Raw genomic sequence first — 115343 nt, forward strand, 5'->3', positions numbered from 1 at the left:
GTCGAACGCGTGCTCACCGATAACGGCGCCTGCTACAAGTCCCGTCTGTGGCGCGACACGCTGGCCGCGGCCGGGATCACGCACAAGCGCACTCGCGCCTACCGGCCCCAGACGAACGGCAAGGTCGAACGTCTCAACCGCACCCTGCTGGAGGAGTGGGCCTACGCCCGGCCTTACCGCTCCGAGACCCAACGACGCGACGCCTTCCCCAACTGGCTGCACACCTACAATCACCACCGCGCACACACCGCGCTCGGCGGCCAACCACCCGCCAGCCGCGTCCCCAACCTCACGAGGCAATACAGCTAGCCCTTGACGGCGGAGCTGGCGACCCCCTGGACGAACCATCGCTGGAAGAACGCGAAGACGAGCAGGACAGGAAGTACCAGCAGCACGCCGAAGGCGAGGATCTGGCCCCAGTCCACGGGCTGCTGGCCCTGGAAGACGCTTATCGCCAGGGGCAGCGGCCGCACCGAGGGGTCGGAGACCATCAGGACCGGCCACAGGAAGGAGCCCCACTGGATGAGGAACGTGAGGATCGCGACCGACGCGAACGCCGGCTTGCTCATGGGGACGATGATCGCGAAGAACGTGCGCCACGGGCCGGCACCGTCGATGCGGGCCGCCTCCTCGATGCTGCGCGGGATGCCGCGGAAGAAGGTGGCGAACTGGTAGACGGAGAAGGCGTAGGCGATGAAGGGGATGGCCTGGATGAAGATAGTGTTGCGCTGCCCGTTGAACATGTAGAACAACGGGACCGCGACCGCTTCGAACGGCACCAGCATCAGCAGCAGGACGAGCGTGAAGACGGTGCCCTGGCCTCGCCAGCGCAGCCGGGTGAGGCCGTAGGCGGCCATGGAGTTGACGATCAGGCCGCCGAGGACCACGACGGTGGCCAGGAGCAGTGAGATGCCCATGAAGCGCCAGAAGTAGCCGGTGGCGTCCGAGTCGAAGTTGTCCAGGACGGCGGCATAGTTGTCGAAGGACAGGTCGGTGGGCAGGAAACCGGACAGGCCGCCCAGCACCTGGTCGGAGGGCTTGAAGCTGCCGAGGATCAGATAGAGGGCGGGCAGGATGAAGATGAAGGCCAGCACGCTCAGGACGGTGTAGTCGAGGAAGCGGCGCAGGGGTGTGCGGGTCATGATCAGTCCTCGTTGCCGGGGCGGACGACGCGGCGCTGGATGAGGGTCAGGGCGACGACGATCAGGAAGAAGACGATGGTGATCGCGGACGCCTGGCCGATGTTGTTCTGGTCGAAGGCCGTGGTGACGGCCTGGTACATCACGGTGCGGGTGGCGTCCTCGTTGAGTCCGCCGCCCTTGACGAGGACGTAGACCTGGTCGAAGACGCGGAAGGCCAGCACCGAGGTGAGCATGGCGACGAAGACGAGGGTGCCGCGGATTCCGGGCAGGGTGACGTGGCGGAACTGCTGCCAGCGGGATGCCCGGTCGAGTTGGGCGGCCTCATAGAGTTCTCCGGGGATCTGCTGGAGGCCGGCGAGCAGGATGACCATCTGGAAGCCGACGCCCTGCCAGATGGACAGCACGATGATCGAGGCCATGGCGGTGGCGGCGTCGCCGAGCCAGTCGAAGGCGCCCCAGTTGCCGAAACTCAACGCGTGCAGCGCGGAGTTGAGCATGCCCTGGTCGCTGCGGGCGAGGATGAGGCGCCAGATGACGGCGACCAGTGCCATGGGGAAGACGACCGGCATGAAGAACAGGGACCTGAAGAGGCCGATGGCCTTGAGCTTGCGGTTCAGCAGGATGGCCAGGCCCAGGGCGAGGGCGGTCTGCAGGGGGACGACGGCCACCGCGAAGGTCAGGTTGTTGAGCAGGGCCCGCAGGAAGGGGCCGGACAGGTCGGGGTCGGTGAAGATCCGCCGGTACTGCTCCAGGCCGAAGAAGCGGGGCGCGAGCGGTGAACCGAGCAGCACGTTGTGGAAGGAGAGGAAGACGGCGTAGACGAACGGCACGCCGACGAAGGCGATCAGTCCGCCGAGTGCGGGGGCGGACATCAGCAGTCCGTGCACCCATTCGCGGTGGCGGCGCCCGGACCGTACGGGCTTGACGGAACTCGGTGGTGGGCTCGGCTCCCGCCCGTCAGGCGCGGCGGGTGCGGGGTTCACGGTGGTCACGGTGGGAGTCCTCTTCCCGGCCGGGAGGGCCGGACACCGTCGGCGTCCGGCCCTCCCGGCCGATGGATGCGGCTACGGCAGCTTGTAACCCTGGTTGTCCGAGAAGTCCTGGTCGATGGCGCGGGCGGCCTTGGCCAGGGCGGTCTTCGGGTCGGCGCCGCCGTAGACGTCGCTCACCGCCTGGCTGAACTTGGCGGTGACCGTGGGGTATCCGCCGGTGACCGGACGGGTCACGGCGACGCAGGACTTGTCGATGTCGCTGTCACCGCAGGGCTTGGCGAGCTGGTCGGCGAAGAGCTGCAACGGGCCGCCCTTCTTGTACAGCTCACTCTTGGCAAGCGCGGACCGGGTGCCGGGAGGAGCACCGTTCGCCTTGGTCATCGCGGCGACGTTGGTGTCGTTCAGGAGGGAGTCGAGGAAGGCGCCCGCGGCCTTGCCGTTCTTGGTGTTGGCACCGATGCCCCAGGCCCAGGAACCCTGGCCGGTCTTGGGGCCGTTGCCGAAGTCGGGCAGCGGCAGCACGACGAGATCCTTGTCGAGGGCCTTGCTGTAGTCGGGGTACATCCAGTGGCCGACCCAGCTCAGCGCCACGCGCTCCTTGGCGAAGGCGTTGCCGCCGGTGTTGGGGTCGACGTAGGTCTTCCAGGAGCGGAAGGTCTCCATTGCCGACACCACGGCCGGTGTGTCCACGGCGCCTTCGGCCTTGCCGTCCTTCAGCAGGGAGCCGCCGGCCGACCAGACGGCCGGGGCGAAGCCGTAGGTGCCCCACTCGGTGGCGAGGCCGCTGTTCTCCTGCAGGTCCAGGCTCTTGCCGTCGGCGTCCTCGGCTGCCAGCTTCTTCACGGCGTCGGTAAACTGATCGGCGGTCCAGGCATCGGACAGACCGGTGGGGTACTTCACTCCGGCCTCGTCCAGCAGTTTCTTGTTGCCGTATATGCCGAGCCCTGAGTCGTACATGCCCAGCCCGTACTGCTTGCCGTCTGCCCGGCCCTGCGCCTTGATGGCGTCCGTGGCGTTGGCCAGGGTCTTGGCGGAGACGTGGTCGTCGATCGGGGCGAGCTTCTGGTTGTAGACGAAGTTCGCCATGGTCGGGCCGTCGAACTCCATCACGTCCGGGAGCTTGGAGGCGTCGGTGGTGGTGATGGTCTTGGTGTAGTCGTTGTCGGGGATCAGCGTCAGCTTGACTTTGATCTTCTTCTGCGAGGAGTTGAAGGTCTTCACCGCGTTCTGGAGGGCGGCGGCCTCGCCGGTCTGACCCTGGTGGGCCCAGACCTTGATGGTGCCCGTGCCGCTGCCCTTCTCGGCGGAGGTGCTGCCTGTGCCGCCGCCTCCGCCACAGGCGGCGAGTGCCGCGAGCGGAAGGGCGAGCGCCAGGGCCGTACAGGCCGTCCGGCGGGATCTTGTACTGCCGACGTTCATGGTGGGTGCCTCCGGTATGTGGTGCGGGTGAGGGTGGATGGTGTGGATGTGCGTTGTGGGGATTCGGGGTCGGCACCGGCCTGACGGCCACGTGTGCGACGGAACGGTCATGTGGGCCGCCCTTGCGGCAGTTCGGTGTCGTCCCCCTGCTCGCGGATCACGAGGGGCAGCAGCTCCCAGGCGTCGACCGCGTAACCGAGGCGCGTGTCAGGCCCGGTGCGGGCCTGCATCCGCCACGGGCCGTCCCCCGTCGGGTAGAAGCGCAGGGTGAGTACCTGGCCGGTGGAGGTCAGGAAGACTTCGGCCATGGAGTGGTCGACGACCAGGCGCAGTTCGACCGGCTGACCGGTCGGGCAGGGCATCACGAACGAGCCACCGCGGGCGCGGGCGTCGAGCGAGGCGTGGTCGCGGTCGACGACCAGTTCACCCGCGGCGGCATCGAGGCGGATGTCGAGGTACTCGGACCCGTCCGCGCCGGTGAGCAGCCGCAGGCCCGCCGTCCCGGTCGTCTCCAGACGGGCCGTCAGGTCGAATGCGCGGCCCGCACTGCCGAGTTCGACCGGCTCAGGGCCGCGGACCGTGCCCTCGGCATGGACGAGGTGCTCGCCGCGCAGGCCGAGCAGTTCGGGAGCGGGCTGCTGTCGCAGCGTGCCGTCGGCGCTGACGGATATCTCCCGGGGAAGGGTCAGCACGCCGGCCCATCCGTCGGCGACCGACCAGGCTTCCTCGCGGGCCTCCCAGGACCAGCCCCACAGCAGCCATCTGCCTCCCCCACTGCCTTCGGCGTGGGAGGGGCCCCCGGGCGCACGCAGCAGCGCGGGTGCGTAACAGTCCGGTCCGTGGTCCACGAGGACCGGCGATCCGGCCGCGAGGACGTTGCCGCGCTCCTCGCCGACCAGGGCAGTGACGCATCGTGCGCCGCCGTGATCGTCCCACGCGCTGAAGATGAGGGCACCGGGCCGTCCCGACTGCGCGGGAAGGTACTGGGGACACTCCCAGCCCTCGCCGGTGTTCAGCCCGGTGCCGCCGACCGGCTCCGGCTCGCGGGCTTCGAAGGGCCCCCGGTATGTCCAGTGCTCCAGGTCGCCAGACTCGTAAAGCAGGGCCGCGCCGCGGCCGTCCCCGAGGGCGGAGCCGACGAGCATCCGCCAGCCGCCGTCTTCCCACCAGACGTACGGGTCCCGGTACATGGTGCAGCCCTCGGGCCATGCGGGGATGACGAGTCCGCCCCGCGGAGTGAACGTCCGGCCGCTGTCGCGGGACGTGGCGGTGGTGACCGGCTGATGCTGGGGCGAGCGGTCCTCGCGGTGCGCGGAGTAGAAAGCGACGAGCCGGTCGCCGTCGGAGACGGCGTTGCCGGAGAAACAGCCGTCGGCGTCCTCGCCGTCCGGGACCGGGGAGAGGGCGATCGGCAGGGGCTCCCAGCTCAGCAGGTCGGAGCTGCGGAAGTGTCCCCAGTGCACGTTCGCGTGGGTCGCGCCGTAGGGGTTGTACTGGTAGCAGACGTGGTAATGGCCGTCATGGAAGACCAGCCCGTTGGGGTCGTTGATCCAGTTCCGGGGCGGACGCAGATGCGCGACGGGCCGGTACCGATCACGGGGTGCAGTGGACACACGTGCCTTTCGGTATGTGCCAGGGGGACGCGGGACGGTCACGGGACGGAGCCCGCCACGATCCCCTCGTGGGCTCGATGAAGGCGGCTTCCACCGGCGCTCGCCGCATGCCCCCGTGGCATGGCGACGGAAGCGGTCTCGGCGGGATGCCGAGGCGAAGTGCGGGAAGCCTGGTGAAGCGCCGACGCCGGTCGGCGAGGAGCGCGGGGCTCAGTGCTCCCGCGCCGGGGAGGCCGCGGCGTCGGGGAAGTGACACGAAGTCACGCGGACCGGCCCGCGCACGTCCACGGGGGTGCCGGACGTCGGCCGGCTGCGCCGGTTCGACGTCTCATGGAAGGTCTCAGCGGCCATTTGTGTACCCTCACAGTTGTTCAAAGTGCTGACAGGGATGACGACCGGTTGCGACGGTCGCCTGTCTTGGTGCGAAAAGCTTCGCCGTCCCGGTGTCAGAGTCGGGGCGGCGGAGCGACCGATGCCCGCGCCACCAGCGGGCAATGCAGCATCTGCTGGGTGTCCGGGCCCGGTGGCCGGCCCGGTGTTCCGGTGAGCGCGAGCAACCGGGCCACGGCCCGTGCCCCCATCTCGTAGTGCGGCAGCTGGACCGTGCTCAGCGCGGGGTGGACGGTCTCGCAGACCAACTCCTGGTTGTCGAACCCGATGACCGACAGATCACCGGGGATGGAGAGTCCCAACTCGGCGGCGGCCCGGTAAGCACCGGCGGCCATCCGGTCGTTGAAGCAGAACAACGCCGTCGGACGCTGCTCCGCCGTCAGCAGACGCCGCGCGGCCCGGTAGCCCGCGCCCACGTCACCGGCGGTCGTCCCGAAGGGCACCGCCGTCTCGGCGGCGACAAGTGAGGGGTCGTGGGACACGCCTACGTCGGCGAGTGCCTTGTGGTAGCCCTCCAAGCGGCCCTGCCGAGCGGGGACGTCGAAGGTCTGCACGATCACGCCGATCCTGCGGTGCCCGTGGTCGGTCAGCTCGCGCACCGCCGTGTACCCGCCCTGGACCTCGTCGGGCACCACGGAGAGGACGGCGGGGTCGTCGGAGCGCGCGTCCAGCAGCACGGTGGGCGTCGGGCCCATGATCTCCGGCACGCGCACGATCCTGTGGTACATCGACGCGTACAGCACGCCGTCCACCTGCCGCTGGAGCAGCATCTCGATGCTCGTGCGCTCCAGTTCGGCATCGCCGCTCGTGTTGACCAGCAGCAGCACCAGGCCCTCGTTCGCGGCGGCCTCCTGGGCGCCGAGGATCATCCGGCCGGCGTGGGGGGTGGTGGCGATCTCGTCGCTGACGAAGCCGATGGTCTGCGACCGCTTCAGCCTGAGCCCCCGGGCGAGGCCGTTCGGCGCGTACCCGAGTTCCTCGGCGACCTTCAGGACGCGCTGCCGGGTCTCGGCGCTGGCCCGCTTGCCCTCGACGCCGTTCAGGATGTGCGACACGGTCGCGGTCGACACACCCGCCGCCGCAGCCACGTCCTTGATCCCGGTCCGGCGTGCCATTACCCCTGCCCAAAGTAGTGGATATCGCAATGGCTAATCGTTTAGCCCAGCGCGTGCACATGAGATTGCCCACGACCGGAGCTCCTGTCAATGACTCGTTTACAACAGCTGGGTTTCGTCCGCTGCTGCCACGGCACCGGGCCCCCGCCCGGCGCGGCGACGACCCCGGCGGCCGGCGCCCTGCCACGGGAGCGTCCATGAGTCGTGAGGCCGTACGCCGTAGGCATCGGGCCGAGCAGTTCGATCAGGGCTCGCAGAGCGGGATGCAGCGGCGGGAGCCAGGGCGGGGTTCATCTCGCAGGCCGACCGGGACGGGGCCTCGACGCACTGACACGGGGCGCAAAAAAGGCCCTGACCCGCGGAAGATCGCTGGTCAGGGCCACCAGAAATGGTGTCCGTGCAATGACGGCCCGGTGGAGCTAAGGAGAATCGAACTCCTGACCTCTTGCATGCCATGCAAGCGCTCTACCAACTGAGCTATAGCCCCGCGCTGTTACGGCCTTCGGCGCCGTGAACGAGAGGATCTTAACCGGCGACCAGGCCGGATGGGAAATCAACCACTCCCCGCCCCGCGCACCCGGCGCAGCGGTCCCTCAGTCGTCGTCGCCCAGCACCGGCTGGGGCAGGGTGCCGGCGTTGTGCTCCAGCAGCCGCCAGCCGCGAGCGCCCTCGCCCAGCACGGACCAGCAGCAGTTGGAGAGTCCGCCGAGCGACTCCCAGGTGCGCGGCTCCAGACCCAGCAACCGTCCGATCGTGGTGCGGATGGTGCCGCCGTGGCTGACGACGACCAGCGTCCCTCCGGGCGGGAGCTTCTCCACGCTGCGTTCCACGACGGGCGCCGCCCGTTCGGCGACCTCGGTCTCCAGTTCGCCGCCGCCGCGCCGTACGGGTTCGCCCCGCTTCCACGCGGCGTACTGCTCGCCGAAGCGTTCGACGATCTCTTCGTGGGTCAGGCCCTGCCACTGTCCCGCGTACGTCTCACGCAGCGCTTCGTCGTGGGTCACGTCGAGACCGGTGATCTCTGCGAGCTCCGCAGCCGTGGCGGCGGTCCGCATCAGGTCGGAGGCGATGATCGCGTCCGGACGGAGCGCCGCCAGCAGCCGTGCCGCGCGGCGTGCCTGTTCGAGGCCCGCCGAGGTCAGCTCGATGTCGGTGGAGCCCTGGAAGCGGCGCTCCAGGTTCCAGGCTGTCTGCCCGTGCCGCCACAGCACGACGCGGCGGTCCCGGCGCGCAGGGGCGGCACCCTGCTGCGTCATCGGATGCCTTCGCTTCCGTCCCGCTCCACCGCGTGCTCGTGCGCGTCGCCGTCCCCTTCGCGCTCGGCGTGCTCACGGCCCTTGCCCCGGGTCGCCTTCGCGTCCTCGGGCAGTTGCAGCTCGGGGCAGTCCTTCCAGAGGCGCTCCAGCGCGTAGAAGACCCGTTCCTCGCTGTGCTGCACGTGCACGACGATGTCCACGTAGTCCAGCAGCACCCATCGCCCGTCGCGCTCGCCCTCGCGGCGCACGGGCTTGGCGCCCAGCTCCTTGAGCAGACGCTCCTCGACCTCGTCGACGATGGCTTTGACCTGCCGGTCGTTGGGCGCGGAGGCCAGCAGGAACGCGTCGGTGATGGCGAGGACGTCGCTCACGTCGTAGGCGACGATGTCGTGCGCGAGCTTGTCGGCGGCGGCCTGGGCGGCGGCGTTGATCAGCTCTGTGGAACGGTCCGTAACGGTCACAGGCGAGGCTCTCGAATCGGAAGCAGCGGTCGGGTGTGCTTTTCAGGAACCAGGATCTCACGCCGGGCCGGAGGTTCTCACCCCGTGTAGTCCTTGCCCAGTACGACGGTCACGTCGGCGTTCGCCGCTTCCTCGCCCTTGCGCACGGCGCTGTCCGGGAGTCCGAGGGTCTTGGCGACCTCCTGGGCCTTGTCGCGCTGCCCGGCGTCGGCGTACGTCACGACGGAGCGCGCCTGCACCCTCTCGCCCGCGCCGCCGCCGACGACGGTGTCGCCGCCGTTGACGATGGCCGCCGACGCAGCGTCGTCGCTGCCGCGGTCTCCGCTCGCGTTGATCACCTTCACCCGCGGCGCCGCGTCCGGGTCGGTGTTCTTGACCGTCCCGCCGAGCACCTGCTTCACCATGCCGTCGCTCACCCGCTCGCTGAGCGTGCCGTTGGCCCGGACCGGCAGCAGCTGGGTCTCGTACGAGCCGCTCCTGGCCTGGCCGGCGAGCTTCGCCAGTGACGCGCCGAGCTCCGGCTCCGGCAGGGAGGGATCGAGGATCTGTCCGAGCGTCTCCACCGTCCGGGTCGCCGCCTTGGCATCGCTGGAGAGCTTCCGCAGGGTCTGCTGCATCACCTCTCCGAAGCGCTGCAGCTGCCGCGTCTGCGGCTCTCCCCGGCCCCTGTGGGTGGCGTACGCGACCGCGGCCCGGCCGTCGAGCGTCTGGGCCCGGCCCCGCTTCACCAGGGGCTCCTCGCCCTTCTTCTCCCCCGGCACGGTGGCGTTCGCGTCGAGCTTGATGCCGCCGACCAGCTCGACGAGGTTCTCCAGGTACGGGGTGTCCAGGCGCCAGCTGCCCTTGATGTCGGCACCGAGGAGGGTGCCGAGCGACTCACGGGTGGGGGCCGCGCCCTCGTCCTCGACCGACTTGCCGAGGGTCGTCGTGCTGCCGTCCTCGGAGGAGACAGCCAGCGAGTTCGGCAGCAGCACGGTGTTGCCCCGCTCGGCGTCGGCGTTGTCCACGAGCAGGGCCGTGGAGCTGCCGCCGCCGTCCAGGGAGCGCAGATGGACGACGATGACGTCGCGCTGCTGGCCGGCCGCCGTGGCCGCGCCGCCGCTCTTCTCCCCGAGACCGGGAAGCTTGCCCGCGTACCAGAGGTAGCCGACGCCGCCCACCGCCACCATCGCGAGGACGACGACGAGGGCGACCACGCGGTTGCGGCCGCGGCGCTTGGCCTCTTCGCGGCGCTCGGTGCGGCTCTCGCTGAACTTCAGCCAGTCGATGACGTCTTCGGAGTCGTCCGTCGGCTCCTCGACAAAGGCGAACTGCTCGGTGCGGTATCCGGGGTCCTCGCCCTGTCCGCTTCCCCCGGCCGGGCTTCCGGCCGGGCTTCCGGCCGCCGGAGCCGGCGGGCCCTCGGGGAACGGCCCGCGCTCGTCGAACTGTCCGGGCCCGCCCTGCCCGTACTGCTCCTGCTGGGGCGTCGCGGCCTGCTGCGGAATCCACTCGCTGTGCTGAGTCTGCTGCTGTACCGGCTGCTCTGCCCGTTGCCGGGCCGGTTGCTGGGCCGGTTGCTGTGACTGCTGCGCGGAGTGCTGTCCGTACGGGTCGTACTGGCTGTGCTGGTCGTACTGGTACCCCTGCTGCTCCTGCTGTCCGGTGTGGTGCGGGGGGTACTGCGCGGAGTGCTGTCCGTACGCCTCCGCCTGCGGCGCGTACGGGCTGTTCTCGTTCTCCGCGTATCCGTAGACCGGTTGTCCGTACTCGTCGTAGCCCAGGAATCGGGGCTGCTCGGACTGCTGCTGGCCGTACGCGTCGTACCCGTGGCGCTCGTTCACGTCTGCGGCTCCTCCTCCCCGTCCTCCCCGTACAGCCCCCGCTTGTTGATGTAGCGCACGACACCGTCGGGCACCAGATACCAGACGGGATCGCCCCTGCCCACTCTTTCGCGGCAGTCCGTCGAGGAGATGGCCAGCGCGGGCACCTCGATCAGCGACACCCCGCCGACCGGCAGTCCCGGGTCTGTCAGAGCGTGTCCCGGCCGGGTGACGCCGATGAAGTGCGCGAGGGCGAAGAGTTCGTCGGCGTCCCGCCAGCCGAGGATCTGGGCGAGCGCGTCCGCGCCGGTGATGAAGAAGAGGTCGGTGTCCGGGTTCGCGGCCCGCAGGTCACGCAGGGTGTCGATGGTGTACGTACGGCCGCCGCGGTCGATGTCGATGCGGCTGACCGAGAACTGCGGATTGGAGGCCGTGGCGATGACCGTCATCAGATAGCGGTCCTCGGCGGGCGAGACCTTCTGGTGGCTCTTCTGCCACGGCTGCCCCGTCGGGACGAAGACGACCTCGTCGAGGTGGAACCGCGTGGCCACCTCGCTCGCGGCAACCAGGTGGCCGTGGTGGATCGGGTCGAAGGTCCCGCCCATCACGCCCAGCCGCCGCTTGCCGGTGCCGGGCACTATGTGCTCTCCCATGCGTGCCGACTCTATCTTGAGAATCCCGTGGATTCCCCGTCCGCCGTACCACCCGCGGCCCGTGGAGAATCCGTGACGGTCAGCGGTCCCGGTTGAACCTGGTCGTGATCCACAGCAGGAGCAGCAGGGCGAGCAGGGCTCCTCCGCCGGTGAGGTAGGGCAGGGCGGCGTTGTGCTCGCCTCCGTGCCCGCCACCCTCGGAGGCCAGGGTGGTGACGGCGTGATGGGCGGTGCTGGAGAGAGTCATCGTCGGCGGGACCTATCCACGTGTGGGCCGGACAGTTCGGTTGCGCAGCCACATCGTAAGCAGGGCCCTCGCCGGGGCTCACGCCGACTCGTCCTTCACGCAACCTTCCCCGGGCCCCGCAACGTCTCCAACACGTCCGGGATTTGCACCGGACGCGTTCGCGCCGGAGCTCTCCGGCCCCGAGCGCCTAGGCTGAAACCCATTCCACCGGCACACGGTGAAGTAGCGACAGGGGAAGTCCGATGAGCGACAGCACAGGTGGCACCGAGCGGCTGCCCAGCCGCGACCGGCGCCGCTTCCCCGGGATCTCCTCCCGGGCCTACGAACATCCCGCCGACCGTTCGGCCCTCGTGGCACTGCGCAAGCTGAGCGGTTTCGACGCGGTCTTCAAGGCACTGAGCGGACTGCTGACCGAGCGCAGCCTTCGCCTGCTCTTCCTCGCCAACTCGGTGCGCGTCAGCGACGAGCAGTTCGCACATCTCAACGCGATGCTGCGGGACGCCTGTTACATACTGGACCTGGAGAAGGTCCCGCCGATGTACGTCAACCAGGACCCGCAGCCGAACGCCATGTGCATCGGACTCGACGAGCCGATCATCGTGGTCACCACGGGTCTCGTCGAACTCCTCGACGAGGAGGAGATGCGGGCCGTCGTCGGCCACGAGGTGGGCCACGCGCTGTCCGGGCACTCCGTCTACCGCACGATCCTGCTGTTCCTGACGAATCTCGCCCTCAAGGTCGCCTGGATCCCGCTCGGCAACGTCGCGATCATGGCCATCGTGACGGCGCTGCGCGAGTGGTTCCGCAAGTCCGAGCTCTCGGCCGACCGTGCGGGGCTGCTCGTGGGGCAGGACCTGCGGGCGTCGATGCGCGGCCTGATGAAGCTGGCGGGCGGCAACCACCTGCACGAGATGAACGTCGACGCCTTCCTCGCCCAGGCCGAGGAGTACGAGGCCGGCGGGGACCTGCGCGACTCCGTGCTCAAGATCATGAACGTGCTGCCGCGCAGCCACCCCTTCACCACGGTGCGCGCCGCCGAGCTGAAGAAGTGGGCCGAGAGCCGCGACTACCAGCGGATCATGGACGGTCACTACGACCGGCGCGAGGACGACAAGGAGACCTCCGTCGCCGACTCCATCCGGGAGTCGGCGAACCACTACTCGGACACCGTCAAGAACAGCAAGGACCCGCTGATGGGTCTGGTCCGCGACATCGCCGGAGGCGCCGGCGACCTGGGCGGCCGGCTGCGCGACACCTTCTCCGGAAGGGCCGGCTCCGGCAGCGGCAGCACGGGCGGAGCGGACACCGCGAACGGCAGCGGGGACGACCGTCGCGGAGGCAGCACAGGCAGCGGCTCCGCCTGACCCGCTGTCCCGTCTGCCGCCCGGCCGTCCGGCCGTCTGCCCGTCTGCCCGGCGGACGTCCGGACGTCCGCCGGGCAGACGGGCAGACGGGCAGACGGGCAGACGGGCAGACGGGCAGAGCCTATCCGGATGAGCCGGGCGGGCTCGGCTGCGCGCCCGCCGAGAGAACTCCGCACGCGGAGGCCGCCGCCCGTCCCCTCGCGTAGGGGTCGGTGCCGGCCGGCCCGTCGTCCTTGGCCTCCTCGCCCGCGAGGAGAGGCGACAGCGCTGCCGACTGGTCGGCGGAACAGGGCACGGGCCCGGTGCGTGTCGAGACCTGGCGCACGCTGAGCTGCTGTCTGCGCAGATCATCACGGTCGATCTGGAAGCGCACCTCGCGCCGCACGGTGAACAGGGACGAGCGCTTCTCGGCCTGTTCCTCCTCCGCGGCGTCGGGGGCGCGCACCGCGTAGACGAACACGTGGTCCGCCACGACCTCCATGGCGTCCGGGCCCGACTCCTGCACGTTCAGTGTGCCGTTCACGCGCACACGGTGGTCGGCCAGCGCGGTCCGCGACGGATCGAAGCGGACCATCCAGCCGGTCGCGGCGTACCGGCCGTCGTTGCGCGGGTTCTTGATGCTCCGGTCGAACTGTCTGTGCTGTGCGGGGTCGAGCATGATCCGTACTGTCCGGTCGGAGTTGCCGCTGAGCACCGCCGGGTCGAGGGAGCTCTCCACGACGTAGTCCTTGGCGGCCGTCAGTGCCGCGAGGACCTGGCTCTCGGAGAAATGCGCGGTGCGGCGCGCGGGCGGCAGCGTCACACCGTCCGCGCCGGTGCGGAACTCGGCCGCCGGACTGTGCTCGTAGAGGTCGGCGGGTGTCGCACCCGGCACCGCGTCCTTGGGTGCCAGAGGCAGCAGCGAGCTGCGCATCGGCTCCACGGGCGGCCCGGCCGGGGTCTGGTACGGGTTGCGGATGCCCATGTAGATCGCGGTGCCGAAGGCGAGGACGATCAGCAGCACCAGCACCATGCCCTGCCGGGACGCGGTGATGGTGCCCCGTTCGTAGACGGGTGCGGTGCCGCTTTCCTCCTCGTCCGTGTCGTGGCCGGCGGCGGAGGGCGTGGGGGCGCGGTCGCGTACGGCGGCGTGCTCCTCGTCCTCCATGCGCTCCTGCGCGGAGAACTCCTGGAGCTGCGCAGCCTTGATGAACGACTCGTCGAAGACGACGGAACGGTAGTCGTCCCGGTGTTCGTCGTCGCCCCCTGAGGCGTCGTCGGGTGTTCCCTCGGGGGGATTGCCTCGCCCGGCCATAGGTACAGGGTAGGGGCGCCCGGCCTCGCACGAACGCCTTGGTGCGCGCGCAACTCGGCGTGCAACTCCTCAGCCGGTGTCGAGGATTGACTCGCCCGCGGGGACGGGCCTCAGGGGCGGCGCGCGGCGGCGGTGAAGAGGCCGTCGGGGTCGTAGCGGACACGGACGCGCTCCAGACGGCGTTCGTGGGAGCCGAAGGCGGCGGGGCGCAGCGCCTCGGACTCCTCGTCCAGTCCGGCGAAGTTGACGTAGGTGCCGCCGTTGGCGAAGGGAAGCATCGCCTCCCAGGCGGAACGCGCCCAGGCGACCGCGCCCTCGTCGAGCGCGGGGTCGTCCCAGGAGGCGTCGATGCTCAGGTTGAACCGGGCGGACCGGTGGGCGTACGCGCTGTCGTCCGTGGGGACGTCCGCGACGGCGCCGCCGAGGGTGCGCAGCACGATCAGGCTCTGCGGGGTCGGCCTCAGGGCGTCCTCGGCGAGCAGGGCCGCGACGGCTTCGTCGCCGAGGTCGTCCATGAAGTGCGACTTCATGTAGTAGCGGCCACCGTCGGGGAACATCTCGTCCTGTGCGCTCTGCACCGCGGTGTAAGGCACCTGTCCGCTCAGGTCCGCCAGCGGCGTGCCCAGCTCTTTCAGAGGCGCCAGTGCGGTTGTCGCCGCGGGGCCGCCGGCCGGTCCGGCGTACACGCCGGCGGCGACGACGACCTTCGAGCCGTGCATCTCCTCGGGGATCGCCGGGTCAGGGGGGACGCTCCACAGGGCGAGTTCGGGCGTGACCGTGCGGGGCATGGCCGCTGCGGCGTCGCGGAAGGCACGCAGCACCGTCTCCGCCTCCTCGTACGGGTAGAGGATCTGCGCCATGGAGACCTCGGGCCCGAGCGGGTGCAGGGCGAAGTCGAGCGAGGTGACGACGCCCATGCCCCGGCCTCCGCCGCGTACCGCCCAGAACAGCTCGGGCTCCTCGTCCCGGCTCGCGTTACGCACGGCGCCGTCGGCGGTGACGATCTCGACCGACCGCAGGTTGTCGCAGCTGAGTCCGTACGCGCGCATCAGCAGTCCGAGGCCGCCGCCGAGGGTGAGACCGGAGATGCCGGTGACCGACACCTCGCCTCCGGGCGTGGCGAGTGCGCAGAGCTGGGTCTCCCGGTCGAGTTCACCCCACACCACACCGGCCTGGGCGCGTGCCGTACGGGCTTCGGGGTCGACGTGGACGCCCTTCATGCGCGACAGGTCGATCACCAGTCCGTCGTCGCAGACAGCGCTGCCCGCGACCTGGTGGCCGCCGCCGCGGATGCTGACGACGGGACGGTACTCGCGGGCGGCGGCGACCGCCTCGGCCACGTCCGCCGTTCCGGCGCACTGGGCGATCACGGCGGGGTGCCGGTCGATGAGCCCGTTCCACACGGTGCGTGCCTCGGCGTAGTCGGGATGCGCGCGGTCGATCACCCTGCCGTGCAGCGTCGAGCGCAGCCGCTCCGCCATCGCACGCTCGGCGGCCACCGCCGAGGCGGCCCTCTGCTCTCTCAGCATGGCGCGTCACCTCTCCCGGGGACCTGCTGGACGCCGTATCCGCCCGTGATGTCAGGCTATGTCCGCTGGAGTGAGCCCACGGATGGGCCTGATGGTCCACACAGCGGGGACGCCCGGTCCGCGGGGCGGCGCCCTGCACGGCCTGCGGCAGCGGCACGACCCGCCGACCCGCCGACCCGCACGGCGAGCCGGGGCACTGTTCGGGTGGTGGCGCACCCTGCGTGGCGTCGCGCGTGCGCGTGCGCCGCCGCTCAGCCCCGCTGCGGCTGCGCGGAGAGACTCGGCGCGCCCGCCTCGGCCGAGGACGCCCCGGACGGTGACGGCGGCGTGCCGCCCCTCGCCCCGTTGCGGTCGCTCGCGGAGGACTCCACGCCCGTCGTCGCGGGTGGAGGGGCGGGGTCCTGCCGCTGCTGGGAGGTGCCGCGGTAGACGGCGCTGAGCGCGAGAGCGACCATGCCGATGCCCATCACCACCGCCAGCACCCAGGCGACCGGCCGCTGCCAGCGGACGTGGCCGCGGTATGTGCGCGCGGCCGCGCTGTGCTTCCCGGACCTGCCGCTCAGGCCGTCCTCGCGGCGGCGGTAGTCGGAGCCGTGCTCCTCGCCCAGTTCGAAGCGGGGGTCGTAGCGGCGGTACATGCCGAACTGGCTGTAGTGCTCGTACTGGTTGTACTGGCGGAACTGGCTCTCGTACTGCCCGCCGTCTCCGTAGGTGCTGTACGGGCCGTAGTGGTTGTAGCCGTATGTGCTGTAGGGACCGTAGGAGTCGTACGAGTCGTAGGGCCCGTACTCGTCACCGTCGGCGAGGTCCACGTACTCCGTGTAGTCGGACCGGTCGAAGCGGCCCTCGTTCTCCGGATCGTCCTCGTCCAGTTCCTCGGCGTCGAGGTCGAACTCGCTCTCGGCGCCCGGCCCGTACCCGTAGCCGTCCTCGAAGCCGCGGGCAGTCTCGCTCTCGGCGTGCGACTGCGCGGCCGCCAATATGCGTTCGACCGCGGTGGGTTCGTGGACCGCGGCTGACCGCACGAAGTCCTCGTCGAAGACCACGGAGGCGAACTCGTCGTCCGCGGCCCCGTGGTGGCGGTACTCGGGCTCCTCGCCGTTCGGGAACGGCTGGCCCCCCACGTCGTCCGGCACGCTGTTCAGCGTAGACCTATGCGGTCAATAAGGGCAGGGAGTAGTCGGATTCCATCAAATCGGCGGACGGGCGTGCGGACGCCGTGCCTCAGCCGCGGATGTGCCCGTCACCCGTGACCACGTACTTCGTCGAGGTCAGCTCCGGCAGGCCCATCGGACCGCGCGCGTGCAGCTTCTGCGTCGAGATGCCGATCTCCGCGCCGAATCCGAACTGGCTGCCGTCCGTGAAACGGGTGGACGCGTTGACCATCACGGCGGTGGAGTCGACCAGAGCCGTGAAACGGCGGGCCGCGGCGGTGTCGCGGGTGACGATCGCCTCGGTGTGGCCGGAGGTCCACTCACGGATGTGCCGTACGGCCGCGTCCAGGGACGGCACGACGGCGGCTGCGATGTCGTACGAGAGGTACTCGGTGCCCCAGTCCTCCCCGGTCGCCGCCACGACGTCCGCGCTCGCCTTCTGCCACGCCTCGTCGCCGTGCACGGTCACCCCGGCCTCCGCCAGCGCCCGCACCGCGCGCGGCAGGAACTCCTCGGCGATCCCGGCGTGCACGAGGACGGTCTCGGCGGCGTTGCAGACGCTGGGACGCTGCGCCTTGGAGTTGACGAGGATGCCGAGGGCCATGTCGATGTCGGCGCTCTCGTCCACGTACACATGGCAGTTGCCGACACCGGTCTCGATGACGGGAACGGCGGACCCCTCGACCACGGACTTGATCAGGGAGGCCCCTCCGCGCGGGATCAGCACATCGACCAGACCGCGGGCCCGCATCAGCTCCCGCACGCTCTCCCTGCTCTCACCCGGCACGAGCTGCACGGCGTCGGCGGGCAGCCCGGCCGACTCGACGGCGTCGCGCAGGACGCCCACGAGGGCGCCGTTGGAGGCGTACGCGGAGGAGGAGCCGCGCAGCAGCACGGCGTTGCCGGACTTCAGGCACAGGGCGGCGGCGTCGACGGTGACGTTGGGGCGTGCCTCGTAGATGATGCCGACGACGCCGAGGGGCACACGGACCTGGCGCAGGTCGAGGCCGCCCGGCAGGGTCGATCCCCGTACGACCTCTCCGACGGGGTCGGGGAGTGCCACCACGTCCCGTACGTCCGAGGCGATGGCTGCGATGCGCTCCGCTGTGAGGGTGAGCCGGTCCACGACCGCCTCCGCGGTGCCGGAGGCGCGCGCCCTGTCGACGTCGACGGCGTTGGCGGCGACGATCTCGTCCGTGCGGGCGGTGAGCGCGTCCGCGATGGCGAGCAGCGCCGCGTCGCGGACGGTGCTGGGCAGCGGAGCCAGTTCGGCCGCGGCCTCCTTGGCACGGTGGGCGGTCTCGATGACGGGCGAGGTCTGCTGTGCGCTGCTCATGCCCCCGAGCTTAGCGACGCCGGCGGTCCCGCTGCCGGGCCGTCCGCACCCGGGCGGGAGGCGGGACGGCCGGTCCCCCCGCAACCGGCCGTCCTGCCTCCCGCCCGGGAAGCTCTCAGCCCCGCACGCACTCCACCTCCAGCACCACGTCCAGGTGGCGGCCGGTCATGCCCGGGGCGGCGGTCACTCCGAACTCCGTACGGTCGACGCGCGTCACGGCGCGTACGGTGAACCCCCTGTCCGAGGCGGCGGCGTGCTCGACGGACAAGGTCACCGGTCTGGTGACGCCGCACACGGTGAGCGTGCCGGTGACCGCCGACTCCCCGACGCGGTCGGCGGCGAAGGTCATGACGGGGTACCGGTCGGCGTCGAGATAGGTCTCCGAGCGCACGACGCCGTCGCGCCGGTGGTTGCCCGTCCCGAAACTCGCCACGTCGATCTCCGCGTGAACACGTGAATCCCCGAGGGGGTCGGCCAGTTCGACCGTCCCCGACCTGATCGCGAAGCTGCCGCGCACCGGCAGCAGTCCGAACACGTGCCGGGTGGTGAAGGTGACGGAAGAAGTGCCGGCGTCGATCTCGTAGCGGCCGGGCCGGAGTTCCGCCCGCACCGTCTCTCGTCGTCTCTGCGCATGTCTCTCCATGCGCTTCAGTACACAGCGGTACGCACGCACAGGAACAGGGCCCGCGGTCTGCTCCGCGGACGACGAAGGTCGCACCGCCGGAAGCGGCGTACGACTTTCGTAGGGTCCTGTCCCTCCGGTCGTTCCTCATCGAACTCCACCCGGGCGAAGCTGACATACCGTGTCCGGCATGACTTACAGACCGTGTCTCCGCAAGCGCCGGCTCGCCGTGGACGTGTCGCTCGCGGTCTTCTTCGTGGCTCTGGACACGGTCACGACGCTGCTGGGTACGTCGTGGTGGCCGGACCGGCCCGGCCCGCTCGCCTGGGCGCTGCTGGGCGCGCAGGCGCTCGCGTGTTCCTCGCTTGTCCTCCGGCGCCGCGCACCTCTGACCGTCGTGGCCGTCCTGGGAGTCTTCACGCTCGCGGTGACCCTGCTCATCTGGCCGCTCGGGGCGCTGAGTCCGGCGAACGGGCACCACGTGTGGGCTCCCTTCTCGACCGCGCTGGCGGCCTACAGTCCGGTCCTGTACCGGCAGGACCGGCGCACGGCCTACATCGCGCTGGCCGCCTTCACCCTCGTCATCGCGCGGCCGTGGGAGCCGTCGGCCACGGTCATCACGATCGGGGTCCTGCGCACCGCCGCCGGACCGCTGCTGGCCCTGTACTTCGACGCCCGCAGGCAGCTCGTCCAGGCGCTGACGGAACGCGCGGAGCGAGCCGAACGGGAGCGCCATCTGCTCGCCGAGCAGGCCCGCGCCGAGGAACGGGCGCGGCTGGCCGCGGAGATGCACGACGTGGTGACGCACAGGGTGAGTCTGATGGCGCTGCAGGCCGGTGCCCTGCGGATGACGGCGGCCGACGAGGTGACCCGGCAGGCCGCCGAGGAGCTGCGTGCGGCGGGCTGCCAGGCGCTGGAGGAACTGCGGGACCTGGTGGGCATCCTGCGCACCGCCCCGGAGGGGGACGAGACGCCGTCGGTGGCGGGATTCGCGGAACTGGTCGCGGAGTCGACGGCGGTGGGGACGCCTGCCGTGCTGGTCGAGGAGGGGGACCGGGCGCTCGCCTCGCCGGTGGTCGGACGCACGGCGTACCGCATCGTCCGGGAGGCCCTGACCAATGTGCGCAAGCACGCGCCCGGCGCGCGGGTGACCGTACGGGCCGAGTACGGGGAGACGCGGGTACGGGTGGCCGTGCGCAACACCCCGCCGCCCGGTGCCACCGGCACGGCGGCCGGTACCGCCGACACCGCTCTGGCGCGTACGGGCTCGGGTCTGGGCCTCGCCCACCTCAGGCAGCGCGTGGAGCTGGTGCGGGGAACGCTGCACTCCGGGAGGACCCCGGAGGGCGGGTTCACCGTCGAGGCCGTGCTGCCGGCGTACGTACCGACCGTGCCGCCCGCACCGACGGCACCCGCCGTGCCGTCCGCCCCCGGAGCGCCGACCGCGCAGCCGACGGAGCCGACCGCGCAGCCGGCGGTGTAGGCGTGGCGCGCACTGTGCGAGTGGTGGTCGTGGACGACGAGCCGATGGTGTGCCGCTTTCTGCGGACGATCCTGGGTTCCGCCGAGGACGTCGAAGTCGTGGACGAGGCGCACGACGGAGCGGCGGGCGTAGAGGCAGTCGTACGGGCCTGCCCCGACGTGGTCCTGATGGACCTGCGCATGCCCGGCATGGACGGTCTCACCGCGATCGAGCGCATCAACAAGTTCGCCGACCCGCCTGCCGTCGTGGTGCTCACGACGTTCGACGGGGACCAGTACGTGCTGCGCGCCCTGCGTGCCGGAGCGTCGGGATTCCTCGTCAAATCGACGCCCCCGGAGGACCTGATCGGGCTCGTGCGGGTGGCCGCGGAAGGTCACACGGTGCTCTCCCCCGCCGCCGCCCGCCGGCTTGTCGCCGCGTCGTCCGACAGCCTCACCTCGCGTGAACGCGCGCGGAAGCTCGTCGGATCGCTCACCGAGCGCGAGGCGGAGGTGCTGGCCTGCCTCGGCGAGGGACTGTCCAACGCACGGATCGCCGCGCGGCTCCACCTCTCGGAGGCCACCATCAAGGGCTACGTGTCACGGCTCCTGGACAAGCTGGGATGCGTGAACCGCACCCAGGCCGGCCTGATCGCCCACGACGCGGGCACGGTGGGCCCGTAGGCCCGCGGGTCCGTACTCCGTCCCTGTGCCGCCCGCGTGCCGTCCGTACGCGGAGACGCACCCGGCCCGCGTGCACGTGCACGGGCCTAGCTAGAAGGGGTGGACGCCGATCGACGCGGCGGAGGGCGGCCCGTAGCCCTCGGCGACGCGCTGCTGGTACGTCCTGCGGCCGACGACCTCCAGGCCGACGATCTCCCACGGCGGCAGCTTGGCCGACACCCGGTGCTCACCCCACAGGCGCAGCGCGACGGCGGCGGCGTCGTGCAGGTCGCGCGCCTCCTCCCAGTAGCGGATCTCCGCGTGATCGTTCGCGTACCGGCTGTTCAGAAGGAAAGGATGGTCGTACGCGAGCTGTTCGAGCGCTCGCCGGACCTCCTTGAGCGGTGCCTCCGCGCCCGCGACGCTCAGGGTGACGTGCCACAGGCGGGAACTCTCGCGCCGGTCCGTCCCGGTCTCGGCATTGGGTTCGGCCCGCTGTGCGGTGTCGACGCTGGCCAGTCGTCTCACGGGCGGCCTCCTCGTCCGGTGGGGTTCTGCTGTTCCGGGACGTCGCTCCCCCACCTCACGACCCCCAGGACAAAGTTGACCAGTCCGGAGCCGACCGCGTGGCCGTTTTCCGGAAGGTGTCCATGGAAAGGCTGGTCTTTTACTCCGCCCGGTGACCGCTCCGGCACGTGTCCCTCGCCGTCTGCACAAACCATTCACGACCCGCCGCGCACCGGCGGTAACACCCGCGGCCGGCCCCGTCGCGGCACGGCACACGGCCCAGCCGCAGCTCAGGCCCCGCGTCATGTTCCGTTCAGGCGCCGGTCAGGCGTCGAGCAGCACCAGGTCGTCCCGGTGGACGATCTCCCGCTCGTACTCCGGTCCCAGCTCCCGGGCGAGGTCCGGCGTCGAGCGTCCCAGCAACTGGGGGATCTCTTTCGCGTCGAAGTTGACGAGTCCGCGTGCCACGGCCACGCCGCGCCCGTCGCGCAGCTCGACCGGATCGCCCGCCGCGAAGTCGCCCTCGACGCGGGCGATACCGGCCGCCAGCAGCGAGGTGCGCCGCTGGACCACCGCCCGTACCGCGCCGTCGTCGAGAGTGAGCGCCCCGCGCGGCGTCGACGCGTGCGCGAGCCACAGCAGACGGCCGGCGGCGCGGCGGCCCGTGCGGTGGAAGTACGTGCCGGTCCCGCGCCCGGCGAGGGCGTCGGCCGCGTGCGAGGCGGAGGTGAGCACCACCGGGACACCGGCGGCGGCTGCGATGCGTGCGGCCTCCACCTTGGTCACCATGCCGCCGGTGCCGACACCCGCCCTGCCGGCGCTGCCGATCTCGACGTCCGCCAGGTCCTGCGGCGAGGCGACCTCCTCGATGCGGGTCGTGCCGGGGGCGCTCGGGTCGCCGTCGTAGAGGCCGTCCACGTCGGAGAGGAGGACCAGCAGGTCGGCCCGTACGAGGTGGGCGACCAGGGCGGCGAGCCGGTCGTTGTCACCGAAACGGATCTCCTCGGTGGCGACGGTGTCGTTCTCGTTGACGACGGGGACGGCGCCCATGGCCAGGAGCTGTTCCAGCGTGCGGTAGGCGTTGCGGTAGTGGGCGCGGCGGCTGGTGTCGTCCGAGGTCAGCAGCACCTGGCCGACGCGGCGCCCGTACCGCGCGAACGAAGCGGTGTAGCGGGCGACGAGCAAGCCCTGCCCGACGCTGGCGGCTGCCTGCTGCCGTGCCAGGTCACGGGGCCGCCGGGGCAGGCCCAGCGGTGCGAGCCCGGCGGCGATGGCGCCGGAGGAGACGAGCACGACCTCCCGCTGGGGGCCTGTCCCGCCGCCCGCAGGCCCGGCGTGCTTGGCCAGTACGTCCACGAGCGCGTCGACCCGGTCGGCGTCCAGGCCGCCGGCAGCCGTGGTGAGGGAGGAGGAGCCGACCTTGACGACGACGCGCCGGGCACCGGCGACATCCTCCCGTGCACCCCTCCGCGCGCTGCTGGCCCCGCCCGCTGCCGTACCGCTCACGTCCCGCCGCCCGCCTGTTCCTTCTTCCGCTTCCTTCACACACGTACGATTCCGTTCATGCCCGTGCGTGTGCGCGTGCGCTGTCGCCTGCGCAATCTACGGCAGGCCGATCCACCCCGCTCATCCGTTCCGGCCAGTGGACGGGTGGGGATAATGACCTTTGTCCTCGTATCACCGCGGGACACTCCGACGCAGATTGTCACCAGCCCCGTGCCCGGCATACGGTCAGTGGTCGTCCTCGGCCGCCACCCCACCGGCCGGTTCACCCTCACCGACCCTCAACCTCCTGCCAGGAGCCCAGCCCGTGCCCTCTGCCGGTCTCTCCCTCCGACGCGCCGTCCAGCTCACGGCGCTGCTCGCGCTGACGGTGTTCTACGCCGCACAGCTCGCGGGTGCGCTGCTCCCGAACGTGCCCGTCTTCATCGTCGCCTCCGTGGCGGGTCTCGTGCTCGACCTGTACCTCACGCACCGGCAGCCCGGTCTGCTGGCGCTGCTCGGCAAGGTCCGCTTCGACGTCACCACGCGCCAGCTTCTCCGCGACATGCTCGTCGTCATCGGCCTGGTGCGCATTCCGGACGTCCCGCCGGACATCGAGCGCCCCCTCACTCTTCTCCTGCTCGCCGCCTACGCCGCGCACTTCCTGTGCCAGGCCGTCGCCCAGCTGGTGCGCCGCAGCCGTACGCTGCCGATCCTCACGCGCAACATCGACGCCTCCAAGCTGCGCCTGACCATCTCGCCGCCCCGTCTCCTCGCCCGGCAGCCCAGCCGCCGTCTGCTGCGTTTCTCCATCCCGGGCACGGTGGGGCTGATGCTGACCGCGGGCCTGTCCGCCGAGATCTGGGGCATCGTGGGCGTGGGTCTGAGTCTGCTGCTGTCGCTGGGCGGCGCCCTCTACCTGGGCACGTGGATGCTGCCGAAGAAGCGGCACGCGAACGAGCAGCAGGCCCTGGCGTGGCTCGACAAGTGGCTGGCGAAGTACAAGCCGACCGTCGGTATGTACTTCTCCGGCGGCACCACCTCGGCCTACCAGGCGAACATGTGGCTCTCGACGCTCGCCGAGCTGGAGGGGCGTCCCGTCATCGTGCTGCGCGAGCGCTTCATGGTGCAGAAGATCGAGGCGACGGACGTGCCGATCGTCTGCATCCCGAAGGTCTCGCACCTGATGCACCTGGAGCACTCGACGCTGAAGGTGATGCTGCACCCGGCGAACTCCGGCAAGACCTCGCAGGTGCTGCGCATCCCCACCGTCAAGCACGCCTTCATCAACCACGGCGAGAGCGACAAGCTCTCCTCCTGCAACCCCTACGCCAAGGCCTACGACGAGGTCTGGGTCGCGGGCCCCGCCGCCCGCGAGCGCTACCAGCTCGCCGACATCGGCGTCGACGACCGCGACGTCGTCGAGGTCGGGCGCCCGCAGCTCTCCCCCATCAAGCCGTACACGGGCGCGCCGCGGGGTGCGTACACGACCGTGCTGTACGCCCCCACCTGGGAGGGCTGGACCAACGACCCGGGCAACACCTCGGTCATCCTGGCCGGCGAGAACATCGTCCGCGCTCTCCTGGACGACCCCGGGGTGCGGCTGCTGTACAAACCGCACCCGATGACCGGCTCCGTCGACCCCCGCGCGGCTCTCGCCGACGCCCGCATCCAGGCGATGATCATCGAGGCCAACTCCCGGCGCAGCGGCGCGCGTCCGGGCCCCGAGGCCGCCGCGGAGCTGGAGCGGCGCACGCGCGAGCTGGACGAGCTGACCACCACCGCCTTCCGCAAGGGCGCGGACGAGGTGGAGAAGATGATGCTCCAGTCCACCCCGGAGAAGGACCGTGCGGCGCGCGTCACGGAGGCCACCGCCGCCTGGGAGGACGCGTTCTGGGAGTCGTTCCCGGAGTGGGAGCACCAGATCGTCACCGGCCCCCGCCCGTCGATCTACAGCTGCTTCAACCAGGCCGACCTCCTCATCTCCGACGTCTCCTCGGTCGTCTCGGACTGGCTCACGAGTGAGAAGCCGTACGCGGTCGCCAACACCAGCGGACTGAGCGAGGAGGAGTTCAGGGCCGGCCTCCCGACCGTACGGGCCGCCGCGGTCCTCTCCCCGGAGGCCGGGGAGATCCCCGCCCTGCTGGAGTCGGTGCGCGATCCGGCCAAGGACACGCTGGCCGGGGCCCGCGCGGAGCTGAAGGTCCACCTGCTCGGTCCGTCCGAGCCGCCGTCGATGACGCGCTTCAACCAGGCCGCTCTCGATCTGTGCAGGGCGACCGAGGAGCGCAACGAGCGCGTCGCACGCCGCACGGAGGAGATCCCGGGCCAGCGTGAGACGGAAGCGCAGGAGACCGCCGAGGAAGCCGACTGGGAGTCGGCGCCGAACGGCAACGCCCTCTCGGACTCGGAGGAGGCCGACCAGGTCACCGCCTGACCCGCGCATCCGGCGCCCCGGCCACGGCCGGTGCGCCGCGCGATACGACCGAAGGTCCCGGGAGGCCCGCCGCCTCCCGGGACCTTCGCCGTGCGGCGGTGTTCCCGCCGGGCGGGGGGTGCCCCGCCCTCCACCCCGCGCCGGCCGGCCGGCGCGGTCGGCGCGGCCTACAGCCAGTCGTGCTCGCGTGCGTACCGTGCCGCTTCGTGCCGGGTCCGGGTCTGGGTCTTCTGCATCGCGTTGGAGAGGTAGTTGCGCACGGTGCCCTCCGCGAGGTGGAGCTGGGTGGCGATGTCCGCGACCGAGTACCCTCCGCCGGTCGCCCGCAGGACGTCGGCCTCCCGTTCGGTGAGGGGGCAGTCGTCGACGAGCGCGAGCGTGGAGACGTCCGGGTCGATCCATCGTTTGCCCTCGTGCAGGGTCTTGATGACCGACGTGATGTGCGCGGGCTCCGCCGACTTGCTGACGAACCCCTGGACCCCGAGTTTCAGGGCTTTGCGGAGTACGCCGGGCCTGGCGTGCCGGGTCAGCATGAGGACCGTCTGGTCCGGCAGCGCACGGCGGATGGCGGAGACGGCGCCGAGTCCGTCCACGCCGGGCATCTCCAGATCGATGACGAGCACGTCGGGCTGGTGCCGCAGCGTGACCTGTACGGCCGTCTCGCCGTCTCCTGCCTCGGCGAGCACGGTGATCCCGCCTTCGAGCGGGAGCAGCGACGCCAGGGCCTTGCGGAGAAGGGCCTCGTCGTCGGCGAGCACCACAGTGGTCATCTGTCGTCCTTCCGCGTTTTCACCGGGCAGCACCGGAACGGGGGTGCGGGAACGCCGCGGCCGTCAGGAACCGTCCGTCCTCCTGCTCCACGGTCAGCTCTCCCCCGTTGCCCGCCACTCGCCGCTCCAGGGTGGAGAGCCCTCCCAGCTCGGGAAGCGGGCCCTCCCTTGCGCCGTCGTTGACGACGGTGATGCCCGACTCCGAGAGGGTGATCCGCACCCGGGTGGCCTGCGCGTGCCGCAGGATGTTGGTCGTCGTCTCCCGGAGGACCTGGCCGAGCAGTTCGTCCGGGTGCGACTCGACCTCGGCCTCACGGTCGACGCTCACCTGGATGCCCGCCGCCTCGAAGAGGTTCTTCGCGTTCTCCAGCTCGGCGGTGAGGTTGAGCCGCCGCTGGGCGTAGGCGAGTTCCTTGGTCCGGTCGATGGTGTCGCCGACGAGGTCGTGCACCTCGCGCAGCTCCTGCTCCACACGTTCGATGTCGCTGTGCACCAGCTTCTGGGCCAGCGCGATCTTCAGCTTCACCACATGGAGCGTATGGCCCTGGATGTCGTGCAGATCGCTGGCGAAACGCACACGCTCCCGGACGACGGCCAGCTCCGCCTCGCGTTCCCGTGACTCCTCCAGTTCCGTGACGACGGCGTAGAACCGCTTGTTGGGGAACATGAGTCCGGTCAGTACGGCGGTGATGCCCGTGGGGATGAGGACGTACTGGATCAGTACGTCGGAGAAGTCCTCGTACGGCAGCAGAAACCTCGTCATGCCCACTGCTGCGACGTAGACGCCCAGCCCGACGGCTGCCACGCCGCGGTGGCGCCTCATCTGGGGGATGGCGTGGGAGCCCACGATGGCGAGACCGAAGTACGCCGCCGAACTGCCGGCGGCAACCAGCACACCGAAGGGCCACACCGCCGCGGTGATGGCCAGGCAGGGGAGCACGACACGGGAGAGGTCACCCGCCGCCCACCGCACGAAGGCCACAAGGGCCGCCGCCACACCCAGACTCAGGACCACGGCCTCCCACCAGGTCCGGGCATCCTTCGCCACCACCAGCACCCCTGCCACGGCGAGCGGCGGGAGCAGCATCACGAGGTTCAGCTTGCGCAGGCGTTCCTTCGCGTCGACGCCCCGGTGAGCCCGGACGTCCGGCCGCGCCCGTGGCAGGACCGGTCTCACCGGTGCGCACCCGGCCTCTGGAACGCCGCGCGGGCCGGGAGGCAGACAGCGGTGCCGGCCGTGCGGAGTATGCGCGAGGGACGGGTTTCCATGTGCGGGGCTCCGGGATCGAAGGCGTGATTCAGCCTCCAGTATTCTTCCGGCCCCCTCCCGCGACCAGTGACACCACGTCATGCCTTCGCCCGGGCGCAGGTCGCAGGGCGCAGGTCGCAGGGCGCCGGGTGGAGGGGGCCGGGTGGAGGGGGCCGGGCACATCACGCGAGGAGGGAGCGCCAGCGGTCGGCCGACTCCATCATGTCCAGGGTGACCCGCTCCAGGAACGTCCCTGCCCTGTTCAGCCGCTGCCCCACGGGGCTGTCGGGCCCGACCGTCCCGGCAGTCTTCGACCAGGACCCCGACGACGGCCGCGTGCTCCTGCTGGACGCCGAGCCCCCCAGCGTCCATCTCGCGGCAGCACAGATGGCCGCCGGGGTCTGCCCCTCCGGGGCGATCACCGACTTCTACACCCCCTCGAAGAGGCAGCCAGGTGACACCCATGTGGAAGCCCCTGCGGCACCGGGGAAGGTGAAGTACCGGTGAAGCACTCCGCTGGACCGCCCCCGCCCGGTCGCCGCCGTCCGAACCTGCGGCACTGGCTGAGGCCCCGGAGTTCGCGGGCGTTCATCCTCGGTATCTGTATGTCCGTCGGTGGGCTCGCCGGCGGTGTGCGCTCCGCGATGGAGGGAGAGGGGACCTGGAAGTCCCTCGGCATTCTCTGCGTGGGGGTTCTCGGAGTGGCGCTCTGCATCTCGTGGATCGTGACGTACTCGCAGGAACACTGAGCTGCGTCAGTGCGGTCCTTGCGAGTTCATGGGCCGGATGACGGGATGTCGATGCCCACCACGCCATTCTTCGCCCAGTCGCAAGGCGGAGGCGGGCCCGCCACCCGCCCCGAAACAGCCGGCCGCGACCCGTGAGCGCGGCATGGGCGCGGCACCAGGGGCTGTCCCTCTGAACTTCGGCCGGTAGCTGAGACCGTCGTGACAGCCATCGACGCGCACGCACATGATGGCCGGATGGCGCGACTTCATGACATCGTCTTCGACTGCGCTCACCCCGCTGCCCTGGCTCGCTTCTGGGCCGCAGCCGTGGAGGGGTACACCGTGGCACCCTACGACGCCGCGGAGCTCGCACGGTTGCGGGCCAAGGGGATCACCAGCGTTGACGACGATCCGACCGTGCTCGTGGAGTCGGCGGACGGAGGGCCCCGTCTGTGGTTCCAACTGGTGCCGGAAGCCAAGATTATGAAGAACCGCGTGCACCTGGATCTGATCGCCGCCGACATGGAGGCAGAGATCCGACGGCTGGCTGATCTTGGTGCAACCGTCCACGCGCGGCACGAGGACAACATCGTCCTGGCCGATCCCGAGAACAACGAGTTCTGCATGTTCCCGGAGGGATGATTGCAGGCGGCAGTGCAGGTGTGATCACGGCAGCGGTGCCGCCCTGCGGTCGGCGATGCCGCGTCGGCCGCCTGCGGCCAGTACGCGCGCGGCCGACGCCCCGCTTCAGTCTGCGCGCCGGCTCGGCCGCGGTACGCCTGCCCTCCTCGGACAGCAACAGATCGGCGTGCTCGCCTCAGACGCGGCGCCAGCGCGCCAGGGCCAAGGAGAACAGGCCGAAGAGAGTGACCCCGACAGCGACGGCAACCAGCAGCCACGGCCCGGCCGGAGTGTCCGCGAAGGAACGCAGCGCGCCGTCCATGCCCTTCGCCTCGTCCGAGTCGGAGGAGAGCGCCGCCTGCACGGCGAAGATGCCCAGGGCGGCCAGGAGCGCTCCACGGCACAGTTCGCCGCCCACTCCCAGCACGTCCACCGCCTTGCGGGCGCGACGCGGTATCGCCGACAGCTTCAGATGATCGTGGTACTTGCGGCGCAGCCCCTGGACCGCGCCCCAGACACCCCAGCCGGCGATGACCAGTCCGCCCAGGCCGACGAGCCACTGCCCCGCCGGTACGGACAGCACGCGGGCGGTGATGTCCTGGGACTTGGCGTCGCTCGAACCGCCGCCCTTCGCACCCACGGCGTAGGAGAGCACCGAGAACGCGAGCACGCTGTACAGCAGGAACCGTCCCGCCGACATCAGCCGCTTGCGCGGCTTGTGCCCACCACGCTCGGACGCCCCGAACAGCGCCTCGGACAGACGCCACAGGGCCAGCCCCGCCAGCCCCAGACCGACAGCCCATATGAGCACCTGCCCGAAGGGCTGCTCCCCCAACTCCCGCAGCGCACCGCTCTGATCGGCCTGCTTGCCGCCGCTTCCCTCACCGAAGGCGATACGCAGGGCGAGCAGGCCGACGAGGATGTAGAGCACCCCCTGCGCGACCATCCCTGCACGCGCGACGAATTCGAGCGTCGAACTGTTCGCTGCCTGACGGGCGTTGCGCCGCCCTCTTCGGGCCACCGTCGGTGCGTTCATGCTGATGCCTCCCCTCGGCCGCGTCCGGTCGCGCGGCCCCGCAGATCAGCGGATGCCCCGGCGGCACAAGGAGAAACGCGGGCTACCGTTCGGCGGCGAGGGAACGTACGAGGCGGGTGAAGGCAGCGGCGGGGAAGGTGAGGCGGGGGCCGTCGGGGTTCTTGGAGTCACGCACGGCGACGGCACCGGCAAGCGTGGCGACCTCGACGCACTCGCCGCCGGAGTTTCCGCTGTAACTCGACTTACGCCACGGTGCGTTGACAAGGCTCGGGCACATGCTGCAGATCCTCCATAACGCGGGCGATCAGTTCCGCCGAGGCATCCAGTGACAGCGCGGCGGCCTGGAGGTGATCGTATCGGAGCGAACCTGCCCTCACAGCTTTCGGATCGAGACTCAGCCGGTTCGACTCATACGTCTCCGAGTAGGTGATGTCCGGTGAATCGGCGAACGCCAGAAGAGTGAAGGAGCCGGTGAGCCCGTAGTGCGCCCCTGCTGCGAAGGGAAGTACCTGAATATTGACGCCGGGATCATCGCGGTAACTCAACAGATGAACCAGTTGAGTTCGCATGTGGCCCTGACCACCGATGGGACGGTGCAGCACGGCCTCATCGAGAACGACCCACATCGATGGCGGGTCCGTGCGCTCCAGGACGCGTTGCCGGGCCATTCGCGCAGCGACTCGTTCCTCAAGCGTTTCCGGCGGCCCCGCCGAACGCAGCACCGCTCGCGCGTACTCCTCGACCTGCAGCAATCCGTGCACGACCTGAGCTTGATAGGTGTGAATCCTGCTCGCCTGGGCCTCCAGTCGCACATACTCGTGAACCCAGGACGGGAGCCCACTCCGCTTGACCAGTTCCCACAACCGCAGCAGTGCCCCGTCGGCGCCGAGCGCGATATCGGCTCGCTCAAGAAACTCAGGCTTGGGAACCCTTCGAGCCGTCTCGAACTGACTGATAAGCGACCCTGTGCAGAAGACGATCCCTCCGAGATCCTCCAACGTCAGGCCGGCAGCCTCCCTCAGTCGTCTCAACTCGGCGCCGAGATAGTGCAGTGGTGAAGCTCCCGGGTCCAGCTCACGGACGTTGGCCATAACGACTCCCTGCCAACCAAGTTGACGCTCGGGGGATTTAACTTCCAGCCATGGCCGAGAGTAGTCAACTCATTACAGCCTTGTCCTGTGAACGTCATCGAAGAATCCACCGAGTTCCCGCCCAGGCGCTACCGTATGGCGCTGATCGTCGGCGATCACTCGCCACGCCACTTGCGCCGCATCGCCCGTGCGTATCTCCGCCTGTGGGCGGTGCCCCACCTGACCGACCATGTCGAACTCGCCCTCACGGAGTTGGTGACGAACGTCCACAGGCATGTACCCGGCCGTTGGTGCACGGTCGCCCTGTCCCGGACAGACGTCGGCGTCCGTGTCGAGGTCCACGACCGCTCCCCCGTCATGCCTGCTCGCCGCACCGCGTCGGAATGGGACGAGTCCGGTCGCGGTCTCGCACTGGTCGCCCAGCTAGCCGAAAAGTGGGATGTCGCACCGGTGGCGGACGGCAAGACGATTTGGTGCGAGTTCAGGGCAGCAATGAACCCCGTCACTCCGACTCTTGCCGACGGCTGGCCTGCTCCCTGAACTCGATGAGGAACTCATGAGACTTGACTGTGTGCGGATGGTCCTTACCGAGGCTGTGCTCACGTCTTTCCGCTACCTCGGCCATCATCCGGACAGCCGCTTCCAGGTCGCCCAACGCGGCTCGAACCTGCGCATGCAGTGACTGGGCTGCGAACGTGACGGGGAAATGCAAGCCGAAACGTTGCTTGTATTCGTCCACGACCGCACAAGCCTCGCCGTCGGCGGCATCCAGACGGCCCAAGACGTACAAGGCGTAAGCCCAATTGAGTCGGACCCCGATGGCTTCATCGTGATCAGCCCCCAACTCCCTGGCGAACTCTTGTGGGAGAGGGATCGCCGCTTCGTCGACCACGGCGGCGAGTTCTGGCACGGGCAAGTACGCGAGGAGGGCGGCTCTGGCACGCAAGGTAAGGGGGTGGCCAGCTCCAAGGACATTGTGCCGCCCGGTCAGGGCACGTCGTAGCAGTTCAAGCCCTTCCCCAGCTCGCCCCGTCTGCTGGAGCGGCAGGTTGAGCCCGTAGTAGCTCTCCAGCGTGTCCGGGTCCTCGTCACCGAACAGCCGCTCGCGGTCCGCCAGGACACGGCGGAGCAGCCGCTCCGACTCCTCGAAGCGGCCGAGCCGGAAGAGCGCCCGTCCCGCCCGCGAGTGGGCGGTCAGTACCAGGCGGTGCTCCGCACCGAGCGTCGGCTCTGCGGCGGTGGCCGACGCGGAGGCCAGCTCCCAGGCCGAGAGGTAGTCGCCGGTGCGGTGCAGCGCGATGGCCAGCCGCACCGCCACGTCGAGGGCGTCGGCGGCGACGGCCGGGGTCGGGGAACGCTCCAGCAGGGCCAGCGCGTGCGGCGTCAGCAGACGGAACAGCAGGTTGTGGGGGCCGCGTTCGGGCACGGCGGGGACTACGGCGTCGAGCAGCCGGCATGCCGTGCCGGTGAGCGTCGCGGCCTGTTCGGGCGGGGTGTTCGACGCCACGCTGGCCAGCAGCACGCCGTGGGTCTGTACGCAGCGCACGCCGGCGTCGACCAGCGCGGTCAGCGATTGGTCCAGCAGACCCCGCAGCGCCGCTTCGGCACGTGCGCGCGGCGGCTCACCGTCCGGTTCGAGGCCGCCGAGGAGCGACACGGGCAGTGGGTCGGCCCCGTAGCAGGCCAGCAGCCGCAGCAGGGAGGTCGACTCCGGCATGCCCTGCGCGGTGAGCGCGTCGAGGGACAACTGCCATGTGCTGCTGATCAGTTGCCGGGAGTCTTCGTGCGGCTGGGCGGCGGCTCCCCGGTCGATCAGCTCGACCTGTCCGGGTCCGTCGAGGTGGTCGCCGTACTTGGTCATCGTCCAGGGCTCGATGACCTGGTGGGAGAGGAAGCCGCCCGCCAGGGTGAGCGCCAGCGGAAGCCGCCCCAGCCGGTCGGCGATCCCCCTGGCTTCTTCGATCGTCCCGGTCTGCGGTGCGAGGTCGCACAGCACCTGTGCGGCTTCGTCGCGCGGCAGTACGCCGATGTGGTGCAGTTCGGCCTGCGGCCACCAGTGGGCGGCGGACTGGCGTGTGGTGACCAGGACGGTTCCCATGGGACTGCCGCGCAGCCAGCCGTCCTGGAGGACGGCGGGGTCGTCGGCGTTGTCGAGGACGAGCAGCCAGGGCTGTCCGGAACGGTCGAGCCGGTCCCACACAAGATCCGCCGCCGCCCGCAGGCCGTTGCGTGCCGCGAGCAGTTCGCCCTCCCCTGCTCCTCTGTCGGCGGCGACGGCGAGCATGCCGCTGCGCAGGGACGCGCGGTCGGAGGCGTTGACCCATAAGCCGATCCGGTGGGCCCGTTCGGTGGCGTGCCGGAAGAGCGCGTGGGCGACGGCGGTCTTGCCGCAGCCGCCCATGCCGTGCAGCACGTACACGCGGTTGCCCGCGTCCTCCTCCAGGGCCGCTCGCAGGCGGTCCATCAGGTCGGTACGGTCGCGGAACGTCCCCGGAGTGCGGCCGCTCGTCGGCTGCCGTACCGACTCGATGCTCGTCCACTCCCCCGGGCCCGCGTCCCCATGGTGGTGGTGCTCGATGATCTGCTGGTCGCCGGATGCCTGGTAGACACGGCCGCGGGTGTCGGCGCGGCCGTCCATGGAGCCGCTCATCGCCGGTCGCCCCGCTCTTCGATCCGCTGGTCGCGCCCGGCCTGGTAGATCCGGGCGTGGCCGGAGGCGGTGGCGTGCTGGGTCACCGCCTGGGCAGCGTCCCGGCCGGGGTCGAGTTCGCCGAGGAGGTGCCGCAGGTCTTCGGCGACGTCGGGCCGGGCGGCCAGGAAGCGCCGCATCCTGCCCTGCCACTCCGACTGGAGTTCCCGCACCGTGTCCTCGTCGCCGCTCTGCTGTGCGGCGAGCAAGTCCTCGCGGGTGGCGTCCAGTTCGGCCTCCACCGCCTCGGCTCTGCCGGGGTTCAGCCGCCGCCAGAGCGAGGCGACCCCCTCCCGGGTGCGCTCCCAGGCGTCCGTGGCCATCAGGGTGACGACGGTCGTTCCGGCGGTAGTTGCCAGTGCGGCGATCTCCGGCTCCACAGCTCTCCCCGAACAAGTGCTCTGCGCACGCCCGACCCGCTCACTCTATGGCATCGCGCAAGGCCATGGCGTGACACGGGGAAATCCCTGACGGGTGGTCAGTGCCACCGTCCCGTGCGGCCCCGCGGCCCCGCGGTCCCTCGACCTCTCGACCTCAGTACGCCCCGTCGCCGAACCTCGCCGCGACGGCCTGCTCCAGCGTGAGGCCGCTCGCGTCCTCGTCCGGTTCCAGGAACGCGTGAATCACAGCGAGCGCGACGGTGCCCATGAGGGAGCGGTGGTTGGCGTGGTCGACGACGCCGGCTGCCGGGTCGCCGATGGCCCGCAGCGTCATCCCGTCGGTGGCCGCCGAGAGCGCGTCGGCCAGGTCGTCGAGGCTCAGCCCCGGTCGCAGCCGCAGCCCGCGCTCACGAAGAACGTCGGCGTACAGCTTCTTCCACGAACCGAGGTAGTCCCTGTACATGGCTGAGATGGCCTGCCGTACCTCCGCGTCGCCCTCGGAGGCGACCATGAGGGCGAGACCGAGCCGGACCGAGGGCATCTCGACGCCGTCGGCGGTGTGCCGGTAGGCCGTCTCGTGCACGGCCCGTACGAAGTCCGGCCCGGACACCAGTTTCTCGGTGTTCGCGGCACGCTGCTCCTGATGGCCAGGACGGTAGTTCTCACGCCACACCGCGAAGTTGATGAGATCGGAGACGAACTCCGACTGCGACTTCCAGCGGTCCCGCATCGCCGAGACCGTGGCCCGGCGGGGGAAAGGATGCGGGTTGTTGGCGACCTCGGCGGTGACGGCGCGCTGCGAGAGGAAGCCGAGGAGGGGACGCCTGCCAGGAGGGCCGGGCGGAGCACCGGGACCGAGGTGCTGTCCCAGCAGCCGCATTCCCGCCGCCAAGTACGCGGCCGTCACCGGGTCGTTCGCGAGCCGGGCGCGGAAGAGGAGCCTGCGCCTGTTGAGGTTGCGCAGCACACGGGAGAGGTCCCGGTCGTAGGGGAAGGGCAGTTCGCGCTTCCCGGACCTGCCTCTCGGGGGCCGCGGCTGGTTCACGTATGCCATGCACGCATACTCCACCGGGCCCGCCGGGGCCGACAGGGGCGCAACTGCGCGGACATCGGGGGGACTTCGCCGCTACCGCGCGGCTGCGCGGCTGCGGACCGGCCCGGCGGCGCGCTACACCGGGGCTCTGCGACCGACCGGCGAAGAGGTGATCGGGGATGCTCACGACGCAGATGGCCACCCATGCGGCATGGCTGCTGGTATCCGTGGCTGCCAGCCGGGCGCTGGTCCGGGTGATCCTCGCGGTGCTCGCCGCACACGCGGCCCGGAAGGCCCTCGGCCCGTCGGACGGGTCGAGGTCGGCGGACCGTCTGCGGGCCCACCGGCTCGCGGTGCTGCGCGCCCTCCTCAACGGCCTGAGAAGGCCCCGGCGTTGACCGACTCCCCAAAGGCCCGGGCTGCGAGGGTGCCCTGTGGTTACGCTGACCGCTCATCATGATCACCACGGCCGGCGACGCGACGTGAGGGGAACGGCACGGATGAGCAGGGAGTACATACTCGACAGCGACAGCGACCTGGGACGCAGCCAACTGGACCACCTGGAGACCCTCCTGGACCGTCACACGACGGGATTTCTGGAGGAGACCGGTGTCGGGCCCGGCATGCGCTGCCTCGACCTGGGCGCAGGCGGCGGCTCCATCACGCGCTGGCTGGCCGAACGGACGGGCCCCGAGGGGAGAGTCGTCAGCGTCGACCTCGACACCGGCCCACTGGCCGCCGCCCGGCCGGGTGTCGAAGTGCTCCGCCACGACCTCAACGACGGGGTGCCGCCGGGCGGCCCGTTCGACGTCATCCACGCCCGCTTACTGCTGATGCACCTCTCACGCCGCGTGGAGATCCTCGACGCCCTCGTCGGCGCGCTCGCACCCGGCGGCTGGCTCGTGGTCGGCGACTTCTGCGGCCCTCCGCAGCGAGTGCTGGCCTCACCCGGCGAGGCCGACACCCGGCTGTTCCACCGCGTACAGGAACTGGCCCACACGATCGTCGGACGCAGCGGTATCTCCTACGACTGGGCACACGAGGCCGGCGGCCGCATGAGCGACGCCGGGCTGGAGAACGTCCACAGCCTCGCGGTCTCCCAGACCACGGCGGGCGGCACCCCCGGCTGCCTGCTCTCCCGCAACTACGTCATGCAGGCCGAACCGCTGCTCCTGGACGGCGGGCTCACCGAGGACGAACTCAGCCGCTACCGCGACCTTCTCCTCGACCCTGAATTCCGCGCCTGGTTCTACGAGTTCGTCTCCACGCGGGGACGGAAGCCCTCCTCCCCCGGTACGCGGTAGGCGCGCACCGGGCCGCTGGGCATCCTCCTCGTACTCCTCGAGAGCCCTCTCGCGCGTGAGCCGTGCCGACGCGGAGTGTGCGCGGTCGTCCGCGGCGAGGGGGATCAGTGCCTTACACAGCGTCCAGCCGCTGCCCCGGGCCCACGCCGCCCGGCCGACGGCGAGTGCCACCGGAACGTCCGGCGGCTCTCGCCGTGGACCACCCCCGGCCGGTGGGAACGGCTGCGCGGGTGCGGCAGGACAGCTCGGCCGCCCTTCTGCCGTGGGCGCCACAGCCACGTCCGTCCCGGCCGGCGCCGTCCGCACCGCGGCAGATCGAGCACGACCAGAGAGAATCAGATACTCTGATTCCATGAGAACGATGACAGCAACCGAGGTCTCGAGGAATTTCGCCTCCGCCCTCGACCGTGCCGAGCACGGGGAGACGATCGTCATCACACGAGGAGGGCGGCGTCTCGCCACGCTTGCACCCGCCACGACCGGGAACGGTGCCGCTCTCAAGAACTTCCTTGCCGCGAACCCTGTCGATGAGAACTTCGCCACCGACGTCGCTTCTGCTCGCGACGCAACAACGGACGAGATGAGTGCGACATGGCCCGACGCCTGATCCTGGACACCGGCGTCCTCATTCGCGCCGAGCGGGACGGCAAGGGACTTTCTCGCCTGCTGACCGACGACGACGACATCACGATCTCGGCGGTAACCCTGGCCGAACTGCAGTTCGGCGTCGAACTCAGCGAGGGCGAACGGCGTATCCGGCGCCAGGAGTTCGTCGACGGCATTCACGCGCTCGTGCCGCTCGAGGACTACACGGCGGACGTCGCCCGGGTGCACGCCCGGCTCCTGGCCCATGTGCGGCGGGAGGGAAAACCACGCGGGGCGCACGACTTGATCATCGCTGCCACCGCAGCCGCCACCGCTCGCACGCTCATCACCACGGACGGTAAAGCGGCCTTCGACGACCTGCCCGGTGTCACCGCCACGGCTGCCGCGCACTGACCCACGGCCGGCTCCAGTCTTCGCCCGCCGACCCCTCACGCCCCGGAGCAGGACAACGGGCAGGCCTGCGGCGTCTCACTCGAAGGGGTCGAAGTCCTCGTACGCGCCGAGCGCTTCGTCCCGCTGCGCCTCGCGGTCCCGGCGCCGCTGCGCGGCGGGGCGCGGGGTCTCCATGCGGTGGTCCTCGCCCCGGCGGCCCAGCATCTCGGCTCCGGTGACCATGGTCGGCTCCCAGTCGAAGACGACCGCGTCGTCCTCCGGGCCGATGGCGACGCCGTCGCCCTCCCGCGCGCCCGCCTTCAGCAGCTGCTCCTCGACACCGAGGCGGCCCAGGCGGTCGGCGAGGTAACCCACGGCCTCGTCGTTGTTGAAGTCGGTCTGGCGCACCCAGCGTTCGGGCTTCTCCCCGCGTACACGGAAGAGGCCGTCGGCCTCCTTGGTGACCGTGAAGCCCACCTCGTCCACGGCCTTGGGGCGGATGACGACGCGGGTCGACTCCGTCTCGGGACGCGCCGCACGCGCCTCGTCGACGATCTTGGCGAGGGCGAAGGAGAGCTCCCGCAGGCCCTTGCGGGAGACGGCGGAGACCTCGAAGACCTCGAACCCCCGGCTCTCCAGGTCGGGACGGATGATGTCGGCGAGGTCCTGGCCGTCGGGGATGTCGACCTTGTTGAGGACGACCATGCGCGGCCGGTCCTCCAGGCCGCCGTACTGCGCCAGTTCCGCCTCGATGATGTCGAGGTCGCTGACGGGGTCACGGTCGGATTCGAGAGTGGCGCAGTCCAGTACGTGCACGAGGACCGAGCAGCGCTCGACGTGCCGCAGGAAGTCCAGCCCCAGTCCCCTGCCCTCGCTCGCTCCGGGGATCAGCCCGGGCACGTCCGCGATGGTGAAGACCGTCGAACCAGCCGTGACGACACCGAGGTTGGGCACGAGAGTGGTGAAGGGATAGTCGGCGATCTTCGGCTTGGCCGCGGAGAGCACCGAGATGAGGGACGACTTGCCCGCCGAGGGGTAACCCACCAGCGCGACGTCGGCGACGGTCTTCAGCTCCAGCACGATGTCACGCACCTCGCCGGGCTCGCCGAGCAGCGCGAACCCGGGGGCCTTGCGCCGCGGGGAAGCGAGCGCGGCGTTGCCGAGACCGCCGCGGCCGGCCTGGGCGGCGACGAACACGGTGCCCTTGCCGACAAGGTCGGCCAGCACCTCACCCCGCCCGTCGAGGACGACCGTGCCGTCCGGCACGGGCAGGACGAGATCATTGCCGTCCGCGCCGGAACGGTGGCCGCCCTCGCCGGGCCTGCCGTTGGTCGCCTTGCGGTGCGGGCTGTGGTGGTAGTCGAGCAGGGTCGTCACGTCCGGGTCGACGACGAGGACGACGTCGCCGCCACGCCCGCCGTTGCCGCCGTCGGGCCCGCCGAGAGGCTTGAACTTCTCCCGGTGCACGGAGGCACAGCCGTGGCCCCCGTTACCCGCGGCGACGTGCAGTTCGACGCGGTCCACGAAGGTGGTCATGTGAAGTGCCTCCTGGGCCCCGGGCGAGCCGGGGAGTGACGATCAGTGCTTGCTGTACTCGGTGCGCCGCCGGCCAGGACGCCCGAGTGCGGGACGACCGGACACCGGACGACCGCGTGCGGGACGACCGCGTGCGGGGACGGCAACGCACCGAGGGCGGACCCGCTGCCGTACGTACGAACGGTGCGTTCGCACGTAAGCGGCGGTCCGCCCTCGATGACGATGCGCGATGCGCTGCCCGGCCCGCCGGTCACCCGGCGGGCAACGCAGGACTTATTCGGCAGCCGGAACGATGTTCACGACGCGGCGCCCACGGCGGGAGCCGAACTGCACCGCACCGGCGTCCAGCGCGAACAGCGTGTCGTCGCCGCCGCGGCCGACGCCCGCGCCCGGGTGGAAGTGGGTGCCGCGCTGGCGGACGAGGATCTCACCGGCGTTGACGAGCTGACCGCCGAAACGCTTCACACCGAGGTACTGCGCGTTGGAGTCGCGGCCGTTCCTGGTGGACGATGCGCCCTTCTTGTGTGCCATTTCTGCTCAGTCCTTACTTCTTGGCCGGGGCGGGGATGTCGGTGATCTTCAGCGCGGTGTGCAGCTGACGGTGACCGATCCGCTTCTTGTAACCGGTCTTGTTCTTGTACTTCTGGATCCGGATCTTGTCGCCCTTGTGGTGGTCCACCACCTCGGCCGCGACCTTGACGCCGTCCAGCACCCACGGGTCACTCGTGACCGTGTCACCGTCCACAACGAGCAAGGTCGAGAGCTCGACGGTGTCGCCGGCCTTGCTCTCGTTGATGCGGTCGACCTCGATGACGTCGCCCACAGCGACCCGCTGCTGACGGCCGCCGGTGCGCACGATTGCGTACACGCGGAACTCTCTCTCGCTCGCTACGAAACCCCCGACGCCAGCCGCCCGGCGCGAACTGAGGACGAGGCGCCCGAAGACGCCGTCACCCGGCTCACGAACTGATCCGAATGGATTGAGCGGCCTCTCCCCGGCAGTGCCACGGGAGGTAGTTGCTCAGGAGTGCGGCGCATCCCGATGACACGCCAGCAGCCAAGATTACGGCGCCGCGCACAGCCTGGTCAAACCGGTGCCGGCGCAGCGGCGGCCCGTCGCGGAAGCAGCGGAGGAGTCCCCGCGCGGGCGGGAACTCCTCCACCTGTGTGCCTCCGGGGCGCGTGGCCCGTCAGTCCTCGCTCGCGGGGGCCGACACCGAGGAGGAGCGTTCGTCCTGCTCCGCCGCGGCTGTCTTCTTCGCCGACGTGGACTTCTTGGCCGTGGCCGCCTTCTTCGCGGTGGCCTTCTTCGCCGCGGTCTTCTTGGCCGCCGGTGACTTCTTCGCCGCCGTCTTCCTCGCACCGGCCTTCTTCGCGGCACCCTTCTCCGCTGCGCCCTCACCCGCGCCGCCCGCTTCGCCGTCGCCGGCGGTGCCGGCCGTGCCGGACGGCGGACCGGCCGGGGCCGAGACGCTGCGGGTGGCCCGGCGGCGGGGACGCGCCGGTGCGGCAGCCTCGGCGGACCCGGACCCGGTTTCGGACCCGGTCCCGGCCTCCGGCTGGGGCTGCGGCTCGGGCTGCGCCCCGGCGGAGCGTTCCGACGCCGGGAGCACGATCGCGCCCGCCTCGTCCGAGACCGGCGGCGACCCGGCCGGAGCCGACGCCTTACGGGCCACGCGCCGCCGCCTGCGTACCGGAGCGGCCTCGGCAGAGGTCTCCGGCACCGCCACCTGCGCCTGCTCGGGTGCCTGCTGCGGTGCCTGCTCCCGGGCCTCCGGTGCGACGACGGTCACTGCGCCCTCGTCGGAGGCGGGCGGGGAGCCGGCCGGAGCCGACGCCTTACGGGCCGCCCGGCGCCGCCCACGCGCCGCCGGGGTCTGAGTGTGCGTCTCGAGATGACCGGCGCCGTTCGTGCCGCCCGCGTCGCTCACATCACCGGTGCCGCCCGCGCCACCAGCTTCGGAGCCGTTCCGCGAGCGGCCTCGGCCGTTTCCCGGGTCGGAGGCCCCCTTCGGGGTGCTCTCGTCCCCGTCACCTGCTGGTGCGGCGGCCTGTTCGCTTCGCCTCGATGTCCTCTTCCGGCCGGAAGAGGACCCCCGGGCGGACTCCCGCTCGGGGGGCTCCACCTCGGCGGCGTCCGGCTCCGCGGACTCCTGTTCCACGGCCGTCTGCGGCGCGCCCTGCGGGGCGCTCGCCCTGCGGCTGCCGCGCCGCCGCGAACGTCCGCCCCGGCCGGACGCGGACGCCTCCACCTCGGCCACGGAACCGTACAGCTCCTCGTCCGGGGAGAACTCCGGCGCCGGCTTGTGCGAACGTGCCGCCGCGTCCTTGTCCTTGGCCTTGTCCTTCGCGCGGTCCTTGTCCCTGTCCCGGTCCTTGTCCCGGTCCTTGTCGGACTCCGCGCCCTTCTGGGCGGCCGCGTTGTCGCGCGAGGACTTCTCACCACCGCCGTCCGCCGGCTCCGACAGAGGGACGGGGTGCGGCTGGGCAGCCTGCTGCGTGCCGCCCTTGCCCTTCTTCCTGCCCTTCTTGCCGCCGTTGCCCGCCGGCTGCTCCATGTGCACCAGCACGCCGCGGCCGTTGCAGTGCACGCACGACTCCGAGAAGGACTCCAGCAGCCCCTGCCCGACCCGCTTGCGCGTCATCTGCACCAGCCCCAGCGACGTCACCTCGGCCACCTGGTGCTTCGTACGGTCGCGCCCCAGGCACTCCAGCAGGCGCCGCAGCACCAGGTCCCGGTTGGACTCCAGCACCATGTCGATGAAGTCGATCACGATGATGCCGCCGAGGTCGCGCAGCCGAAGCTGGCGCACGATCTCCTCGGCCGCCTCCAGGTTGTTCCTGGTGACCGTCTCCTCCAGGTTGCCGCCCTGGCCGGTGAACTTGCCGGTGTTGACGTCGACGACGATCATCGCCTCGGTCCGGTCGATCACCAGCGAACCGCCGCTCGGCAGCCACACCTTGCGGTCCAGCGCCTTCATCAGCTGCTCGTCGATGCGGTACGTCGCGAAGACGTCGACCTCCGAACTCCACTTCTGGAGCCGCTCGGCGAGATCGGGCGCGACGTGCGAGACGTAGCCGTGGATGGTCTCCCACGCCTCGTCACCGCTGACGGTCACCTTGGAGAAGTCCTCGTTGAAGATGTCCCGCACGACGCGCACCGTCATGTCCGGCTCGCCGTACAGCAGCGTCGGGGCACTGCCCTTCTGCGCCTTGCGGCGGATGTCCTCCCACTGCCCCTGCAGCCGCTCCACGTCGCGGCGCAGCTCGTCCTCGCTGGCCCCCTCCGCGGCCGTACGGACGATGACGCCCGCGTCCTCGGGGACGACCTTCTTCAGGATCTGCTTCAGCCGCGACCGCTCGGTGTCGGGCAGCTTGCGGCTGATGCCGGTCATCGACCCCTCGGGGACGTAGACCAGATAGCGGCCGGGCAGCGAGACCTGGCTGGTCAGCCGGGCGCCCTTGTGACCCATCGGGTCCTTGGTGACCTGCACCAGCACCGACTGGCCGGACTTGAGGGCCGTCTCGATGCGGCGGGGGCCGTTGGCCATGCCCAGCGCCTCGAAGTTGACCTCACCCGCGTAGAGGACGGCGTTGCGGCCCTTGCCGATGTCGACGAAGGCGGCCTCCATGGAGGGCAGGACGTTCTGGACCTTGCCCAGGTAGACGTTGCCCACGTACGACGTCGACTGCTCCTTGTTGACGAAGTGCTCGACCAGCACGTCGTCCTCGAGCACGGCGATCTGCGTACGCTCACCGCTCTGCCGGACGACCATCTCCCGCTTGACCGCCTCGCGGCGGGCCAGGAACTCGGACTCCGTGATGATCGGCACCCGGCGGCGGCCCTGCTCACGGCCCTCCCGGCGGCGCTGCTTCTTCGCCTCGAGACGCGTCGATCCCTTGATCGCCTGCACCTCGTCGACGGGCTCGTCCTTCTTGCGGCGCGGCTCACGGATCTTGACGACCGTACGCTCCGGGTCGCCGTCCTCGGCCTCACGGCCACCGGCGCCGTCACCCGCGTCACCACCGCGGCGACGGCGGCGACGACGGCGGCGGGAGCTGCTGGAGGAACCCGAGGAACCGCCGGAACCGTCGCCGTACTCGTCCTCCTCCGACTCTCCGTCGTCCTCCGCCTCCGCCTCTGCCTCCGCGGCCGCGCTCCTGCTCCGCCTGCGGCCCCCGCTCTCGCCGGGTTCGGCGTCGCCGGCGGAGGAACGCGAGCCGTCCTGCCCGTCGCCGCTGCCCTCACCCTCCTGCGAGGCGTCGTCCGAGGACTGCTCGGCGCTCTCACCGCGACGGCGGCGGCGTCCGCCCCGGCGGCGACGGCGCGCGGGGCGCTCGTCCCCGCCGTCCGCGGACTCGGCGGACTCGGCGGACGAGTCGGACTCCTCGTCCTCCTCGCCGGCCTCCTCGGCGTCCGCGTCGGTGCCGGAGGGTTCCGCACGGCGGCGACGGCGGGAACGCGGCGCCTCGGCCTGCGGGGCCTCTTCCTCCTCGTCCAGTTCGTCCAGGTCATCAGGCTGGGCGGCGGCCGCGGCGGCGGCGCTCTGCGCGGTCTGGAACTCGGGTTCGGTGAAGACCGGCGCCTGGAAGACGGCCATCGGCGCGACGCTCTGCTTCCGCGACGCGGGGGCCTGCTCGGCACCGGACCCCTCGTCCGCGCGCTCCTGCGCCGGAGCGGACGCGCTCCCGCCGGGGGCGACCGCAGCGGCAGCCGTGTCGGACTTGCGGGAGGCGCGGCGGCGCGGACGGCCGCGTCCGCTCTCCTCCTCCGCGGTGCCTTCCCCGGCACCGGCGGCCTCGGGAGCCGCCTTCGAGGCGTCCGTGTCCGCCGACGCGCTCGCCTTGCGCGTGGCACGGCGACGCGGGGCGCGCTCAGCCGTGGCCTCCTGTGCGGAGGCCTCTTCGGCGGCGGTACCCGCGGCGTCCGGTGACGCGGACGGGGCGGTCTCTTCAGTGCTCGTGCCCGCTTCCGGCGCGGCCGCCTTGCGCGACGTGCGGCGGCGCGTACGCGCGGGCGCGGCCGGGGCCGCGTCCAGCGCCGCCTCGGCGGAGGACGCCCCGCTGCCGGCGGACTCCCCGCTCGGAGCGGACCCGGATACGGAGGTGCCGGCCGGCGGAGCATCGGTCGCGGGGGTTCCAGCTGCGGGGGTCTCAGTCACCGGGGTCCCAGTCGCTGGGGTCTCAGTCACCCGGGTCGCGGGGGCCTGCGCCGGAGCGGCCTCCGCCGCGGGCGTGGACTCCGGGGCACTCGCCCTCCGCGAGGCGCGGCGGCGCGGACGCGCGGGCGGCTCGGGCTCCGCGACCGCCTCGGACCGGCCGCCGCCGGAAACGGCGGCGGCTCCCGCGTCGCCTCCCGACCCCTGCTCGTCCTGAGCGGAGACGACCTGCTCGGGGGAGACGGCCTGCTCGGCCGCGGCGGCCTCGCTCACACTCGGAGTGCCCGCCGGGGCGCTCGCCCTGCGGGTGGCACGGCGGCGCGGACGTGCGGGGGCTGCCGGGGTACCGGTCGGCACATCCGGCACGGAAGCGCTTGCGTCGGCGCTCCCGGCGCCTGCATCTTCCGTACGCGCGGGCGCCGGGGCGGTCACCTCGGCGGGCTCGGGCGCCGCCACGGGCTCCGGCGGCCCCGCGGGCCTGCTCGCCGCACGGCGGCGGCGCGGCGGAAGAGTGTCGCTGGGTGAGGTGAACCCGGACTCGCGCGGCGGAGCCGCTCCCGTGTCCCCTGCCTCGGGCTGCTGCGCCTCCGGCGGCTGCTGCAACTGCTCCGGCGGCCGCCGATGCTTCTCGGCGTTCTCCGCGGCTGCGCTTTCATTGTTCGGTTCGAGCATGCGGGCGGTTCTCCCGTCACGCTCCCGGGCGCCGCGCCTCATCGTTCCGGTCACGGTCCGCGCTCTGCGCGGTGCCGTGCTCCGGGGCGCGGGCGCCACACGGGAGCTGTTGTCTCACTCGCCGGTTCCGGTCTTTCGTACGGCCCGGCTACGGCGAAAGCCTTCTGGTCGGTGCGCCTGCCTGCACTGACGCGGACCCGGGTGGCTCCCTGGCGCCTGCGTCGGCGGTGGCGCTTTCAACGTGATCCTCCAGGCCCTTGGCCTACGCGCTGCCGCCCGGCGCCGTCGCGACGAGGGGTGCGTCGCGGTCGGGCGCCAACGGGTCGGTCACCGTGCCGGTCTCCTCATCGAGCGGCCCCTGCGCCAGCCTGGTCACCGCTGCCGGGACCGGCGGCGCCAGGTCGGCCGTAGCTCGGAGGCCGGACAGGACGTCGTCGGGTCGCACAGCAGGTGTCAAGTGCCGTACCACCAGGCGCAGTATCGCACAGGGTTCACCCCCGGGACCATCGCCCCCCACGGCGGAGGCCACTTCCACCGAGGTCAGCGATGTGACGGCCGCTCGTGCGTCGAAGGTGCGCAGACCCTTCTTCGTCTGCCGCCCCACCTCGACCGTCTCCTCGGCGAGGAACACCTCGACGGCTCGTCCCGCCTCCTGCGGAGCGACCCCGGTGAGCCGCAACTCCCACTCCGAGGCGTCCAGCCGGTCGGCGAAATCAGGGGTGCGCGCCTCGACCGCGTCGATGATGTCCAGGCCGTCCGGCATGGACTCGTCCAGCCGGGCGCGCAGCTCTTCCGGGTCACGCTCCTCGGTGAGGGCGATCTCCAGATACTCGGCCTCGCTGCCCGTGCCGGTGGGTGCGGCATTCGCGTAGGAGACCTTCGGATGCGGTGTGAAACCGGCGGAGTACGCCATGGGTACTCCCGAACGGCGCAGCGCTCGTTCGAAGGCGCGCTGGAAGTCTCGATGGCTGGTGAACCGGAGGCGGCCGCGCTTGGTGTATCGCAGTCGCACGCGCTGAACGGCGGGTGCGGGCGGCGGGCCTACGGGCTGTCGCTTGCCCAGTGGTTCTCTCCTCGGTGCCTGACGCCGGGCGGCCACGCTCGGGAACCGGCCGCCCTTCGCGTCAACAAACGGATTCGGTGCTGCTCACAAGGTGTCGCTCAAAGGGTGCGGAAGTCCGCATCGTCACGCTTCGGCCCGAATGTGTTCGGACTCGTCGCGCTGTTGTGCGGCGATCCTGCACCCCAGGGTACGCGCTCACTCACGGCGGGCGGCTTGCGCTGCGGTGCGGGCGCCGGTGCCGGCTGCCGCGGTGCGGGCGACTGTGCCGCGGGCTGCCGTGCCGGGGGCTGTCCGCCGAACAGGGCTCGCCGGATCTCCGCGCGGGTCTGCCGCACGGACTCCCCCGCGGCGGCGAAGGCGGCACGCGCGCTGCGCGCGCTTTGCCGCGCGGCCCGCACAGCCGGCCGCCAGATCCCGTCACGCACTCCGCGCCCGAAGGGGCGGGCCAGGTGCTGCCACAGCCACACGGCGGGGTCGGCGACGAGCACGCGCAGCACCGCTTTGAGGAAGCGGAAGACCGCCCGCGAGATGTACCCGGCGACCCGCCACGCGTGCCGCAGCGCGTCCGAGGTCTCCCGTGCGACGAAGGCGATTGCGCGGCCTGCGGGCGTCAGCACCCACCGGTACACCGCAACCGCCGGCACGACGACCGCGTACCGCCACAACCACGCCACACCCGCACCGAACCCACGCGCACACGCCACCACACCACGCCCCAGCGGCGTCAGCACCCACCGGTACACCGCGACCGCCGGCACGACGACGAGGATGCCCGCCAGCCATGCGAGCGCGGTGCCCAGCGCTCTGCCCGGCACGACCAGCAGATGGCGCCCGAGCCACGCCAGGCCGTCCCCGACGCCGCGCAGCACGGCCAGAATCCCGTGCCCCAGCGGCGTCAGCAGCTCTTCCCGGATCCACTTCAGCGGGGTGAGGATCAGCGTGCGTCCCAGCAGGGCCAGCGCTGCGCCGAGCCAGCGGGCTCCGGCGGCGAGAGCCCGTCCCACGGGGGCGAGGAGCCGTTCCCACAGCGCGAGCCACGGCCACACGAGGACCGCGAAGAGCACCGGGGCGAGAACCCTCTCCCACATCCAGGTCATCGCCCGCGTGAAGGGGATCCAGACGGTGCGCTTCAGCAGCCGCCCGCAGACGGTCAGCGCGTCCCAGACCATCCGCACCGGCACGATCAGCAGCAGCGTCACGATCCGCACGGGCATCCGGACGGCGATCACGAGCCAGCCGTCGGGGGCGGCTTCGGCAGCCGCCGCGGATGGCGGCCGGCCGGGCCGCCCCTCCGTGCCGTCCGCAGGGGCGGCCTTGACGAGGGAGACCGCCGGGTCCACGTCTCTGGGAGTGCTCACATCTGCCAGGACGCCCTCACACGCCCTCCGGTTCACGCTCGCGGACGGCAACTGCCCCGTGGGCGGCTCTACTTCACCACCGACAGCGGCAGCAGCTTCTTCCCCGTCGGACCGATCTGGATGTCGAGGTCGAGTTGCGGGCACACACCGCAGTCGAAGCAGGGGTCCCAGCGGCAGTCCTCGACCTCCGTCTCGTCGAGGGCGTCCTGCCAGTCCTCCCAGAGCCAGTCCTTGTCCAGACCGGAGTCGAGGTGGTCCCAGGGCAGGACTTCCTCGTAGGTGCGCTCACGCGTCGTGTACCAGTCGACGTCCACGCCGTACGCGGGAAGGGTGTGCGCGGCGGCGTCCATCCACAGCTGGTAGCTGAAGTACTCACGCCAGCCGTCGAACCGGCCGCCGCGCTCGTACACCTCGCGGATCACCGACCCGACGCGGCGGTCGCCGCGGGAGAGCAGGCCCTCCACGATGCCGGGCTTGCCGTCGTGGTAGCGGAAGCCGATGGAGCGGCCGTACTTCTTGTCGCCGCGGATCTTCTCCCGAAGCTTCGTCAGCCGCGCGTCGGTGTCCTCCGCGGACAGCTGCGGCGCCCACTGGAACGGCGTGTGGGGCTTGGGCACGAAGCCGCCGATGGAGACGGTGCAGCGGATGTCGTTGGACCCGGCGACCTCGCGGCCCTTGGCGATGACGTTGACCGCCATGTCGCCGATCTGCAGCACGTCCTCGTCGGTCTCGGTCGGCAGCCCGCACATGAAGTACAGCTTCACCTGCCGCCAGCCGTTGCCGTAGGCGGTGGCGACGGTGCGGATCAGGTCCTCCTCCGAGACCATCTTGTTGATGACCTTGCGGATACGCTCGCTGCCGCCCTCGGGCGCGAAGGTGAGACCGGAGCGGCGGCCGTTGCGCGTCAGTTCGTTGGCGAGGTCGATGTTGAAGGCGTCGACGCGGGTCGAGGGAAGGGAGAGGCCGATCTTGTCGTCCTCGTAGCGGTCGGCGAGGCCCTTGGCCACGTCGCCGATCTCGCTGTGGTCGGCGGAGGAGAGGGACAGCAGCCCGACCTCCTCGAAGCCGGTGTTCTTCAGCCCCTTCTCGACCATCTCGCCGATTCCGGTGATGGAACGCTCCCGCACCGGCCGGGTGATCATGCCCGCCTGGCAGAAGCGGCAGCCGCGTGTGCAGCCGCGGAAGATCTCCACCGACATGCGCTCGTGCACCGTCTCGGCCAGCGGCACCAGCGGCTGCTTCGGGTACGGCCACTCGTCCAGGTCCGTCACGGTGCGCTTGGAGACGCGCCACGGAACGCCGGTGCGGTTCGGTACGACGCGGGAGATGCGTCCGTCCGGCAGGTACTCCACGTCGTAGAACGCGGGGACGTAGACCTCACCGGTCTTCGCCAGCCGCAGCAGCACCTCGTCCCGGCCGCCCGGACGGCCCTCGCTCTTCCAGGCGCGGATGATCTCGCTGGCCTCCAGCACGGCCTGTTCGCCGTCGCCGACGACCGCGCAGTCGAGGAAGTCGGCGACGGGCTCCGGGTTGAAAGCCGCGTGACCGCCCGCCATGACGATCGGGTGGTCGTCGGTGCGGTCCTTCGCCTCCAGCGGGATGCCCGAAAGATCCAGCGCGGTCAGGAGGTTGGTGTAGCCGAGTTCGGTGGAGAAGGAGACACCGAGCACGTCGAAGGCGCCGACCGGACGGTGCGCGTCGACCGTGAACTGCGGGACACCGCGCTCCCGCATCAGCTCCTCCAGGTCCGGCCAGACGCTGTAGGTGCGCTCGGCCAGTACGCCCTCCCGTTCGTTGAGCACCTCGTAGAGGATCATGACGCCCTGGTTGGGCAGCCCCACCTCGTACGCGTCCGGGTACATCAGCGCCCAGCGGACGTCGCAGGCGTCCCAGTCCTTGACGGTGGAGTTCAGCTCACCGCCGACGTACTGGATCGGCTTCTGGACGTGCGGGAGGAGGGCCTCCAGGCGCGGGAAGACCGACTCGACTGGCATGGGGGTGTCCTCGGATCGGGTGCTCTCTTACGGCGTGTGGCCATTCAGCGTAACGCGGGCGCCGCCAGGGCCCCGACGCCGTGGGGGCCACAGCCGCGGGGCCGCCGCCGTGGGCACCCGGCCGCGCTGCGCGAGACCGGACGGGCAGCGCCCCCGCCCCGTGCTACGCGGAGACGGGACGCTGGACCCTGATGGACTGCAGCAGCCCCACCGCGATCCACACCGCGAACATCGACGTGCCTCCGTAGGAGACGAACGGCAGCGGAAGACCGGCGACGGGCATGATGCCCAGCGTCATGCCGATGTTCTCGAACGACTGGAAGGCGAACCACGCGATCACGCCGGCCGCCACGATGGTGCTGTACAGCTCGGTCGACTCCCGCGCGATGCGGCACGCCCGCCAGATCACCACACCCAGCAGCGCGATGACCAACGCACCGCCCAGGAAGCCCAGTTCCTCACCGGCCACGGTGAAGACGAAGTCGGTCTGCTGCTCGGGGACGAACTGGCCGGTGGTCTGCGAACCCTTGAAGAGTCCCTTGCCGGTCAGACCGCCCGAACCGATCGCGATCCGCGCCTGGTTGGTGTTGTAGCCGACACCGGCCGGGTCCAGCGCGGGGTTGGCGAAGGCGGCGAAGCGGTTGATCTGGTACTGGTCGAGCAGACCGAGCGCCCACACCAGTACGGCCCCGGCGGCGCCGGCGATGCCCAGCCCGACGATCCAGCGGTTGGACGCACCGGAGGCGAGCAGCACGCCCAGCGCGATCACGACCATGACCATCACCGAGCCGAGGTCCGGCATCAGCATGATGATCGCGATGGGCGCCGCCGCCATGCCCAGCGCCTGCAGCACCGTTCTGTGGTCGGGGTGCTCCCTGTCGCCCGCGTCCACCTTGGCGGCCAGCAGCATCGCCATGCCGAGGATCACGGTGATCTTGATGAACTCGGCGGGCTGCAGCGAGAATCCGCCGCCCAGATGCAGCCAGGCGCGCTGTCCGTTGATGGTCGCGCCGAGCGGGGTGAGCACGAGAAGGGCGAGCAGCACCGTGGCGCCGTACAGGAACGGCACGGCGCCGCGCAGCCTGCGGTGGCCGACCCAGACCGTGGCCGCCATCAGCAGCAGCCCCACCACGAGGCTCAGCGCGTGCCGGGTCAGGAAGTAGTGCGGATCGCCCTGGTTGAGGTCGGTGCGGTTGCGGGTGGCCGACCACACCAGGAGCGAGCCGATGACGGACAGGCCCAGCCCGGCCAGCACCATCACCCAGTCCAGCCGCCAGACCGCGGAGTCGTCCGCCGTGAGCCGGCCCCACGCGGAGCGCTTCTGCGGCCCGTAGCCGTCGAGGGAGTAGGTGCGCGTGCTCATCCGGCCGCTCCGGCTGCCGGGTCACCCGCGGAGGCGCGCTCCGCACGCTCCTTGAAGTCGTCGTCGTGCCGGGCCTCGATGTTGCCGTGGCCGTCGACCTCGGGGAGCTCCTTCTCGGGCTCCGGCAGCAGCGCGCTGTCCTTGTCGATGCCGCCCTTGGAGTCGACGCCGTAGATCGCGTTGTAGATGTTGCGTACGGCCGGGCCCGAGGCACCGGAGCCGGTGCCGCCCTGGGAGATGGTCATGACGACCGTGTAGTCCTTGGTGTAGGTCGTGAACCAGGACGTGGTCTGCTTGCCCGCGACCTCGGCCGTACCGGTCTTGGCATGCATCTTGATCTTGTCCTGTGGCCAGCCGGCGTCGCCGAAGCGCCATGCCGCCGTGCCGCGTTCGGCCACTCCGGCCAGCGCCCTGTCCATCTTCTTCAGCGTCTTCTTGTCCACCGGAAGCTTGCCGTGGGCCTCCGGCTCGATCTCCTTTATGGTCTTGCCGTCCGGGCTCATCGTCGCCTTGCCCAGCGTGGGGTCGAACATGGTCCCGCCGTTGGCGATCGCACTGTAGATCACGGCCATCTGGATCGGTGTGACGAGCGTGTCGCCCTGTCCGATGGAGTAGTTGACGCTGTCACCGGCGCGCATCTTCATTCCGGAGACGCAGTTCTCCTTGGCGATCTTTTCGGCGTAGGACTTGGCGTCCTTGCCCTGCTTGCACCAGGCGTCCTTGTTGGCCTCCCAGTAGTCCTTCTTCCACTGGCGGTCCGGGACGCGGCCGGTGACCTCGTTGGGGAGGTCGACGCCGGTCTCCTTGCCGAGCCCGAACTCGTGGGCCGTCCTGTAGAACCAGTCCTTGGCGTTCTTCTTCGGCTTGTTGCCGCCGTCCTTGAGCCACTGCTTGTAGGCGAGGTCGTAGAAGACGGTGTCACAGGAGACCTCCAGCGCACGGCCGAGGTCGATGGTGCCGTGGCTCTCGGACTCGTAGTTCTTGAAGACCTGCCCGCCGACGCTGTACGAGGACGCACAGTCGTAGTTGCCCCCGAACTTGTTGCCCGCCTTCACGGCCGCCGCGGTGGAGATGACCTTGAAGACCGAACCGGGGGCGGACAGGCCCTGGATGGAGCGGTTCAGCAGCGGGTAGTTGGACTTCTTCCCGGTGAGCTTCTGGTACTCCTTGCCGGAGATGCCGCCGATCCACGCGTTGGGGTCGTACTCGGGGTTGGAGGCCATCGCCACCACCCGTCCGGTCTTGTTCTCCATCACGACGGCGGCGCCCGCGTCGGCCTTGTAGTTCCGGCCGGTGTTGTCGTCGAACTCCTTGCGGGCGTTCTTCATCGCCGTGAGCAACTCGCGCTCAGTGACGGCCTGCACGCGGGAGTCGATGCTCGTCACGAGGCTGGAGCCGGGCTTGGCCTTGTCGCTCTTGGCACGGCCCATGACGCGTCCGAGGTTGTCCACCTCGTAGCGGGTCACGCCGGAACTGCCGCGCAGGATGCTGTCGTAGGTGCGCTCCAGGCCGGAGCGGCCGATCTCGTCGGAGGAGAGGAAGGGCGAGTCGGTGTCCTTGGCCTTCTCGATCTCCTCATCGGTGACGGGTGAGAGATACCCCAGCACCTGTGAGGTGTTGGCGCCATACGGGGCGGGGTAGCGGCGCAGGGCCGTGGGCTCGGCGGTGATGCCGGGGAAGTCCTCCGCGCGTTCACGGATCTGCAGCGCCTGCTGGGTGGTGGCCTCGTCGGTGACGGGGATGGGCTGGTAGGGCGAGCCGTTCCAGCAGGGCTGCGGCGTCTCGGCGTCACAGAGCCGGACCCTCTCCCGTACGGTCTTGGGGCTCATGTCCAGGACACCGGCCAGGCGTGTGAGGACGGCCTTGCCCTTGTCGTCCATCTTCATCAGCTCGGTGCGGGAGGCGGAGACCACCAGGCGCGTCTCGTTGTCGGCGATCGGCACGCCCCGCGCGTCGAGGATGGCTCCTCGGGTGGCGGGCTGCACGACCTGCTGCACGTGGTTGCCGGCGGCTTCCTTCTGGTACTCGTCGCCGTTGCGGACCTGGAGATACCACAGGCGCCCGCCCAGGGTCAGCAGCAGCGACATCACCAGGATCTGGATCGCGACGAGCCGGATGTTCACACGGTGGGAACGCCCGGTCTCCGGGAGGTTGCTCACAGCCGCTTGACCCCCTTGATCTTCGTCTTGCCCTTCCGCCCCGACCGCTCCAGCAGGCTGCCCCGCTGGATGCCCATCCGGATCGCTTTCCCGTTGCGTGCGTTGCGTACCGTGCCGCTCTTGCGAGCTCTGCCGAAGAGGCCGCCTCCGCCGCCGCCCACCTGCAGGCCCGTACCCGAAGTGAGCCAGCCGTAGGCGCCTCTGTCCGCGCGGCCCATGCTGCCGACACCGGAGGCGTCCGAGGTGATCGGGGCACGCTCGGTACGGCGCGCCAGCCACATGATCATCGGTACGACGAAGGGCGCCAGCAGCAGGTCGTAGAGGGTGGCCGTCAACAGCAGCGGCAGCAGGGCCACTTGGCCCGCCGCCGTGTCACCCACAAGGGTGCCGACACCCGCGTACAGCAGCGTCGAACTGACGGCCGCACTGGCGACCACCAGCATCGGCACGGTCGCCGAGCGGTGCTGGCCGCTGTCCGGCTTGGTCAGTCCGGCGACGTAGCCGATCAGGCAGAGCACCAGCGCGTAGCGGCCCACGGCGTGTTCGGCGGGGGGTGCCAGGTCGGCGAGGAGTCCACCGGCGAAGCCGGTCAGCGCACCGGTCGTGTGTCCGTAGACCATCGCCAGTCCCAGCACGACCAGCAGCAGCAGGTCCGGCACCGCGCCGGGCAGCTGAAGCCTGGCGAGCACGCTCACCTGCACGATCAGCGCCCCGAAGACAAGGACGGCCGAGAGCAGAATCCGGTTGATGTGCATCGGTCAGCTCCTGGGTTCCGACTCGCCGGGGCTCGGCGTCTTGGTCACGGTCACCGTCGGGGCGGGCTTGGGCTTCGCCGGCTTCTTGGACTTCAGCACGTCGTCACGCGGGTCCTCACGCGGCGGCTGGACGACCACGCCGACGATGTCGAGCTTGCTGAAGCCCACGAAGGGGCGGACGCTCACGCTGCGCGTCAGGTCACCACCGGTCCTGTCGACCTTGGTGACGGTCCCGACGGGCACGCCCGGCACGAAGGGCTTGTCGTCCCGGGAGCCGAAAGTCACTATCCGGTCGCCCTTCTTCACCTCGGCCTTGCCGTTCAGGAGCTGGACGGTCATGGAGTCGCCGCCGCGTCCCGTGGCGAAGCCGAGTTCGCTGCTCTTCTCCATGCGGGTGCCGACGGAGAAGTCCGGGTCGTTGGCGAGGAGCACCGTCGCCGTCGACGCACTGACCGTGGTGACGCGCCCGACGAGGCCGTCGCCGTTGATGACCGTCATGTCGCGGGCGATGCCGTCCTGTCGGCCGGCGTCGAGGGTGACCGTCCAGGAGAAGCCCTGGGCGGCGCCGATCCCGATGACCTGGGCGCCCTTGAGTCCGTAGCCTCCGGCTCCGGCCGTCTTCAGCAGCCTGTCCAGCTCCTGGGAGCGGGCACGGTGACGGTCGTCGGAGCCCAGCTCCCGCTTCAGACGGGCGTTCTCCGCCTCCAGACGGCTTATCCGGTCGTGCCGCACACCGGAGTCGCGGACCGCCGCGATGGAGTTGCCCACGGGGTCGACAGCGGCCGCCACCCCGTTCTCCACCGGGCCGAAGGCGGAGGCGGCGACCCGCCGCGCGCTGTCCATCGGAGACTGCTCGCCCTTCCTGATGTCCACCGTGATCAGTGCGAACGCGATGGCGATCAAGAGGACGAGGAGCAGCCGACTCTCTCGTGTGTCCCTCACGTGCGGCGGCCGTGCCTTTCGTCGGTCAGTCGGCCCGGTTCGTCTCCCGGAGCCGTGAATACCGCACTACGGAACGGTGAGTGATCCGTCGTACGGACTGGTGGTCGTTCACGGGGCGGACCCGCACAGCGGGCCCGCCCGGTGCTCATCGCCTCGGCTGGGAGTCGAGGACCTGCTGCAGCGCCTCGAACTCCTCGACGCACTTGCCGGAGCCCAGCGCCACGGAATCCAGCGGGTCCTCGGCGATGTGGATCGGCATGCCCGTCTCGCTGCGCAGCCGCTCGTCGAGACCACGCAGCAACGCGCCGCCGCCGGTGAGCACGATCCCGCGGTCCATGACGTCCCCCGACAGCTCCGGGGGGCACTTGTCGAGCGTGGTCTTCACCGCGTCGACGATCGCGTTGACCGGCTCCTCCATGGCTCTGCGGACCTCGGCGGCCGAGATGACGACCGTCTTGGGAAGGCCGCTGACCAGGTCACGGCCGCGGATCTCGGTGTGCTCGTCCTTGTCCAGCGAGTGCGCGGAGCCGATCGTGATCTTGATGCTCTCGGCGGTGCGCTCGCCGAGCAGCAGGCTGTACTCCTTCTTGATGTGCTGGATGATCGCGTTGTCCAGCTCGTCGCCCGCGACACGGATCGACTGGGCGGTGACGATGCCGCCGAGCGAGATCACGGCGACCTCGGTCGTGCCGCCGCCGATGTCGACGACCATGTTGCCGGTGGCCTCGTGCACGGGGAGCCCGGAGCCGATCGCGGCCGCCATGGGCTCCTCGATGATGTGCACCTGCCGGGCACCCGCCTGCGTCGACGCCTCGATGACGGCACGCCGTTCGACCCCGGTGATACCGGAGGGAACACAGATGACCACACGGGGACGGGCGAGATAGCGCCGCTTGTGGATCTTGAGAATGAAGTAGCGGAGCATCCGCTCGGTGATCTCGAAGTCGGCGATGACGCCGTCCTTCAGCGGACGCACGGCCACGATGTTTCCGGGGGTGCGGCCGATCATCTTCTTCGCCTCGGCACCGACCGCCAGAATGCCGCCCGTATTGGTGTTGATGGCGACGACCGACGGCTCGTTGAGGACGATCCCGCGACCCCTGACGTACACCAGCGTGTTGGCGGTCCCGAGGTCGACAGCCATATCACGGCCGATGAACGACATGTTGTTCGCCATAGGATGCGTCTGGCCTTCCAACTGGAGCGATGTGTGTGGAGGACGGCAGGAGAGGGTGTCCGCGCTGACCGTTCGGGCGCGAGGTTCCATCGTAGTCGCGGTCACTCGAACACCCAGCAAGGGTGTCCCGCCATTGTCGGCGCAAGTGCCGTCGTCCCTGTAACCAGTGACGTCGTGTCGGAGTGATGCGTTCCCCCGAACCCTCCCGCGTATGCCCGGGTGCGACCGGGAAATGTCGGTCACCCCAGGTCAAGCAGGCTTTCAGGACTGATGCCGTGTCAGTGGAAGGCTAGCTAAAGTTCGGGAAAAAAATCTTCACCTCACGCTCCGCGGACTCCTCCGAGTCCGATGCGTGAATCAGATTTTCGCGGACAATGGTCCCGAAATCCCCCCGAATGGAGCCCGGTGCTGCGGCAATCGGGTCGGTGGGGCCGGCCAGTGCCCGTACGCCCTCGATCACGCGCTCACCTTCGACGATCAGGGCGACCGAGGGTCCGGACTCCATGAAATCCACCAGCGGCCCGTAGAAAGGCTTTCCGACGTGCTCGGCGTAGTGCTGCTCGAGCGTCGAGCGGTCCAGCGTGCGCAACTCCAGTGCCGTGATCCGCCAGTCGGCCTTGCTCTCGACACGGCGGAGGAGTTCACCGATCAGGCCGCGGCGTACAGCGTCGGGCTTGAACAGGACGAGAGTGCGCTGGCTCATGGTGGGGGCTCCTCGGGAAATGCGGTACAGCGGGGTGCGAGTGCCCAGAGGCTACACGTCGGCGAAGACCGCAGTCACACAGTGTCAGGCTCGGTCGTGGAGCGGGCGCGGGCCGCCTTCGCCTCGTCCACCTTCCGCCCGAAGTGGACCGACGCCCACCACAGTCCGGCGAAGCAGGCGCCGAGGAAGAACATCACCGGCACCACGAAGCCGGAGGCGACCAGGCCCAGTTGGAGCGCCCATCCCAGGTGCACGCCCCCCGTACGTGTGACCGCACCGCACAGGAGCAGGCACAGCACCATCGCGGCACCGCACACCGCCCACAGGGTGCCCGCCGGTACGTCGCTCGTGCGCATCGCGACGAGACCGGCGAAGCCGATCACGAAGAACTCACCCAGCAGCGTGCTCGCGCAGAGTGTCCGCATCAGCGAGCCCTCCCCAGCAGCAGCCGGGCCTCACCCGCGGTGATGACCGACCCCGTGACCAGCACGCCCGCTCCGGCGTACTCGCCCTCCCCCTCGGCGAGGGTGATCGCCTCCTCCAGCGCGCTGTCCAGGCGGGGCTCGACCTGGACTCTCTCCTCACCGAAGACCTCGACGGCGACGGCGGCCAGCGCGTCGACGTCCATGGCGCGGTGCGTGGAGTTGCTGGTGACCACGACCTCCGAGAAGACCGGCTCGAAGGCCTCCAGCACACCCCGTACGTCCTTGTCGCCGCTGGGCCCGACGACCCCGACGAGATGGCTGAAACTGAACGCCTCGCTCACGGCCTCCGCGGCGGCGCGTGCCCCGGCCGGGTTGTGCGCGGCGTCGAGGAGGACGGTGGGGCTGGTGCGCACCACCTCCAGTCGGCCCGGCGAGGAGACCGACGCGAACGCCTGTCTGACGACGTCGGTGTCGAGGGTGCGCCCCTGGTCCGTGCTGCGGCCGATCCCGAAGAACGCCTCGACGGCCGCGAGCGCGACCGCCGCGTTGTGCGCCATGTGAGCGCCGTGCATCGGAAGGAAGATCTCCGGATACTCCCCGCCGAGCCCGCGCAGCGTGATCAGCTGCCCGCCGACGGCGACCTCACGGGCGACCACACCGAACTCCAGGCCCTCCCGCGCGACCGTGGCATCCACCTCGACGGCCCGCTTGAGCACCACCGAAGCGGCCTCGACCGGCTGCTGGGCCAGCACGACGGTCGCGTCCGGTTTGACGATGCCGGACTTCTCCCCCGCGATCGCCTCCGGGGTCTCACCGAGCCGCGCGACGTGGTCGAGCGCTATGGGCGTGATGACGGCGACGCCCGCGTCGATGACGTTGGTGGCGTCCCAGCCGCCGCCCATGCCGACCTCGACGACGGCGACGTCCACGGGCGCGTCGGCGAAGGCCGCGTAGGCCATGCCCGTGAGCATCTCGAAGAAGGAGAGCCGGTGGGGCTGCTGAGCGTCGACCATGTCCGCGAACGGCTTGACGTCCTCGTACGCCTCGATGAACGCCTCCGCGGTGACGGGGGCGCCGTCCACGCTGATCCGCTCGGTGATCGACTGCACGTGCGGCGAGGTGTAGCGGCCGGTGCGCAGCTCGAAACCGCTCAGCAGCGCCTCCACCATGCGGGCCGTGCTGGTCTTGCCGTTGGTCCCCGTGATGTGGATGGAGGGGTACGTGCGCTGCGGCTCGCCCAGCACGTCCATCAGCGCACGGATGCGGTCCAGGGACGGGTCGAGCTTCGTCTCCGGCCAGCGCCGGGCCAGCTCGGCCTCGACCTCGCGCAGCGCCCGGTTCGTCTCCGGGTCCTCGGGGCGGGAGGGCACGACGTCGGCCTGCGGAGGGTCGGCCTGCGCGCGGAGAGTGCGGCTGCCCGCCTCGATGACCGCGAGGTCGGGATCCCGGTCGGTCTCCGCGCCGACGATCTCCTCGAAGCCGGAGTCGGTGTCGGAGCCGGAGTCGGTGTCGGAGCCGGATGGACCGGACGTGCCGTTCTCCGGGGTCTGCGGGTCCCGGTCGTCGCCGGGGTCGTTCTCGGGGGGCTGGGGCAGGTCACTCACGGCGCCCAGTCTACGTACGGGCCTGAGGGCGCCCCGACCGCGGGCGGCGGCCGCCGCGAACCGGACGGCTCCCGGAACGTGACGGCCCCGCGGCGTCCACCAGAACTCAAGGTGCACACCGCGGGGCCGTGCGCCGGACGGTCGGCCGCCCGCGGCCCTACGCGCCGGGCAGCTGCTCCAGCTGGCGCCCGATGCGGGCGATGTCGGACTCGGCGGTGGCGCGGCGCTCGCGGATCTTCTCGACGACATGGTCGGGAGCCTTGGCGAGGAAGCCCTCGTTCTCCAGCTTCGCCGTGGTCTGCCGCAGCTCCTTCTCCGCCGCGCCCAGTGCCTTCGTCAGCCGCTTGCGTTCCGCTTCGACGTCGATGGCGCCGGAGAGGTCCAGCTCCACCGTGGCGCCCTCTACGGGCAGCGAGGCCGTGGCGTGGAAGCCCTCGCCCGCCGGATCGAGCCGCAGCAGCTGCCTGATCGCGTCCTCGTGCGCGGCCAGGCCGGTGCCCTCCAGGGCGAGCCGCGCGGGAACCCGCTGCCCGGGCTGGAGGCCCTGGTCGGCCCGGAAGCGGCGGACCTCTGTGACGGCCTGCTGGAGCGCGCCGATCTCGCGCTCGGCGGCGGCGTCCCGGAAGCCGGAGTCGGCGGGCCAGGAGGCGACGACGACGGACTCGCCGCCCGTCAGTGTGGTCCACAGCGACTCGGTGACGAACGGGACCACCGGGTGCAGCAGCCGCAGCATGACGTCCAGCACCTCACCCAGGACGCGCCGGGAGACCTCCGCCGGACGGCCGCCCGCGGCGAAGGTGGTCTTGGACAGCTCCACGTACCAGTCGAAGACCTCGTCCCACGCGAAGTGGTAGAGGGTGTCGGAGAGTTTGGCGAACTGGTAGTCGTCGTAGTAGCCGTCGGCCTCGGTGACGACGGAACCCAGCCGGGAGAGGATCCAGCGGTCGGCGGCGGCGAGTTCGCGGACGTCCGGGAGCGGGCCCCCGACGGTGGCGCCGTTCATCAGCGCGAAGCGCGTGGCGTTCCAGATCTTGTTGGCGAAGTTGCGGGACGCCTTGACCCAGTCCTCGCCGATCGGCACGTCCGTACCGGGGTTGGCGCCGTTGGCCAGGGTGAAGCGGAGCGCGTCGGAGCCGTACTCCTCCATCCAGTCCAGCGGGTCGACGACGTTGCCGAAGGACTTGGACATCTTCTTGCCGTGCTCGTCACGGACCAGGCCCGTCAGGGCGATCGTGTGGAAGGGGGCGACCCCGTCCATCGCGTACAGCCCGAACATCATCATCCTGGCGACCCAGAAGAAGATGATGTCGTGGCCGGTCAGCAGGACGTCCGTCGGGTAGAACTTCGCCAGATCCTGGCTCTGTTCGGGCCAGCCCAGGGTGGAGAAGGGCCACAGCCCGGAGGAGAACCAGGTGTCCAGGACGTCCGGGTCCTGGGTCCATCCCTCACCCTGCGGCGGCTGCTCGTCCGGGCCGAGGCAGCGCTCCTCGCCGTCCGGGCCGTACCAGACGGGGATGCGGTGGCCCCACCACAACTGGCGCGAGATGCACCAGTCGTGCATGTTGTCGACCCAGTCGAAGTAGCGGGCGGACATGTCGGCGGGGTGGATCCTCACCCGCCCGTCGCGCACCGCGTCACCGGCGGCCTGCGCCAGCGGCGCGACGCCGACCCACCACTGCATGGACAGCCGCGGCTCGACCGTGGTCTTGCAGCGCGAGCAGTGCCCGACGCTGTGCGTGTACGGGCGCTTCTCGCCGGTGATGCGGCCCTGTTCACGCAGGGCCCCCACGATCGTGGAGCGGGCCTCGAAGCGGTCCAGGCCCTGGAAGGGGCCGTGCGCCGTGATGACGCCGCGCTCGTCCATGACGGTCAGCGCCGGCAGGTCGTGCCGCTGCCCGATCGCGAAGTCGTTGGGGTCGTGGGCCGGGGTGACCTTGACCGCGCCGGAACCGAACTCCGGGTCCACGTGCTCGTCCGCGACGACCGGGATCGAGCGGTCGGTCAGCGGCAGCTTGATCTTCCTGCCGATCAGGTGCGCGTACCGCTCGTCGCCGGGGTGCACCGCGACAGCGGTGTCGCCGAGCATCGTCTCGGCACGGGTGGTCGCGACGACGACGGAGTCCTCCCCCTCGCCGTAGCGGATGGAGACCAACTCGCCGTCGTCCTCCTGGTATTCCACCTCGATGTCGGAGATGGCCGTCAGGCAGCGGGGGCACCAGTTGATGATGCGCTCGGCGCGGTAGATCAGCCCGTCGTCGTACATGCGCTTGAAGACGGTCTGCACGGCGCGCGAGAGGCCCTCGTCCATCGTGAAGCGCTCACGCGTCCAGTCGACGCCGTCGCCGAGGCGGCGCATCTGGCCGAGGATCTTGCCGCCGTACTCCTCCTTCCACTCCCAGACCCGCTCGACGAACGCCTCACGGCCCAGGTCCTGACGGGACTTGCCCTCCTCGGCGAGCTGCTGCTCGACCTTGTTCTGGGTGGCGATGCCCGCGTGGTCCATGCCCGGCAGCCACAGCGCCTCGTAGCCCTGCATGCGCTTCCGGCGCGTGAGCGCGTCCATCAGCGTGTGCTGGAAGGCGTGGCCCAGGTGGAGGGAGCCGGTGACGTTGGGCGGCGGGATGACGATGGTGTACGGCTGCTTGTCGCTCTTGGAGTCCGCCTCGAAGTAACCTCGCGCTACCCAGCGCTCGTACAGCTCCCCCTCCACCTCGGCCGGCGCGTACTGCGTCGGCAGGTCTGCTGGGGCTGCGGCGTCCGGCCCGTGTGCTGGCGGGCTCTGCTGAGTGTTCTCGGTCACGACGGCAGTGTACGGGCGTCAATGTCGCAGTCTCGAATCGGTTTCGCCACCGGTGCAGCCGCCGTCAGTGGCGTCCGCGAAGATGTAGGGAGCGCGTAAGCGTGTGCAGGCCGCGGAATCCACGCGGCGCACATCAAACGGAGGGGAAGCGCCGCCATGAGTCACAACCAGCCAGGCCCGTACGGCCAGCAGCCACCGCAGCCAGGCCCCTACGGACAGCCGCCGCAGGCCGGTCAGAACCCCTACGCCCAGGGCGGTCCGGCCGGCGCGCCGGGAGGGCCCGGCTACGGCTACCCGCAGCAGCCCGGGCAGCCGAACCCTTACGGGCAGCCGGGTCCCTACGGCCAGCCCGGACCGTGGGGGCAGCCCGGGCAGCCCGGCATGCCGATGCCTCCGCAGGGCGGCGGCAACACGGGCAGGACCATCGCGATCGTCGTGGGCGCGCTCGTGATCGTCAGCGCGGTCGTCGGCGGCTTCCTCCTCTTCGCACCGGACGGCGGTTCGGTGGCGGACGACGGCAAGAAGTACAAGCTGACGTCGCCCCAGACCGTGGTCGGCGAGTACGAGAAGCGCTCCCCGCTGGGCTCGTCCGCGGACTTCGACAACAGCGACCTCAACGCCTACGAGAGGGCCGGGGTCGACAACCCCCAGGGGGAGAAGGGTGCCTACCGGGCCGGCGACGGGACCCAGGGGAAGAACCTCAACTTCGAGGGCGTCTGGGGCGATGTCGACGACCCCGAGGGCACCGTGGACGCCGCCTTCGCCAAGATGGCCGAGGAGTCCCGTCAGGACGCGTCGCGCGGCAGCGGCACCAGGTCCACGCTGGAGGGCAGCCCCGAGAAGGCGGAGCCCGCCGGGCTCGGTGACGAAGCGGTGATGAAGTGCCAGACCGTCAAGGTCACCCTCGGCAGCTCCAGCTCCAGCCGCCCCTCGGAGGTGAGGGCTCCGCTGTGCATGTGGGGTGACCACAGCACCGTGGTGATGGTCTCCGCCATGGACTCCAGCGCGTACCTGACGGGCAACGCCATGACGGCCGACAAGGTCGCGGACCTGGCGGCGGATTTGCGTGACGACGTGCGCGTCGAGATCAAGTAACCGCAGGGCAGGCTCATTCGGGCGTCCGGTGCCTCCGTGCCGGGCGCCCTTCGCCGGACGGAGGAGACCCCCACGATGAGTGACAACCAGTCAGGCACGCACGGACAGCCGGAACCTCCCGGCGAGGCCTCTCCCACCCGGAGCGGCGGCGGCAGCAGCAGCAGGGCGAGGACCACGGCCGTCGCCGTCGGCGCTCTGGCCGTCGTGGGGGCCCTCGCCGGCGGCTACTTCCTCTTCGGCCCCGGCGGCACGCCCGCGTACGAGCTGACGACGCCCCGGACGGTCGCGGGCGAGTACGAGCGGGACGGCAAGGGCGAGAAGGGCGACGGGAAGGCCTTCGGCGACAAGAGCGTGCCCGGGATGAAGAGCAGCGAGGACGTCAGCGCCGAGTACAAGGCGGGATTCACCAAGAAGCTTCAACTCGGCGGCGCCTGGGGCACGGTGGAGGACCCCGGGAAGGCCGTGGACTGGGTCTTCGAGCAGACGGGCCGGTCGCTGAAGACGGAGACGGGCGCCAAGGCCAAGGGCAAGCTGGAGGAGTTCTCACCGTCCGGCTTCGACGGCGACGTGCTCAAGTGCCGCGAGTACCGGATATCCACCATGGGCCTGGCCATGTGCGGCTGGGCGGACGCGAGCACCGTCGGCACGGTCACCTCGATGATCCTCACCCGGGACGGCACCTCCACGGAGCCGGTGAGCCTGGAGGAGACCGCCGAACTCGCGGCGAAGGTACGCGAGGACGCCCTGACCGAGACGGGCTGACGCGGCAGGCGGTCCGGTCCGGTCCGGTCCGGACCGGACCGGACCGGACCGGACCGGAAAACGGCGTAGGAGGGGGCTCCGGCTGTGCGGCCGGAGCCCCCTCCTACGCCACGGCACCCGCTGCCGCGGCTGCCGTCATGCGCTCTTCTCGTGCCGCTCCTGGTCGTTGCCGCGGGAGCGCGGCACCAGCGTCGGGTTCACATTCGAGTGGACGACCTCTTCGGTGATCACGACGCGCTCCACGTCCTTGCGGGAGGGCACCTCGTACATCACCGACATCAGGACCTCTTCCATGATGGCGCGCAGACCGCGCGCGCCGGTGCCGCGCAGGATCGCCTGATCGGCGATGGCCTCCAGCGCCGGACGGTCGAAGTCCAGCTCGACGCCGTCGAGTTCGAACAGGCGCTGGTACTGCTTGACGAGGGCGTTGCGCGGCTCCAGCAGGATCTGCAGCAGCGCCTCGCGGTCGAGGTTGTGCACGCTCGTCATCACGGGAAGACGGCCGATGAACTCGGGGATCATCCCGAACTTCACCAGATCCTCGGGCATGACGTCCTCGAACTGGTTGCTGTCCTCCAGCTCCCGCTTGGAGCGGATGGTCGCGCCGAAGCCGATGCCCTTGGCACCCGCACGCGACTCGATGATCTTCTCCAGGCCCGCGAACGCGCCGCCCACGATGAACAGCACGTTCGTCGTGTCGATCTGGATGAACTCCTGGTGCGGGTGCTTGCGGCCGCCCTGGGGCGGGACGGAGGCGGTCGTGCCCTCCAGGATCTTCAACAGCGCCTGCTGGACGCCCTCACCCGAGACGTCCCGTGTGATCGACGGGTTCTCGCTCTTACGGGCGACCTTGTCGATCTCGTCGATGTAGATGATCCCGGTCTCGGCCTTCTTGACGTCGTAGTCGGCCGCCTGGATCAGCTTCAGCAGGATGTTCTCGACGTCCTCGCCCACATAGCCCGCCTCGGTGAGCGCCGTGGCGTCGGCGATGGCGAAGGGGACGTTGAGCATACGGGCGAGAGTCTGGGCCAGCAGCGTCTTCCCGGAACCGGTCGGCCCGAGCAGCAGGATGTTGGACTTGGCCAGCTCGATGCCGTCGTCCTTGCCCTGCGGACCGCCGTTCTCCCCGGCCTGGACGCGCTTGTAGTGGTTGTACACGGCCACCGAGAGGGCCTTCTTGGCGGACTCCTGGCCGACCACGTACCCCTCGAGGAACTCCGAGATCTCACGGGGCTTGGGAAGGTCGTCCCAGCGCACCTCCGAGGACTCGGCCAACTCCTCCTCGATGATCTCGTTGCACAGGTCGATACACTCGTCGCAGATGTACACGCCTGGGCCTGCGATCAGCTTCTTCACCTGCTTCTGGCTCTTCCCGCAGAACGAGCACTTGAGCAGATCGCCGCCATCACCGATGCGTGCCACGAGGTGCTTCCCCTTCGCCTGGGACCGGTCCTTCGCTGAGACGGACCGTGGTACATGCTCTGACGACGGTACCTTGCCGGGCCGTCGAATTGGGCCCCCCTTGGACCGACTCGGTGGAGGCGGGCCAAGGAGGGTGGGTGACGTGCGCCGGCGTCAGACTCCCATCCCGACCGACGACTTGCGGGTGGAGACGATCTGGTCGATCAGTCCGTACTCGAGGGACTCCTCAGCGGTGAGGATCTTGTCGCGCTCGATGTCGTCGCGGATCTTCTCGATCTCCCTGGTGGAGTGCTTCGCGAGCATCTCCTCCAGCTGCACACGCATCCGCTGGATCTCGTTCGCCGCGATCTCCAGGTCGGAGACCTGGCCCCGGCCCGTCTCGCTGTAGGGCTGGTGGATGAGGATGCGGGCGTTGGGCAGCGCCATCCGCTTGCCCGGGGTGCCGGCGGCGAGCAGCACGGCGGCCGCTGATGCGGCCTGGCCCATGCAGACCGTCTGGATGTCCGGCTTCACGAACTGCATCGTGTCGTAGATGGCCGTGAGCGCCGTGAACGAGCCGCCGGGCGAGTTGATGTAGAGCGAGATGTCACGGTCCGGGTCCATCGACTCCAGGCACAGCAGCTGGGCCATGATGTCGTTGGCCGAGGCGTCGTCGATCTGGACGCCGAGGAAGATGACACGCTCCTCGAACAGCTTCGCGTACGGGTCGTACTCGCGAACGCCCTGCGAGGTGCGCTCGACGAAGCGCGGGACGATGTAGCGCGACTCGGCCTCGGGACCCGTGTAGCGGCCCTCGGAGGCGTGCGCGCTCTCCGCGCCGTGAATGCCGCGGAGTCCGGGGAGTCCGGGAAGATTGGTCATCGGAGCCTTCTCCTGGTGGTGGGCTGACTGCGGTCGGTGCTGCTGAGCCTGCGGTCCTGTGGCGCGGCTCACGCGCCGGTGCCGCCGCCGCCCGGAAGCTGGGACGCCCTGCCGTACACCTCGTCGATAAGGCCGTAGTCCTTCGCCTCTTCAGCGGTGAACCAGCGGTCGCGGTCCGCGTCCCGGGTCCACTGCTCCTCGGTCTGGCCGGTGTGCTGGGCGGAGAGGGCGGACATCTTCTTCTTCGTCCGCAGCAGCTGCTCGGCGTGGATCTTGATGTCCGAGGCGGAGCCCGCGAGCCCGGCGGAGGGCTGGTGGATGAGGATGTCCGCGTTCGGCAGCGCGAAGCGCTTGCCGGGTGTACCCGCGCTGAGCAGGAACTGGCCCATCGAGGCGGCGAGGCCCATGGCGATGGTGACCACGTCGTTCTTGATGTACTGCATGGTGTCGTAGATCGCCATGCCTGCCTGGATCGATCCACCGGGGCTGTTGATGTAGAGGAAGATGTCCTTGTCGGGGTCGGCGGCAAGGAGCAGCAACTGAGCGGTGATCTGGTTGGCGATCTCGTCGTCGACGGGCTGGCCGAGGAAGATGATCCGCTCGTTGAGCAGCCGGTTGTAGACCTGGTCGCCGAGGCCACCACCAAGGTGCTCAGCGGCGGCGGAAGGCATCGGAAGCGTCACGTGTCCACCTGCTCGTGTCCGGACGGTCGCCGAAGGCGTGCCGTCACTGGGGTCTTCGTGTACTTCGGACCCTAACGCGCACCACCGGCGGCGCCATCCCGCAGCCGGAGCTGTTCGCTGTGAGCGCAGGTCCGCGGGCCTGTCCGCACGCGAGGGGCCGCCCCGCATCCGTCGCGGAGCGGCCCTTCGTGCGTGCTTGCCGGAAGGCGCGGGAACGTCTCCGGCGGCCCGTGCGGGGTCAGCCCTCGGACTTCCCCTGCTCCTTCTCGGAGCTCTCCTCGGAGGAGCCGTCGGAGGCCTTCGCGGAGGTCTCCTCGGGCTGCTCGCCGGCCGCCCCGGCCTCGTCCGCCCCGGCCTCGACCGTCTCGGCGGTCTCGTCCTCGTCGTCGAGGTCGACGACCTCACCGTTGGTGTCCTTGACCGTGACGGACTCGACGACCGCGGCCAGCGCCTTGCCGCGCGCGACCTCGCCGACGAGCATCGGCACCTGGCCGCCCTCGACGACGGCCTGGGCGAACTGGTCGGGGCTCATGCCGGAGGACTGCGCACGGCGCATCAGGTGCTCGGTGAGCTCCTCCTGGCTGACGTTGAGCTTCTCCTTGGTGACCAGCTCGTCGAGGACGAACTGGGTGCGGATGCCCTTCTCCGCCTGCTCCTTGAGCTCGGCGTCGAAGTCCTCCTCGCTCTTGTCCTGCATCTGCAGGTACGTCGGCAGGTCGATGCCCATCTGCCCGAGCTGGTGGTTGATCAGGTTGTGCTTGCGGGTGTTGACCTCTTCGTCGAGCAGCTTCTCCGGGACGGGGACCTCGACGAGCCCGAGGAGGGCTTCGAGCACCTTCTCCTGCGCATCGGTGGCCTGCTCGTACTTCTTCTGCTGACCGAGCCGCTTGCGGCTGTCCTCGCGCAGCTCCTCCAGGGTGTCGAACTCGCTGGCGAGCTGGGCGAAGTCGTCGTCCAGGGCGGGCAGTTCGCGGGCGGAGACGGACTCCACGCTGACGGCCACCTCGGCCTCACGGCCGGCCGCGGAGCCGCCCTTGAGCTCGGAGGTGAAGGTGGTGCTGCCGCCGGCCTCCAGGCCGGTGACGGCGTCGTCGATGCCGTCGAGCAGCTCGCCGGAGCCGATCGTGTAGTCGACGCCCTCGGCGACGCCGTCCTCCAGGACCTCGCCGTCGACCTTGGCCTCCAGGCCGATCTTGACGACGTCGCCCTCGGCCGCGGCGCGCTCGACGACGGTGGTCGAGGCGAAGCGCTCACGCAGCTGCTCGACGGCCTCGTCGATGTCCTCGTCGGAGACCTCGGCGGCCTCGACCTCGACCTCGATACCGGAGTAGTCCGGGATCTCGATCTCGGGCCGGATGTCCACCTCGGCGGTGAAGGCGAGCAGTTCGTTGTCCTTCAGGTCCGTGATGTCGACCTCGGGCTGGCCGAGCGGATTGAGCTCACCCTCCTCGACAGCGGACTGGTAGAGCTTCGGCAGCGCGTCGTTGACGGCCTCCTCCAGCACCGCACCGCGCCCGAAGCGCTGGTCGATCACCCGGGCAGGAATCTTGCCCTTGCGGAAACCGGGCACGGTGACCTGCTGGTTGATCTTCTTGTACGCCGCGTCGAGGCTGTCCTTGAGCTCCTCGAAGGGCACCTCGACAGTGAGCCGAACCCGGGTGGGGTTCAGGGTCTCCACGGCGCTCTTCACGGTCGGTCTCCTTGGGGCTGACTGCTGGGGATTTCACACTTCGCTGGGGCGCCCCGTATACGACTCTGGTCCGGACACGGCTCAGGCGCGCGCGTCTTGCATAGTACGTGGTCGGGGTGGCCGGATTCGAACCGACGACCTTCCGCTCCCAAAGCGGACGCGCTACCAAGCTGCGCCACACCCCGTCAGTGCGAGACGTAGAGTACATGCACTTCCACGCCCTCCGTCCCGGGTACTTCTTCAGCCGCAGGTCACGGCAGCGACCGCTCCCCGGTGCGCTTGCGGACACCCCTGCGGGCAGAACGGGGCGGAGGGGACCGCTCCCCGGCGCCGGCGCACGCCCGGCCGCTGGGGGCGGCGCGTGCGGCGCGCGAAGCGCGCAGTCGCCCCGGCGGCCCCGGGAGCACCCGCGGTGGCACCGGCAGCGACCGGATGCCCACCGCGCGTATCCACAGCGCACGCGGAACGTGTCCGGAGCCGGCACCGCCCCGAAGAGAGCGCTTCAAGAGTCTTGACCGCGCGGTGGCGGGATCCATAGCTTCTCCGCATGCAAACGTTTGACCAAGATCGCCAGAGTGAGTGCGCAAACGAACGTCCAGGGGTCCGTTCATGGTGACCATCCGGGATGTGGCCGACGAAGCGGGCGTCTCCATCACCACGGTGTCGCGCGCGCTCAACGACAGCGGTCGTGTCGGTCTGGCCACCCGTGACCGTGTGCTGAGCGCCGCACGAAGACTCGGCTACGAACCGAACGATCTGGCGCGCAGCCTGCACGGCAAGTCGACGGGAACGATCGCGGTGCTCGTCCCCGACATCACCAACCCGTTCTTCCCGGAACTGGTCAAGGGGGTCCAGGAGGTGGCCACGGAACGCGGCAGCCTGCTGCTGCTGTGCCAGACGGCGGAGGACACCGACATCGCCGTACAGGAGGTGCTGCACCTGCGGCGGAAGCGGGTGGACGGCGTCGTCCTGGTCGGCGGACTGGGCCGAGCGGATCAGCTCTCCGCGGCGCTCGCGGGACTCCCGGTGGCAACCGTGGACCGCGACACGGACATCGACACCGCGTGGGTGGTGCGCAGCGACCACCGGCGCGGCGGCCGTCTCGCGACCGAGCACCTCATCGAGCTCGGCCACGAGCAGATCGCGCACATCCGCGGTCCGGCGCATCTGTCCGTCGCCGGCGACCGGCACGACGGCTACCGGGAAGCGCTGGAGGACGCCGGGCTCCGCTACGACGACTCCCTCGTCGTGGAAGGCGACTTCCTCGAGCAGAGCGGCTACGACGCCCTTCGTGCGCTGCGCCGCCGTCGCCGTCCCTTCACCGCCGTGTTCTGCGGCAACGACCTGATGGCGATCGGCGCGCTGCGTGCGCTGGAGGACGTCGGACTGGCCGTTCCGGAGGAGGTCGGCGTCGTGGGGTTCGACGACATCCATCTGGCGTCGTACCTGCGGCCCGGCCTGACCACCGTTCATCAGCCGATCCAGGAACTCGGCCGCCGTGCTGCCGCCCTGCTGATGGAGGGCGCCGTGAACGGCGGCAGACCGACGAGCGAGATGCTCGACGTCCACGTCGTCCGGCGGCAGACCACCGCCCGCAACAGGCGGACGGAGACGCGGTGATGGGCACCGTCACCGTGTTCGGCAGCCTCAACCTCGACATCGTCACCAGCGTCCCGCGACTGCCGGGCAGGGGAGAGACGGTCGCGGGCGGAAGCCTGCACCGGCTTCCCGGCGGAAAGGGCGCCAACCAGGCCGTGGCCTGCGCACGGGCGGGCGCCGCCGTGCGGATGGTCGGCGCCTGGGGCGCGGACGAGGGCGGCGACCTGCTGCTCCGGGCCCTCGGCAGGGAGGGCGTGGACACGGAGGGCGTGCGGGTCGGCCCCGGTGTGCCCACCGGCACGGCCACGATCCTGGTCGAGCAGGGCGGCGAGAACATGATCGCTGTCACGGCCGGCGCCAACGGGCTCCTGGACGATTCGGACGTCGCGGTGGCCTGTGGTCCGCTCGGAACCGGCGACGTGCTGCTCATGCAGTGCGAGGTGCCGCTCGACGCCGTACGCCGGGCCGGCCGGCTCGCCGCGTCCCGTGGCGCCACCGTCGTCCTCAACGTGGCGCCGGTCCCCGAGGACCTCGGCTTCCCGCTCCCGGATGTCGACGTGCTGCTCGTCAACGAGCACGAGGCGCGCCTTCTGGAGGCGGCCGGAGCGCCGCCGCAGGCACCGCCGGCCGACGCCTCCGGGCGGCCCCCCTCCGTCGAGGACTGCGTCCGCTCCCTCGCCCTGCGGAACGACTGCCTGGTCGTCGCCACGCTCGGAGCCGGGGGAGCCATCGCCACCCGCGGCGGTGACCCACGCCGGTTCCCCGCCCCCTCGGTGGAAGCCACGGACACCGTGGGCGCGGGGGACGCCTTCGCGGGCTACTTCGCCGCGGCGCTCGGCCGGGGAGCCGACGAGGCGTCGGCGATCGAGACCGCCGTACTCGCCGCCTCCGTCGCCGTCACGCGCCCCGGGACGCAGGAGGCCTTCCCCCGACACCACGAACTCGGCACCGCCCGCACCACCGGAGGTAACTGAATGCGCATCACTCTCGGCAACGACCACTGCGGTCTGGGACTCAAGGACCACGTGAAACAGGTTCTGGACCGGATGGGCACCGACGTCGTCGACGTGGGCACCCACACGACGGACCCGGTCGACTTCCCCGACATCACCCGGCTCGTGTGCGACCCGGTACGGAAGGGAGAGGTGGACCGCGGCGTACTGCTGTGCGGCACGGGCGTCGGAGCGTGCATCGCCGCCAACAAGATTCCCGGAATCCGCGCCGCCCTGTGCCACGACACCTTCTGCGCCCACCAGTGCGTCGAGCACGACGACGTCAACGTGCTCGCCATGGGCGCCTGGATCATCGGCCCCGTCACCGCCGAAGAGGTCCTGCGCGCGTACCTGAACGCCGAATTCAGCACCGAAGAGCACTTCCGCCGGCGCGTCGCCAAGCTCCACAGCATGGAACTGGACGGCGCCCGCGAACTGGCCCCGCAAGCAGCACGACGGAGTGATGCCGTATGACGGACCAACAGCAGACGACCGCCGGCGGCGAGGCCCTCACCTACCCCGAGCCGCCTTCCAGACTCCGCAGGCGCCTCACCCTGGTGGGAGCCGTGGGCGTCCTCGGTCCCGGTGCCATCGTCGCCTCGGCGAACATCGGCAGCGGCGAAATGATCTTCGCCTCCCGCGGCGGGTCGGTGTTCGGCTACGCGCTCATCTGGGCGTTCGTGATCGCGGCGATAACCAAGGCCGCTCTGGCCTACTCCATGAACCGCTACATGGTGGTGGCGGGCGAACACCCCATGACCCGCTGGGCGACGGTCTTCCCCGGGCCCAGGGGCTGGTTCCCGATCGTCTTCGGCGCCACGTCGATAGCCGTGATCCCGTCCTGGGTCAGCGGACTCGGTCTGGGCATCGGAGATCTGATCGCCGAATCCGGCCTGGGCACCGGCGCGTTGTGGGCCTCGCTGCTCATCGTCCTCTCCGCGGTGCTGTCCTGGGTGGGCGGATACGCGAAGCTGGAGACGGCGCAGACCGTCATCGTCGGCTTCATGCTGCTGGCCGTCGCGGTGAGCGTGGTCGTACTGCAGCCCGACTGGCTGGGCGCGCTCAAAGGTTTCGTCCCGACCGTCCCGGAGTACGCCGGCTGGCTGCAGGCCGACTACCCGGACATCGCCGAGCGTTCGGTCTGGCTGGAGATCGGTGCCTATCTGGGCGCCGTGGGCGGCGGCACGTACGACTACATCGGCTACACGGGCATGCTCCGCGAGAAGAAGTGGGGGATGCTCGCCCACCGCGACGTGCACCGCTTCAGCGAACGGTACGCGGACGCGGGACGGGGGCGGCGACTGCCGCTGTCCTCCGCACCCGGTGAGGCGGCCAAGGCACGGGCCTGGTCGCGTGCTCCGCTGGGCGACGCGGTCCTCTCCTTCTCCGCGATCACCGTCTTCTCCATCATGTTCATGGTCAACGGAGCGTCGCTGCTGTCGGAGTCGCGGCTGGTCCCCGACGGGAACCAGACCCTCACCCACCAGGCCGGCTTCCTCACCGCGGTCCACCCGACCTTCGAGTACCTGTACTACGTCGCGGTCTTCTTCGCCTTCTTCGGCTCTCTCTACGCCTTCTGGGAGATGTACAGCTACACCGCCTACGAGAGCCTCGGCGCGGTCTCGGACCGGGTGCGCCTCGCGGGGCAGCGGGCCGTCCGCCCCTACCTCTACGTCTACCTGCTGATCACCTCACTGATCCTGGTGTGGACGGTGGGCGAGGTGGTGCTCATCGTGACGCCGGCCTCCGTCCTCGGCGGTCTGCTGATGAGCGGCGTGTTCTGCCTCGCCCTCGTCTGGACCGAGAAGAAGGTGCTGCCCGAGCAGTACCGGCTCAGCACCGCCGGCCGCTGGTGGGTGATCGTCTCGGGGCTCGTGCTGACGCTGCTCGGAGTCGTCTCGACCTGGCAGCTCTTCGCGTAAGGAGGAGATCATGCGTCCTGGAAGCACCGTCGTGGCCGGCTGCCTGGCCCTGCTGTCGGTTCTGCGTTTCACCGAGGAGTCCTACGGTCCGGCGGGACTGTTCGCCGTCCTGGCACTGATCGCCCTGGGGCTGGGGGCCCGGCCGCGGCCGGCGCCCGCGGCCCCGGCCGAGCCGCCTCCCGCTCAGGCCGTCCGGACCGCCGCGGCCGCGCACGAACGCAACCACCGGACATGGCGGTCGATCGCCCTGGCCGGCCTCGCGGTGAGCGTGCTGGGGGCCTTCACCTTCCCGCCGATGGGGCTGGTGGTGGCGGGCCTTTCCGCGTACTCGGTGTACCGGATGCGCCGGTCCCGGGACTCGTCACGGCTTCTCGAAGGAATGATCGGCTGACATGAAGACCGGTTTCGTCGGCCTGGGAAATCTGGGCCTGCCCATCGTCCGCACACTGCTCCGCCAGGAATGGCCGGTGACGGTGTTCGACCTCGACCCGAGCCGCATCGCGGAATGCGTACAAGCCGGGGCCGGAGCAGCAGCCACGCCGGCGGATCTCGCCGACAGCTCCCTGCTCGCCCTCGCCGTCCCTGACGACGAGGCCGTCGAGCGCGTACTGACCGGGGACGACGGCCTCTTCGCAGCCCTCGCTCCCGGCTCCGTGGTGGTGCTGCACAGCACGGTCCTTCCGAGGACGGCGGTGCGGCTGGCCAAGACGGGCGCGCGATGCGGTGTCGGCGTGCTCGACGCCCCGGTGAGCGGCGGCCCGGACCGGGCCGGCACCGGCGACCTGACGATCATGGCCGGCGGGGAGGCCGAGACGTTCCGCCGGGCGAAGCCGCTGCTCGAGGCGGTGGGTTCACACGTCTCACACGTCGGCCCGTCCGGCGCCGGCTCGGCGGTCAAGCTGGCCAACCAGCTGATGATGTTCAGCGCGCTGGCCGGTGTCCACGAGGCCCTCGACCTCACCGGCGCGTACGGCGTCCCCGAAGAGCGCGTCCTGGAGATCACCCGCACCGGCCTGGGGGACTCCTGGGTGGCCCGCAACTGGGGCTTCTTCGACCGGATGGCGGCCGACTACGACCGCATGGGCACTCCCGTGCGGGAGCGGTCCTGGAGCAAGGACCTGTGGGACGTGATCGCCACCGCCCGGGATCTCGGCGTCCACCTGCCGGTGAGCGGCCTGCTCGCCCAGCACATCACGGAGCTGGTCGAGTCCCACGCCCGCGAGGACGGCTCCCGGGCCCCGGAATGACCGGGCCGCTTCGGGGCGAGGCCGCGCCCGGCGGGGAGTTCTGGGCCCGATTGCCGCGCCCGGCGGCGCGCTCACAGCTCCCGGGGGCTTCGAGCACGGCAGCGGCGGATCGGAATAGTGCGCCGGATGAACATGCACTACGATGCAGTTCGTGCCGCTCGGGCGGCCCGGCTCAGCCGGTCCGTCATCGCACACACGCGTGAGGTGTGAGCGAAGCCGGGGTTCCCGGTGAGGCGAGAGGCGCTCGCGGGCGTAGCTCAATGGTAGAGCCCTGGTCTTCCAAACCAGCTACGCGGGTTCGATTCCCGTCGCCCGCTCCGCAGACGCCGGAGGCCCGGCTCCCCGAGGGGAGCCGGGCCTCCGGCGTGTTCCCGGGACGCGGTACGGATGCGCCGGAGCGCTCAGAAGCTGATCTGGTTGACCATGTCCGCCAGCGAGTTCATGAACCGGTTGATGGACGGCGCTATGCCGGTCGACGCCAGGAAGAAGCCGAAGAGCACCGCGACGACGGCGGGCCCCGCCTTTATCGAACCGCCCCTGATCATCACCACCAGGATGACTGCCAGCAGCAGCACCACAGACAGTGAAATGGCCACAACTCATCACACCCTTGCGCTCGGAACGCTTCACCCGGCCCAGGGGCCCTCACCACCGCCGCCCCCGCCGCGACCATCGTGCCACCAAGTCGCGTGTGAGTGGAGCCGAGTGACGATTCATCGACGCGGATCCCTGCCCCGGTCGTTCGGGTTCTCCCCCGTGCACACATGCGCTACACGCGGTCGGCATGCCGTCACACGCGGGGCACGGCACCGGGGGACCGTTTTACGGACGGCAATTCGAGACGGCCCACGCCGTGTCCCGCAGTGCGCAGGGACAATGCAGCATGTGCAATAGCGGCGCCTCTTCGGTGCTCCGCCGGCGCGAAATGCGCACACCTCTCCGTGCGTTGTGGACTCGCTCACAGTGGACGCGGAAAAAGCGGCCCGGCCGACCCGGAACAAGCCCCGTACAGGGGCGCCGAATCGGACGTCATAACGGACATATCACTGCACATCGCCCCCGATGTTCGAGAGATGCGGGGAAAATACCTGCTCGACGGGTGTGCCGAAGTCTCTTACGGGTAGGCGTGTTGGGATCTCCACAAGAATTTACGCCTCACTGGTTCGAGGACTAAAGTGCGGCAGATGTTGCACGCTGGCTATGAGCGGGCCCCGCTCCCCCCGGTCCGCCAGGAGTCCCCCTCCACGACGCCCGGCGCGTCCGCGGAGCCGCCGGCAAAGGTGAAGAAGAAGCCGGACGAACAGCGGGACCCCTTTCTCGACAACGCGAAGTACCTCACGATCGTGCTCGTCGCCATCGGGCACGCGTGGGACCCGCTGCGCGACGACAGCCGCATGGCCGGTGCGCTCTACTTCGTGCTCTACGCCTTCCACATGCCGGCGTTCATCATCGTCTCGGGCTACCTCTCGCGCAGCTTCACTGGGAAGTCGCGGCAGATCAAGCGTCTCGTCACCGGCGTCCTCGTGCCGTACGTGGTCTTCCAGACGGTCTACACCTTCTTCATGCGGTGGGCGGACAACCCCGACCGTGAATTCCACTACCAGGAGCCGGGCTTCGCCCTGTGGTTCCTCGTGGCTCTCTTCCTGTGGCGGCTGACGACGCCGCTGTGGAAGAGCCTGCGGTGGCCGCTCCCGGTCGCGCTCGCGGTCGCCGTCGCCGCGGGCGTCACCCCGAGCATCAACAACGACCTCAATCTGATGAGGGTCGCGACCTTCCTGCCTTTCTTCGTCCTCGGTCTCCAGCTGCGGCCCGAGCACTTCCAGATCGTCACGCGGCGCAGGTTCCGGATGCTGGCCCTGCCGGTCTTCGCCGGTGCGCTGCTGGTCGCCTACTGGGCCGTGCCGAGGATGTCCAAGGGCTGGTTCCTGCACGACAAGGCCGCGCAGGAACTGGGCGCGCCGGCGTGGGTGGGCGGTGTGATGACTCTCGCCACCTTCGGATGCGGCCTGGTGCTGACCGCGGCCTTCCTCGCCCTGGTGCCGCGCCGCCACATGTGGTTCACCGCCCTGGGCGCCGGAACCCTCTACGCGTATCTGCTCCACGTCTACCCGATCAAGATCTCGCGCGAGTTCGAGTGGTACGACATGGACTGGGTCGACCACCCCGCCAGCCGCGTCGCCATCACGGTGCTGGCAGCGGTGATGATGACGGTCCTGTGCACCTCACCGGTCCGCAGGGCCTTCCGCTTCGCCATGGAGCCGAAGATGGAGTGGTTCTTCAAGTCGGACGCGGGCGCGCAGGCGCGGGCACGCGAGAACGGGTCAGCCGCCCAGGCGGCGCCCCAGGGGCGGCCCGCGGACTCCGGGGGCGGGGCGGCCGCGGCGTCCTCCCGCGCGGCGTCCTCCCCCGCCTCCGCACCCGGGTACGCCCCGTCGTCCACCGCGTCCTCCTCGTCGGCGTACGGGAGGCCCGGTACGGGCAGCGGCAGTCATACGAGGTGACGCCGGCCCCCGCTGAGGCGGGGCCCGGGCAGAACAGGCAGCGAAGAGCGACGGGCAGGCGGCCGGGGCCGCCTGCCCGTCGCTCTGTCCGCACGCTCCGGATCGCGGCCCCGCTCCACCGGCTCCGTCCCTCTCCCCCGTGCCGGGCCGTGTCGTCCGTCCGGGTACGGGGCGCAGAGAACCGGGAACCGGCCGGGGCGAGGTCAGTCGCGGCAGAGGAGCAGCAGCGCGCGGTCGTCGTTCACGTCGCGGGCCACCCTCTCGATCAGGTGCCACGCGGCGCCCTGGAAGCCGGAGGTCACATGGCGGTCCGCCTCGCCGGTCAACCGGTCGAGGCCGTCGGCCAGATCCCTCTCGGCGGTCTCCACGAGGCCGTCGGTGAAGAGCATCAGCACATCGCCGCGGTGCAGGGTCCCCTTGACGGGGTCGAACTGGGCACCGCCGTAGACGCCCAGCAGCGGACCGTCGCCCGTCTTCTCCTCCCACTTGCCGGTGCCCGCGCCCCTCTGCAGCGCCGGGACGTGCCCGGCGGAGAAGAGTTCGTAGTCACCGCTGTCCAGGTCCAGTACGAGGTGGACCGAGGTGGCGAAGCCCTCGTCCCAGTCCTGGCGCAGCAGATAGCCGTTGGCGGCGGGCAGGAAGGCGTGCGGCGGCAGTGAGCCGAGCAGCCCCCCGAAGGCGCCGGAGAGCAGCAGGGCGCGCGAGCCGGCGTCCATGCCCTTGCCCGACACGTCCGTCAGTACGACCTCCAGCGTGCGCTCCCCCGGGCCGGTGCGCGCCGCCACGACGAAGTCGCCGGAGAAGGACTGGCCGCCCGCGGGCCGCAGCGCCATCTCCCGGTGCCAGCCGCGCGGCAGCTTGGGCAGCTTGCTCTGCACGCGGATGCGTTCGCGGAGGTCGAAGAGCATGGTGCCGCCGCGCCGCCAGGGCACTCCGACCCGGCTGCGGAACTGCGCGATGAGCAGCCCGGACAGCCCCGCCGTGGCCACCACCAGGATGGTGCCGGGCGTGACCCGGCCCGCACCGTCCTGGTACGGCCCCAGCATCGCCGACTCCACGATCAGGGCGACCGCCGTCGAGGCGTACAGCGCCAGAAGGCTCGCGGGCCGCAGCAGCAGCCCGCCCGCGATGAGAGGCAGCACGAGCGCCTCCGGGGCGCACCACAGCGGCATCCGGACGGTCAGGAACGTCAACGCGGGGACGGTGAGCAGCAGCGCGCTGAGGGCGAGCCAGTCCGAGACGCCCCCGCGGAAGTAGTCCACGGCGGAACGGCGCACCCCTGTGCGGGCCCGGTGCAGCGCCTTGCGCGCCCTGTGCAACCGGGCCTTGGGGGGTGTGAGGCTCGGACGACGTACCGCCATGCCGACGGACCTTATCGACCCTTTGACCAGTGCGTCGATTCCGTAATCGACGTGCACGCACAAGGGACCGTGCATACGCACGTGCACCGGCCCTCGGTGCTCCGGAAACATGTTCGCCCATTCCCAAAGGCCCTGCTAGAGATGCCGCATGACGACAGAGCTGCGGTCGCTGCACGCCGGGGAATGGGACATCTGGTACGACGGAATTCTCCGGGCTTTCGGGGAGGCCGGACACGACCGCGAGCTGTTCCGGGAGTTGACCGAAATCGATCGGTCGGTCGCTGTCTGGGACCGCGGCGAAGTCGTGGGCTCGAGCAGCCTGATCTCCTTCAGGATGACGGTGCCCGGCGGCGCAGCCGTGCCCGCCGCCGGTCTGTCGATGGTCCACGTGGCGGCCACGCACCGCAGACGCGGCCTCCTCCGCGCCCTGATGCGCCGCCAGTTGGACGAGACACGGGCGGCCGGAAACGAACCCCTGTCGGTACTCACGGCCTCCGAGCCGCGCATCTACGGCCGGTTCGGGTACGGCATGGCGACGCGCAAGCTCGCGGCCGAGATCGACACCGGCCGCATCACTCTCCAGGTGCCGCCCGCCTCGGACGGGATACGGCTGCGGCAGGCCGCCGACCCCGGCTCGGTGCTGGACGCGTGCGAAGCCGTGTACGCACGCCGGGTCCCCGAGCGCCCCGGCATGCTCGAACGCGCCCCCGGCTGGGAGCGGCTTCCCCTGCTGGACCCGCCTGAGGACCGGCACGGCGACACCCCGCTGAGGTGCGTGCTGGCCGAGGACGGAGACGGCGAGGTGCGCGGCTACGCCCGCTACGAGGTCAAGGGCGAGTGGGACGAGCGAGACGTCCCCCGGGGCAGCGTCCTGCTGCGCGATCTGGAGGCACTGGACACGGCGTCCTACGGCGCGCTGTGGCGCCATCTCTTCAGTATCGACCTGATGCCCGTGCTGCGGGTGCGCAACCGTCCCGTGGACGACGCCTGGCTGCACATGACCGGGGACGACGTCCGCCTGTGCCGTCCGCGCTGGCGGGACTCGCTCTTCCTGCGGCCGGTCGAGGTGGGGGCGGCCCTGGCGGCTCGTACGTACTCCTCCCCCGTCGACGTGGTCCTCGACGTCACGGACGAGTTCTGCCCCTGGAACGCGGGCCGCTGGCGGCTGACGGGGGACCGCACCGGCGCGGCGTGCGAGCGCACCGGCGATGCAGCCGAACTTGCCTTGTCCGTGCGGGAGTTGGGCGCCGCCTATCTCGGCGGGACGACCTTGCGCGCGCTGGCGGAGGCCGGCCGGGTCCGGGAGCCCCGTGCGGGGGCGCTCAGCGCCGCGTCGGGCGCCTTCGCCTCGGACCCGGCGCCATGGCTGCCGCACGGCTTCTGAGGCGTCGAAACCGACCGGGCGCGGACGGGCGCGGACGGCGCCACGACGGGCCGGCACCGGGCCGGCAGCGGGCCTCAGACCGGCCGGCGGGCGGGGCGGCGAGGCGTGTGAGGCCCGTGGGGAGGCACAGAGGGAGGCGCGGCCCGGCTCGGCTGACAGGTGGGACACCAGAAGAGGTTGCGCGCCGCCAGACCGGCGGTGCGGATCTCGTCGCCGCAGACATGGCACGCGCGGCCGGCCCGGCGGTAGACGTAGACCTCACCGCCGTGGTCGTCGACGCGGGGGGCGCGTCCCATCGCTTCCGGGGTGTGCTGGGGGCGCACGGTGTCGATGCGGTTGTCACGTACGCCCTCACGCATCAGCCCGGCAAGGTCCGCCCATGTCGCGTCCCATTCACCGCGGTTCAGGTCGCGGCCCGCACGGTACGGATCGATGCCCTGCCGGAAGAGGACCTCGGCACGGTAGACGTTGCCGACTCCCGCGACGACCTTCTGGTCCATCAGCAGGGCGGCCACGGTCGTGCGGCTGCGGGAGATCCGGGACCAGGCAGCCCCGGGGTCGGCGTCCTCGCGCAGCGGATCGGGCCCCAGCCGGTCCTCGACGGCCTGCTTGCCGGCACCGGTGATCAGCTCGCAGCGCGTGGGCCCGCGCAGGTCCGCGAAGACGCCGCCGCTCCCGCGCCCGCCCACGAGCCTGAGCCGCACCTGCCCGACCGGCGCGGGCGCCTCACCCGCACCGAGGGTGAACTTGCCGTACAGGCCCAGGTGTACATGGACCCAGCCCGTCCCCCCGAAGCCGAGGAAGAGGTGCTTGCCGTGGGCGTCGGCGGCCGAGAGGACCCGGCCGTCGAGCAGGGCCGCCCCGTCGGAGAACTTCCCCTGCGGGCTGGCGGCCCGCACCCTCCGGCCGCCGAACCGCTCCCGCAGGTCCCGCGCGAGCCGGTGGATCGTGTGCCCTTCGGGCATACGGGTCAGGACTCCGGGTGGTGGGCGGGTACGGGCGGAAGGTGGCCCGTGATCTCGTACGCGGAGAGCATGTCGATACGGCGCACGTGCCGTTCCTCGTCCGAGAAGGACGTGTTCAGGAAGGTCTCCACCAGCTTCACGGCCTCTTCGGTGGTGTGCATCCGCGCACCGACGCTGACGACGTTGGCGTTGTTGTGCTCGCGGGCCAGCGAAGCGGTCTGGGCGCTCCACGCCAGGGCGCAGCGCACGCCCTTGACCTTGTTCGCCGCCATCTGCTCGCCGTTGCCGGAACCGCCGACAACGATGCCGAGAGCCTCGCTGTCCTGCGCCGCGCACTCGGCGGCACGCAGACAGAAGGGCGGGTAGTCGTCGGCGGCGTCGTAGATGTGGGGGCCGCAGTCGACGGGATCGTGTCCCGCGGACTTCAGCCATTCGACGAGGTGGTTCTTCAGTTCGTAGCCCGCATGATCGGAGCCGAGGTACACGCGCATGGGGTGGAGTCTATGACGCCTCCCGGGGTGCCGCGTGACCGCCCGTGACCTCCCTCGTCACACCCGCCCGGGCAGGCGGGAGGACGGCAGGGGCGGAACATGCCGGGCGGCATGCCGGCTCGAACCGGCATGCCGCCCGGCCCCGTTCAGGCCCGTTCAGACCCGTTCGGCCCGTTCGGCCCGTTCCCGCAGCGTTCAGTCAGCCGCGACGTCCGACCAGCTTCCAGGCGCCCGGCAGCGCCCCCATCGCGAGCGCCGCCTTGAGCAGGTCCCCGACGAGGAAGGGCACCAGGCCCGCCGCCACCGCCTCGGCCGCCGACATCCCCGTGGCCAGGGCGAGGTAGGGCACGCCCACCGCGTAGGTGAGGGCCATGCCGACCGCCATCGTCCCGGCCGTACGCAGCACGCCCCGGTCACCGCCGCGCCGCGCCAGGGCGCCGACGACCGTCGCCGCCAGCAGCATCCCGAGCACGTACCCGAAGGACGGCATCCCCGCGCCCGACTCCGCCTCGGCGAACCACGGCATCCCGGCGACACCCGCCAGCGTGTACAGCGCCAAGGCCATGAAGCCCCGTCCGGCGCCCAGCCCCGCGCCGACGAGCAGAGCCGCGAAGGTCTGGCCCGTCACCGGGACCGGCGATCCGGGAACCGGGACGGCGAGCTGGGCGGCGACGCCGGTCAGCGCTGCGCCGCCGGTTATCAGCACGGCGTCGCGGACGCGCGCGCGGGCGCCGCCGGCGGAGGCCGGGGCAGCCGGCAGCAGGTCGGCGAGTACGTTGCCGGGGCGCGGGTCGGCGGCAGGGGTGAGGGCGCTCATCGGGCTACTCCGGGTCTGGGTGTCGGGGATGTACGGGGATGTGTACGGGCCGGGGCCAGCGGTGTGCGAACTGTCCGGCTCCAGCCGGACCATGTTCGCGCAGCGCGGCCTCCCACGACAAAGCAGACGCCGTCCACGTGACGGAAAACGCACACCGCCCGCGCGGTCACTTCGTGTGAAGGGGGCGTCCGCATCCCGGAACGCGCGGGGGCGGTTTTGATGTGCCGGAAGCCGCCGCCGAGACTGGCCCGAGCACGAATCGACCATACGAAGTCTCCCTCAGGAACGGCCCTTTCATGACCCGCACCGACCTCTCCGAGGCTCCGCCCCCGAGCCCGGGCGAAGGCTCCACAACCGGCACGGAACGGCCCGTGCTGGCCCACGGCCTCAAGCAGCGCCACCTTTCCATGATCGCTCTGGGGGGAGTGATCGGGGCCGGCCTGTTCGTCGGTTCCGGGGCGGGCATCGCCGCGGCGGGCCCGTCGATCGTCCTCGCCTACGCGGCATCCGGCCTCCTCGTCATGCTGGTGATGCGCATGCTGGGTGAGATGTCCGCGGCGAACCCGGCCTCCGGCTCCTTCTCCGTGCACGCGGAGCGCGCGCTGGGCCCGTGGGCCGGCTTCACCGCGGGCTGGATCTACTGGGTGCTGCTGTGCGTCGCCATCGCGACCGAGGCGACCGCCGCGGCGGACATCATGACCGGCTGGATTCCCGGCAGCGGCGCCTGGATGTGGGTCGCGCTGTTCATGACGGTGTTCTGTGTCACCAATCTGGTGGCCGTACGCAACTTCGGCGAGACCGAGTTCTGGTTCGCGGCTCTGAAGGTCTTCGCGATCACGGCCTTCCTGCTGCTGGGCCTCGTCGCCGTCGTCGGGCTGCTGCCGGGCACCGACGCGCCCGGCATGTCCAACCTCACCGGCCAGGGCGGCTTCCTGCCCGCCGGGACGAACGGGCTCGTCGTCGGTCTGCTCGCCTCGATCTTCGCCTACGGCGGCCTGGAGACGGTGACCATCGCGGCGGCCGAGTCCGAGGACCCGGTGGGCGGCGTCGCCAAGGCGGTGCGCACCGCCATGTGGCGCATCGCGATCTTCTACGTGGGCTCGATGATGGTGATCGTCACGCTGATCCCGTGGGACGAGAAGTCGGTGCTCTCCGGCCCGTACGCGGCCGTACTGGACCACCTCGGCATCCCCGGCGCCGGACAGGTGATGAACACCGTCGTGCTGATCGCTCTGCTCTCGGCCATGAACGCCAACATCTACGGCGCCTCCCGCATGGCCTTCTCGCTGATCGACCGCGGCCAGGGTCCTCGCTTCCTGGGCAGGGTCAGCTCCGGCGGGGTTCCCCGCCCGGCCGTGGTGGCATCCTCCGCCTTCGGCTTCGTCGCCGTGCTGCTGAACTTCTGGTGGCCCGAGACCGTTTTCCGGTGGCTGCTGAACATGGTGGGCGCCGCCATCCTCGTGGTGTGGGGGTTCATCGCCGTCTCCCAGCTCGTCACCCGGCGCCGTCTGGAGCGGGAGGAGCCCGAGAAGCTGGTGGTGCGGATGTGGGCCTTCCCGGTGCTGACGTGGGTGGCCGTGCTGGGCATCCTCACGGTGCTGGGGCTGATGCTGCGCGAGGGCGACACCCGTACCCAGCTCGCCTTCACCGCCGGGCTGACGCTGACGCTGATGGTGGTCGGGCTGGTGCGGCAGAAGGCGCTGCCGGGCGGGGCCCGTACCGGTACGGCCGGCGGGGAGGAGGCCGACAGCCGGGAGGAGTGAGCGGCCACGCCGTCCGGGCGGGCAGACCGGCGGCGGAACGAGAGCGCGGAGAGCGGAGCGGAACCCCACGGCGGGTCCGCTCCGCTCTCCGCGTTCCTGTTGCTGCTACGTTCTTCTTGCAAGTAATATGCAATAGTAAGAGGGGAACGCATATGGCCTTGTACACGCTGCCTGAACTGCCCTACGACTACTCCTCGCTGGAACCCGTCATCAGCGGCGAGATCATCGAACTGCACCACGACAAGCACCACGCCGCTTATGTGAAGGGCGCCAACGACACCCTCGACCAGCTCGCCGAGGCGCGCGACGCGGACCAGTGGAGCGCGGTAAACGGCCTGGAGAAGAGCCTGGCCTTCCACCTCTCCGGCCACATCCTGCACACCGTCTACTGGCAGAACATGACCGGCGACGGGGGAGGCGAGCCGCTGGAGAAGGACGGCACGGGAGAGCTGGCCGACGCCATCGCCGAATCCTTCGGCTCCTTCGGCCGCTTCAAGGCCCACATGTCCAAGGCGGCGGCCACCACACAGGGCTCGGGCTGGGGCGTGCTGGCCTACGAGCCGGTCACCGGGCGGCTCATCGTGGAGCAGGTCTACGACCACCAGGGCAACGTCGGCCAGGGCAGCGTCCCCCTCCTCGTCTTCGACGCCTGGGAGCACGCCTTCTATCTCCAGTACCGCAACCAGAAGGTCGACTTCGTCGAGGCGATGTGGCGCGTCGTGAACTGGCAGGACGTCAGCCGCCGCTACACCGCCGCGAAGCAGCGGGCGAACAACCTGCTGCTGGCGCCGTAGCGGCGCCCGTGAACCTCCTGCCCTCGTGATCGTCTTCTCACCTTTCACCGGGCAGGCGGGAGAAGAGGGAGGGCCCCGTACGGACGTGACGTACGGGGCCCTCCTGCTCGTGACGGCCCGTACCGGCGGGCCCGTACGGCACGGGCGCGGCTCAGTCGTCGAAGACGGGGCCCACGTCCCGGGTGCGCTTGATCTCGAAGAAGCCGGGCGTGGAGGCCACCATCAGCGTGCCGTCCCAGAGCCTGGCCGCCGCCTCGCCCTTGGGCGCCGGTGTGACCACCGGGCCGAAGAACGCCGTACGGCTGCCGTCCGCGCCGGGCACCGCGATGACGGGGGTGCCCACGTCCTGCCCGACCAGGTCGATGCCCTCCTTGTGCGAGGCCCGGAGCGCCTCGTCGTACTGGGCGGAGTCGGCCGCGTCGGCCAGCTCGGCGGGCAGTCCTGCCTCCTTCAGGGCCTCCTCGAGGACCTCACGCGACTGCTCCCTGCCGCGGTTGTGGAAGCGGGTGCCCAGGGCCGTGTAGAGCGGGCCGAGGGCTTCGGCTCCGTACTTCTGCTCGGCGGCGACGCACACCCGGACCGGGCCCCAGGCGCTGGAGAGCATCTCGCGGTACCGCTCGGGCAGCTCGTCCAGCTTGTCCTCGTTCAGCACGGCCAGGCTCATCACGTGCCACCGGACCCGGACCGGCCGGACCTTCTCCACCTCCAGCATCCAGCGGGAGGTCAGCCAGGCCCAGGGGCACCTGGGGTCGAACCAGAAGTCGGCGACAGTCTTCTCCGTCATGGCCACGCTCTCCTCGGCAGCGGTGAAAGGTCGGGCGATGGGACCAACGCGCGAGTCCGCGCCGCCATTCCCGCGTGTGCGCGCCGTGTGCCTCGTGAAATGCTTCAGTGCGTCGCCGGAAGACCGTGGAGCCGGCCGTCATCCGAGAGAGGGAGCCATGCCGTGCCCGGAGAGAACCTGACCCGTGACGAGGCACAGCGGCGGGCCGGTCTGCTGACCGTGGACGGCTACGAGGTGGCACTGGACCTGCGCTCGGCGACCGCTCCCCCGCCCCCGGACGGCCCCCGCACGTTCCGCTCGACCACGACCATCCGCTTCCGCTGCGCGGAGCCGGGCGCGTCGGCCTTCGCCGACCTCGTGGCGCCCTCGGTGCACTCCGTGACCCTCAACGGCCGCTCGCTGCCGGTCGACACCGTCTTCGACGGCGCCCGCATCGCCCTCGACTCCCTCGCCGCCGAGAACGAACTGACCGTCGACGCGGCCTGCGCCTACAGCCGTACGGGCGAGGGCCTGCACCACTTCCTCGACCCGGAGGACGGCGAGGTCTACCTCTACACGCAGTACGAACCCGCCGACGCCCGCAGGGTCTTCGCCAACTTCGAGCAGCCCGACCTCAAGGCCCGCTTCGACTTCACCGTCACCGCGCCCGCCCGGTGGACCGTACTGAGCAACGGCGCGCGGCGCGGCGAACCGCAGCCCCTCGACGAAGGCGCGGCCGCCGTCTGGCACTTCGAGCGCACCGAGCCCGTCTCCACCTACATCACGGCCGTCGTCGCCGGGCCCTACCACCACGTCACGGACACCTACCGGCGCTCCTTCGGGCCGGACGGACCCGAGCTGGAGATCCCGCTCGGTGCGCTGTGCCGCAAGGGCCTGGCCAAGTACTTCGACGCGGACGACATCTTCACCGTCACCAAGCAGGGACTGGACTTCTTCCACGACCACTTCGGCTTCCCCTATCCGTTCGGGAAGTACGACCAGGCCTTCGTCCCGGAGTACAACATCGGGGCGATGGAGAACCCGGGCCTGGTCACCTTCCGGGAGGAGTTCGTCTTCCGCGGCAAGGTCACGCGGGCGTCGTACGAGAACCGGGCGAACGTCGTCCTGCACGAGATGGCGCACATGTGGTTCGGCGATCTGGTCACCATGGAGTGGTGGGACGACCTGTGGCTCAAGGAGTCCTTCGCCGACTTCATGGGCGCGCTGGCCCTGGTGGAGTCGACGCGCTTCGAGGACGGCTGGATCACCTTCGCCAACCGGCGCAAGTCCTGGGCGTACCGGGCCGATCAGCTCCCCTCCACGCACCCCGTCACGGCCGACATCCGCGACCTGGAGGACGCCAAGCTCAACTTCGACGGGATCACCTACGCCAAGGGCGCCTCCGTGCTCAAGCAGCTCGTCGCCTACGTGGGCCGCGAGACGTTCCTTGAGGGAGCCCGGCGGTACTTCCAGCGCCACGCGTGGGGCAACACCACGCTGGCGGACCTGCTGGCGGTCCTCGCCGAGACCTCCGGCCGTGACATGGAGGAGTGGTCGCGGGCCTGGCTGCAGACTGCGGGGGTGAACTCCCTGACGCCGCAGGTCACTTGTGACGCCGACGGGATGGTCACCGAGCTGGCCGTGCTCCAGGAGGCCCAGGAGACCCACCCGGTGCTCCGGCCGCACCGTGTCGCCGTGGGCCTCTACCGGCGGGACCCCGCCGAGCGCCGGCTGGTGCGCTACGCGCGGGCGGAGACGGACGTCACCGGCGCCCGCACGGTCGTGCCGGAGCTGGCGGGCGCCGAACGGCCCGATCTGGTGCTCGTCAACGACGACGACCTGACGTACTGCAAGACCCGTCTGGACGAGGTCTCGCTGGCCACGCTGCGCTCGCATCTCGGGGAGCTCGTCCCCGCGTCCGTCCCCGGCGGCGGTGACGACGACGCCCACAACCCCAACCTCTCCCGCGCGCTGTGCTGGTCGGCGATGTGGAACCTGACGCGGGACGGACTCATGCCCGCCCGGGACTTCGTCACGATGGTGCTCACCTTCGCGGGCGGCGAGTCGGACATCGGCGTGCTGCAGATGCTGCACGCGTGGAGCCGTTCCGCGATCACCCACTATGCGGCGCCGGATTGGCGCGAGGAGGGGGAACGGGCCCTGGCCGAGGCCGCGTTGACCCAGCTGCGGCTGGCCGCGCCGGGCAGCGGCCATCAGCTCGCCTGGGCACGGCTGTTCGCCGCCGTCGCCTCGGACGAGAAGGATCTGCGGCTGCTGCAGGGGCTGCTGGGGACGCCGGGCACCGGCGGCAGGGCATCCGCGCGCATCGACGGGCTGGAGATCGACCAGGAGCTGCGCTGGACGTTCCTGGAGTCGCTGGCCGCGCGGGGCGCGGCCGACTCCACGGCCCTGGACGCCGAGCTGGCACGCGACGACACCGCGTCCGGCAAGCGGCACCACGTGCGCTGCCTGGCGGCCCGTCCCTCCGCGCGGGTCAAGGCGGAGGCGTGGAACGCGGTGATGACCTCGGACCGGCTCTCCAACGCCCTTGTGGAGGCCACGATCTCCGGTTTCGCCCAGCCGGGGCAGCGGGAGCTGACCGCACCGTACGCCGCGCCGTACTTCGAGGCGCTGGAGGAGATCTGGCGTACGCGTTCGATCGAGATCGCGATGGCGGTCGTACGGGGCCTGTACCCGGGCCTCCAGGGCGACCGGGCCACCCTGGACGCGACGGACGCGTGGCTGGACGCCCACGAGGACGCCGCGCCCGCGCTGCGCCGGCTGATCCTGGAGTCGCGTGACGACCTGGCGCGCGCGCTGCGCGCACAGAGCTGCGACGCGGCGGCGGCGCGGACGCGGACGCCGTGACGGGCTCGCGTGCGGGGACGGGCTCGCGCGCGGGGGGACGGGGCCCTACGCCACCACGCTGAACGGCAACGACGAGGCGTCGTCGTGGCGTTGGAGCCAGTGGCGGTAGGCGTCGCTGGCCCATGCCGCTTCCCGGTAGGCGGACTCCAGGTCGGACAGAAGGGCCTGCGGTTCGAGCACGGGAGCGGTGCCGGGTGTCGCCTCGGGAGTCGCCAGCAGCAGCCGGACGGCCAGCGGATCGCCCCGCAGCGGCCGTATGACCCAGCCGGGGCGGACGGCCGCGGTGGGCTGGCACGGCACGACGACTTCCCCCGCGGCGACGAGGTCGGCCTGGGCGAGGTTGTCGCCGTGCACCACGCGCGGGCTGATGCCCGCCTCTGCGAACACCCTGCGCAGCCCGGCCCATTCGCCGTCGGCCGTCGGGTCCACCATCCAGCGCTCGTGGGCGAGGTCGGTGAGGTCGAGCACCGAGTGCGCGGCGACGGAGTGGGTGGCCGACATCGCCACGAACTGCGGTTCGCGCTCCACGAGTACGTGCACCTTCAGGCCGTCCGGTATGCGCAGCGGTGAGCCCTCCACCTCGTGCACGAAGGCGGCGTCGAGTTCGCCCTCGGCGACCTTGCTCAGAAGGTTGTGCGCGGAGGGGTCCATGTGGAAAGTGGTGTCGGCCTCCGGAAGCCGGGCGCGCAGCCGGCGCAGCCAGCCCGGCACGGCGGGAGAGCCGGTGCTTCCGATGCGCAGGGCCTCGCCGCCCGTGCGCCCTGCCGCCGCCCTGGCCTCACTGACCAGGGCGGTCATCTCCGCCACGAGGGGCCGCGCGCGGCAGAGCACGAACCGGCCGAGGGCCGTGGGCGTGCTGCCAGTACGCTCGCGGGAGAACAGCCGGCCTCCCACGGCCTGTTCGATGCGGCGGAGCTGGGTCGTCAAGGAGGGTTGGGTCATGCCGAGTTGACGGGCGGCCTTGTGCACACTGCCCGTCTCGGCGATGGCGCACAGCGCACGAAGATGCCTGACTTCGAGCTCCACACACCGAGCATAACTGCGCGTGCGCATGACACACCAGACGTCCCGGGGTCCTCCCGGCGGCACATCACCGGGTGATGCTCCGGCACTATCACCACCTGCCATCATCCCTTCCGCCGCCATGTCGAACAGACTCTTCCCCGGCAGGAGTTCTTCCGGCAGTGACGCGGTCGCACCCCACCTTGAGCGGCCACGGCATTACGGACCCACAAGGAGACCCCCCATGCGTTATCGCTCCACGGCAATCTCCGCGGCGCTCGGCCTCGGCCTGGCACTCGGCCTGGGCGCCATGCCCGCGTCGGCCGCGACCCCGGACGACGCCGCGGCCAAGAGCAGCACCACCCGCACCGGATTCGTCGGCGAGTCGAACAAGGCCAACGAGGCCTTCTTCAACGCCGTCGTGAAGGACGCCCTGAAGAAGCAGGCCGCCAAGCCCGGCATCCAGGCCGTCACCGTCAACTACGACGCCAGCGGGGCACCCACCTTCGCCGGTGAGATCGCGAACAGCACCGCCGTGTGGAACGCGGCCGTCTCCAACGTGCAGCTCGCCGAGGGCGGCAACGCAAGCTTCGACTACCGCGAGGGGGACGACCCGCGCGGCTCGTACGCCTCCACCGACGGCCACGGCAACGGGTACATCTTCCTGGACTACGCCCAGAACCAGCAGTACGACTCCAACCGCGTCGTCTCGCACGAGACAGGCCACGTCCTCGGTCTCCCGGACCACTACGAGGGCCCCTGCAGCGAGCTGATGTCCGGCGGTGGCCCCGGCACCTCCTGCACCAACGACACGCCGGACGCGAACGAGGCCGCCCAGGTCCAGTCCCTGTGGGCCAACGGCGTGGCGAGCGCTGCTTTCGACCAGGCGGCCTTCGCCAAGTGACCGGTCCGGCACCCGCCGGTCCGGCCCGCGCACGTACGCCCGTACCTGCGCGAGCACACACCAGCACCACGCCTGGCAGAACCAAGCACCACGCCTGAACAGCACCATCGCAACCCCCCACACGGAGGCCCCCGGCTCGTACCGGGGGCCTTCGGGGCTGCGGGTGCGGACAGCTCGCGGGGTGCCGGGGCCCTGCACGGGAGCACAGAGGGCCGGTTGACGGGTCGACCGTCCGTGCGGGGGGCCGCCGGACGGCCCGGCACACGGCCGTCGCACAAGGGGCGCCGCCCGACGCGGCGCCCCTTCACATGTGCTCAGGCCGCCGCCGCGTCCGCCTCCTGCGCGCGCAGCGCGCGCTCGACGCCCGCACGGGACTCGGTCACCAGACGGCGCAGCGCCGCGCCCGGCACCGCCGTCGCCAGCCAGTTGTCGGTCGCGTCGAGGGTCTGCCGGGAGACCTGGAGGGTCGGGTAGAGACCGACCGCGATCTGCTGGGCCATCTCGTGGCTGCGGGTCTCCCAGACGTCCTTGACGACCTCGAAGTACTTCTCGCTGTACGGCGCGAGCAGCTCCCGCTGGTCGGTCTGGAGGAACCCGCCGATGACGGCTTCCTGCACGGCGTTGGGCAGGCCGGCCTCCGCGTCCGACGCCCCGCTGCCCACCACCGACCTCCACGCCTCCGCCTTGGCCTCGGCCGTGGGACGCGCGGCACGTGCCGTCGCCGCGTGACGCTCGCCCGCCGAGGTGGCGTCGCGCTCCAGCTCGGCCGTGATCTCCTTCTCCCCGGCACGGCCGGTCGCGGCCAGGCGCTGCAGCAGCGCCCAGCGCAGTTCGGTGTCGACCGCCAGTCCCCCGATGCTCTCGGTGCCTGCCAGCAGCCCCTCCAGCAGCGCCAGTTGGGCGTCCGTACGGGCGGTGGAGGCGAAGGCACGGGCCCAGGCGAGCTGGTGGTCGCTGCCGGGAGCCGCGGCCCGCAGATGCTCCAGCGCCGCGTCCGACCAGCGGGTGAGGCCCGTCTCGCGCCACTCCGGGTCGGCGTACAGGTCGAGAGCGAGCTTGACCTGCCGCTGCAGCGACTGGACGACGCCGATGTCGGACTCCTTGACGATGCCGGACAGCACCAGGTCGAGGTAGTCACGAGCGGGCAGTTCGGCGTCGCGCGTCATGTCCCAGGCGGAGGCCCAGCACAGCGCGCGGGGCAGCGACTCGGTGAAGTCGCCCAGGTGCCGGGTGACGGTCGCCAGCGACTCGGCGTCCAGCCGGACCTTGGCGTAGGACAGGTCGTCGTCGTTGAGGAGAACGACGGCCGGGCGTGTGCGGCCCGTCAGTCCGGGCACCTCGGTGCGCGCGCCGTCCACGTCCAGCTCGATGCGGTCCGTACGCACGAGCTTGCCGCCCTGGAGTTCGTACGCGCCGACAGCGATGCGGTGCGGACGCAGCGTCGGCTGGCCGGTGGCGCCGGCCGGCAGGTCGGGGGCCTCCTGGAGGACGGCGAAGGAGGTGACGGTGCCCGAGCCGTCGGTCTCGATCTGAGGGCGCAGCACGTTGATTCCGGCGGTCTCCAGCCACGCCTTCGACCAGGCCGTCAGGTCGCGGCCCGAGGTCTCCTCCAGCGCGCCGAGCAGGTCCTCCAGGCGTGTGTTGCCCCACTGGTGACGCTTGAAGTAGGTCTGCACGCCGCTGAAGAACTCGTCCATGCCCACGTAGGCGACGAGTTGCTTCAGGACGGACGCGCCCTTGGCGTAGGTGATCCCGTCGAAGTTGACCAGGACGTCGTCCAGGTCGCGGATCTCGGCCATGATCGGGTGCGTGGAGGGCAGTTGGTCCTGCCGGTACGCCCAGGTCTTCATCTGGTTGGCGAAGCTGGTCCAGGCGTGCGGCCAGCGGGAGCCGGGAGCGTGCGCCTGGCAGGCGATGGAGGTGTAGGTGGCGAACGACTCGTTCAGCCACAGGTCGTTCCACCACTCCATGGTGACCAGATCGCCGAACCACATGTGGGCCAGCTCGTGCAGGACCGTCTCCGCGCGGGTCTCGTACGCGGCGTCCGTGACCTTGGAGCGGAAGACGTACTGGTCCCGGATGGTGACCGCGCCCGCGTTCTCCATCGCGCCCGCGTTGAACTCGGGGACGAAGAGCTGGTCGTACTTCGCGAACGGGTAGGGGAAGTCGAACTTCTCCTCGAACCAGTCGAAGCCCTGCCGGGTGACCGCGAAGAGCGCCTCGGCGTCGAGGTGTTCGGCCAGGGAGGGGCGGCAGTAGATGCCCAGCGGCACGCTGCGTCCCTCGCCCTCCCAGGTGCTGTGCACGCTGTGGTACGGGCCGACGATGAGCGCAGTGATGTATGAGGAGATGCGCGGCGTCGGCTCGAAGCGCCAGACCTCGCCCTCGGGTTCGGGGGTCGGCGAGTTGGAGATCACCGTCCATCCCTCGGGTGCCCGCACGGTGAACCGGAAAGCGGCCTTCAGATCCGGCTGTTCGAAGCTGGCGAAGACCCGCCGGGCGTCCGGCACCTCGAACTGGGTGTAGAGATACGCCTGCTGGTCGACCGGGTCGACGAACCGGTGCAGGCCCTCACCGGTGTTGGTGTACGCGCAGTCGGCCGTCACGACCAGTTCGTTGGGGCCCGCCTCCAGCCCCGGCAGCGCGATGCGGGAGTCGGCGAAGACCTCCCCGGGCTCCAGCGGGCTGCCGTTCAGGGTGATCTCGTGGACCGCGGGGGCCACCAGGTCGATGAAGGAGGCGGCACCGGACTCGGCGGCCTCGAAGCGCACGAGCGTCCGCGAACGGAAGGTACCTCCGTCCTGCGCCCCGCTGAGATCCAGCTCGATCTCGTAGGAGTCGACGGTGAGCAGTCGTGCTCGCTCGCGCGCCTCCTCGCGTGTCAGATTCGTGCCAGGCACCTGGTGCTCTCCCCTGCTCTAGCGGTCTCACGGTGTCGTCGTTCGGCCATCCTTCCACGCGACTTGCGCACGCGCGGTGCACACGGGCGGTGCCCCTCCCCGCCGCGTCCCGGTGAGCCGTCCCTTCCCCGGCGGGTGAACAGCGGGTGAGCGGCGTGCCGCGACGCGGCGAGAGGGCGGCGAGAGGCCGGTGACCTGCGCACGAGGCCGTGATCCATGAACGGCGATGGGCGTGCCGCGTTCCGCCGTCGTTCAGCCGCACGCCACTCCCGGTGCCAAACATCCCTGGTGGGCGGGACCGTCCGCACGGCCCGGTCCCGCCGGCGCCCCGCGTCGCGTCCGTACCAGGAGAGGCTTCCGCATGCACCGCAGCAGCCGACCGCAGAACCGTCTGCTCCACCGCCGCACCCTCCTCGCCGCCGGCGCGGCCGGCACGGCCGCCGGGCTGGGAGCCGGCTGGGGGCTGAGCGACGGCACAGCGAGCGCCGGTCAGCCCGCACCGTCACGGACGGCCGGCGCCCGTGCCCCCCGGGCCCGGGCACGCGCGGCGGCGCCCGTCACCCGCGCAAGACCCCTCGCCCCCTCGCCGGAGGGCACCACGCTCAGTTCGGTGGCCACACCGCGCGGCCGGGGCGAGGGCGGATACCGGCGGCTCGGGGACGGTCCGGGCTGGAAGCGGGTCGTACGCACGGAACTCGCCCCGGCGGGAGGCCGGCGGGAGGAGACGCGGAAACCGCTGGTCTCGTTCGTTCAGTTCACGGATCTGCACATGGTCGACGTGCAGCACCCGCTGCGCTACGAGTATCTGCGGTCCGAGACGCAGAGCGCCTGGCGCCCGCAGGAGGCCCTGTCCGTCGCCGGCACCGTCTCGCTCGTCGAACGCGTCAACGGGCTGCGCGGCGGCCCGGCGACGGGCGAGCCGCTGTCCTTCGTGGTGACCACCGGCGACAACACCGACAACAACTGCCGTGCCGAACTCGACTGGTTCCTGACGGCGATGAGCGGCGGCCGCATCACCCCCAACACGGGCGACAGGACCGTCTACGAGGGCGTGCACGACAGCGGTCTGAAGATGTACTGGCAGCCCGAGGACGAACTGCGCGACGACGACAAGGAGTCGGGCTTCCCCCGGATCGATGGCTATCTGCGGGCCGCGATCCGGGACGTCGACAGCCCCGGACTGGCCCTTCCCTGGTACTCCACGTCCGGCAACCACGACTCCCTCCCGGGCGGCTGCTTCGCCGGCGACGGCTTCTTCACCGACTTCGCGGTCGGCGGCAGGAAGCTGATGCGGCTGGACTCCGAGGCCGCCGGAGCCCGGCTGTGGCGGACGGTCGAGGAGGGCGCGGACCCCAAGGGCGAGCAGTTCAAGGAGTTGCTGCGCTCACTGACGCGCTCCCGCGAGATGCGGTCGGTGACCGCGGACCCGGCGCGGGCGCCCTTCACACGGCAGGACTGGATACGCGCCCATCTGCGGCGGCGCCACGCGGGTGCGGGACCGGTGGGTCACGGCTACACGGAGGCCAATCTCGCCGAGGACAGGCTCTACTACACCTTCCGGGTCGCCGAGGGCGTGACAGGCATCAGCCTGGACACGACCCGGCGGGACGGCGGCTACGCCGGCAGTCTCGGCGAGACTCAGCTGAGGTGGCTGGAGCGCCGTCTGGGCGAGCAGCGGTCCGCCGGTGCGTACGTACTGCTCTTCAGCCATCACACCAGCACCACCACCCCCGAGGGCGGCGCCGAACTCCTCGCGCTGCTGCACGACAACCCGCACGTACTGGCCTGGATCAACGGCCACAGCCACAAGAACAGGATCAGGCCGCGCGGCACCTTCTGGGAGATCTCCACCGCCTCCCACATCGACTTCCCGCAGCTGGCGCGCACGGTGGAGGTGAGCGACAACGGAGACGGGACGCTGTCGCTGTTCACCACCCTGATCGAATCGGCGGCACCGGCACGCACCGACTACGGCGACCTCTCACGGACGGGACTGGCCTCCCTGTACCGGGAGTTGTCCTTCAACGCTCCCGGCGCGCGCCAAGGGCTGTCCGGTACCCCGACCGACCGCAACACCGAACTGCTGCTGCCCAAGCCGTAGGCGCACGAACGGTGGGCCGCCGCCCTGCGGGGGTCGGGCACGAAGGGCGGGAATCGGAGTGGGAGTGGGAGGGCGGCACCGCTCCGGCGCTCAGTCCCGCTCCTTCTGCGCGAGCGCGCTGACGCACGCGCGTACGGCCGGACTGGCGGCCGGGCTCATGACCGGAGCCCCTCCGGGCCCGGCTGCGGACCCTGAACCGGAACCGGCTGCGGACCCTGAACCGGACCCGGGCCCGGACCGTGAACCGGGCCCGGAGTCGCCGCCCGGGGCCCGCCATGCCGCCAGCACCTCGCGCCGCAGCCGGGGCCGTACGGGCACGAAACGCACCCCTCCGGGAGCGGGCCGCTGCCCCATCTCGGGCAGCAGCGCGACCGCCAGACCACGCGCGACGAGCGCGAGCTGTGTTGCGAACTCGGTGACGGTGTAGCGGACTTCGGGCTCGCCGCCGGCCGCGCGCACAGCCTGCACCAGCGCCTCGTACGGCTCCGTCCCGGCCGGACAGCTCGCCCACACCTGCCCGCTCAGCTCAGCGACGGCGACCGAGCCGCACCCGGCCAGCGGGTGCTCCTCGCTGAGCGCGAGGTGCACCTCCTCGACCGCGAGGGTGCGGGTGGCCAGTCCGGCGGGCAGGGTCAGCGGGCGGTTGGCCCAGCTCTCGACGAGCAGGAGGTCGAGGTCTCCGCGGGCAAGGAGCGGCACCATGTCGACGGCCTCGCCGTCCACCAGCGTGGGGACGAGCCGGGGGTGCGCCTCGGTGAGCGAGCCGAGTGCGTCCGGCAGCAGCGCCCGCAGCGAACTGCCCACACCTCCCAGGCGCAGCGGGCCGATGATCTCCTCGTCCAGGTCGGCCAGGTCCGACTCGGCCGCGTCCGCCTCGGCGACCACGCGGGACGCTCGTTCGGCGAGGACTCTTCCGGCGTGGGTGAGCCGCACGCTGCGCCCGTACGGTTCGAGCAGCCGGTGCCCCGACTCGCGCTCCAGCTTGCCCAGTTGCTGTGAGGCGCCGGACGGGGTGACGTGCAGCGCCGACGCGGCGCGGGCTACGGAGCCGTGCACCGCGACCGCGTGCAGCACGCGCAGCCGCTCCAGATTCAGCACGAGGGCAACGCTACACACGCCGGAGCATGTAGATGAAGGAGAGCTGACGAATACAGCTGAGGAATCGTCGCTTTTGCTTCTGCTTACGGGCAGGCAGAGTGACTGGCATGGCGACGACGGCACCCGGTCACGAAGAACGGGGAAGCGGCTCACGACCTCCGGGGGCACGCATCCCACACTCTGCGGAGGCACGCGGCGGACGGACGCCGCCCGGCCCGGCACTGATGATCGTCGCCGGAGCGGCGTGCACGTCCTCGTCCGGGATGTTCATCAAGCTCTCCGGTGTGAACGCCGGCACCGCCGCCTTCCTGCGCTGCGCGCTCGCCCTGGTGGTGCTGGCGCCGATGGCGTACGCGGAGTACCGCAGGCTGGGGCCGCGGCGGTCCCGGCTGCTGGGCCTCGACCTGGCAGCGGGCCTGCTGCTGGGCGTGGACTTCGTCTGCTGGGTGCACAGCATCCACGCTCTGGGGGCCTCCATGGCGACACTGCTGCTCAACGTCCAGCTCGTCGTCTTCCCGCTGCTGACGCGCTTCCTGACCGGTGCGCGGCTCGCACGGCGGTTCTGGCTGACCGCGCCCGTACTGCTGACCGGCGTCGCCCTGGCCAGCGGCGCGCTCGGACGGCCGGAACCCGGCAGCGACCCCCTCTCCGGTGCCCTGTTCGGAACGGCGGCGGGTGTCGCCTTCGCCGGATACCTCTTCCTCATCCGCCTCGGCGGGGACACCGGCCGGACCCGGGAACAGGCCCTGCCCGACGCACCGGCCGGGACACTCCCACGGCCGCACACGGTGCTGCCTGTCTGCGCGTCCACACTGTCGGCCGCCGTCGCCGCCGGCGTGGTGGGTTCCCTGTGGACGGGAGTCGACCCCGACCCCGGCTGGCCCGCCTGGGGATGGCTGATACCGGTGGCGCTGCTGGGCCAGGTGCTGGCCTGGCTGCTGATCAACCCGTCGCTGCCCCGCCTCTCCCCCGACAAGGGCGCGACGCTGCTGCTCCTTCAGCCTGTCCTCGCGCTCCTCTTCGGCGTCGGGTTCCTCGCCGAACGTCCCACTCCGACCCAGTACGCGGGCTGCGCTCTGATCGTCTTCGCCGTATGGCGCGCGAGCAGGCCCGATCACTAGAGTCTGCGCATGTCCGTGCGCACCACCGTCGTCACCCTGGTGGTCACCGCTGTGGCCGCCCTGTCCGTCAGCTCCTCCTCCGCCACCGAGGACGGGCACGGCGCGACACAGGACGCGATGGACGCCGAGGTCCGGCAGGCGGGCGCTCCCGGTGTGCTGGCGCAGGCAGAGGACGGCGCCGGGAAGTGGCACGGCACCGCCGGTGTGGCCGACCGCGGCACGCACCGTCCCCGCCTGGCCCAGGACAGGTTCCGCATCGGCAGCCTGACCAAGCCCTTCATAGCCGCCGTCCTGCTGCAGCTGGAAACCGAGAGGAAGCTGAGGCTGGACGACACCGTCGAACGGTGGCTGCCCGGCACGCTGCAGGGCAACGGGCACGACGGTTCGCGTGTCACCGTGCGCCAGCTCATGGGCCACACGAGCGGCGTGTACGACTTCACCGCCGATCCCCGCACGCACCGCACCTACTTCGGACAGGGCTTCCCCGCCCACCGCTACGACACGCAGACCCCCGCCGCCCTCGTACGGAAGGCGACCGCCCACCCGCCCTCCTCCACCCCGGGCACCGAGTGGCGCTACTCCAACACCAACTACGTGCTCGCCGGCATGGTCATCGAAGCGGCGACGGGGCGGCCGTACGCCCAGGAGGTCGAACGCAGGCTCATTCGGCCGCTGAAGCTGAGCGACACCTCGCTGCCCGGCACCTCCGCCCACATCCCCGGCCCGCACGGCCGCGCGTACTCCACCCTCTCCCGCTCCGGCCCGCACGCCCGGGTCCACGACGTCACCACCCTCAGCCCCTCCCTCGCGGGCGCCTCCGGCGAGATGATCTCCTCCACCGGCGACCTGGTGCGCTTCATGCGCGCGCTGCTGGCCGGGGACGTCCTTCCGCCCCGGCAGCTGGCGGAGATGAAGGACACCGTGCCCGCCGACGGGGGTGACCGCTACGGCCTGGGCCTGACCGAGCGGAAGCTCTCCTGCGGAACGACGGTCTGGGGCCACGAGGGCACCATCCAGGGCTCACGCTCGGCAGCAGTCACCACACCCGACGGCACGCACACCGCGGCTTTCAACATCAACGGCGACTGGGCGGGCCGGACGGGCGCCTTGATCGAGGCAGAGTTCTGCGGCTAGCGCTGTGGCCGGGACCTCGCAGGCGGGTGCCGGTACGCATCACGCCCCGTGCCGGAGCGCTTCCTCGTCGATCTCGGCGACGGGCGTGGAGACGTCGACCAACTGCCCGTTCGGGTCCTTGATCAGCATGCTGCGCTGCCCGTAGAAGGTGTTGCGCGGCGGCTCGACGACGTCACGACCCTGCTCCAGCGCAGCCGCGTACACCCCTTCGACGTCGTCCACGACGAAGGTGAGGATCGTGCCCGAGGGAGCACCCCGGTACGCCTCGGGGACGAGTTCGTGGTCCCGGCGCCAGATGCCCAGCTCCATCGCGGCGTTCTCCGGGTCCTGAAGGCAGACGAACCAGTCGCTGTCGTAGACGGCGGACATGCCCAGCAGCCCGGTGAAGAAGTCGCGTGTCTCGGGGAGCCGGTCGGAGAGGACGCTGGCGAAGGCTCGGTTCACAGTCATGCGCCCACGGTAGGACGGAGGCCGTCGCTCCCCCCGTACCGCGGTCCCGTGCCCCCCTCAGCGGGGCAGCACGATCACGTACTCGGCCGGTTCGCGTTCGACGGCGGTCATCAGCGCGGTACGCACGATCGCGGCCTGCTGCTCCAGCGCATCGCGCAGCTTGTGCGGAGTGAGGTGGACGACCGTGATGCCCAGCCCTTCCAGTACCTCGCGCTTGCGGGCGTACTCCGACCACTGCGTCTCACCGTCGTGCCGGTGCGCACAGGTGTCCAGTTCGACGGCGACGGCCTGCCCGGGCCAGTAGGCGTCGACGCCGCCGAGGCAGGGCCCGCCGGGCAGGCGCAGATCGACGTTCCAGCTGGGCTCGGGCAACCGGTGGCGGAAGACCATCTCATACAGACGTCCCTCCGCCAGGGCACGGTCCTCAGCCGTCAGTACCGCGACGGCGTCCCGCACGTGCGGGCGTCCCAGGAGCCGTGCCCGCGTCAACTCCCCCACGACCGCTTCCGCTTCGCAGTGGCCGCCGCGTACCGACTCCACCAGCAGCCGGCCCACGACACCCGCGTCCGCGAGCTGCGCGACCGTGTCGGCGAGGGCACGGGGCACGGGAGCGACGGGCAGGCCCGTGACCTCGTCGGGCTCCGGGAGCTGCTGCCCGCGGATGATGTGGACACAGCCCGTGGAGCGCAGTCCGCGGGTCCGCGGCACCAGTACGTCGATGCGGTCCAGGGCGCGCAGGGAGGGGGCGCCGGTGAAGCCGTGCAGGGTGAGCGCCGCGAGACCGGTGATCATCGCCTCCGGCGGGCCGACGAGGCCGGTTCCGTGCTGGGCGGGAATCTGCCCCGGCTGCTCCTCCGCGTACAGCAGTGCGGCGTGCAGCCGCTCGTCGCTGGTCGGCGGGCCTGGGTGCAGCAGGTAGACACCGGGGAGCAGCAGCTGCCAGGGGCCGCCGGGCCGGCAGCGCTCGTCGGCCGCGAGGGCGGAGACTCCGTGCTCGCGCAGGGCACGCGTGGTCAGTACCCGGTGCTGGGGAGCGGCGGTGAGATGGCTCAGGGGGCGAGGGGAGAGCGGGATGTTGTACGTCATGCCGGGGCGATTCCCACCGCCGTACCTGCTTCCACCCTCTGTTACGAGCCCGTCGACAAACCCGGACAACCCTGCCCTAAAGTACGGACGTTCGAGTGCCGATCAGGTTCACTCACCGGGAACGCTGACGGACCGGCGCGGCTCCCCCGGGCGTGAGCACGGGCAGGGCGCGCGGTACCGGTCCGGCGCAGCGGAGGCCGGGGAACCGGAGAGGCGCGGAAAGGCACGGAAGGCGCGCACGGGACGGCGGCCGGGAACGGCATGACCGGCGTGAAGGACGGCGAACCGGACGCCGCGTGGGAAGCCCTCACCATGAGGAGCCGCGGTCAGAGGACCGCGGGGCGGGGGACAGTGGCGCCGCGGAACGGAGTCGTCCGCCCCGCAGCCGCCCCGTCAGCTGTGTTTCTTCCTGCCGCCGAGCATCACGAGGCCGGCGATCACCACGTAGAGGGCGATCGGGGCGGCCACGAACAGGCCGAGCGTCTCGATGACGCTCAGCCCGGGCCCCGGGTCGTCGCCGTCGTCGCGGGTGAGCGCGAAGGCGGGGGTCGACGGCAGCAGCATCAGCGAGGCGCCGACGGTGACAGTGCCGGCGCGCAGTGTGTTCTTGAAGACCTTGTTGCTCACCCGGCCAACATATCGGACGGGTGAGGGCGCCGTCCCTCCGGGTCTCCCCGGGTCCGGCGCCGGCGGCTCAGCCGGCCGCCGCCGGTCAGATGTCCGCGCTGTCCGTGCCGAAGCCGATTCCGGTGGGCTCACTCGTCAGCGGCAGTTCGGCGACGGGCGGTTCGCTGGTGAGGGGTGCGACGTCGGCGAGAGGGGGTTCGGAGGTGAGCGGCGCCTCGGAGCAGCCGCAGTAGCACGAGCCGTCAAGTCCGGAGTCGGGATCGGACACACCGGACAGGACTACCGGCTCGTGCCCCTGTTTGGAGAGCACCTGCTGTTTCAGAAGCACCTGTTGGGGGAGCGGGTCGGGGGCGGAGAGAAGTTCGGCGGATGCGGCCACGGCGTGCCTCCGTAAGTTGTCGTCGGACGGTCAGAAGGGGGCCCTACCCAGTCGAGCCGGGCGCAGACGTCCTCGGGGCCGGAACGTGTTCGAGGTCACGCTTGCCGAGGCAGGCGATTTGCCCGTACGGGTCGGTGGGAGACGAACGGGCGCCGGGATTTCGGGGCATCTCGCGCAAAATTTTACAGGCCACCCGTCGAAGGTCACCAGGCGACGGGCACATCGCGGCTCTCCGCTCCCGCCCGTCCCCTCTCACCGCCCTCTCTCCGTCCTCCCGCTCCCCCTCCGTCCGGGCCTCGCCGCCCTGGCGTCACGCTGCGTCCGCCGGGCATGACGCGCAGGGGCCGCGCCCGTACGGAACGGTGAGCGATGCACCGGTCACTGTCCGCGCCCGTTGCCCCTCGTCTCCCTCCTCCCCTCCCTCCTCCATTCCCTCCCGTCACGCACGGCGCGGAACCGGACGGGCCGCGGACTGCGTCCAGCCCCCGACGAGTCCCAACCGTTCGCGTCCCGGCACCACTTCGGGTGGTTTCGCGTTGACACGCCCACCGCGGCGGTGATGGGCTCGCCCGGCAGGGACTGACGTGACGGCGCAGCGAAGCGGCGATGTGTGATTCGGGCGTCGGGGAGGACGTGGTGGGCGCAGCGGCGCACGGCAAGAGAGCGGGACGGCGAGCGGGCGCGGGCGCGCTCACGGCAGCCGTCATCGGCGGACTGCTCGGCGGCGCGTCCACCGCGCAGGCCGCTCCCACGCCCGGTCCGGACGGCCCGTCGGCGGACACGCCCGACAGCCAGGCCGACGCTCAGGGGGCGACCCCGTCCGTGTGGCCACGGCCCCAGTCGCTGGACGGGCGAGGCTCTTTCGTGCCCGTCGGCCGTGACGTCACGCTCGTCGCCGAGGAAGGCACCGACGGTGCCGCACTGGACGCCCTGCGCGCGGCCCTGCGGGAGGCGGGCGCCCGCAGCATCGAGGAGGCGCGCCCGGGACGGCAGCTCCCCGGCCGGGGGCTGATCGTGCGTGCGGACAGCCGCCGGGGCAGCACCCACGCCGCCGACGCGCTGCGCGCGCTGAAGGCTCCGGACCGCGGCGACCTGCCGCGCGGCGGGTACCGGCTGGCGGCCGGCCGTGCCGGCGACCGTGACACCGTCGCACTCGAAGGCGCCGACGGGCCCGGCCTGTTCAACGCCGTGCAGACTCTGCGGCAGCTCGTCACCGAGGAGGACGGCAGCCGCGGCTTCGCGGGCGTGACCGTACGGGACTGGCCCACCGCCGCCGTGCGGGGCACCACCGAAGGCTTCTACGGACCCTCCTGGTCCCAGCAGGAGCGGCTGGAGCAGCTCGACTTCCTCGGCCGCACCAAGCAGAACCGCTATCTCTACGCCTCTTCCGAGGATCCGTACCGGCAGTCGGCCCACTGGCGTGACCCGTATCCGGCAGCGCAGCGCGCCGATTTCCGCGCGCTGGCGGAGCGCGCCCGGCGCAATCACGTGACACTCGGCTGGGCGGTCTCACCGGGGCAGGGGCTGTGCTTCTCCTCCGAGGAGGACCGCAGGGCGCTGCTGCGGAAGCTGGACGCGATGCGGGCGCTGGGCTTCTCGGCCTTCCAACTGCGCTTCGAGGACGTCAGTTATAGCGAGTGGCACTGCGACCAGGACGCGCGCGCCTACGGCTCGGGTCCGCGCGCCGCCGCACGCGCTCAGGCCGAGCTGGCCAACGCGGCCGCCCGTCATCTCTCCGAGCGCCACCCGGACGTGGAACCGCTGTCCGTGATGCCGACCGAGTTCTACCAGGACGGTGCCACCGCCTACCGCTCGGCACTCGCCGAGAAGCTGTCGCCGGACGTGCAGGTCGCCTGGACGGGTGTCGGTGTCGTGCCGCGCACGATCACCGGCGGTGAACTGGCCGCCGCGCGCTCCGCGTTCCGGCAGCATCCACTGGTCACCATGGACAACTACCCCGTCAACGACTACGCGCAGGACCGCGTCTTCCTCGGTCCCTACCGCGGACGGGAGCCGGCCGTCGCTGCCGGATCGGCCGCCCTGCTGACGAACGCGATGAAGCAGCCGACCGCTTCCCGCATCCCGTTGTTCACAGCCGCGGACTACGCCTGGAACCCGAAGGACTACGACCCGCAGAAGTCGTGGAACGCGGCCATCGACGCGGTGTCCGTCCCTTCCGCCGGGCAGGGCGGCTCCGCCGGGCGCGGGAGCGCGCGGGAGACGCGCGCGGCCGTGCACGCGCTCGCCGGCAACGACGCCTCCTCCGTGCTCGGCGGTGAGGAGTCGGCATATCTGCGCCCGCTGCTGGCCGAGTTCTGGGCCGCGTACGAGAACGCCGCCGGCCCCGGGGAGGACTCCGGGCAGAAGCGGCTGCGCGAGGCCGCGGACGGTCTGCGCGGCGCCTTCCGCGCGATGCGCACCGCGCAGGACCGGGTGCCCGCCGCCCTCGGCCGCGAAGTACGCCCGTGGCTGAAGGAGCTGGCCCGGCGCGGCGAGGCGGGCGAGGCGGCCGTGACGATGCTGACGGCGCAGGCACGCGGCGACGGCGGCGACGCCTGGGACGCGCGGCTGGAGCTGAAGAAGCTGCACGCCGGCGGCGAGAAGGGCTCCGCGGTGGTCGGCAAGGGCGTGCTCCGGGAGTTCGAGAAGCGGGCCCTGAAGACGTCCGACAGCTGGTCCGGTGTACGCCGAGAGGCATTCGGCGACCACACGGCGCACGGCGGTCCCGCCGCACGCCCGGGCGCTCCCGTCGGCTCCGCCGTCGACGGTGATCCGGACACCGCCTACCGGGCGGAATCCGCCCCGGCGACCGGCTACTTCGCACCCCCCAGTGCCCTGCCCGGGGCCTCACTGCCCGGCGGGTTCGCAGCGGACCCGACGGGGCCACCGGACGCAGCGGAGAAACCGGACGCACCGGCCTCGCCCGGAGCGCCCGGCCACGGGCCGTCCGGCAGCCGGGGCGGCAGCTCCTCCAGCACCCCCGCACTCACCGTCCGCCTGCCCGAGCGGCGTCCCCTGGAGGCGGTCACCGTGCAGACGGGCCCCGGCTCCGGCACGCGCGCCCGGGTCGAGGCGCATGTACCGGGCGGGGGCTGGCGGTCCCTGGGCCCGCTCTCCGGCAGCGGCTGGACCCAGCTCGACGGCGACGGGCTGCGGGCCGACGCCCTGCGCCTGGCCTGGTCCGAGGAGTCCGGCGAACCGGTCGTGCACGAGATCACCCCCTGGTACGCCGACACCCCGGAAGCCTCGCTCTCCCTGTCGAGGGACGAGATCTACGCCCCCATCGGCGGCGGCAGCGGCGAGGTGACCGCGCGGGTGCGCGCGCACCGCCCGTCCGACGTACGCGGCCGGATCACCGCCGAGGCCCCCGACGGCTTCACCGTGCGCAGCCCGGACCGTACGGACGTACCGCGCGGCGGCACGGCGGAGGCGGACCTGGAGATCACCGCCGACGACTCCGTCGAGCCCGGCAGCCACCGGATTCCGGTCTCCTTCGGCGACGAGCGGCGCACCCTGACCGTTCGCGCCTTCCCGCGGACCGGCGGGAAGGATCTCGCCCGTGACGCGGAGGCGTCCTCGTCGGCCGACGAGACCCCGGACTTCCCCGCCTCGGCCGTCAACGACGGCCGCGGGAGCACCCGCTGGTCCTCACCCGCCGAGGACGGCGAGTGGCTCCAGCTGAAGCTGCGGAAGCCGGCACGCCTGGGTGAGCTGGTGCTGCGCTGGCAGGACGCGTACGCCGAGAAGTACCGCGTCCAGGTCTCCCCGGACGGCAAGCGCTGGCGTACCGCCGCGACGGTGCGGGACGGCAGGGGCGGCCGGGAGGTGGTCCGGATGGACGCGCCGGAGGACACCCGCTACGTCCGTGTCCAGGGCGACAAGCGCGCGACCCGCTACGGCTACTCGCTGTGGTCGGTCGAGGCGTATGCCGTACGGGAGGACGCCCCCGGCAGGTGACCGCGGAGCGGCACGAGGGGCAGCGCGGGCGCCGCACAACGCTCCGCGGGGCGCACCGCCCCGCGGAGAGGCGCACGGACCCGCGGAAACAACGAAGCCCGGTCTCAGGCAGTTGCTCTGCCTTCGATCCGGGCGAGGGCGTCGTCCGCGCCGTACGGCTGTAGGTACGGCATCCAGCGCGGGTCTCGGTGTCCCGTGCCGATGATCCTCCAGGCGAGGCCGGAGGGCGGTGCGGGTTGATGGCGCAGCCGCCAGCCGATCTCGGCGACGTGACGGTCCGCTTTGACATGGTTGCAGCGGCGGCAGGCGGCCACCACGTTCTCCCAGGTGTGCTGTCCTCCGCGGCTGCGCGGAATGACGTGGTCGACGCTGGTCGCGACGCCCCCGCAGTACGCGCAACGGCCACCGTCGCGGGCGAACAGCGCCCGGCGGGTGAGCGGAACGGTGCCCCGGAAGGGCACCCGCACGAACCGCTTCAGCCGGACCACGCTGGGTGCGGGTATGACGCGGGTCGCGCTGCGCATCAGGGAGCCGGACTCCTCGAGACTGACCGCCTTGTCATTGAGCACGAGGATGAGCGCACGACGCAGCGGTACGACACCGAGCGGCTCGTACGACGCGTTGAGGACCAGGACATGCGGCACGGTGCCTCCTTGTACGTCTGCGGCGCGTGGCTCGCGCCGGGACGATCTGCTCTCAGTGTGTCCCGTGCCCTGGTCATTCCGCCACCACGACCGGGTAACGCACTGAGCGTGTTTTCAACCACACCCCTGGCTCCTCGCGGCCCGCCCGCCCCGCGCGCGAACAGTCACGACGGTCGCGGACAGTCGTCCGCGCGCGGCCGCGGGCGGCCGGAAAACGCTCCTTCCGAGCAGTGCGGGCGTTTGTGAAGGCCCTGCGCCATTAGTGTGGTTGCCGCGTTCCGCGCTCTGCTGACGGCGGACGAAGTCACCCCGCACGGAAGGGTTCTGCTGTGTTCTGGCTGATCGGCTCCGCTCCTTCGTCGACGCTCGCGGACGGCCCCGGGGACGCCGGAAGAGACAGCGGACCGAAAGGCCCCGCCTCGCTGGACGAGGCCCATCAGTCGGCCCTCGACGTGGCCGGATGGATCGAGGCGAACTGGTCGACGTGGCTGGCCGTCGGCCTGCGCATCCTGCTCATCGCGGTCTTCGCGATCCTGCTGCGGTACGTGATACGGCGCTCCATCACCAAGCTGATCGAACGCGTGAACCGCAGGGCGGAGGCCGCCGACAGCGGCAACGCGCTGCGCGGCCTGCTCGTCAGCGGCGAGCGGCGGCGGCAGCGCTCCTCGGCGATCGGCTCCGTGCTGCGCAACATCGCCTCCTTCGTGATCATGGGGACCGCCTTGCTCATGGTCCTCTCCGACCTCGGCATCAATCTCGCCCCGCTGCTGGCCAGCGCCGGTGTCGCGGGTGTCGCGCTCGGCTTCGGGGCACGCGACGTCGTCACGGACCTGCTGGCCGGCATCTTCATGCTGCTGGAGGACCAGTACGGCGTCGGTGACCGCATCGACGTCGGCGAGGTCTCCGGCACCGTCCTGGAGATCGGGCTGCGGGTGACGCAGCTGCGCGGCGACGGCGGCGAGATCTGGTACATCCGCAACGGCGAGATCAAGCGGGTCGGCAACCTGAGCCAGGGCTGGGCGACGGCCGCCCTCGACGTACAGGTGCGCTCCGGCGAGGACCTGGACGAGGTGCGCTCGGCCATCGTCACCGCGGGCGGGGAGCTGGCCCGCAGCGAGCCCTGGGACGAGCAGCTGTGGGAGCCGGTCGAGGTGCTCGGGCTGGATTCGGTCACACTCGACTCGATGGTCGTCCGTGTGTCGGCCAAGACCATGCCGGGCAAGGCGCTGGGCGTGGAGCGGGAGCTGCGGTGGCGCATCAAGCGGGCGCTGGACCGCCGCGGCATCGAGAGCGTGGACGAGGAGGCGCTGGCGCTGGAGGCGGCCCGCGCGCAGCAGCCGGACGCGGGCGCCCTGGCGGGCCCGAACGGTGCATCCGGTACGGCCGCAGCGGAAGGCCGCGACGGCGGCGGGAACGTACCGCTGCAGAAGGCACGGAGCTGAGCACCGCTCCCCGCACCCCGGCCCCGCCCGGGCCGCGCCTGCCCTTCGGGACTGCCTCCCATTGACGCCCCCGAGCGCGGGGCTCTACTGTCCGGCGTAATCGGAAAGATTCCTAACAGTGCCCTCTGGGGTGCCGCCCCGGCGCCCGGCACGCTCGGGGCGGAGGCAGCCGATGGCCGGGATGACGCCGGGGACCCCGCGTGTGCTGCGGGCGATGAACGACCGCACCGCCCTCGATCTGCTGCTGTCGGAAGGCCCCCTCTCACGCGGCCGCGTCGGCAGGCTCACCGGGCTGTCGAAGCCGACCGCGTCCCAGCTGCTGGCCCGTCTCGAAGCGGCCGGACTGGTCGTCGTCACCGGCAGCAGCGAGGGCCGCCCCGGGCCGAACGCCCAGCTGTACTCCGTCAACCCGGACGCCGCCCACGTCGCCGGGGTGGACGTCACCGCCGCCCGTGTCCTCGCCGGGGTCGCCGACATCACCGGCCGCGTGACCGGCACCTTCGAACTGCCCACGCCGCGGGACCGCGCCGCCCGGGGCAGCGTGAAGCGGCGGCACAGCACGGCGGAGCAGCTCGTACAGGCCGTGGAAGGGGCCGCCGAGGCCGCCGGTGTGCGCCTGGCCGGTCTGCACCGCGTCGTCATCGGCACACCCGGCGCGTTCGACCCCGGAACGGGACGCCTGCGCTACGCCTCGCACCTGCCGGGCTGGCATTCCCCCACGCTGCTGGAGGAGTTGGCCGCCGCGCTGCCGGTGCCCCTGGACTACGACAACGATGTGAACCTCGTCGCCGTCGCCGAGCAGCAGTTCGGCACGGCAGAGGGCCACGAGGACTTCGTCCTGCTGTGGAACGAGGAGGGGATCGGTGCCGCCCTCGTCATCGGCGGGCGCCTGCACCGCGGCCGTACCGGCGGCGCCGGCGAGGTCGGATTCCTGCCGGTGCCCGGCACCCCGCTCGTACGCGACCCCGCGCACCTCAACAGCGGCGGCTTCCAGGCGCTTGCCGGTGCCGGCGCGGTGCTGCGCTGGGCCCACGAACTGCGCCTGCCCCACGCCCCGGACGGAGCGGTGCACGAGGAGGCAGCCGGGCTGATCGCCCGCGCCGCCGTCGCGGCGGAGGGCGAGGGCGGTCACGGACCGCACGGTGAACTGCTGCGCCGCTTCGCCACCGGCACCGCCGTCGGACTGGCTTCCATGGTCGCCGTGCTCGACCCGCAGCTGATCGTCCTCGCGGGCGGCCTGCTCACCGCGGGCGGTGCGGCGCTGCGGGAGCTCGTACGGGCGGAGCTGAGCGAACTCGCCGTCCCCAGGCCCGCGATGCGGCTGAGCACCGTCACCGGACATCCCGTGCTGCACGGCGCGCTCGCGAGCGCGCTGGCCACGACCCGCGACGAGGTCTTCGACACCTCCCTCACCCCTGGCACCGGCACCGGAAGGACATCGCACACGACATGAGAATCGCAGTGGTCGGCGGCGGCTCCACCTACACGCCCGAACTCATCGACGGCTTCGCACGGTTGCGCGACACCCTGCCCGTCCGCGAACTGGTGCTCATCGATCCGGCGACGGACCGGCTGGAGCCCGTCGGCGGCCTCGCACGCCGCATCTTCGCCGCGCAGGGCCACGACGGCGAGATCGTCACCACCACCGACCTCGACGCCGGGATCGCGGACGCCGACGCGGTACTGCTGCAACTGCGCGTCGGCGGCCAGGCGGCCCGGCTCAAGGACGAGACCTGGCCGCTGGAGTGCGGCTGCGTCGGGCAGGAGACGACCGGCGCCGGGGGGCTGGCCAAGGCGCTGCGCACCGTGCCCGTCGTGCTCGACATCGCCGAACGTGTGCGCCGCACCAACCCCGGCGCGTGGATCATCGACTTCACCAACCCGGTCGGCATCGTCACACGGGCGCTGCTGCAGGCGGGACACAAGACCGTCGGGCTGTGCAACGCGGCGATCCACCTGCAGCGCAAGTTCGCCGCGCTGCTTCAGGTGCCCCCGGAGGCGGTCCACCTCGACCACTACGGACTCAACCACCTCACCTGGGAGCTGGGCGTGCGGCTGGGCGGCCCCGGCGGCGAGGACGTCCTCCCCCGGCTGCTCGACGAGCACGGCGAGGCCGTGGCGGAGCATCTGCGGATGCCGCGCCGCCTCCTGGACAGGCTCGGTGCCGTCCCCTCGTCCTATCTGCGCTACTACTACGCGCACGACGAGGTCGTGGAGGAGCTCGGTACGAAGCCGTCCCGGGCGGCGGAAGTGGCCGCGATGGAACGCGAACTGCTGGAGATGTACCAGGACCCCGCGCTGGCGGAGAAGCCGGCGCTGCTGAGCAGGAGGGGCGGCGCCTTCTACTCGGAGGCCGCCGCGGCGCTGGCGGCGTCGCTGCTCGGTACGGGCGGCGGACCCGGCCCGGACGTACAGGTCGTCAACACCCGCAACGACGGCACCCTGCCCTTCCTCCCCGACGACGCGGTGATCGAGGTTCCCGCCACGGTCGGCGGCGGGGGCGCCCGCCCACTGCCCGCGCCGGAGATCGGCCCGCTGCAGACGGGTCTGATATCCCACGTGACCGCCTACGAGAACCTCGCGCTGGAGGCCGCACTGCACGGCGGGCGCGACAGGGTCTTCGCCGCGCTGCTGGCCCACCCCCTCGTCGGGCAGTACGCCACTGCCGAAGCGCTGACGGACAGGCTGCTCGCCCACAACCGGGAACATCTGGCGTGGGCGTGACCTCGGCGTGCGTCGCCGTCGACGCGGGCAACACCAAGACGGACGTGGCAGTGGTCGCCCCGGACGGAACCGTCCTGGGCAGCGCCCGCGGTGGCGGGTTCCGCCCGCCCGCCGTCGGCGTCGAGGCAGCCCTCGACTCTCTCTGGGAGACGGTCTCCCTCGCTCTGGCCGATGCCGGAGCCGGGCCCGACGGGGAGAGCTGCCGCGAGGCGGAAGAGCCGCCACTCGCGCACGTCTCGGCCTGCGTCGCCAACGCCGACCTGCCGCGCGAGGAGCGCGAACTGGCGGCCGTCCTCACCGCGCGCCGCTGGGGCCGCACCACACACGTCGCCAACGACACCTTCGCCATCCTGCGTGCCGGGCTGCCGGACGACGGCACGGTCCGGCACGCGGTCGCCGTCGTCTGCGGCGCGGGCATCAACTGTGCGGGCCAGGACGGCACAGGCCGCACCCACCGCTTCCCCGCACTCGGCGCACTCTCGGGAGACTTCGGGGGCGGAGGCGGACTGGCCGCCGAAGCGCTCTGGCACGCCGCACGCGCGGACGACGGCCGCGGCGAGCACACACAGCTCGCCCGCGCGCTGCCCGAGCACTTCGGGCTGCCGTCCATGTACGCCCTGATCGAGGCCCTGCACATGGGCGACCTGCCCGGCGCCCGCACACATGAGATCGCGCCGCTGCTGTTCACCGTCGCCTCCGGGGGCGACGAGGTCGCGCGCCGGCTCGTACGCCGCCAGGCCGAGGAGATCGTCACGATGGTGACGGTCACGCTGGCCCGCCTCGGACTGTGGGAGAGGGCGACCCCCGTCTTCCTGGGCGGAAGCATCGCCGCGGCCCGTCACCCTCTGCTGCACGGCCACCTCCTGCGGGAGCTGGCCGCCGCCGCGCCGCACGCCCGGCCGCAGGTCGTCACCGCACCGCCCGTCCTCGGCTCGGCACTTCTCGGCCTCGACCACGCGGGCGCACCACCGAACGCGCACGCGCGGCTGCGCGCGCACTACACGGTGCCGACATGACGGGAGTGCCACGGGCTCTGCACGAGCTGGACGAACGCTGCACGGCAGCGCTCGCGGAACACGGCTGCCCGTCGGTCTCGGTCGCCGTGGCCGAAGAGGGCGAGGTCGTCCTCGCCGAGGCGTACGGCTGGGCGAACGTCGCAGCGAGGCTTCCGGCCACGCCTCGCACCGCATACGCGCTCGCCTCCGTCACCAAACCGGTGACGGCGACCGCCGTCTGCGTCGCGGCCGATGAGGGGCTGCTGGACCTGGAGACGCCCGTACAGACCGTGGGCGAGCACGGCCCGGCCGGGGGCGAGCATGCCGGGTGGGGCCTTCCGACAGTGCGCCAACTACTCATGCACCGGGGCGGGCTGGGCGCTCACTACGACTTCCACTACGGCGGCGGCAGAAGCCGGCTCGACGCGGACCGGTACGCCGTGCTGTACCGCAGGCCGGGCAGCGGCTTCGAGTACTCCAACCTCGGATACCGGCTTCTGGGCCGGGCGCTGGAGTCGGCGGCCGGACGGTCGCTGGAGGAGTACGTCCGGGACCGGGTCTTCGAACCGCTCGGGCTCACGGGCTGCCGTCTCGGCCCCTCCTATCCCGTGCCGGATGCGTCAGCGGTCCGCTACACGGCCGACGGCCGGCCCTATCCCGCGGTCTGCGGCTCCAGCCATCCCGGGGCGTCGCTGGGCTGGGGCACGGCGCCGGAGCTGGCGCTCTTCGCGCAGTCCCGCGACAGTCTGCTGCGCCCGGAAACCGCCGCCGCCACGCTCGATGCGCTGCCCGTCACCCCGCACCTGGGCTACGGACTGGGCTGGTGCGTGTCGTCGGGCGACGGGCCCGTGCTGCTCAGCCACGGCGGCGGCATGGGCGGTGTGGCGGCGATGACGGTGGCCGTGCCCGATCAGAGGCTCTCGGTCGCGGTGCTTTCCAACTCCACCGGGAAAGCGGCACGCGACGCTGTCGTGCGGTACGTGCTGGGCGAGCTGGTCCCCGGCTTCAGGGTCGAGCAGATCACTCCGGCCCGACCCGTCGCGCACACCCCGGTGGGCCTCCCGCAGGGCACTTGGGCGGGCAGCATCCGCACACCCGAGGGGGAGGTTCCGGCAACGCTGCGCGTGCTGGCGGACAGCCGGACCGAACTGCGGCTGGAGCACGACGGTGCTCTCGGCTTCGCGTCCGCTTCCGAGGACCGCGATCTGCGCGTGCTGCTCCCGCTGCAACTGCCCACTGCCGATGCGAGGATCAACAGCCCCATGCTGGGGCTGGAGCTCCGTGCCCGCAGCGGAGGTCTGAGCGGCGTCGCACGCGCCTGCGGAAACGGCGAGCGGGGAGTCAACCGACAGGGGTGGCTGAGCAATCTGCTCAGCCACCCCTGCGAGTTGACTCCGCGCTGAACGGTTCCCGAGGGGGCCGTCCGCGCTACGTACGGTGCACGGTGATGGTCGTCCACGCACCGACGTGAACGCGGTCGCCGCTCTTGAGCGGGACCGGCACGAACGGCTGGATGGGGTCCTCCGCGCCGTTGATCGTGGTGCCGTTGGTGGAGTTCTGGTCGACCACCGACCAGCTCCCGTCGGGCTGCTGGACGAGCACGGCGTGCTGGTGCGAGACGCCCGGGTCCTCCGGAGTACGCGCAAGGTCGATGTCGGGCGCCTCACCGGTGGACTGGCGGCGGCGGCCGATGGTGAGCTGGCTGCCGTTCAGGGGCAGCTGCTGCTCCGGGGAGTACGCGGGCAGGTTGAGGCTCGACGCCTCCGGACCGCTGCGGTCCATCATCGCGGTGAAGTACTCCCGGTCGGGCGCGATGACGGCCACCCACTCCCCCGTGGCCTGCCCGCCCTGCTGCTGCATGGCCTGCTGCTGCATCGCCTGGACGGGGCCGGGCTGGCCCTGCGGAGGAGGCGGGCCCTGCTGCTGGGAGTGGAAGGACTGGGGCGGGCCCTGCTGCTGTTCGTGCTGTGCCGGTGCGCCGGGGGAAGGGATCATCCAGTCGCCGCTGGGGGGTGAGGGCTGCTGCGGACCGCCCGGTCCCGGGCCGGGGCTCTGGCCGGGGAACCCGCCGTGGCCGCCCGGTGCGGGCGGCTCCGAAGTGAGCGGTTCCGCGGGCCGGTTCACCTGGGAGAGGCCCGAGTTCTCATAGTCGTACTGCCCCTGCCCCTGCCCCTGGCTTTGGCCTCCGCCGGGGAACGGCGGAGGCGGGGGCGGACCCTGCTGGTGCTGCGGCGCGTACGGACCCGGGGGCGGCTGCTGACCGGGACCGCCCTGCGGCGGCGGCCCGGGAGGGCCGGGAGGGCCGGGCTGGTTCTGCTGACCGGGAGGGCCGGGCTGACCGAACTGACCCGGCTGACCGAACTGGCCGGACTGGTTCTGCTGGCCCGGCTGGCCCGGCTGGCCCGGCTGCGGGAAGCCGCCGGGCTGCGGCGGGTTCGCCGGGGCGAAGTTGGTCGGCGTGTTCGTGAGGAAGTTGTAGCGGCAGGCTTCGCAGAAGGGCGCATGCGACTCACGTGGGGTACCGCACTGGGGACACGACTCGCCCTGCGGCTGCCCGCCGGGCGCACCGGGTCCGCCCTGCGGGCCGGGGCCGGCGGAGGGGGGTCCGGGATAGCCGTAGCCCTGCTGCGGGGGCGCGGAGGGGCCGGGAGCGCCGGGCGCACCCGGCGCGGAGGGCGGCCCCGGGTAGCCGTAGCCACCTCCGGGAACCGGCGGGGAGGGCGGCGGCGGGACGGCACCGGCCGGCGCGGCCGATGCGTCGGCCATGCGGTGACCGCATACCTCGCACCAGTCGTCAGCGGCCGACTGGTGTCCGTTCGGGCAAGTCGGCATGGTGAGTGCCTCCCCCTCGTACTCCTCGACTCCGTACCTGCGGTACGTCCCTCGCGGGCTCCGTCACTTCTTCGCGCGGACCGTCTTCGTGGACCGCGTCTCCAGTGTCATCTCATCTGCCTCGGCGACCTTCGCCTTCAGCCGAACAGTACCGCTCGCGGCGTCGACCACGTCCACCACCTTCGAATGCAACTTCGAAATATCCGCATTTCCGGACCCGGTCGCCGACTGCACGGCGCGGCACAGTTCCGCCCTCGCACCTCCTTCGTCGCGGCTTGTGCGGTTCCGGTCCCCACCGGACGGGCGAGGCGGACTCCACCTGCCCCGTACGGTGCGCGACCTGCCGTCGACGGGGCAGCGGGGCCAGGGCGCGGGCGGCGCTTCGTGCAGCCGCCTGTGTCAGACCGGTACGCCCCCTCCCGGGACGGGGAAGGGGACGACGGCCACCGTGACGTTGTCGTGGCCCCCGCCGTCGAGGGCGTAACCGACGAGTCGCTGCGCGGACTGGAGCGGACGGGTACGGGCGTCGGCGGGCACCGCCGCCGCCATCGCCCCGGCGGACTCGGCGTAGTTCCACAGCCCGTCCGTGCAGACGACCACGACGCCCGGACAGTCCGGCTTGAACGAAGCGGTGTGCGGCTCGATCTCGTACGCGTCGGCCCCGAGCCAGCCGGTGATGGCGTGCGCACGGGCGTCCGCGTAGGCCTCGTCCTCGTTCATCAGGCCCGCCGCGACCATCTGCGCAGCCCAGGAGTCGTCCTCGGTCAGACGGGCGGCGGGTGCGGTGCGGTCCTCGGGAACCCAGTACGCGCGGCTGTCACCGATCCACCCGACGGTGAGGATGCCGTCCGCCGTGAGCGCGCTGACGATCGTGCACGCGGGGGCGTTCTTCGACGGCTCGTTGGGGCCCTCCGCTGCGAGCGCGGTGACCGCCTGTGCGGCGGCGAGCAGGGCGTCGTGCATGACCTGCTGCGCGGACGTTCCCTGCGGGAGCGCCTCACGCATCGACGCGCTCGCAGCCCGGGACGCGGCGGCTGAGGCGTCGTCGGGACGGGTCGCAGAGGAGACTCCGTCGCAGACCACGGCGATGGTGGCCGGGGAGCCGTGCGCCGTCACCGCCTCGTACAGGGCGAAGTAGTCCTCGTTGCGGTGGTGGCGCAGTCCCCGGTCGCTGGCCGCGGCGACGCTGGGCAGTTCGCCCTCCATGTGGTCGCGTTCGCGCGGCTGTTCGTGCCCGCAGTGTTCGCAGTAGCCGGCACCGTCGACAGCCCCGGTGCCGCAGGCGACACAGCGCGGCACGGCCCCCGACGGGGCGGAGGAGCGCGGAGGGTGTTCGGCGTCGATGAGCGCGCGCAGGGCGCTGCCCGGCGTCCCGTTCTCAAAGCCCGCCTCCGGCGCGGGCAGTGCCTCGCCCCCGGGTACGTCGTCCAGCACGACCCGGGGGTCGGTGGTACGGGGGTCCGCCGCGGTGGGGCCCGGTGCCTCGCCCGGCTCTCCGTAGGGCTGTGGCTGCGGCTGCGGCTGCGGCTGCGGCTGCGGCTGTGCGTACGGCTGCTCCGGGGCGGCGGGGTGCTCCGGCGGGGCGGGTACCTCCTGCGCGGGGGGCAGCGTGAAGTCCGGCTCGTTCGGGGCGGCCGCCGCCGGAGGTACCCCGGGAGGGGCCGCAGGCGGTGCGGGAGGCGCCACGGGAGGTGCGGGGGGCGGCCCGGGAGGTGTCACGGGCGCCCCGGGAGGTGCCACGGGAGGTGCGGGCGGTGCAACAGGCGGTGCGGGCGGCGGCCCGTCGTGACCGGCACCGGGCCCCGTGCGCACCGCTGTCAGGTCGGCACCGCACATGCCGCAGAAGCGGTCACCTGCCTCGAGCGGCTCGGAGCAGCTCGGGCACGCGGACAGTTGATCAAGCATCGTCACACCCACGTCCTGGGGCGGAATCGGTTTGCCCGTTCCACCAGTTCGATCCTCTCGGTGCCGGACTGCGCGAGCCGGGCGAGCAGCCGGTACGAGCGTTCCAGCCCGCTGCGCAGGCCCTTCTCGTCCAGCGAGCTGCCGAGCAGCGGCTCGGGCCGCGCGGGAGCGGGGCCGGGAGCAGCCCCGTTGCGGCCCGCGAGCACCCAGTCCAGCGCGCTGCCCAGTACCTCTGTGGTCAGCGTCTCCCTGCGCGGGGCGTCGAGCCCGACGTCCCGCAGCCGCTCGACCTGGTGCGCCGCGGCGTACAGGTCCTCGAGCAGCGGTTCGTGCGGTGCGCGCTGCCTGATGCGCGCACGTACGGCCGCGATACGCGCGGCCGTGAAGTGGATGGACGCCTCCGGCACGGACTCCAGTGCCGTGACCGCGCCGTGCCGGTCGCCCGTGGCGAGCCGTACGCGCGCGAGTCCGAAAGCGGCACTGACGAAGGCGCGGTCGGCCGTCCAGACCAGGCGGTAGAACTCGGCCGCGTTGTCCAGCTGTCCGAGCTGCTCGGCGCAGACCGCCAGCGCGAGCTTGGGCGCCGGTTCGCCGGGGAAGGCGTCGTAGACCGCGTCGAACGCGTGCGCGGCGGTCTCCCGGTCCCCGGTGACGAGCGCCGCCAGCCCACGGTGCCACACCACCCGCCAGTCCTCGGGGTGGCGTGTCTCCAGCCGGTCCAGGGCTTCGGCGACGGCGTTACGGTCCTTTGCGCCTTCCAGCTCCAGACGCGCCCGCAGTTCGCGCAGCCGCAACTCGACGGAGTCACCGGGCGCCCCGTGCAGGGCGCTGATCAGTTCGTCGGGCGCCGACGCGGGCAGTCCCGCGAGGAAGTTCGCGTTGGGATCGTCCGGGTCGGTGCGCGGCACCGGCAGGGCGAGAGCCGTGGCACGCAGCGGCAGCCGTGCGGGATGTACGGGGTGTACGGGCCCCGCCTCCTCCGGCCCGGAGCCGGAGGGGTCCGGCGGGACGGGCGGCGCGTGCTCCGTCAAAGCGGTGGCCACCACACGCGGTTCGGGGCCGAAGAGCGTGGAGACCGCCGGCCGTGGACGTTCCGTCCGCAGCGCGACGACCTCACGCAGCACTCCTGTCAGCTGCTCGGACATCTCGGCGGCGGAGGCGAATCGGCGCTGCCGGTCGGGGTCCGTCGCGCGTACCAGGAAGCGGTAGAAGGACTCGTACCGCTGGAAGACCTCGACGCTCTGCGGCTCGGGCAGGCTGTCCGCGTGGACGTTCGCGCAACCCTGGAAGTCGAAGGTGAGCACGGCCAGCGTGCGGGCCACCGTGTAGAGGTCGGAGGCGACCGAGGGCCCCAACCGTGCGACTTCCGGCGCCTGGTAGCCGACGGTTCCGTAGATCGGGCTCTCGAGGTCGCCGGCACGCCGCACCGCGCCCATGTCGATGAGCTTGAGCCGGTCCTCCTGCTGGATGGCGTTGTCGACCTTGAAGTCGCAGTAGAGCAGGTTCCGGCTGTGCAGGTGCCCCAGCGCGTCGA

Annotated in this window: 98 protein-coding genes, 3 tRNA genes and 1 pseudogene (1 of these 102 running past the window's edge); 37 read left to right on the plus strand and 65 right to left on the minus strand. The window is 71.2% G+C overall.

Features of this window, described 5'->3' with window-relative positions; all coding sequences use genetic code 11:
* On the plus strand, nucleotides 1-309 hold a 309-nt coding region (locus H343_RS0114660), incomplete at its 5' end, for an integrase core domain-containing protein (protein WP_028431768.1).
* Here H343_RS0114660 and H343_RS0114665 read toward each other — a convergent pair.
* The 11 genes from H343_RS0114665 to H343_RS35580 form a co-directional block, all read right to left on the minus strand.
* Nucleotides 306-1142, minus strand: a complete 837-nt coding sequence (locus tag H343_RS0114665; RefSeq protein ID WP_028431769.1) for a carbohydrate ABC transporter permease — start codon at nucleotides 1140-1142, stop codon at nucleotides 306-308. The genes H343_RS0114660 and H343_RS0114665 overlap by 4 nt on opposite strands.
* 2 nt (nucleotides 1143-1144) lie before the next feature.
* Nucleotides 1145-2134, minus strand: coding sequence for a carbohydrate ABC transporter permease (locus H343_RS0114670; protein ID WP_028431770.1), 990 nt, complete (start codon nucleotides 2132-2134; stop codon nucleotides 1145-1147).
* A gap of 72 nt (nucleotides 2135-2206) precedes the next feature.
* Nucleotides 2207-3553, minus strand: coding sequence for an ABC transporter substrate-binding protein (locus tag H343_RS0114675; protein WP_028431771.1), 1347 nt, complete (start codon nucleotides 3551-3553; stop codon nucleotides 2207-2209).
* A 107-nt stretch (nucleotides 3554-3660) separates the two neighbouring features.
* The gene (locus H343_RS0114680) at nucleotides 3661-5166 is read right to left on the minus strand and encodes a glycoside hydrolase family 32 protein (RefSeq protein WP_028431772.1); all 1506 of its coding nucleotides are present in this window, start codon (nucleotides 5164-5166) and stop codon (nucleotides 3661-3663) included.
* A 446-nt stretch (nucleotides 5167-5612) separates the two neighbouring features.
* Entirely contained in the window at nucleotides 5613-6671 is a 1059-nt protein-coding gene (locus tag H343_RS0114685) for a LacI family DNA-binding transcriptional regulator (protein ID WP_028431773.1), read from the minus strand.
* A 414-nt stretch (nucleotides 6672-7085) separates the two neighbouring features.
* Nucleotides 7086-7158 (minus strand) — tRNA-Ala (locus H343_RS0114690).
* Nucleotides 7159-7264: 106 nt separating this feature from the next.
* Nucleotides 7265-7927 (minus strand): histidine phosphatase family protein, encoded by a 663-nt coding sequence (locus tag H343_RS0114695; RefSeq protein ID WP_028431774.1) that lies wholly within the window; start codon nucleotides 7925-7927, stop codon nucleotides 7265-7267.
* Nucleotides 7924-8388, minus strand: coding sequence for a ribosome silencing factor (gene rsfS / locus H343_RS0114700; protein ID WP_028431775.1), 465 nt, complete (start codon nucleotides 8386-8388; stop codon nucleotides 7924-7926). The genes H343_RS0114695 and rsfS overlap by 4 nt, the downstream gene beginning before the upstream one ends.
* A gap of 77 nt (nucleotides 8389-8465) precedes the next feature.
* Complete coding sequence (locus H343_RS0114705) at nucleotides 8466-10211, minus strand: LCP family protein (protein ID WP_028431776.1); 1746 nt, start codon at nucleotides 10209-10211, stop codon at nucleotides 8466-8468.
* Nucleotides 10208-10843 (minus strand): nicotinate-nucleotide adenylyltransferase, encoded by a 636-nt coding sequence (nadD, locus tag H343_RS0114710; RefSeq protein WP_028431777.1) that lies wholly within the window; start codon nucleotides 10841-10843, stop codon nucleotides 10208-10210. The genes H343_RS0114705 and nadD overlap by 4 nt, the downstream gene beginning before the upstream one ends.
* A 79-nt stretch (nucleotides 10844-10922) precedes the next feature.
* A complete protein-coding gene (locus H343_RS35580) occupies nucleotides 10923-11090 on the minus strand; it encodes a hypothetical protein (RefSeq protein WP_037903827.1) in 168 nt (55 codons plus the stop codon).
* Between the two features lie 242 nt (nucleotides 11091-11332).
* Between H343_RS35580 and H343_RS0114720 the strand changes: the two genes are divergently transcribed.
* On the plus strand, nucleotides 11333-12454 hold the full coding sequence (locus H343_RS0114720) for a M48 family metallopeptidase (protein ID WP_028431778.1): 1122 nt from the start codon (nucleotides 11333-11335) through the stop codon (nucleotides 12452-12454).
* Nucleotides 12455-12575: 121 nt separating this feature from the next.
* Here H343_RS0114720 and H343_RS0114725 read toward each other — a convergent pair whose 3' ends face one another.
* The 5 genes from H343_RS0114725 to H343_RS0114745 all read right to left on the minus strand — a co-directional run bounded on the left by H343_RS0114725 (nucleotide 12576) and on the right by H343_RS0114745 (nucleotide 18410).
* Nucleotides 12576-13748: an SCO2583 family membrane protein gene (locus tag H343_RS0114725; RefSeq protein ID WP_028431779.1), complete on the minus strand. Its 1173-nt coding sequence runs from the start codon at nucleotides 13746-13748 to the stop codon at nucleotides 12576-12578.
* Between the two features lie 110 nt (nucleotides 13749-13858).
* Entirely contained in the window at nucleotides 13859-15277 is a 1419-nt protein-coding gene (locus H343_RS0114730; protein ID WP_028431780.1) for an FAD-binding protein, read from the minus strand.
* Nucleotides 15278-15528: 251 nt separating this feature from the next.
* Nucleotides 15529-16413, minus strand: coding sequence for an SCO2584 family spore wall biosynthesis protein (locus H343_RS35920; RefSeq protein ID WP_028431781.1), 885 nt, complete (start codon nucleotides 16411-16413; stop codon nucleotides 15529-15531).
* An 88-nt stretch (nucleotides 16414-16501) separates the two neighbouring features.
* Nucleotides 16502-17767 (minus strand): glutamate-5-semialdehyde dehydrogenase, encoded by a 1266-nt coding sequence (locus H343_RS0114740; protein ID WP_028431782.1) that lies wholly within the window; start codon nucleotides 17765-17767, stop codon nucleotides 16502-16504.
* 115 nt (nucleotides 17768-17882) lie between these two features.
* Nucleotides 17883-18410, minus strand: a complete 528-nt coding sequence (locus H343_RS0114745; protein WP_051265337.1) for a YceI family protein — start codon at nucleotides 18408-18410, stop codon at nucleotides 17883-17885.
* Nucleotides 18411-18579: 169 nt separating this feature from the next.
* Here H343_RS0114745 and H343_RS30705 point away from each other — a divergent pair, with 169 nt between their 5' ends.
* Both H343_RS30705 and H343_RS0114755 read left to right on the plus strand, forming a co-directional pair.
* Nucleotides 18580-19872 (plus strand): histidine kinase, encoded by a 1293-nt coding sequence (locus H343_RS30705; protein ID WP_078505720.1) that lies wholly within the window; start codon nucleotides 18580-18582, stop codon nucleotides 19870-19872.
* A 44-nt stretch (nucleotides 19873-19916) separates the two neighbouring features.
* Complete coding sequence (locus H343_RS0114755) at nucleotides 19917-20534, plus strand: response regulator transcription factor (RefSeq protein WP_037903907.1); 618 nt, start codon at nucleotides 19917-19919, stop codon at nucleotides 20532-20534.
* 90 nt (nucleotides 20535-20624) lie between these two features.
* On the opposite strand, the gene H343_RS0114760 is transcribed toward H343_RS0114755, so the two are convergent.
* Nucleotides 20625-21041, minus strand: coding sequence for a hypothetical protein (locus H343_RS0114760; protein WP_028431785.1), 417 nt, complete (start codon nucleotides 21039-21041; stop codon nucleotides 20625-20627).
* A 303-nt stretch (nucleotides 21042-21344) separates the two neighbouring features.
* Nucleotides 21345-22526, minus strand: a complete 1182-nt coding sequence (proB, locus tag H343_RS30710) for a glutamate 5-kinase (RefSeq protein WP_051265263.1) — start codon at nucleotides 22524-22526, stop codon at nucleotides 21345-21347.
* A 304-nt stretch (nucleotides 22527-22830) separates the two neighbouring features.
* Between proB and H343_RS30715 the strand changes: the two genes are divergently transcribed.
* Nucleotides 22831-24939 (plus strand): hypothetical protein, encoded by a 2109-nt coding sequence (locus H343_RS30715; protein WP_037903830.1) that lies wholly within the window; start codon nucleotides 22831-22833, stop codon nucleotides 24937-24939.
* A gap of 167 nt (nucleotides 24940-25106) precedes the next feature.
* Here H343_RS30715 and H343_RS0114775 read toward each other — a convergent pair whose 3' ends face one another.
* Together H343_RS0114775 and H343_RS0114780 are read right to left on the minus strand one after the other, a co-directional pair.
* Nucleotides 25107-25709: a response regulator transcription factor gene (locus H343_RS0114775; protein WP_028431786.1), complete on the minus strand. Its 603-nt coding sequence runs from the start codon at nucleotides 25707-25709 to the stop codon at nucleotides 25107-25109.
* A gap of 19 nt (nucleotides 25710-25728) precedes the next feature.
* Entirely contained in the window at nucleotides 25729-26886 is a 1158-nt protein-coding gene (locus tag H343_RS0114780) for a histidine kinase (protein WP_028431787.1), read from the minus strand.
* A 303-nt stretch (nucleotides 26887-27189) separates the two neighbouring features.
* Between H343_RS0114780 and H343_RS35925 the strand changes: the two genes are divergently transcribed.
* The 3 genes from H343_RS35925 to H343_RS0114795 all read left to right on the plus strand — a co-directional run bounded on the left by H343_RS35925 (nucleotide 27190) and on the right by H343_RS0114795 (nucleotide 28328).
* Nucleotides 27190-27465, plus strand: a complete 276-nt coding sequence (locus H343_RS35925) for a ferredoxin (RefSeq protein WP_486586907.1) — start codon at nucleotides 27190-27192, stop codon at nucleotides 27463-27465.
* 98 nt (nucleotides 27466-27563) lie between these two features.
* Nucleotides 27564-27707 (plus strand): hypothetical protein, encoded by a 144-nt coding sequence (locus H343_RS35930; protein ID WP_486586908.1) that lies wholly within the window; start codon nucleotides 27564-27566, stop codon nucleotides 27705-27707.
* 234 nt (nucleotides 27708-27941) lie between these two features.
* Complete coding sequence (locus H343_RS0114795; protein WP_028431789.1) at nucleotides 27942-28328, plus strand: VOC family protein; 387 nt, start codon at nucleotides 27942-27944, stop codon at nucleotides 28326-28328.
* A 175-nt stretch (nucleotides 28329-28503) separates the two neighbouring features.
* Here H343_RS0114795 and H343_RS0114800 read toward each other — a convergent pair whose 3' ends face one another.
* The 3 genes from H343_RS0114800 to H343_RS0114810 form a co-directional block, all read right to left on the minus strand.
* Nucleotides 28504-29343 (minus strand): DUF1206 domain-containing protein, encoded by an 840-nt coding sequence (locus H343_RS0114800; protein ID WP_028431790.1) that lies wholly within the window; start codon nucleotides 29341-29343, stop codon nucleotides 28504-28506.
* Between the two features lie 82 nt (nucleotides 29344-29425).
* Nucleotides 29426-29620: a DUF397 domain-containing protein gene (locus H343_RS0114805; RefSeq protein WP_037903832.1), complete on the minus strand. Its 195-nt coding sequence runs from the start codon at nucleotides 29618-29620 to the stop codon at nucleotides 29426-29428.
* Entirely contained in the window at nucleotides 29586-30434 is an 849-nt protein-coding gene (locus tag H343_RS0114810) for a Scr1 family TA system antitoxin-like transcriptional regulator (RefSeq protein WP_028431792.1), read from the minus strand. Before H343_RS0114810 ends, H343_RS0114805 begins: the two co-directional genes overlap by 35 nt.
* 87 nt (nucleotides 30435-30521) lie before the next feature.
* Here H343_RS0114810 and H343_RS0114815 point away from each other — a divergent pair, with 87 nt between their 5' ends.
* Complete coding sequence (locus H343_RS0114815) at nucleotides 30522-30974, plus strand: ATP-binding protein (protein ID WP_028431793.1); 453 nt, start codon at nucleotides 30522-30524, stop codon at nucleotides 30972-30974.
* Here H343_RS0114815 and H343_RS0114820 read toward each other — a convergent pair.
* The 3 genes from H343_RS0114820 to H343_RS30725 form a co-directional block, all read right to left on the minus strand.
* Nucleotides 30937-33084 carry a tetratricopeptide repeat protein gene (locus tag H343_RS0114820; protein WP_028431794.1) on the minus strand — a complete coding sequence of 716 codons (2148 nt, stop codon included), beginning with the start codon at nucleotides 33082-33084 and terminating at the stop codon, nucleotides 30937-30939. The genes H343_RS0114815 and H343_RS0114820 overlap by 38 nt on opposite strands.
* Nucleotides 33081-33503, minus strand: a complete 423-nt coding sequence (locus H343_RS0114825) for a hypothetical protein (RefSeq protein ID WP_028431795.1) — start codon at nucleotides 33501-33503, stop codon at nucleotides 33081-33083. The genes H343_RS0114820 and H343_RS0114825 overlap by 4 nt, the downstream gene beginning before the upstream one ends.
* Nucleotides 33504-33657: 154 nt before the next feature.
* Nucleotides 33658-34557: a hypothetical protein gene (locus tag H343_RS30725; RefSeq protein WP_051265265.1), complete on the minus strand. Its 900-nt coding sequence runs from the start codon at nucleotides 34555-34557 to the stop codon at nucleotides 33658-33660.
* A gap of 158 nt (nucleotides 34558-34715) precedes the next feature.
* On the opposite strand from H343_RS30725, the gene H343_RS0114835 reads away from it, so the two are divergent.
* The 4 genes from H343_RS0114835 to H343_RS0114850 all read left to right on the plus strand — a co-directional run bounded on the left by H343_RS0114835 (nucleotide 34716) and on the right by H343_RS0114850 (nucleotide 36839).
* Entirely contained in the window at nucleotides 34716-34934 is a 219-nt protein-coding gene (locus H343_RS0114835; protein WP_028431796.1) for a hypothetical protein, read from the plus strand.
* 102 nt (nucleotides 34935-35036) lie between these two features.
* Nucleotides 35037-35840 carry a class I SAM-dependent methyltransferase gene (locus H343_RS30730; RefSeq protein WP_051265267.1) on the plus strand — a complete coding sequence of 268 codons (804 nt, stop codon included), beginning with the start codon at nucleotides 35037-35039 and terminating at the stop codon, nucleotides 35838-35840.
* A 352-nt stretch (nucleotides 35841-36192) separates the two neighbouring features.
* A complete protein-coding gene (locus H343_RS0114845; protein WP_028431797.1) occupies nucleotides 36193-36447 on the plus strand; it encodes a type II toxin-antitoxin system prevent-host-death family antitoxin in 255 nt (84 codons plus the stop codon).
* Entirely contained in the window at nucleotides 36432-36839 is a 408-nt protein-coding gene (locus H343_RS0114850; RefSeq protein ID WP_028431798.1) for a PIN domain-containing protein, read from the plus strand. The genes H343_RS0114845 and H343_RS0114850 overlap by 16 nt, the downstream gene beginning before the upstream one ends.
* Before the next feature lie 75 nt (nucleotides 36840-36914).
* Here H343_RS0114850 and obgE read toward each other — a convergent pair whose 3' ends face one another.
* The 16 genes from obgE to H343_RS0114930 all read right to left on the minus strand — a co-directional run bounded on the left by obgE (nucleotide 36915) and on the right by H343_RS0114930 (nucleotide 60528).
* On the minus strand, nucleotides 36915-38354 hold the full coding sequence (obgE, locus tag H343_RS0114855; protein WP_028431799.1) for a GTPase ObgE: 1440 nt from the start codon (nucleotides 38352-38354) through the stop codon (nucleotides 36915-36917).
* 273 nt (nucleotides 38355-38627) lie between these two features.
* Nucleotides 38628-38885: a 50S ribosomal protein L27 gene (gene rpmA / locus H343_RS0114860; RefSeq protein WP_028431800.1), complete on the minus strand. Its 258-nt coding sequence runs from the start codon at nucleotides 38883-38885 to the stop codon at nucleotides 38628-38630.
* Nucleotides 38886-38898: 13 nt separating this feature from the next.
* On the minus strand, nucleotides 38899-39222 hold the full coding sequence (gene rplU / locus H343_RS0114865) for a 50S ribosomal protein L21 (RefSeq protein WP_028431801.1): 324 nt from the start codon (nucleotides 39220-39222) through the stop codon (nucleotides 38899-38901).
* Between the two features lie 322 nt (nucleotides 39223-39544).
* Nucleotides 39545-44185 carry an Rne/Rng family ribonuclease gene (locus H343_RS0114870; RefSeq protein ID WP_028431802.1) on the minus strand — a complete coding sequence of 1547 codons (4641 nt, stop codon included), beginning with the start codon at nucleotides 44183-44185 and terminating at the stop codon, nucleotides 39545-39547.
* Nucleotides 44186-44447: 262 nt separating this feature from the next.
* Nucleotides 44448-45248, minus strand: a complete 801-nt coding sequence (locus tag H343_RS30735) for a TIGR03936 family radical SAM-associated protein (protein WP_051265341.1) — start codon at nucleotides 45246-45248, stop codon at nucleotides 44448-44450.
* Nucleotides 45249-45346: 98 nt separating this feature from the next.
* Nucleotides 45347-46606 carry a hypothetical protein gene (locus H343_RS30740; protein WP_158679566.1) on the minus strand — a complete coding sequence of 420 codons (1260 nt, stop codon included), beginning with the start codon at nucleotides 46604-46606 and terminating at the stop codon, nucleotides 45347-45349.
* Nucleotides 46607-46674: 68 nt separating this feature from the next.
* A complete protein-coding gene (locus H343_RS0114885; RefSeq protein WP_028431803.1) occupies nucleotides 46675-48600 on the minus strand; it encodes a TIGR03960 family B12-binding radical SAM protein in 1926 nt (641 codons plus the stop codon).
* A gap of 163 nt (nucleotides 48601-48763) precedes the next feature.
* Nucleotides 48764-49963 carry a rod shape-determining protein RodA gene (rodA, locus tag H343_RS0114890; RefSeq protein ID WP_028431804.1) on the minus strand — a complete coding sequence of 400 codons (1200 nt, stop codon included), beginning with the start codon at nucleotides 49961-49963 and terminating at the stop codon, nucleotides 48764-48766.
* Complete coding sequence (gene mrdA, locus H343_RS30745) at nucleotides 49960-52122, minus strand: penicillin-binding protein 2 (protein WP_078505657.1); 2163 nt, start codon at nucleotides 52120-52122, stop codon at nucleotides 49960-49962. The genes rodA and mrdA overlap by 4 nt, the downstream gene beginning before the upstream one ends.
* A complete protein-coding gene (mreD, locus tag H343_RS0114900) occupies nucleotides 52119-52877 on the minus strand; it encodes a rod shape-determining protein MreD (RefSeq protein ID WP_028431805.1) in 759 nt (252 codons plus the stop codon). The genes mrdA and mreD overlap by 4 nt, the downstream gene beginning before the upstream one ends.
* 3 nt (nucleotides 52878-52880) lie before the next feature.
* On the minus strand, nucleotides 52881-53819 hold the full coding sequence (mreC, locus tag H343_RS0114905; protein WP_028431806.1) for a rod shape-determining protein MreC: 939 nt from the start codon (nucleotides 53817-53819) through the stop codon (nucleotides 52881-52883).
* Nucleotides 53820-53964: 145 nt separating this feature from the next.
* On the minus strand, nucleotides 53965-54984 hold the full coding sequence (locus tag H343_RS0114910; protein ID WP_028431807.1) for a rod shape-determining protein: 1020 nt from the start codon (nucleotides 54982-54984) through the stop codon (nucleotides 53965-53967).
* A gap of 301 nt (nucleotides 54985-55285) precedes the next feature.
* On the minus strand, nucleotides 55286-55699 hold the full coding sequence (ndk, locus tag H343_RS0114915; protein ID WP_028431808.1) for a nucleoside-diphosphate kinase: 414 nt from the start codon (nucleotides 55697-55699) through the stop codon (nucleotides 55286-55288).
* Nucleotides 55700-55773: 74 nt separating this feature from the next.
* Nucleotides 55774-56124, minus strand: coding sequence for a DUF4233 domain-containing protein (locus tag H343_RS0114920; RefSeq protein ID WP_028431809.1), 351 nt, complete (start codon nucleotides 56122-56124; stop codon nucleotides 55774-55776).
* Complete coding sequence (gene folC / locus H343_RS30750) at nucleotides 56124-57728, minus strand: bifunctional tetrahydrofolate synthase/dihydrofolate synthase (RefSeq protein ID WP_078505659.1); 1605 nt, start codon at nucleotides 57726-57728, stop codon at nucleotides 56124-56126. Before folC ends, H343_RS0114920 begins: the two co-directional genes overlap by 1 nt.
* Nucleotides 57729-57885: 157 nt before the next feature.
* Nucleotides 57886-60528: a valine--tRNA ligase gene (locus tag H343_RS0114930; protein ID WP_028431810.1), complete on the minus strand. Its 2643-nt coding sequence runs from the start codon at nucleotides 60526-60528 to the stop codon at nucleotides 57886-57888.
* Nucleotides 60529-60684: 156 nt separating this feature from the next.
* On the opposite strand from H343_RS0114930, the gene H343_RS0114935 reads away from it, so the two are divergent.
* Together H343_RS0114935 and H343_RS30755 are read left to right on the plus strand one after the other, a co-directional pair.
* Nucleotides 60685-61623, plus strand: a complete 939-nt coding sequence (locus H343_RS0114935; RefSeq protein ID WP_028431811.1) for a hypothetical protein — start codon at nucleotides 60685-60687, stop codon at nucleotides 61621-61623.
* Nucleotides 61624-61698: 75 nt separating this feature from the next.
* Nucleotides 61699-62385: a hypothetical protein gene (locus tag H343_RS30755; RefSeq protein ID WP_051265271.1), complete on the plus strand. Its 687-nt coding sequence runs from the start codon at nucleotides 61699-61701 to the stop codon at nucleotides 62383-62385.
* A 135-nt stretch (nucleotides 62386-62520) separates the two neighbouring features.
* On the opposite strand, the gene clpX is transcribed toward H343_RS30755, so the two are convergent.
* The 5 genes from clpX to H343_RS0114965 form a co-directional block, all read right to left on the minus strand.
* A complete protein-coding gene (clpX, locus tag H343_RS0114945; RefSeq protein ID WP_028431812.1) occupies nucleotides 62521-63807 on the minus strand; it encodes an ATP-dependent Clp protease ATP-binding subunit ClpX in 1287 nt (428 codons plus the stop codon).
* Between the two features lie 153 nt (nucleotides 63808-63960).
* Nucleotides 63961-64668: an ATP-dependent Clp protease proteolytic subunit gene (locus tag H343_RS0114950; RefSeq protein ID WP_028431813.1), complete on the minus strand. Its 708-nt coding sequence runs from the start codon at nucleotides 64666-64668 to the stop codon at nucleotides 63961-63963.
* A 68-nt stretch (nucleotides 64669-64736) separates the two neighbouring features.
* The gene (locus tag H343_RS0114955) at nucleotides 64737-65339 is read right to left on the minus strand and encodes an ATP-dependent Clp protease proteolytic subunit (RefSeq protein ID WP_028431814.1); all 603 of its coding nucleotides are present in this window, start codon (nucleotides 65337-65339) and stop codon (nucleotides 64737-64739) included.
* A gap of 250 nt (nucleotides 65340-65589) precedes the next feature.
* Complete coding sequence (gene tig, locus H343_RS0114960; RefSeq protein WP_028431815.1) at nucleotides 65590-67041, minus strand: trigger factor; 1452 nt, start codon at nucleotides 67039-67041, stop codon at nucleotides 65590-65592.
* 108 nt (nucleotides 67042-67149) lie between these two features.
* A tRNA-Pro gene (locus H343_RS0114965) sits at nucleotides 67150-67226 on the minus strand.
* Nucleotides 67227-67650: 424 nt separating this feature from the next.
* Between H343_RS0114965 and H343_RS0114970 the strand changes: the two genes are divergently transcribed.
* The 7 genes from H343_RS0114970 to H343_RS0115000 all read left to right on the plus strand — a co-directional run bounded on the left by H343_RS0114970 (nucleotide 67651) and on the right by H343_RS0115000 (nucleotide 73118).
* The gene (locus H343_RS0114970) at nucleotides 67651-68661 is read left to right on the plus strand and encodes a LacI family DNA-binding transcriptional regulator (protein ID WP_028431816.1); all 1011 of its coding nucleotides are present in this window, start codon (nucleotides 67651-67653) and stop codon (nucleotides 68659-68661) included.
* On the plus strand, nucleotides 68661-69614 hold the full coding sequence (locus tag H343_RS0114975) for a ribokinase (RefSeq protein WP_037903839.1): 954 nt from the start codon (nucleotides 68661-68663) through the stop codon (nucleotides 69612-69614). The genes H343_RS0114970 and H343_RS0114975 overlap by 1 nt, the downstream gene beginning before the upstream one ends.
* Complete coding sequence (locus H343_RS0114980; RefSeq protein WP_028431818.1) at nucleotides 69615-70106, plus strand: RpiB/LacA/LacB family sugar-phosphate isomerase; 492 nt, start codon at nucleotides 69615-69617, stop codon at nucleotides 70104-70106. It begins immediately after the preceding gene.
* On the plus strand, nucleotides 70103-71554 hold the full coding sequence (locus H343_RS30760) for an Nramp family divalent metal transporter (protein WP_051265273.1): 1452 nt from the start codon (nucleotides 70103-70105) through the stop codon (nucleotides 71552-71554). The genes H343_RS0114980 and H343_RS30760 overlap by 4 nt, the downstream gene beginning before the upstream one ends.
* Before the next feature lie 10 nt (nucleotides 71555-71564).
* Complete coding sequence (locus H343_RS35285; protein WP_028431819.1) at nucleotides 71565-71945, plus strand: hypothetical protein; 381 nt, start codon at nucleotides 71565-71567, stop codon at nucleotides 71943-71945.
* A 1-nt stretch (nucleotide 71946) separates the two neighbouring features.
* Nucleotides 71947-72801, plus strand: coding sequence for an NAD(P)-dependent oxidoreductase (locus H343_RS30765; protein ID WP_037903840.1), 855 nt, complete (start codon nucleotides 71947-71949; stop codon nucleotides 72799-72801).
* Between the two features lie 246 nt (nucleotides 72802-73047).
* Nucleotides 73048-73118: transfer RNA gene (locus tag H343_RS0115000), tRNA-Gly, on the plus strand.
* Between the two features lie 84 nt (nucleotides 73119-73202).
* Here the strand turns inward: H343_RS0115000 and H343_RS0115005 are convergent.
* The gene (locus tag H343_RS0115005; RefSeq protein ID WP_051265275.1) at nucleotides 73203-73397 is read right to left on the minus strand and encodes a hypothetical protein; all 195 of its coding nucleotides are present in this window, start codon (nucleotides 73395-73397) and stop codon (nucleotides 73203-73205) included.
* 588 nt (nucleotides 73398-73985) lie between these two features.
* Between H343_RS0115005 and H343_RS30770 the strand changes: the two genes are divergently transcribed.
* Nucleotides 73986-75302, plus strand: a complete 1317-nt coding sequence (locus H343_RS30770) for an acyltransferase family protein (protein WP_078505661.1) — start codon at nucleotides 73986-73988, stop codon at nucleotides 75300-75302.
* A 203-nt stretch (nucleotides 75303-75505) separates the two neighbouring features.
* Here H343_RS30770 and H343_RS0115015 read toward each other — a convergent pair whose 3' ends face one another.
* Nucleotides 75506-76663, minus strand: a complete 1158-nt coding sequence (locus H343_RS0115015; RefSeq protein WP_028431821.1) for a PP2C family protein-serine/threonine phosphatase — start codon at nucleotides 76661-76663, stop codon at nucleotides 75506-75508.
* 148 nt (nucleotides 76664-76811) lie between these two features.
* Here H343_RS0115015 and H343_RS0115020 point away from each other — a divergent pair, with 148 nt between their 5' ends.
* Nucleotides 76812-78047, plus strand: a complete 1236-nt coding sequence (locus H343_RS0115020) for a GNAT family N-acetyltransferase (protein WP_028431822.1) — start codon at nucleotides 76812-76814, stop codon at nucleotides 78045-78047.
* Nucleotides 78048-78121: 74 nt separating this feature from the next.
* Here H343_RS0115020 and H343_RS30775 read toward each other — a convergent pair whose 3' ends face one another.
* The 3 genes from H343_RS30775 to H343_RS0115035 form a co-directional block, all read right to left on the minus strand.
* Nucleotides 78122-79012, minus strand: a complete 891-nt coding sequence (locus H343_RS30775) for a DNA-formamidopyrimidine glycosylase family protein (protein WP_051265279.1) — start codon at nucleotides 79010-79012, stop codon at nucleotides 78122-78124.
* A gap of 5 nt (nucleotides 79013-79017) precedes the next feature.
* Nucleotides 79018-79503 (minus strand): ribose-5-phosphate isomerase, encoded by a 486-nt coding sequence (locus H343_RS0115030; protein ID WP_028431823.1) that lies wholly within the window; start codon nucleotides 79501-79503, stop codon nucleotides 79018-79020.
* Nucleotides 79504-79702: 199 nt separating this feature from the next.
* On the minus strand, nucleotides 79703-80320 hold the full coding sequence (locus H343_RS0115035; RefSeq protein ID WP_028431824.1) for a biotin transporter BioY: 618 nt from the start codon (nucleotides 80318-80320) through the stop codon (nucleotides 79703-79705).
* A gap of 296 nt (nucleotides 80321-80616) precedes the next feature.
* Between H343_RS0115035 and H343_RS30780 the strand changes: the two genes are divergently transcribed.
* Nucleotides 80617-82083, plus strand: a complete 1467-nt coding sequence (locus H343_RS30780) for an amino acid permease (protein ID WP_051265281.1) — start codon at nucleotides 80617-80619, stop codon at nucleotides 82081-82083.
* A gap of 152 nt (nucleotides 82084-82235) precedes the next feature.
* The gene (locus H343_RS0115045; protein WP_028431825.1) at nucleotides 82236-82877 is read left to right on the plus strand and encodes a superoxide dismutase; all 642 of its coding nucleotides are present in this window, start codon (nucleotides 82236-82238) and stop codon (nucleotides 82875-82877) included.
* A gap of 151 nt (nucleotides 82878-83028) precedes the next feature.
* Here the strand turns inward: H343_RS0115045 and H343_RS0115050 are convergent, their stop codons facing one another.
* A complete protein-coding gene (locus H343_RS0115050) occupies nucleotides 83029-83661 on the minus strand; it encodes a mycothiol-dependent nitroreductase Rv2466c family protein (protein WP_028431826.1) in 633 nt (210 codons plus the stop codon).
* 162 nt (nucleotides 83662-83823) lie between these two features.
* On the opposite strand from H343_RS0115050, the gene pepN (H343_RS0115055) reads away from it, so the two are divergent.
* Nucleotides 83824-86508: an aminopeptidase N gene (gene pepN, locus H343_RS0115055; protein ID WP_028431827.1), complete on the plus strand. Its 2685-nt coding sequence runs from the start codon at nucleotides 83824-83826 to the stop codon at nucleotides 86506-86508.
* Between the two features lie 45 nt (nucleotides 86509-86553).
* Here the strand turns inward: pepN (H343_RS0115055) and H343_RS0115060 are convergent, their stop codons facing one another.
* Nucleotides 86554-87561 carry a LysR family transcriptional regulator gene (locus H343_RS0115060; protein WP_037903842.1) on the minus strand — a complete coding sequence of 336 codons (1008 nt, stop codon included), beginning with the start codon at nucleotides 87559-87561 and terminating at the stop codon, nucleotides 86554-86556.
* A gap of 193 nt (nucleotides 87562-87754) precedes the next feature.
* Between H343_RS0115060 and snpA the strand changes: the two genes are divergently transcribed.
* Nucleotides 87755-88414, plus strand: a complete 660-nt coding sequence (snpA, locus tag H343_RS0115065) for a snapalysin (protein ID WP_028431829.1) — start codon at nucleotides 87755-87757, stop codon at nucleotides 88412-88414.
* A gap of 314 nt (nucleotides 88415-88728) precedes the next feature.
* Here the strand turns inward: snpA and pepN (H343_RS0115070) are convergent, their stop codons facing one another.
* Nucleotides 88729-91314 carry an aminopeptidase N gene (pepN, locus tag H343_RS0115070; RefSeq protein WP_028431830.1) on the minus strand — a complete coding sequence of 862 codons (2586 nt, stop codon included), beginning with the start codon at nucleotides 91312-91314 and terminating at the stop codon, nucleotides 88729-88731.
* 361 nt (nucleotides 91315-91675) lie between these two features.
* Between pepN (H343_RS0115070) and H343_RS0115075 the strand changes: the two genes are divergently transcribed.
* A complete protein-coding gene (locus tag H343_RS0115075; protein WP_028431831.1) occupies nucleotides 91676-93415 on the plus strand; it encodes a TIGR03767 family metallophosphoesterase in 1740 nt (579 codons plus the stop codon).
* A gap of 90 nt (nucleotides 93416-93505) precedes the next feature.
* On the opposite strand, the gene H343_RS30785 is transcribed toward H343_RS0115075, so the two are convergent.
* Nucleotides 93506-94513: a LysR family transcriptional regulator gene (locus H343_RS30785; protein WP_051265283.1), complete on the minus strand. Its 1008-nt coding sequence runs from the start codon at nucleotides 94511-94513 to the stop codon at nucleotides 93506-93508.
* Between the two features lie 224 nt (nucleotides 94514-94737).
* Here H343_RS30785 and H343_RS0115085 point away from each other — a divergent pair, with 224 nt between their 5' ends.
* The gene (locus tag H343_RS0115085; RefSeq protein WP_037903844.1) at nucleotides 94738-95634 is read left to right on the plus strand and encodes a DMT family transporter; all 897 of its coding nucleotides are present in this window, start codon (nucleotides 94738-94740) and stop codon (nucleotides 95632-95634) included.
* Nucleotides 95635-95643: 9 nt separating this feature from the next.
* Nucleotides 95644-96768 (plus strand): serine hydrolase domain-containing protein, encoded by a 1125-nt coding sequence (locus H343_RS0115090; RefSeq protein ID WP_028431833.1) that lies wholly within the window; start codon nucleotides 95644-95646, stop codon nucleotides 96766-96768.
* A gap of 39 nt (nucleotides 96769-96807) precedes the next feature.
* On the opposite strand, the gene H343_RS0115095 is transcribed toward H343_RS0115090, so the two are convergent.
* The 4 genes from H343_RS0115095 to H343_RS0115110 all read right to left on the minus strand — a co-directional run bounded on the left by H343_RS0115095 (nucleotide 96808) and on the right by H343_RS0115110 (nucleotide 99310).
* The gene (locus tag H343_RS0115095) at nucleotides 96808-97218 is read right to left on the minus strand and encodes a VOC family protein (RefSeq protein WP_028431834.1); all 411 of its coding nucleotides are present in this window, start codon (nucleotides 97216-97218) and stop codon (nucleotides 96808-96810) included.
* A gap of 57 nt (nucleotides 97219-97275) precedes the next feature.
* The gene (locus H343_RS0115100; RefSeq protein ID WP_028431835.1) at nucleotides 97276-98304 is read right to left on the minus strand and encodes a hypothetical protein; all 1029 of its coding nucleotides are present in this window, start codon (nucleotides 98302-98304) and stop codon (nucleotides 97276-97278) included.
* 393 nt (nucleotides 98305-98697) lie between these two features.
* Entirely contained in the window at nucleotides 98698-98931 is a 234-nt protein-coding gene (locus tag H343_RS0115105) for a hypothetical protein (protein WP_028431836.1), read from the minus strand.
* 85 nt (nucleotides 98932-99016) lie between these two features.
* Complete coding sequence (locus tag H343_RS0115110) at nucleotides 99017-99310, minus strand: hypothetical protein (RefSeq protein ID WP_028431837.1); 294 nt, start codon at nucleotides 99308-99310, stop codon at nucleotides 99017-99019.
* A gap of 636 nt (nucleotides 99311-99946) precedes the next feature.
* On the opposite strand from H343_RS0115110, the gene H343_RS0115115 reads away from it, so the two are divergent.
* Complete coding sequence (locus H343_RS0115115; protein ID WP_486586909.1) at nucleotides 99947-103267, plus strand: glycoside hydrolase family 84 protein; 3321 nt, start codon at nucleotides 99947-99949, stop codon at nucleotides 103265-103267.
* A 104-nt stretch (nucleotides 103268-103371) separates the two neighbouring features.
* Here H343_RS0115115 and H343_RS0115120 read toward each other — a convergent pair whose 3' ends face one another.
* Nucleotides 103372-103911, minus strand: coding sequence for an HNH endonuclease (locus H343_RS0115120; protein WP_028431839.1), 540 nt, complete (start codon nucleotides 103909-103911; stop codon nucleotides 103372-103374).
* A 329-nt stretch (nucleotides 103912-104240) separates the two neighbouring features.
* On the opposite strand from H343_RS0115120, the gene H343_RS30790 reads away from it, so the two are divergent.
* The 5 genes from H343_RS30790 to H343_RS0115145 all read left to right on the plus strand — a co-directional run bounded on the left by H343_RS30790 (nucleotide 104241) and on the right by H343_RS0115145 (nucleotide 110475).
* Nucleotides 104241-105353 carry a mechanosensitive ion channel family protein gene (locus tag H343_RS30790; RefSeq protein WP_078505667.1) on the plus strand — a complete coding sequence of 371 codons (1113 nt, stop codon included), beginning with the start codon at nucleotides 104241-104243 and terminating at the stop codon, nucleotides 105351-105353.
* Nucleotides 105354-105525: 172 nt separating this feature from the next.
* Nucleotides 105526-106806, plus strand: a complete 1281-nt coding sequence (locus H343_RS30795; RefSeq protein ID WP_051265285.1) for an ROK family transcriptional regulator — start codon at nucleotides 105526-105528, stop codon at nucleotides 106804-106806.
* Entirely contained in the window at nucleotides 106803-108077 is a 1275-nt protein-coding gene (locus tag H343_RS0115135; RefSeq protein WP_028431840.1) for a 6-phospho-beta-glucosidase, read from the plus strand. The genes H343_RS30795 and H343_RS0115135 overlap by 4 nt, the downstream gene beginning before the upstream one ends.
* A complete protein-coding gene (locus H343_RS0115140) occupies nucleotides 108068-109093 on the plus strand; it encodes a BadF/BadG/BcrA/BcrD ATPase family protein (protein ID WP_028431841.1) in 1026 nt (341 codons plus the stop codon). The genes H343_RS0115135 and H343_RS0115140 overlap by 10 nt, the downstream gene beginning before the upstream one ends.
* Nucleotides 109090-110475 carry a serine hydrolase domain-containing protein gene (locus tag H343_RS0115145; RefSeq protein ID WP_028431842.1) on the plus strand — a complete coding sequence of 462 codons (1386 nt, stop codon included), beginning with the start codon at nucleotides 109090-109092 and terminating at the stop codon, nucleotides 110473-110475. Before H343_RS0115140 ends, H343_RS0115145 begins: the two co-directional genes overlap by 4 nt.
* A gap of 25 nt (nucleotides 110476-110500) precedes the next feature.
* On the opposite strand, the gene H343_RS0115150 is transcribed toward H343_RS0115145, so the two are convergent.
* From H343_RS0115150 to H343_RS0115165, 4 genes and pseudogenes are all read right to left on the minus strand, one after another.
* Nucleotides 110501-111904 (minus strand): FHA domain-containing protein, encoded by a 1404-nt coding sequence (locus H343_RS0115150; RefSeq protein ID WP_028431843.1) that lies wholly within the window; start codon nucleotides 111902-111904, stop codon nucleotides 110501-110503.
* 63 nt (nucleotides 111905-111967) lie between these two features.
* Nucleotides 111968-112247 (minus strand): annotated as a pseudogene (locus H343_RS34255) (hypothetical protein); the annotation flags it as partial.
* Between the two features lie 56 nt (nucleotides 112248-112303).
* Nucleotides 112304-113809, minus strand: coding sequence for a protein phosphatase 2C domain-containing protein (locus tag H343_RS0115160; RefSeq protein ID WP_078505728.1), 1506 nt, complete (start codon nucleotides 113807-113809; stop codon nucleotides 112304-112306).
* Between the two features lie 2 nt (nucleotides 113810-113811).
* Nucleotides 113812-115343: the 3' portion of a tetratricopeptide repeat protein gene (locus tag H343_RS0115165; protein ID WP_037903942.1), read on the minus strand. It continues 1066 nt past the right edge of the window; 1532 of the gene's 2598 nt are visible here — the last part of the coding sequence; its start codon lies beyond the right edge, outside the window; the stop codon is at nucleotides 113812-113814.

Source organism: Streptomyces sp. TAA204 (genome assembly GCF_000424965.1).

Coding starts and splice junctions, on each gene's coding strand:
- H343_RS0114955 (WP_028431814.1), bottom strand. CDS start 65,339: ATGCCTTCCGCCGCCGCTGAGCACCTTGGTGGTGGCCTCGGCGACCAG.
- H343_RS0114980 (WP_028431818.1), top strand. CDS start 69,615: ATGCGCATCACTCTCGGCAACGACCACTGCGGTCTGGGACTCAAGGAC.
- H343_RS30770 (WP_078505661.1), top strand. CDS start 73,986: ATGTTGCACGCTGGCTATGAGCGGGCCCCGCTCCCCCCGGTCCGCCAG.
- H343_RS0114975 (WP_037903839.1), top strand. CDS start 68,661: ATGGGCACCGTCACCGTGTTCGGCAGCCTCAACCTCGACATCGTCACC.
- H343_RS0115085 (WP_037903844.1), top strand. CDS start 94,738: ATGATCGTCGCCGGAGCGGCGTGCACGTCCTCGTCCGGGATGTTCATC.
- obgE (WP_028431799.1), bottom strand. CDS start 38,354: ATGACCACCTTCGTGGACCGCGTCGAACTGCACGTCGCCGCGGGTAAC.
- H343_RS0114805 (WP_037903832.1), bottom strand. CDS start 29,620: ATGTGCCCGAGCCTTGTCAACGCACCGTGGCGTAAGTCGAGTTACAGC.
- H343_RS30775 (WP_051265279.1), bottom strand. CDS start 79,012: ATGCCCGAAGGGCACACGATCCACCGGCTCGCGCGGGACCTGCGGGAG.
- H343_RS30795 (WP_051265285.1), top strand. CDS start 105,526: ATGGCCGGGATGACGCCGGGGACCCCGCGTGTGCTGCGGGCGATGAAC.
- H343_RS35580 (WP_037903827.1), bottom strand. CDS start 11,090: ATGACTCTCTCCAGCACCGCCCATCACGCCGTCACCACCCTGGCCTCC.
- H343_RS0114675 (WP_028431771.1), bottom strand. CDS start 3,553: ATGAACGTCGGCAGTACAAGATCCCGCCGGACGGCCTGTACGGCCCTG.
- H343_RS0115095 (WP_028431834.1), bottom strand. CDS start 97,218: ATGACTGTGAACCGAGCCTTCGCCAGCGTCCTCTCCGACCGGCTCCCC.
- H343_RS0114725 (WP_028431779.1), bottom strand. CDS start 13,748: ATGGCCGGGCGAGGCAATCCCCCCGAGGGAACACCCGACGACGCCTCA.
- H343_RS0114800 (WP_028431790.1), bottom strand. CDS start 29,343: ATGAACGCACCGACGGTGGCCCGAAGAGGGCGGCGCAACGCCCGTCAG.
- H343_RS0115150 (WP_028431843.1), bottom strand. CDS start 111,904: ATGCCGACTTGCCCGAACGGACACCAGTCGGCCGCTGACGACTGGTGC.
- H343_RS0114920 (WP_028431809.1), bottom strand. CDS start 56,124: ATGCGGACACTCTGCGCGAGCACGCTGCTGGGTGAGTTCTTCGTGATC.
- nadD (WP_028431777.1), bottom strand. CDS start 10,843: ATGGGAGAGCACATAGTGCCCGGCACCGGCAAGCGGCGGCTGGGCGTG.
- H343_RS0115030 (WP_028431823.1), bottom strand. CDS start 79,503: ATGCGCGTGTACCTCGGCTCCGATCATGCGGGCTACGAACTGAAGAAC.
- H343_RS0115045 (WP_028431825.1), top strand. CDS start 82,236: ATGGCCTTGTACACGCTGCCTGAACTGCCCTACGACTACTCCTCGCTG.
- H343_RS0115050 (WP_028431826.1), bottom strand. CDS start 83,661: ATGACGGAGAAGACTGTCGCCGACTTCTGGTTCGACCCCAGGTGCCCC.
- H343_RS30730 (WP_051265267.1), top strand. CDS start 35,037: ATGAGCAGGGAGTACATACTCGACAGCGACAGCGACCTGGGACGCAGC.
- H343_RS0114935 (WP_028431811.1), top strand. CDS start 60,685: ATGAGTCACAACCAGCCAGGCCCGTACGGCCAGCAGCCACCGCAGCCA.
- H343_RS0114795 (WP_028431789.1), top strand. CDS start 27,942: ATGGCGCGACTTCATGACATCGTCTTCGACTGCGCTCACCCCGCTGCC.
- mreD (WP_028431805.1), bottom strand. CDS start 52,877: ATGCACATCAACCGGATTCTGCTCTCGGCCGTCCTTGTCTTCGGGGCG.
- H343_RS0114885 (WP_028431803.1), bottom strand. CDS start 48,600: ATGCCAGTCGAGTCGGTCTTCCCGCGCCTGGAGGCCCTCCTCCCGCAC.
- H343_RS0114695 (WP_028431774.1), bottom strand. CDS start 7,927: ATGACGCAGCAGGGTGCCGCCCCTGCGCGCCGGGACCGCCGCGTCGTG.
- H343_RS30760 (WP_051265273.1), top strand. CDS start 70,103: ATGACGGACCAACAGCAGACGACCGCCGGCGGCGAGGCCCTCACCTAC.
- H343_RS0114740 (WP_028431782.1), bottom strand. CDS start 17,767: ATGAGCAGCGCACAGCAGACCTCGCCCGTCATCGAGACCGCCCACCGT.
- H343_RS0114685 (WP_028431773.1), bottom strand. CDS start 6,671: ATGGCACGCCGGACCGGGATCAAGGACGTGGCTGCGGCGGCGGGTGTG.
- H343_RS0114720 (WP_028431778.1), top strand. CDS start 11,333: ATGAGCGACAGCACAGGTGGCACCGAGCGGCTGCCCAGCCGCGACCGG.
- H343_RS0114850 (WP_028431798.1), top strand. CDS start 36,432: ATGGCCCGACGCCTGATCCTGGACACCGGCGTCCTCATTCGCGCCGAG.
- H343_RS0115090 (WP_028431833.1), top strand. CDS start 95,644: ATGTCCGTGCGCACCACCGTCGTCACCCTGGTGGTCACCGCTGTGGCC.
- H343_RS0114835 (WP_028431796.1), top strand. CDS start 34,716: ATGCTCACGACGCAGATGGCCACCCATGCGGCATGGCTGCTGGTATCC.
- H343_RS0114745 (WP_051265337.1), bottom strand. CDS start 18,410: ATGGAGAGACATGCGCAGAGACGACGAGAGACGGTGCGGGCGGAACTC.
- H343_RS0114755 (WP_037903907.1), top strand. CDS start 19,917: ATGGTGTGCCGCTTTCTGCGGACGATCCTGGGTTCCGCCGAGGACGTC.
- H343_RS0114810 (WP_028431792.1), bottom strand. CDS start 30,434: ATGGCCAACGTCCGTGAGCTGGACCCGGGAGCTTCACCACTGCACTAT.
- H343_RS0115075 (WP_028431831.1), top strand. CDS start 91,676: ATGCACCGCAGCAGCCGACCGCAGAACCGTCTGCTCCACCGCCGCACC.
- H343_RS30765 (WP_037903840.1), top strand. CDS start 71,947: ATGAAGACCGGTTTCGTCGGCCTGGGAAATCTGGGCCTGCCCATCGTC.
- H343_RS30725 (WP_051265265.1), bottom strand. CDS start 34,557: ATGGCATACGTGAACCAGCCGCGGCCCCCGAGAGGCAGGTCCGGGAAG.
- H343_RS0115020 (WP_028431822.1), top strand. CDS start 76,812: ATGACGACAGAGCTGCGGTCGCTGCACGCCGGGGAATGGGACATCTGG.
- H343_RS0115160 (WP_078505728.1), bottom strand. CDS start 113,809: ATGCTTGATCAACTGTCCGCGTGCCCGAGCTGCTCCGAGCCGCTCGAG.
- H343_RS0115035 (WP_028431824.1), bottom strand. CDS start 80,320: ATGAGCGCCCTCACCCCTGCCGCCGACCCGCGCCCCGGCAACGTACTC.
- H343_RS0115100 (WP_028431835.1), bottom strand. CDS start 98,304: ATGACGTACAACATCCCGCTCTCCCCTCGCCCCCTGAGCCATCTCACC.
- rodA (WP_028431804.1), bottom strand. CDS start 49,963: ATGAGCACGCGCACCTACTCCCTCGACGGCTACGGGCCGCAGAAGCGC.
- H343_RS0114970 (WP_028431816.1), top strand. CDS start 67,651: ATGGTGACCATCCGGGATGTGGCCGACGAAGCGGGCGTCTCCATCACC.
- H343_RS0114730 (WP_028431780.1), bottom strand. CDS start 15,277: ATGCTGAGAGAGCAGAGGGCCGCCTCGGCGGTGGCCGCCGAGCGTGCG.
- H343_RS35285 (WP_028431819.1), top strand. CDS start 71,565: ATGCGTCCTGGAAGCACCGTCGTGGCCGGCTGCCTGGCCCTGCTGTCG.
- H343_RS0114820 (WP_028431794.1), bottom strand. CDS start 33,084: ATGAGCGGCTCCATGGACGGCCGCGCCGACACCCGCGGCCGTGTCTAC.
- H343_RS30755 (WP_051265271.1), top strand. CDS start 61,699: ATGAGTGACAACCAGTCAGGCACGCACGGACAGCCGGAACCTCCCGGC.
- rpmA (WP_028431800.1), bottom strand. CDS start 38,885: ATGGCACACAAGAAGGGCGCATCGTCCACCAGGAACGGCCGCGACTCC.
- H343_RS0115015 (WP_028431821.1), bottom strand. CDS start 76,663: ATGGCGGTACGTCGTCCGAGCCTCACACCCCCCAAGGCCCGGTTGCAC.
- H343_RS0114870 (WP_028431802.1), bottom strand. CDS start 44,185: ATGCTCGAACCGAACAATGAAAGCGCAGCCGCGGAGAACGCCGAGAAG.
- H343_RS0114950 (WP_028431813.1), bottom strand. CDS start 64,668: ATGACCAATCTTCCCGGACTCCCCGGACTCCGCGGCATTCACGGCGCG.
- H343_RS35930 (WP_486586908.1), top strand. CDS start 27,564: ATGTCCGTCGGTGGGCTCGCCGGCGGTGTGCGCTCCGCGATGGAGGGA.
- ndk (WP_028431808.1), bottom strand. CDS start 55,699: ATGAGCCAGCGCACTCTCGTCCTGTTCAAGCCCGACGCTGTACGCCGC.
- H343_RS30780 (WP_051265281.1), top strand. CDS start 80,617: ATGACCCGCACCGACCTCTCCGAGGCTCCGCCCCCGAGCCCGGGCGAA.
- H343_RS0114845 (WP_028431797.1), top strand. CDS start 36,193: ATGAGAACGATGACAGCAACCGAGGTCTCGAGGAATTTCGCCTCCGCC.
- H343_RS0115060 (WP_037903842.1), bottom strand. CDS start 87,561: ATGCGCACGCGCAGTTATGCTCGGTGTGTGGAGCTCGAAGTCAGGCAT.
- H343_RS0114665 (WP_028431769.1), bottom strand. CDS start 1,142: ATGACCCGCACACCCCTGCGCCGCTTCCTCGACTACACCGTCCTGAGC.
- H343_RS30705 (WP_078505720.1), top strand. CDS start 18,580: ATGACTTACAGACCGTGTCTCCGCAAGCGCCGGCTCGCCGTGGACGTG.
- H343_RS0114775 (WP_028431786.1), bottom strand. CDS start 25,709: ATGACCACTGTGGTGCTCGCCGACGACGAGGCCCTTCTCCGCAAGGCC.
- H343_RS0114910 (WP_028431807.1), bottom strand. CDS start 54,984: ATGTCGTTCATCGGCCGTGATATGGCTGTCGACCTCGGGACCGCCAAC.
- H343_RS0115145 (WP_028431842.1), top strand. CDS start 109,090: ATGACGGGAGTGCCACGGGCTCTGCACGAGCTGGACGAACGCTGCACG.
- snpA (WP_028431829.1), top strand. CDS start 87,755: ATGCGTTATCGCTCCACGGCAATCTCCGCGGCGCTCGGCCTCGGCCTG.
- H343_RS0115135 (WP_028431840.1), top strand. CDS start 106,803: ATGAGAATCGCAGTGGTCGGCGGCGGCTCCACCTACACGCCCGAACTC.